This window comes from Actinobacillus porcitonsillarum (assembly GCF_003101015.1).
GTDB classification, from domain to species: Bacteria; Pseudomonadota; Gammaproteobacteria; order Enterobacterales; family Pasteurellaceae; genus Haemophilus_A; species Haemophilus_A porcitonsillarum.
Genome location: NZ_CP029206.1, coordinates 2156039 through 2263191 on the forward strand (window position 1 = coordinate 2156039; position 107153 = coordinate 2263191).

At 40.1% G+C, this 107153-nt stretch carries 92 protein-coding genes, 6 tRNA genes, 3 rRNA genes and 1 other RNA gene; 51 read left to right on the forward strand and 51 right to left on the reverse strand.

The genetic code is table 11. The features are described from left to right. Positions 1-52: 52 nt before the first annotated feature. Together DDU33_RS10335 and xthA are read left to right on the forward strand one after the other, a co-directional pair. Positions 53-1429 carry a Na+/H+ antiporter family protein gene (locus DDU33_RS10335; RefSeq protein WP_108925059.1) on the forward strand — a complete coding sequence of 459 codons (1377 nt, stop codon included), beginning with the start codon at positions 53-55 and terminating at the stop codon, positions 1427-1429. A gap of 235 nt (positions 1430-1664) precedes the next feature. Next, complete coding sequence (gene xthA / locus DDU33_RS10340; RefSeq protein WP_005821332.1) at positions 1665-2468, forward strand: exodeoxyribonuclease III; 804 nt, start codon at positions 1665-1667, stop codon at positions 2466-2468. Between the two features lie 58 nt (positions 2469-2526). Here the strand turns inward: xthA and DDU33_RS10345 are convergent, their stop codons facing one another. From DDU33_RS10345 to recD, 10 genes are all read right to left on the reverse strand, one after another. Next, positions 2527-3948 (reverse strand): SPFH domain-containing protein, encoded by a 1422-nt coding sequence (locus DDU33_RS10345; protein ID WP_108925061.1) that lies wholly within the window; start codon positions 3946-3948, stop codon positions 2527-2529. Between the two features lie 124 nt (positions 3949-4072). Continuing rightward, the gene (gene thiI, locus DDU33_RS10350; RefSeq protein ID WP_108925063.1) at positions 4073-5524 is read right to left on the reverse strand and encodes a tRNA uracil 4-sulfurtransferase ThiI; all 1452 of its coding nucleotides are present in this window, start codon (positions 5522-5524) and stop codon (positions 4073-4075) included. A 117-nt stretch (positions 5525-5641) separates the two neighbouring features. Then, a complete protein-coding gene (gene purA / locus DDU33_RS10355) occupies positions 5642-6940 on the reverse strand; it encodes an adenylosuccinate synthase (protein ID WP_108925066.1) in 1299 nt (432 codons plus the stop codon). A gap of 77 nt (positions 6941-7017) precedes the next feature. After that, the gene (gene hflC / locus DDU33_RS10360; RefSeq protein ID WP_005821343.1) at positions 7018-7905 is read right to left on the reverse strand and encodes a protease modulator HflC; all 888 of its coding nucleotides are present in this window, start codon (positions 7903-7905) and stop codon (positions 7018-7020) included. Beyond that, the gene (gene hflK, locus DDU33_RS10365; protein WP_108925068.1) at positions 7905-9083 is read right to left on the reverse strand and encodes an FtsH protease activity modulator HflK; all 1179 of its coding nucleotides are present in this window, start codon (positions 9081-9083) and stop codon (positions 7905-7907) included. The genes hflC and hflK overlap by 1 nt, the downstream gene beginning before the upstream one ends. A gap of 196 nt (positions 9084-9279) precedes the next feature. Then, positions 9280-9395, reverse strand: a 5S ribosomal RNA gene (gene rrf, locus DDU33_RS10370). A gap of 158 nt (positions 9396-9553) precedes the next feature. Beyond that, positions 9554-12445: ribosomal RNA gene (locus DDU33_RS10375) — 23S ribosomal RNA — on the reverse strand. A 239-nt stretch (positions 12446-12684) separates the two neighbouring features. Next, positions 12685-12760: transfer RNA gene (locus DDU33_RS10380), tRNA-Glu, on the reverse strand. Between the two features lie 122 nt (positions 12761-12882). After that, positions 12883-14422, reverse strand: a 16S ribosomal RNA gene (locus tag DDU33_RS10385). Together the 16S, 23S and 5S rRNA genes with 1 tRNA gene alongside form the textbook arrangement of a ribosomal RNA operon. Positions 14423-14753: 331 nt before the next feature. Beyond that, complete coding sequence (gene recD, locus DDU33_RS10390) at positions 14754-16727, reverse strand: exodeoxyribonuclease V subunit alpha (protein WP_108925070.1); 1974 nt, start codon at positions 16725-16727, stop codon at positions 14754-14756. A gap of 113 nt (positions 16728-16840) precedes the next feature. On the opposite strand from recD, the gene alr reads away from it, so the two are divergent. Next, positions 16841-17965, forward strand: coding sequence for an alanine racemase (gene alr, locus DDU33_RS10395; protein ID WP_108925072.1), 1125 nt, complete (start codon positions 16841-16843; stop codon positions 17963-17965). Positions 17966-18063: 98 nt separating this feature from the next. Here the strand turns inward: alr and sodA are convergent, their stop codons facing one another. Together sodA and DDU33_RS10405 are read right to left on the reverse strand one after the other, a co-directional pair. Beyond that, a complete protein-coding gene (gene sodA, locus DDU33_RS10400; protein WP_108925074.1) occupies positions 18064-18705 on the reverse strand; it encodes a superoxide dismutase [Mn] in 642 nt (213 codons plus the stop codon). Positions 18706-18834: 129 nt separating this feature from the next. Continuing rightward, complete coding sequence (locus DDU33_RS10405; RefSeq protein WP_108925076.1) at positions 18835-20235, reverse strand: surface lipoprotein assembly modifier; 1401 nt, start codon at positions 20233-20235, stop codon at positions 18835-18837. A 71-nt stretch (positions 20236-20306) separates the two neighbouring features. On the opposite strand from DDU33_RS10405, the gene DDU33_RS10410 reads away from it, so the two are divergent. Both DDU33_RS10410 and DDU33_RS10415 read left to right on the forward strand, forming a co-directional pair. Beyond that, positions 20307-20684 carry a type II toxin-antitoxin system RelE/ParE family toxin gene (locus DDU33_RS10410; RefSeq protein WP_108925079.1) on the forward strand — a complete coding sequence of 126 codons (378 nt, stop codon included), beginning with the start codon at positions 20307-20309 and terminating at the stop codon, positions 20682-20684. Continuing rightward, on the forward strand, positions 20671-20985 hold the full coding sequence (locus tag DDU33_RS10415; RefSeq protein ID WP_108925081.1) for a helix-turn-helix domain-containing protein: 315 nt from the start codon (positions 20671-20673) through the stop codon (positions 20983-20985). The genes DDU33_RS10410 and DDU33_RS10415 overlap by 14 nt, the downstream gene beginning before the upstream one ends. A gap of 34 nt (positions 20986-21019) precedes the next feature. Here the strand turns inward: DDU33_RS10415 and DDU33_RS10420 are convergent, their stop codons facing one another. Further along, positions 21020-23338 (reverse strand): HupA family protein, encoded by a 2319-nt coding sequence (locus tag DDU33_RS10420; RefSeq protein WP_108925083.1) that lies wholly within the window; start codon positions 23336-23338, stop codon positions 21020-21022. Between the two features lie 148 nt (positions 23339-23486). Here DDU33_RS10420 and DDU33_RS10425 point away from each other — a divergent pair, with 148 nt between their 5' ends. The 5 genes from DDU33_RS10425 to rho all read left to right on the forward strand — a co-directional run bounded on the left by DDU33_RS10425 (position 23487) and on the right by rho (position 30496). Beyond that, positions 23487-23873 carry a helix-turn-helix domain-containing protein gene (locus tag DDU33_RS10425; protein ID WP_108925085.1) on the forward strand — a complete coding sequence of 129 codons (387 nt, stop codon included), beginning with the start codon at positions 23487-23489 and terminating at the stop codon, positions 23871-23873. 255 nt (positions 23874-24128) lie between these two features. Then, positions 24129-26573, forward strand: a complete 2445-nt coding sequence (thrA, locus tag DDU33_RS10430) for a bifunctional aspartate kinase/homoserine dehydrogenase I (RefSeq protein ID WP_108925087.1) — start codon at positions 24129-24131, stop codon at positions 26571-26573. 133 nt (positions 26574-26706) lie between these two features. Then, positions 26707-27654 carry a homoserine kinase gene (gene thrB / locus DDU33_RS10435; protein ID WP_108925089.1) on the forward strand — a complete coding sequence of 316 codons (948 nt, stop codon included), beginning with the start codon at positions 26707-26709 and terminating at the stop codon, positions 27652-27654. 363 nt (positions 27655-28017) lie between these two features. After that, entirely contained in the window at positions 28018-28968 is a 951-nt protein-coding gene (cysK, locus tag DDU33_RS10440; protein WP_108925091.1) for a cysteine synthase A, read from the forward strand. A gap of 265 nt (positions 28969-29233) precedes the next feature. Further along, positions 29234-30496, forward strand: coding sequence for a transcription termination factor Rho (rho, locus tag DDU33_RS10445; RefSeq protein WP_005818247.1), 1263 nt, complete (start codon positions 29234-29236; stop codon positions 30494-30496). A gap of 119 nt (positions 30497-30615) precedes the next feature. Here the strand turns inward: rho and DDU33_RS10450 are convergent, their stop codons facing one another. The 8 genes from DDU33_RS10450 to DDU33_RS10480 form a co-directional block, all read right to left on the reverse strand. Beyond that, entirely contained in the window at positions 30616-31263 is a 648-nt protein-coding gene (locus DDU33_RS10450) for an IS256 family transposase, variant Zn-binding type (RefSeq protein WP_167390541.1), read from the reverse strand. Between the two features lie 15 nt (positions 31264-31278). Beyond that, complete coding sequence (locus DDU33_RS11055) at positions 31279-31506, reverse strand: transposase-like zinc-binding domain-containing protein (RefSeq protein WP_420807420.1); 228 nt, start codon at positions 31504-31506, stop codon at positions 31279-31281. A gap of 377 nt (positions 31507-31883) precedes the next feature. Beyond that, positions 31884-33275 (reverse strand): DASS family sodium-coupled anion symporter, encoded by a 1392-nt coding sequence (locus DDU33_RS10455; protein WP_005819514.1) that lies wholly within the window; start codon positions 33273-33275, stop codon positions 31884-31886. A 160-nt stretch (positions 33276-33435) separates the two neighbouring features. Further along, positions 33436-34668, reverse strand: a complete 1233-nt coding sequence (locus DDU33_RS10460) for a uracil-xanthine permease family protein (protein ID WP_005819513.1) — start codon at positions 34666-34668, stop codon at positions 33436-33438. Between the two features lie 143 nt (positions 34669-34811). Beyond that, positions 34812-36326 (reverse strand): sodium/proline symporter PutP, encoded by a 1515-nt coding sequence (putP, locus tag DDU33_RS10465; protein WP_005819512.1) that lies wholly within the window; start codon positions 36324-36326, stop codon positions 34812-34814. A gap of 96 nt (positions 36327-36422) precedes the next feature. Next, positions 36423-36992, reverse strand: coding sequence for a 5-formyltetrahydrofolate cyclo-ligase (locus DDU33_RS10470; protein WP_035293817.1), 570 nt, complete (start codon positions 36990-36992; stop codon positions 36423-36425). An 11-nt stretch (positions 36993-37003) separates the two neighbouring features. Further along, a non-coding RNA gene (ssrS, locus tag DDU33_RS10475) (6S RNA) lies at positions 37004-37185 on the reverse strand. A 75-nt stretch (positions 37186-37260) separates the two neighbouring features. After that, complete coding sequence (locus DDU33_RS10480) at positions 37261-37569, reverse strand: cell division protein ZapA (RefSeq protein WP_108925093.1); 309 nt, start codon at positions 37567-37569, stop codon at positions 37261-37263. Between the two features lie 220 nt (positions 37570-37789). On the opposite strand from DDU33_RS10480, the gene DDU33_RS10485 reads away from it, so the two are divergent. From DDU33_RS10485 to DDU33_RS10500, 4 genes are all read left to right on the forward strand, one after another. Beyond that, positions 37790-38338 (forward strand): UPF0149 family protein, encoded by a 549-nt coding sequence (locus DDU33_RS10485; RefSeq protein WP_005823035.1) that lies wholly within the window; start codon positions 37790-37792, stop codon positions 38336-38338. Positions 38339-38371: 33 nt separating this feature from the next. Then, positions 38372-39436, forward strand: coding sequence for a uroporphyrinogen decarboxylase (hemE, locus tag DDU33_RS10490; protein ID WP_108925095.1), 1065 nt, complete (start codon positions 38372-38374; stop codon positions 39434-39436). Positions 39437-39489: 53 nt separating this feature from the next. Beyond that, entirely contained in the window at positions 39490-40080 is a 591-nt protein-coding gene (locus tag DDU33_RS10495; RefSeq protein ID WP_108925097.1) for a YjaG family protein, read from the forward strand. Between the two features lie 138 nt (positions 40081-40218). Next, complete coding sequence (locus tag DDU33_RS10500; RefSeq protein WP_005819506.1) at positions 40219-40491, forward strand: HU family DNA-binding protein; 273 nt, start codon at positions 40219-40221, stop codon at positions 40489-40491. Positions 40492-40705: 214 nt separating this feature from the next. Here the strand turns inward: DDU33_RS10500 and cysZ are convergent, their stop codons facing one another. Then, on the reverse strand, positions 40706-41560 hold the full coding sequence (cysZ, locus tag DDU33_RS10505; protein WP_108925099.1) for a sulfate transporter CysZ: 855 nt from the start codon (positions 41558-41560) through the stop codon (positions 40706-40708). A gap of 111 nt (positions 41561-41671) precedes the next feature. On the opposite strand from cysZ, the gene zipA reads away from it, so the two are divergent. Both zipA and ligA read left to right on the forward strand, forming a co-directional pair. Next, entirely contained in the window at positions 41672-42538 is an 867-nt protein-coding gene (gene zipA, locus DDU33_RS10510; protein ID WP_108925101.1) for a cell division protein ZipA, read from the forward strand. Positions 42539-42815: 277 nt separating this feature from the next. Next, positions 42816-44855: an NAD-dependent DNA ligase LigA gene (gene ligA / locus DDU33_RS10515; protein WP_108925103.1), complete on the forward strand. Its 2040-nt coding sequence runs from the start codon at positions 42816-42818 to the stop codon at positions 44853-44855. A 161-nt stretch (positions 44856-45016) separates the two neighbouring features. On the opposite strand, the gene nrdD is transcribed toward ligA, so the two are convergent. Both nrdD and nrdG read right to left on the reverse strand, forming a co-directional pair. Continuing rightward, positions 45017-46798, reverse strand: coding sequence for an anaerobic ribonucleoside-triphosphate reductase (gene nrdD, locus DDU33_RS10520; RefSeq protein WP_108925105.1), 1782 nt, complete (start codon positions 46796-46798; stop codon positions 45017-45019). A 162-nt stretch (positions 46799-46960) separates the two neighbouring features. Beyond that, positions 46961-47431 (reverse strand): anaerobic ribonucleoside-triphosphate reductase activating protein, encoded by a 471-nt coding sequence (nrdG, locus tag DDU33_RS10525; RefSeq protein ID WP_108925322.1) that lies wholly within the window; start codon positions 47429-47431, stop codon positions 46961-46963. A gap of 392 nt (positions 47432-47823) precedes the next feature. Between nrdG and rsxA the strand changes: the two genes are divergently transcribed. From rsxA to DDU33_RS10615, 17 genes are all read left to right on the forward strand, one after another. Then, positions 47824-48405 (forward strand): electron transport complex subunit RsxA, encoded by a 582-nt coding sequence (rsxA, locus tag DDU33_RS10535; protein WP_005818215.1) that lies wholly within the window; start codon positions 47824-47826, stop codon positions 48403-48405. After that, the gene (gene rsxB, locus DDU33_RS10540; protein WP_108925109.1) at positions 48405-49016 is read left to right on the forward strand and encodes an electron transport complex subunit RsxB; all 612 of its coding nucleotides are present in this window, start codon (positions 48405-48407) and stop codon (positions 49014-49016) included. Before rsxA ends, rsxB begins: the two co-directional genes overlap by 1 nt. Beyond that, positions 49009-51276 carry an electron transport complex subunit RsxC gene (gene rsxC / locus DDU33_RS10545; RefSeq protein WP_108925111.1) on the forward strand — a complete coding sequence of 756 codons (2268 nt, stop codon included), beginning with the start codon at positions 49009-49011 and terminating at the stop codon, positions 51274-51276. The genes rsxB and rsxC overlap by 8 nt, the downstream gene beginning before the upstream one ends. A 75-nt stretch (positions 51277-51351) precedes the next feature. Continuing rightward, on the forward strand, positions 51352-52359 hold the full coding sequence (gene rsxD, locus DDU33_RS10550) for an electron transport complex subunit RsxD (protein ID WP_420807421.1): 1008 nt from the start codon (positions 51352-51354) through the stop codon (positions 52357-52359). Next, complete coding sequence (gene rsxG, locus DDU33_RS10555) at positions 52359-52991, forward strand: electron transport complex subunit RsxG (protein ID WP_108925115.1); 633 nt, start codon at positions 52359-52361, stop codon at positions 52989-52991. Before rsxD ends, rsxG begins: the two co-directional genes overlap by 1 nt. Beyond that, the gene (locus tag DDU33_RS10560) at positions 52991-53590 is read left to right on the forward strand and encodes a sugar O-acetyltransferase (protein WP_108925117.1); all 600 of its coding nucleotides are present in this window, start codon (positions 52991-52993) and stop codon (positions 53588-53590) included. Before rsxG ends, DDU33_RS10560 begins: the two co-directional genes overlap by 1 nt. Before the next feature lie 3 nt (positions 53591-53593). Beyond that, entirely contained in the window at positions 53594-54283 is a 690-nt protein-coding gene (locus DDU33_RS10565; protein WP_005818199.1) for an electron transport complex subunit E, read from the forward strand. Between the two features lie 14 nt (positions 54284-54297). After that, on the forward strand, positions 54298-55860 hold the full coding sequence (locus DDU33_RS10570; protein ID WP_108925119.1) for a TerC family protein: 1563 nt from the start codon (positions 54298-54300) through the stop codon (positions 55858-55860). A 1-nt stretch (position 55861) separates the two neighbouring features. Further along, the gene (gene lpxM / locus DDU33_RS10575) at positions 55862-56812 is read left to right on the forward strand and encodes a lauroyl-Kdo(2)-lipid IV(A) myristoyltransferase (protein WP_108925121.1); all 951 of its coding nucleotides are present in this window, start codon (positions 55862-55864) and stop codon (positions 56810-56812) included. A 4-nt stretch (positions 56813-56816) separates the two neighbouring features. Further along, the gene (locus DDU33_RS10580; RefSeq protein WP_108925123.1) at positions 56817-59477 is read left to right on the forward strand and encodes a PqiB family protein; all 2661 of its coding nucleotides are present in this window, start codon (positions 56817-56819) and stop codon (positions 59475-59477) included. 26 nt (positions 59478-59503) lie between these two features. Further along, the gene (gene luxS / locus DDU33_RS10585) at positions 59504-60013 is read left to right on the forward strand and encodes an S-ribosylhomocysteine lyase (RefSeq protein ID WP_108925125.1); all 510 of its coding nucleotides are present in this window, start codon (positions 59504-59506) and stop codon (positions 60011-60013) included. Between the two features lie 423 nt (positions 60014-60436). Continuing rightward, positions 60437-62281, forward strand: coding sequence for an ABC transporter ATP-binding protein (locus tag DDU33_RS10590; protein WP_108925127.1), 1845 nt, complete (start codon positions 60437-60439; stop codon positions 62279-62281). 82 nt (positions 62282-62363) lie between these two features. Then, positions 62364-63191, forward strand: coding sequence for a ZIP family metal transporter (locus DDU33_RS10595; protein WP_108925129.1), 828 nt, complete (start codon positions 62364-62366; stop codon positions 63189-63191). A 2-nt stretch (positions 63192-63193) separates the two neighbouring features. Then, positions 63194-63628 carry a DUF805 domain-containing protein gene (locus tag DDU33_RS10600; protein WP_108925131.1) on the forward strand — a complete coding sequence of 145 codons (435 nt, stop codon included), beginning with the start codon at positions 63194-63196 and terminating at the stop codon, positions 63626-63628. Beyond that, positions 63625-64251, forward strand: a complete 627-nt coding sequence (yihA, locus tag DDU33_RS10605; protein WP_005818190.1) for a ribosome biogenesis GTP-binding protein YihA/YsxC — start codon at positions 63625-63627, stop codon at positions 64249-64251. The genes DDU33_RS10600 and yihA overlap by 4 nt, the downstream gene beginning before the upstream one ends. 1 nt (position 64252) lies before the next feature. Beyond that, positions 64253-64696 carry a ribonuclease E inhibitor RraB gene (rraB, locus tag DDU33_RS10610; RefSeq protein ID WP_108925133.1) on the forward strand — a complete coding sequence of 148 codons (444 nt, stop codon included), beginning with the start codon at positions 64253-64255 and terminating at the stop codon, positions 64694-64696. A 16-nt stretch (positions 64697-64712) separates the two neighbouring features. Further along, positions 64713-65423 carry a glycosyltransferase family 25 protein gene (locus tag DDU33_RS10615; RefSeq protein ID WP_108925135.1) on the forward strand — a complete coding sequence of 237 codons (711 nt, stop codon included), beginning with the start codon at positions 64713-64715 and terminating at the stop codon, positions 65421-65423. Between the two features lie 39 nt (positions 65424-65462). On the opposite strand, the gene tusA is transcribed toward DDU33_RS10615, so the two are convergent. After that, positions 65463-65705 (reverse strand): sulfurtransferase TusA, encoded by a 243-nt coding sequence (tusA, locus tag DDU33_RS10620; RefSeq protein WP_108925138.1) that lies wholly within the window; start codon positions 65703-65705, stop codon positions 65463-65465. Between the two features lie 85 nt (positions 65706-65790). Here tusA and DDU33_RS10625 point away from each other — a divergent pair, with 85 nt between their 5' ends. From DDU33_RS10625 to fur, 7 genes are all read left to right on the forward strand, one after another. Continuing rightward, the gene (locus DDU33_RS10625) at positions 65791-66258 is read left to right on the forward strand and encodes an FxsA family protein (RefSeq protein WP_108925140.1); all 468 of its coding nucleotides are present in this window, start codon (positions 65791-65793) and stop codon (positions 66256-66258) included. After that, a complete protein-coding gene (locus DDU33_RS10630; protein WP_108925142.1) occupies positions 66258-67106 on the forward strand; it encodes a DMT family transporter in 849 nt (282 codons plus the stop codon). The genes DDU33_RS10625 and DDU33_RS10630 overlap by 1 nt, the downstream gene beginning before the upstream one ends. Next, positions 67103-67777, forward strand: coding sequence for a pseudouridine synthase (locus DDU33_RS10635; RefSeq protein WP_108925326.1), 675 nt, complete (start codon positions 67103-67105; stop codon positions 67775-67777). Before DDU33_RS10630 ends, DDU33_RS10635 begins: the two co-directional genes overlap by 4 nt. Further along, positions 67770-68531, forward strand: a complete 762-nt coding sequence (nudC, locus tag DDU33_RS10640) for an NAD(+) diphosphatase (RefSeq protein WP_108925144.1) — start codon at positions 67770-67772, stop codon at positions 68529-68531. Before DDU33_RS10635 ends, nudC begins: the two co-directional genes overlap by 8 nt. Before the next feature lie 127 nt (positions 68532-68658). Then, positions 68659-68952 (forward strand): LexA regulated protein, encoded by a 294-nt coding sequence (ybfE, locus tag DDU33_RS10645; RefSeq protein ID WP_005818180.1) that lies wholly within the window; start codon positions 68659-68661, stop codon positions 68950-68952. A gap of 10 nt (positions 68953-68962) precedes the next feature. Further along, positions 68963-69487, forward strand: a complete 525-nt coding sequence (fldA, locus tag DDU33_RS10650; protein ID WP_005818178.1) for a flavodoxin FldA — start codon at positions 68963-68965, stop codon at positions 69485-69487. A 27-nt stretch (positions 69488-69514) separates the two neighbouring features. After that, complete coding sequence (gene fur, locus DDU33_RS10655; protein ID WP_005818176.1) at positions 69515-69961, forward strand: ferric iron uptake transcriptional regulator; 447 nt, start codon at positions 69515-69517, stop codon at positions 69959-69961. 52 nt (positions 69962-70013) lie between these two features. Here fur and plsY read toward each other — a convergent pair whose 3' ends face one another. Then, positions 70014-70601: a glycerol-3-phosphate 1-O-acyltransferase PlsY gene (gene plsY, locus DDU33_RS10660; RefSeq protein ID WP_005818174.1), complete on the reverse strand. Its 588-nt coding sequence runs from the start codon at positions 70599-70601 to the stop codon at positions 70014-70016. Positions 70602-70681: 80 nt separating this feature from the next. On the opposite strand from plsY, the gene folB reads away from it, so the two are divergent. Together folB and DDU33_RS10670 are read left to right on the forward strand one after the other, a co-directional pair. Next, positions 70682-71035 (forward strand): dihydroneopterin aldolase, encoded by a 354-nt coding sequence (gene folB, locus DDU33_RS10665; protein WP_005818173.1) that lies wholly within the window; start codon positions 70682-70684, stop codon positions 71033-71035. After that, a complete protein-coding gene (locus DDU33_RS10670; RefSeq protein ID WP_108925146.1) occupies positions 71035-71937 on the forward strand; it encodes a DMT family transporter in 903 nt (300 codons plus the stop codon). Before folB ends, DDU33_RS10670 begins: the two co-directional genes overlap by 1 nt. A gap of 46 nt (positions 71938-71983) precedes the next feature. Here the strand turns inward: DDU33_RS10670 and ftsX are convergent, their stop codons facing one another. From ftsX to DDU33_RS10690, 4 genes are all read right to left on the reverse strand, one after another. Then, entirely contained in the window at positions 71984-72922 is a 939-nt protein-coding gene (gene ftsX, locus DDU33_RS10675) for a permease-like cell division protein FtsX (protein ID WP_108925148.1), read from the reverse strand. 18 nt (positions 72923-72940) lie between these two features. Continuing rightward, the gene (gene ftsE, locus DDU33_RS10680; RefSeq protein ID WP_005818166.1) at positions 72941-73594 is read right to left on the reverse strand and encodes a cell division ATP-binding protein FtsE; all 654 of its coding nucleotides are present in this window, start codon (positions 73592-73594) and stop codon (positions 72941-72943) included. A 90-nt stretch (positions 73595-73684) separates the two neighbouring features. Next, entirely contained in the window at positions 73685-75238 is a 1554-nt protein-coding gene (ftsY, locus tag DDU33_RS10685; RefSeq protein WP_108925150.1) for a signal recognition particle-docking protein FtsY, read from the reverse strand. A gap of 78 nt (positions 75239-75316) precedes the next feature. Next, the gene (locus tag DDU33_RS10690) at positions 75317-76168 is read right to left on the reverse strand and encodes a thymidylate synthase (RefSeq protein WP_108925152.1); all 852 of its coding nucleotides are present in this window, start codon (positions 76166-76168) and stop codon (positions 75317-75319) included. Between the two features lie 83 nt (positions 76169-76251). Here DDU33_RS10690 and DDU33_RS10695 point away from each other — a divergent pair, with 83 nt between their 5' ends. Then, positions 76252-76821, forward strand: coding sequence for a hypothetical protein (locus tag DDU33_RS10695; protein ID WP_005818161.1), 570 nt, complete (start codon positions 76252-76254; stop codon positions 76819-76821). Positions 76822-76938: 117 nt separating this feature from the next. Here the strand turns inward: DDU33_RS10695 and fabB are convergent, their stop codons facing one another. Beyond that, positions 76939-78156 carry a beta-ketoacyl-ACP synthase I gene (fabB, locus tag DDU33_RS10700; RefSeq protein ID WP_108925154.1) on the reverse strand — a complete coding sequence of 406 codons (1218 nt, stop codon included), beginning with the start codon at positions 78154-78156 and terminating at the stop codon, positions 76939-76941. Positions 78157-78475: 319 nt separating this feature from the next. On the opposite strand from fabB, the gene DDU33_RS10705 reads away from it, so the two are divergent. The 6 genes from DDU33_RS10705 (at position 78476) to DDU33_RS10730 (ending at position 86903) form a co-directional block, all read left to right on the forward strand. Further along, on the forward strand, positions 78476-80884 hold the full coding sequence (locus DDU33_RS10705; RefSeq protein WP_167390547.1) for a class I adenylate cyclase: 2409 nt from the start codon (positions 78476-78478) through the stop codon (positions 80882-80884). 163 nt (positions 80885-81047) lie between these two features. Continuing rightward, positions 81048-83159: a TonB-dependent receptor domain-containing protein gene (locus DDU33_RS10710; protein WP_108925158.1), complete on the forward strand. Its 2112-nt coding sequence runs from the start codon at positions 81048-81050 to the stop codon at positions 83157-83159. Between the two features lie 123 nt (positions 83160-83282). Next, the gene (gene nrfE / locus DDU33_RS10715) at positions 83283-85178 is read left to right on the forward strand and encodes a heme lyase NrfEFG subunit NrfE (RefSeq protein WP_108925160.1); all 1896 of its coding nucleotides are present in this window, start codon (positions 83283-83285) and stop codon (positions 85176-85178) included. 10 nt (positions 85179-85188) lie between these two features. Then, positions 85189-85722 carry a redoxin family protein gene (locus DDU33_RS10720; RefSeq protein WP_108925161.1) on the forward strand — a complete coding sequence of 178 codons (534 nt, stop codon included), beginning with the start codon at positions 85189-85191 and terminating at the stop codon, positions 85720-85722. A gap of 22 nt (positions 85723-85744) precedes the next feature. Continuing rightward, the gene (gene nrfF, locus DDU33_RS10725) at positions 85745-86170 is read left to right on the forward strand and encodes a heme lyase NrfEFG subunit NrfF (protein WP_108925163.1); all 426 of its coding nucleotides are present in this window, start codon (positions 85745-85747) and stop codon (positions 86168-86170) included. Beyond that, positions 86157-86903: a TPR domain-containing protein gene (locus DDU33_RS10730; protein WP_108925165.1), complete on the forward strand. Its 747-nt coding sequence runs from the start codon at positions 86157-86159 to the stop codon at positions 86901-86903. Before nrfF ends, DDU33_RS10730 begins: the two co-directional genes overlap by 14 nt. A 65-nt stretch (positions 86904-86968) precedes the next feature. Here DDU33_RS10730 and mutT read toward each other — a convergent pair whose 3' ends face one another. The 5 genes from mutT to cueR all read right to left on the reverse strand — a co-directional run bounded on the left by mutT (position 86969) and on the right by cueR (position 92412). Next, positions 86969-87391, reverse strand: coding sequence for an 8-oxo-dGTP diphosphatase MutT (gene mutT / locus DDU33_RS10735; RefSeq protein WP_005818148.1), 423 nt, complete (start codon positions 87389-87391; stop codon positions 86969-86971). Continuing rightward, positions 87384-88574 carry a glycosyltransferase family 9 protein gene (locus DDU33_RS10740; protein WP_108925167.1) on the reverse strand — a complete coding sequence of 397 codons (1191 nt, stop codon included), beginning with the start codon at positions 88572-88574 and terminating at the stop codon, positions 87384-87386. Before DDU33_RS10740 ends, mutT begins: the two co-directional genes overlap by 8 nt. Before the next feature lie 68 nt (positions 88575-88642). Continuing rightward, positions 88643-91351: a preprotein translocase subunit SecA gene (gene secA, locus DDU33_RS10745; RefSeq protein ID WP_108925169.1), complete on the reverse strand. Its 2709-nt coding sequence runs from the start codon at positions 91349-91351 to the stop codon at positions 88643-88645. A 259-nt stretch (positions 91352-91610) separates the two neighbouring features. Further along, positions 91611-91925, reverse strand: coding sequence for a secA translation cis-regulator SecM (gene secM, locus DDU33_RS10750; protein WP_108925171.1), 315 nt, complete (start codon positions 91923-91925; stop codon positions 91611-91613). Between the two features lie 100 nt (positions 91926-92025). Further along, positions 92026-92412: a Cu(I)-responsive transcriptional regulator gene (gene cueR, locus DDU33_RS10755; protein ID WP_108925173.1), complete on the reverse strand. Its 387-nt coding sequence runs from the start codon at positions 92410-92412 to the stop codon at positions 92026-92028. A gap of 84 nt (positions 92413-92496) precedes the next feature. On the opposite strand from cueR, the gene DDU33_RS10760 reads away from it, so the two are divergent. Together DDU33_RS10760 and DDU33_RS10765 are read left to right on the forward strand one after the other, a co-directional pair. Next, positions 92497-92694, forward strand: coding sequence for a heavy-metal-associated domain-containing protein (locus tag DDU33_RS10760; RefSeq protein WP_108925175.1), 198 nt, complete (start codon positions 92497-92499; stop codon positions 92692-92694). Between the two features lie 339 nt (positions 92695-93033). Continuing rightward, positions 93034-95196, forward strand: a complete 2163-nt coding sequence (locus DDU33_RS10765) for a heavy metal translocating P-type ATPase (protein ID WP_108925178.1) — start codon at positions 93034-93036, stop codon at positions 95194-95196. A 28-nt stretch (positions 95197-95224) separates the two neighbouring features. Here DDU33_RS10765 and DDU33_RS10770 read toward each other — a convergent pair whose 3' ends face one another. The 15 genes from DDU33_RS10770 to potA form a co-directional block, all read right to left on the reverse strand. Next, entirely contained in the window at positions 95225-96046 is an 822-nt protein-coding gene (locus DDU33_RS10770) for an SDR family NAD(P)-dependent oxidoreductase (RefSeq protein ID WP_108925180.1), read from the reverse strand. A 7-nt stretch (positions 96047-96053) separates the two neighbouring features. Continuing rightward, on the reverse strand, positions 96054-96617 hold the full coding sequence (locus tag DDU33_RS10775) for an NAD(P)H nitroreductase (RefSeq protein WP_108925182.1): 564 nt from the start codon (positions 96615-96617) through the stop codon (positions 96054-96056). Positions 96618-96690: 73 nt separating this feature from the next. Beyond that, positions 96691-98526, reverse strand: a complete 1836-nt coding sequence (gene ilvD, locus DDU33_RS10780) for a dihydroxy-acid dehydratase (RefSeq protein WP_108925184.1) — start codon at positions 98524-98526, stop codon at positions 96691-96693. A gap of 138 nt (positions 98527-98664) precedes the next feature. After that, positions 98665-100305: a glucose-6-phosphate isomerase gene (pgi, locus tag DDU33_RS10785; protein WP_108925186.1), complete on the reverse strand. Its 1641-nt coding sequence runs from the start codon at positions 100303-100305 to the stop codon at positions 98665-98667. A gap of 121 nt (positions 100306-100426) precedes the next feature. Then, positions 100427-100501 (reverse strand) — tRNA-Gln (locus tag DDU33_RS10790). A 48-nt stretch (positions 100502-100549) separates the two neighbouring features. Continuing rightward, positions 100550-100624, reverse strand: a tRNA-Gln gene (locus DDU33_RS10795). Between the two features lie 26 nt (positions 100625-100650). Continuing rightward, positions 100651-100735: transfer RNA gene (locus DDU33_RS10800), tRNA-Leu, on the reverse strand. A gap of 4 nt (positions 100736-100739) precedes the next feature. After that, positions 100740-100816 (reverse strand) — tRNA-Met (locus DDU33_RS10805). Positions 100817-100988: 172 nt separating this feature from the next. Further along, positions 100989-101813, reverse strand: coding sequence for a shikimate dehydrogenase (gene aroE, locus DDU33_RS10810; protein WP_108925188.1), 825 nt, complete (start codon positions 101811-101813; stop codon positions 100989-100991). 57 nt (positions 101814-101870) lie between these two features. Next, positions 101871-103541 (reverse strand): energy-dependent translational throttle protein EttA, encoded by a 1671-nt coding sequence (gene ettA / locus DDU33_RS10815; RefSeq protein ID WP_005818949.1) that lies wholly within the window; start codon positions 103539-103541, stop codon positions 101871-101873. A 210-nt stretch (positions 103542-103751) separates the two neighbouring features. Continuing rightward, positions 103752-103841: transfer RNA gene (locus DDU33_RS10820), tRNA-Ser, on the reverse strand. 90 nt (positions 103842-103931) lie between these two features. Then, positions 103932-104243 (reverse strand): BolA family protein, encoded by a 312-nt coding sequence (locus tag DDU33_RS10825; RefSeq protein ID WP_108925190.1) that lies wholly within the window; start codon positions 104241-104243, stop codon positions 103932-103934. A 48-nt stretch (positions 104244-104291) separates the two neighbouring features. Next, positions 104292-105059, reverse strand: a complete 768-nt coding sequence (gene potC, locus DDU33_RS10830) for a spermidine/putrescine ABC transporter permease PotC (protein ID WP_108925192.1) — start codon at positions 105057-105059, stop codon at positions 104292-104294. After that, positions 105059-105919, reverse strand: coding sequence for a spermidine/putrescine ABC transporter permease PotB (gene potB, locus DDU33_RS10835; protein WP_108925194.1), 861 nt, complete (start codon positions 105917-105919; stop codon positions 105059-105061). The genes potC and potB overlap by 1 nt, the downstream gene beginning before the upstream one ends. Continuing rightward, positions 105909-107021 carry a spermidine/putrescine ABC transporter ATP-binding protein PotA gene (gene potA, locus DDU33_RS10840; protein ID WP_108925197.1) on the reverse strand — a complete coding sequence of 371 codons (1113 nt, stop codon included), beginning with the start codon at positions 107019-107021 and terminating at the stop codon, positions 105909-105911. The genes potB and potA overlap by 11 nt, the downstream gene beginning before the upstream one ends. Between the last annotated feature and the right edge of the window lie 132 nt (positions 107022-107153).

A 107153-nucleotide genomic window follows, 5' to 3' on the forward strand; every position in this document is an offset into this window, starting at 1 on the left:
TATATTTTTTGCAATTCACAACAATTTATTTTTAACCATTAGGGGGTTCACAATGTTATTTAATGAGATTGTGATATCGATCATTGTTTTGCTCGTATTAAGTTTAATGCGTATTAACGTGGTTATATCACTCATTATCGCTGCCCTTGTATGCGGTGTAATCGGACACTACGGTGTTGATGGTGCAACCGCATTTCAGGCATTAGAAAAAACGATTAAAGCCTTTACCGGCGGTTTAGGAGGCGGTGCTGAAACTGCCATGAACTATGCGGTGCTTGGGGCTTTTGCGGTTGCTTTGTCAAAATCCGGTGTTACCGATTTATTGGCTTATAAAGTGATTTCACACTTTGGCAAACGTCCTTCTGATCGTTCGGTATTTTGGTTTAAATACATTATTTTATTTGTATTAACTGCTTTTGCGATCTCATCTCAAAACTTAATTCCAATTCATATTGCGTTTATCCCGATTGTTGTACCGCCATTATTAGGCGTAATGAACCAATTAAACATTGACCGCCGTGCCGTAGCTTGTGGTTTAACCTTCGGCTTAACTGCGACATATATGTTAATCCCGGCAGGTTTCGGGCAGATCTTTATTGAAAGTATTTTGGTCAAAAATATCAACAAAGCCGGCGAATCTTTTGGTTTAGTCGCAACAACAGCTGAAATGACAAAAGCGATGGCAATTCCGGTTATGGGGATGATTGTTGGCTTACTCTTTGCTTTCTTTGTGTCTTATCGCAAACCACGTACTTATGCCGTAGCAGCTAAAGAGCAATCTATTGACGATATCGCAGCCCGTGTTGCGAAAGTAAAACCATATCACGTTTGGTTAAGCACTATCGCCATTATTGCAACCTGTTCAGTGCAATTATCAACAAATTCAACCATTATGGGCGGACTTGTTGGTTTAATCATTTTTGCTTTAGGTGGTGTATTTAAACTTAAACAATCTAATGACGTTTTCCAAGACGGTTTACGTTTAATGGCAATGATCGGCTTTGTGATGATTGCAGCGTCAGGCTACGCTAATGTCGTAAACTCAACAGGTGGTGTTGCTGAATTAGTAGAAGGTTTACGTGGTTCTATTGATAGTAAAGGGATGGCAGCATTCCTTATGTTATTGGTTGGTTTATTAATTACCATGGGGATTGGTTCTTCTTTCTCTACCGTGCCAATTATTGCATCGATCTATGTACCACTTTGCCTTGCATTCGGTTTTTCACCGCTGGCAACCATGTCAATTGTGGGTGTCGCGGCGGCATTAGGTGATGCAGGTTCTCCGGCTTCAGACTCAACGTTAGGTCCAACATCAGGCTTGAATGCAGACGGAAAACACGATCACATTTGGGATTCTGTTGTACCAACTTTTATCCACTTTAACATTCCACTGCTTATTTTTGGTTGGATTGCAGCAATGACGCTGTAAATATTGCGGATTATGTAACGCTCATATAATTTTCGTAGGGGTGGAGTTTATCCCCACCCGCAAATAATCATTGATACTCGGGCGGGGATAAACCCCGCCCCTACAAGATAAATTGAATGTTTGAGCAACGACTATAATCTATATTTAATCATAATTAGTTTTACAAATCTCCTAAGCAATCGACAAGCGGTCATTTTTCTTAGGAGATTTGCTATTTTTATACAAAGGACACAGAATGAAATTTATCTCTTTTAATATCAACGGCTTAAGAGCAAGACCTCATCAGCTTGAAGCAATTATTGAAAAACATCAACCGGATGTTATCGGCTTGCAAGAAATCAAAGTGGCAGATGAAGATTTCCCTTATGACTTGGTTAATCACTTAGGCTATCACGTTTTTCATCACGGACAGAAAGGACATTATGGTGTTGCACTACTTACCAAAAAAGCACCGCTTGCAGTACGTAAAGGCTTTCCTACCGACGCTGAAGATGCTCAAAAACGGATGATCATGGCAGATATTGAAACCGAATTTGGAACGCTTACCGTTCTGAATGGCTATTTTCCACAAGGCGAAAATCGTAGCCACGAAACCAAATTCCCGGCAAAAGCAAAATTCTATGCCGATTTACAACATTATTTAGAAAATCAACTCAAGCCGGAAAATCCGATTATCATTATGGGCGATATGAACATTAGCCCAACGGATTTAGATATTGGCATTGGTGAAGCTAACCGCAAACGCTGGTTAAGAGATGGCAAATGCTCTTTTTTACCAGAGGAACGTGAATGGCTTGATCGCTTATATGGATATGGACTGGTTGATACCTTTAGAGCGATGAACCCTTTAGCCGCCGATAAATTTTCGTGGTTTGATTACCGCTCAAAAGGCTTTGATGATAACCGAGGCTTACGCATCGACTTAGTCTTAGCCTCTAAATCACTGGCTGAACGTTGTGTAGAAACGGGTATTGATCTTGAGATCCGTGCAATGGAAAAACCTTCGGATCATTCACCGGTTTGGGCTGTGTTTAAATAACTCTAAATAGAGATAACAAAATACCGAGCACTGCTCGGTATTTTTAGTTCGTTACACACTATTTATCTGATTTAGGCTTATTTTCCTCATGACCTAAAAGCTTGCCAATGAGTGCTTTTCCTAATTCAGATTGGTTTAACCCCTCTAATGTTGCTGCAATTTTAGTTCCACCTGCTGAGCTAAATAATTCCCCTACTCTCTGAATACCTTTATCGACTTTTTCATCATTAATGATAAATTTCATATCCGAATGAGACAATGCTTTAGCTTGTTCAATACCAATAGCTTGATTTGCTTCGATTTGACGGATACTGATTAAATAACTTTGATAACCTTCATTTCCACCGATTTCTTTCGCAAGTTCGATTTGACCTGAAACCAATGAAATCTCTAATTTTTGTTTTGCTTCAGCTTCCGCTGCACCTATTTTAGCAATACCTTGTGCTTCTTTATCTTTTGTTTCAAGCAAGGCTTCTGCCGCTAAAAATGCTTTTTGTTTTTCCCCTTCTGCCACTAGGATCTGATGTTGGCGTTCCGCTTCAGAATCAATAATCAGAGCATTTTTATTTGCTTCAGCTTTAATCTCTTGCGTACGTTTTTCCTGATCCGCTTTCACGATTTCAACATCTTTTGCAATTTCAGCTTGTTTGATCTCCGCAACTCGTTTTACTTCCATCTCACGTTCTTTCGTGATCTTTTCTTGCTCTTTAACCAGTTGTTGAGCCTGCTCGTTAGAAACCGCTACTTCACGTTGATTTTCAACCGTTTTCAAACCAACGGCTTTTTCCGCTTCTTGGCGTTTTACATCCGCTTCTTTCTTCGCTTCAATTTCTGCGATTTGCGCTTCTTTTTGGTTACGAGCGACTTCAATACGGCTCTCTTTTTCAATAAAGGACTTTTTAATTTCCATAATATTGAAAATGACTTTGGAATTACCACTGTCTCGAATATCCATTAACTCAATATTTTTAACCGGTTCAATCCCCCAATTTTTCAGTTGCTCTTTTACGGCGAGGGTGAAATCATCGCCCAATTCCGAACGCACTTGTAAAATGTCATTCAAATTACGACTAGAGAGAATTGAACGAACCGAACCCTGAATAATATCAACTAATTGAATATTCATATCATGGAAATCAGAAACCCGTTGTGCCGCCAAATTAGAATCCGCAACGCGGAAAAACGCCGTAATATCTACCACAAACGGTAAACGTTCTAAATCATATGCTTCATAATTATCAATTTTGATAGAGAAAACCGATACCGGTAAGACAATTGTGCTTACCCCAATAACCGGCAACCAAGAAGGGAAAGCATAGTAAACATTACCATTACCCGTATCTTTGCCATAAGAGGTTGTTTTTCCACCAGATTGCACAATATGCACCTCATTTGTTTTTACTACACGGCGAAATAACAATGCAATAACTAATGTGATGACCACCAATACTGCAAAAATAAGTCCCGAAAGAATGTACATCTCAAACCTCCATTGATAAATAAAAGACACTTTTTATATAATCATCAAGCGATCAAATTTCAAGCACTTTTTGCAAAATTCTTTGCATAAAAATAATGGCACGTAAAACACGTGCCATTATTACCTATTTCTCACGAAATACTTTCACATTACTAAAGCCATTCTCTTTTAAATAAAGAGCTTGTAGCTTACTCATCACTCCTCGTTGGCAGTAAAGTAAGTAGTTCTTTGATTGATCAAGCGAACCAAACTGGCTGGATAATTTATAGAACGGTAGCTCTTTGACTTCAACACCTTCAAGGCTGAACGGTTTTTCGTCCACTTCTTCAGGGCTACGAATATCCAAAATCACATCGTTTTCGCCTAATTCCGAAGTGGTTTCGACGGATACCACCTCTTTTTCCGTTTGTTGAGCAATTTCACGAATATCTAAATAATGGGCGTTTTGTACCGCTTGTTCGAGAATATCAAAGTTAAAGTTACCTTCTTCTTCGATAATTTTGCTTTCAATCGCTTTCACCGTTGGATTTTTTGAAATCACACCACAAAATTCCGGCATAGATTTGGCAATATCATCTGTGCCAATCTCTTTTGCCATTGCGATAATCTGCTCTTTATCGTGGGTAATCAGCGGGCGTAATACCAAGGTATCGGAAGCCTTGTCGATCAAGCGTAAATTGGTTAAGGTTTGGCTGGATACTTGCCCTAATGCTTCGCCTGTCACAATGGCTTGAATATCAAAACGTTCGGCAATTTTGCTAGCAGCACGCACCATCATTCGTTTTAGCACTACGCCCATCTGCCCGTTATCGACTTTTTCTAAAATCTCACCGACCACATTTTCAAAGTTGATCGCCACAAAACGGACTTTATGGGACGAGCTGTAACGGCTCCAAATGTGATACGCCATCTGTTTCACACCGATTTCGTGAGCCGCACCGCCAAGGTTAAAGAAGCAGTAATGCACACGAGAACCACGGCGAATCAGCATATAACTTGATACGCCAGAGTCAAAACCGCCCGAAATCAGCGATAGCACATCTTCCTGTGTACCAATCGGATAACCACCTAAACCTTCGTGGCGAGCTTTGATTAACAACATCTTATCGTGATCAATATCAATACGTACCGTTACATCAGGATTAGTCAATTTCACACTTGCCGACTCGATATGCTGATTTAAGCCACCACCCACATAACGTTCCACATCAAGCGATCGGAAATCGTGCTTACCTTTACGGCGAACACGCACGCAGAAGGTTTTACCCTCTAATTCCCCTTTTACTTTCGCAAGGGTATGCTCAAAAATGTCGTGCATTGTGGTAAACGGCATTTCTTCTACTTCAAGAATATGATGAATACCAGGCGTGCGTTTGAGTAAATCCAACACGAGCGGAGCTTCTTCAGCGACTTTTGCTCGCACTTCAATAAAATCCCAGTTGCGAATTACTGCCACATTTTCTGTTTCATGCAGTAACACATTACGGATATTGGACGTTAAAATTTTGATAAAGCGTTTACGCACGGAATCGCTTTTAATCATAATTTCAGGGAAAAGTTTGATAATAAATTTCATATTGTAATCAGTTATATTTGTATAAGCGGTTAAATTTGCCCGATATTTTACCAATTCTAAAAATAAAAATACACGGAGAAGCCCCCGTGTATTTCTTTAAATTAGCGTAATGCCTTATTATGCAGCAAACGGATCACGAAGAATCATCGTTTCAACACGATCAGGACCGGTAGAAAGAATATCCACAGGCACACCTAAAACTTCTTCAATACGTTTGATGTAGTTAATCGCATTTTGAGGTAAGTCTTCTAATTTCGTCACACGGAAAGTATTTTCTTTCCAGCCCGGTAAAGTTTCATAAATCGGCTCAACACCTTCCCAATCTGCTGCGGCAAGTGGCGAATATTCAACAATGTTACCGTTTGGTAATTTATAAGCGACACAAATTTTCAACTCATCAAAGCCATCTAAGACATCTAATTTGGTCATACAGAAGCCTGAAATTGAGTTAATTTGGATCGCACGACGCACAGCAACGGCATCAAACCAACCACAACGACGTGGGCGGCCGGTTACCGCACCAAATTCATTCCCCTTACGAGCAATTTCTGCCCCTACTTCATCAAATAATTCAGTCGTAAACGGACCTGAACCAACACGAGTACAGTAAGCTTTGATAATACCTAATACATAATCCAAATTACGAGGACCGTAACCCGAACCGGTTGCCACGCCACCTGCGGTCGTATTCGAACTGGTTACAAACGGATAAGTACCGTGGTCAATATCTAACATTGTACCTTGTGCGCCTTCGAAAAGAATGTTTGCCCCCTCTTTACGAGCATCGTGAAGCAGTGTTGTCACGTCAGCAACCATACCTTTAATCACATCGGCAATCGCAAAGACATCATCTAATGTTTTTTGATAATCAACCGGCTCTACTTTGTAATAATGTACTAGCTGGAAGTTATAGTAATCTAAAATGTTTTTTAATTTTTCAGCAAAGGCTTCTTTATTAAAGAGATCGCTTACACGTAAACCACGGCGAGCAACTTTATCTTCATATGCAGGGCCAATACCACGACCTGTTGTCCCAATTTTATTTTTGCCTAACGCAGCTTCACGAGCATGATCCATCGCGACGTGATAAGGTAAAATTAACGGACAAGCTTCTGAAATTTTTAAACGATCACGAACGTTAATACCACGTGCTTCTAATTCGCCCATCTCTTTCATTAAAGCATCGGGAGAAAGCACCACACCATTACCAATTAAGCAAGTCACATTATCACGTAAAATACCGCTTGGAATAAGGCGTAATACGGTTTTTTCACCATTAATAATCAATGTATGTCCGGCATTATGTCCACCTTGATAACGCACAACATATTTCACACGATCTGTTAATAGATCTACGATTTTACCTTTCCCTTCATCGCCCCATTGAGCGCCGAGAATAGCAACACTTTTACCCATAGGAATTGCCTCTTTTAGTTGGAGTTTAATTTAAAAACGTAAAAAAGACCCGAATAGATCGGGTCTTATAGATACAATTATTTTGTAGGAGCCTTCATAAAGCGTAGAAATTCGCTATCCGGTTTAACAATCATCATATTGTTTTGTCCTTCAGCAAAAGTTGCCTCATATGCTTTTAGGCTACGAATAAAGCGATAGAATTCAGGTTCTTGACCTAATGCTTGCGCATAGATCTTCGCTGCCATTGCATCACCTTCCCCTTGTAATTCATCTGCAGTTTTCCGTGCTGTCGCTTCAATTAAAATCACTTTCTTATCAACTTCAGCTTTAATGAATTCCGCTTTCTCTTCGCCTTGTGAACGGTGCTCACGAGCAACGGCATCACGCTCTGCTCGCATCCGTTGATAAATGGAAGATGATACTTCATTTGGGAGATTGATTTGCTTAACACGAACATCAACAACTTCGATCCCTAGTTTTTCTGCACCATCATCACCATCATTCAATGCTTTTTGTGCACCGGCCATTAACTCACCACGAGAACCGGAAACAATATCTTTGATCGTTCTTGAACCGATTTCTGAACGTAAGCGGTCATTAACCTTACGGCGAAGAAGATCTGACGCTTTTTGATAATCGCCACCGGTCGAAGTGTAAAATTGACCAAAATCACTGATTTTCCATTTTACATATGAATCAACCAATAAGTCTTTTTTCTCAACCGTAACAAAACGATCTTCTTTTCCATCTAAGGTTTGAATACGAGCGTCTAAAACTTTCAAACTATCCATAAAAGGTACTTTGAAATGAAGCCCCGGAGAATATACAACGACTTTTTGTTCCCCATCACGCTGAACTTTATTAAAGCGTAGCATAATTGCCCGAGTGCCTTCCGGTACAATGGTTACGGATTGAAAAAGTACAAATGCTAAAACAGCCAATACAGGTAAGAATAATTTACGCATTAGAATCTCCCTCTACGTGTCTCAATCACTTCAGGCTGAGTTTGAGTTTGCACTTGAGGTTGTACAATCGCAGGCTGAACCGCTTGAGGCACAATCTGAGTATCTCCCTCTTGTTTTTTAACAGCTTGAGTATTACCAAAGAATTTATCAATCGGAAGCACATTCAAATTATTTGTGTTACTTTCCATAATAATCTTAGGCGTGTTTTTCATTACCTTTTCCATTGTTTGAATATAAAGGCGTTCACGAGTAAGTTCCGGCGCTGCTTTATATTCCGGTAGCAATTTAACTAAACGCTCGACTTCCCCTTTTGCTTCTAACACTACTTTTTCTTTGTAAGCAGTTGCTTGCTCTACGATACGTTGTGCTTGACCTCGAGCAATCGGCTCTTTTCCTCTCGCATAGGCTTCTGCTTCACGAATTAAACGCTGTTCATCTTCTTGCGCTTTAATCGCATCGTCAAAAGCTGCTTTCACTTCTTCCGGAGGGCGAGCGTATTGGAAGTTTACGTCTGTAATCAATAACCCCATATCATAAGTTTTAATGATGTCACGTAGTGCATTCCAGGTTTTTTCACGTACCGTTGCACGTCCTGTCGTTAGGATCTCATCCATTTTCATATGACCGATCACATAACGTAAAGCACTATCTGTTGCTTGTTTTAAGCTATCTTTTGGGTTGTTTACATTAAAGAGATATTTTGCCGGATCTTCAACACGATATTGAACCGTCATTTCAACCTGAACCATATTTTCATCTTGAGTTAACATTGAGCCACTCGTGTTTAATTCAGATACACGTTCGATATTGACCGGAATAACCTCATCAATAAAGGTTGGTTTCCAATTTAAACCCGGCATAACAATATTATGCAATTTACCAAAACGTGTAATGACACCGCGTTCAGCTTCCTGTACTGTATAAAACCCTGAAGCCCCCCAAACTATAGCACCTAGCGCAATAATCGCAGGGAGGAATTTTCCAAATGAGGCAGGCTGAGAATTATTTGGATCTTTATTCCCCCCCATTTTCTTTAATAAACTACTAAACGCTTCTTCTAAATCAGGCGGTTGTTGCTCACTGTTTTTTGGTTCTTTTGTTTCTTGACCTTGCTGCTCAGGCTTATTTTGCCCAGGTTTCCCCCATGGGTCTTGATTACCTGATTCATTCCACGACATACGTTCTCCGTATTAACATTAGTTAATAAAATGTAACTTTGGGATTTTACCGATTTAAGTGTCATTTGGCTAGCCTATTTCCGGATAAATTTAATAAATTTCAATACGATTTTTGAAGATAAACAGCTGTCCCAAAGCAAAATATAAAAAAGCAAAAACCCCAAGCCTATCTCTAAGCTCAGGGTTCCTTAATTCAATCCGGCGATGCCCTACTCTCACATGGGGAAGCCCCACACTACCATCGGCGTTACGGCATTTTACTTCTGAGTTCGGAATGGATTCAGGTAGAACTACCGCACTATGGTCGCCAGAATATCCGGTCGATGATTGTTATCTCTTTTCTTTTGTTCTTTCTTTAATCTTAATTCGAAACAAGCTGTCTGAGTATCTTTATTCGTTTTTTGTTTAGTTCGTTTAAGCTTTTCGCTTATCAACTCTCTCACGTTCCTTCCAAAAACGCTTGAGGTTGTATAGTTAAGCCTCTCGGGCAATTAGTACACGTTAGCTCAATGTATCACTACACTTACACACCGTGCCTATCTACGTCGTAGTCTCCAACAACCCTTACAGTCTTATAGACTGGGAGAACTCATCTCAAGGCAAGTTTCGTGCTTAGATGCTTTCAGCACTTATCTCTTCCGCATGTAGCTACCCGGCAATGCGTCTGGCGACACAACCGGAACACCAGGGATGCGTCCACCGGTCCTCTCGTACTAGGAGCAGCCCCTTTCAATTCTCCAACGCCCACGGCAGATAGGGACCGAACTGTCTCACGACGTTCTAAACCCAGCTCGCGTACCACTTTAAATGGCGAACAGCCATACCCTTGGGACCTACTTCAGCCCCAGGATGTGATGAGCCGACATCGAGGTGCCAAACACCGCCGTCGATATGAACTCTTGGGCGGTATCAGCCTGTTATCCCCGGAGTACCTTTTATCCGTTGAGCGATGGCCCTTCCATTCAGAACCACCGGATCACTATGACCTGCTTTCGCACCTGCTCGACTTGTCTGTCTCGCAGTTAAGCTTGCTTCTACCATTGCACTAACCTCACGATGTCCGACCGTGATTAGCAAACCTTCGTGCTCCTCCGTTACTCTTTGGGAGGAGACCGCCCCAGTCAAACTACCCACCAGACACTGTCCGAACACCCGATTAGGGCGCCTCGTTAGAACATCAAACGTTAAAGGGTGGTATTTCAAGGACGCCTCCACAATCACTGGCGTGACTGCTTCTAAGGCTCCCACCTATCCTACACATCAAAATTCAATGTTCAGTGTCAAGCTATAGTAAAGGTTCACGGGGTCTTTCCGTCTAGCCGCGGGTACACCGCATCTTCACGGCGATTTCAATTTCACTGAGTCTCGGGTGGAGACAGCCTGGCCATCATTATGCCATTCGTGCAGGTCGGAACTTACCCGACAAGGAATTTCGCTACCTTAGGACCGTTATAGTTACGGCCGCCGTTTACTGGGGCTTCGATCAGGAGCTTCTCTTTCGATAACACCATCAATTAACCTTCCAGCACCGGGCAGGCATCACACCCTATACGTCCACTTTCGTGTTTGCAGAGTGCTGTGTTTTTAATAAACAGTTGCAGCCAGCTGGTATCTTCGACCGGTTCAACCTTCATCCGCGAGGGATTACAATCTACGCCGGCGCACCTTCTCCCGAAGTTACGGTGCTATTTTGCCTAGTTCCTTCACCCGAGTTCTCTCAAGCGCCTGAGTATTCTCTACCTGACCACCTGTGTCGGTTTTCAGTACGGTTTAGATAAACCTGAAGCTTAGTGGCTTTTCCTGGAAGCGTGGTATCAGTTACTTCATCTCCGTAGAGACTCGTCATCACTTCTCGGTGTTAAGGAAGTCCGGATTTGCCTAAACTTCCCACCTACCGGCTTAAACAGACATCCAACAGTCTGCTAACCTAACCTTCTCCGTCCCCACATCGCAGTTTATCCAAGTACGGGAATATTAACCCGTTTCCCATCGACTACGCTTTTCAGCCTCGCCTTAGGGGCCGACTCACCCTGCCCCGATTAACGTTGGACAGGAACCCTTGGTCTTCCGGCGAACGAGTTTTTCACTCGTTTTATCGTTACTTATGTCAGCATTCGCACTTCTGATACGTCCAGCAAACCTCTCGATTCACCTTCATCCGCTTACAGAACGCTCTACCCAACAGTCTTTCGACTGATGCCGCAGCTTCGGTGCTATATTTTAGCCCCGTTACATCTTCCGCGCAGGCCGACTCGACTAGTGAGCTATTACGCTTTCTTTAAATGGTGGCTGCTTCTAAGCCAACATCCTAGCTGTCTAAGCCTTCCCACTTCGTTTCCCACTTAATATAGACTTTGGGACCTTAGCTGGCGGTCTGGGTTGTTTCCCTCTCCACGATGGACGTTAGCACCCACCGTGTGTCTCCTGAGTATCACTCTTCGGTATTCGCAGTTTGCATCGGGTTGGTAATCCGGGATGGACCCCCTAGCCGAAACAGTGCTCTACCCCCGAAGGTGTCCGCTCAAGGCTCTACCTAAATAGATTTCGGGGAGAACCAGCTATCTCCCGGTTTGATTGGCCTTTCACCCCCAGCCACAAGTCATCCGCTAATTTTTCAACATTAGTCGGTTCGGTCCTCCAATTAGTGTTACCCAATCTTCAACCTGCCCATGGCTAGATCACCGGGTTTCGGGTCTATACCTTGCAACTCAACGCCCAGTTAAGACTCGGTTTCCCTTCGGCTCCCTTATTCAGTTAACCTCGCTACAAAATATAAGTCGCTGACCCATTATACAAAAGGTACGCAGTCACCCTTTCGGGCTCCCACTGCTTGTACGTACACGGTTTCAGGTTCTATTTCACTCCCCTCACTGGGGTTCTTTTCGCCTTTCCTTCACAGTACTGGTTCACTATCGGTCAATCAGGAGTATTTAGCCTTGGAGGATGGTCCCCCCATCTTCAAACAGGATTTCTCGTGTCCCGCCCTACTTGTCGTCAGCTTAGTACCACAATAATGTTTTCGAGTACGGGGCTATCACCCTTTATTGCTGAGCTTCCCAACTCATTCCTCTAACAAAACTGCTATTACTGACAGGCTCTTCCACTTTCGCTCGCCACTACTCACGGAATCTCGGTTGATTTCTTTTCCTCGGGGTACTTAGATGTTTCAGTTCTCCCCGGTTTGCCTCACTTGCCTATGTATTCAACAAGTGATAGTAGATTCTTCATCTACTGGGTTTCCCCATTCGGACATCTTGGATTAAACGCCTCTTATCGACTCATCCAAGCTTATCGCAGATTAGCACGTCCTTCATCGCCTCTGATTGCCAAGGCATCCACCGTGTACGCTTAGTCACTTAACCATACAACCTCAAACATTTTTACTTTCTTTATCTTAAAGAAAGATAAGACATTCGAGACTGATATTAACTACTAAACACTTAACTGCTTTTGTTCAGTTAAGATTTTTTACTACTCAGACTTTTCTTATTTATCAGCAGAATCATTTGCTTATTCATCGCTGACTTGAAAAATCTCTCAGTTTTTCAGCTTGTTTCCAATTTTTTAAAGAACAATTTAGACAACAAAAGTCATCTTTAAATGGCGTCCCCACGGGGATTCGAACCCCGGTTACCGCCGTGAAAGGGCGATGTCCTAGGCCTCTAGACGATGGGGACAACATTTAAAGATGCTCTCAACGACGTCCATTTATTTAGGAGCAATATTCTAATGAATACCACTCTTTTTGTCAATCTTTATCAAACAATCTGTGTGAACACTTGCAGTCGCTTCATTTTGGTAAGGAGGTGATCCAACCGCAGGTTCCCCTACGGTTACCTTGTTACGACTTCACCCCAGTCATGAATCATACCGTGGTAAACGCCCCGTTTCCGTTAAGCTATCTACTTCTGGTACAACCCACTCCCATGGTGTGACGGGCGGTGTGTACAAGGCCGGGAACGTATTCACCGCAACATTCTGATTTGCGATTACTAGCGATTCCGACTTCATGGAGTCGAGTTGCAGACTCCAATCCGGACTTAGACGTACTTTGTGAGATTTGCTCCATGTCGCCATATTGCTTCCCTCTGTATACGCCATTGTAGCACGTGTGTAGCCCTACTCGTAAGGGCCATGATGACTTGACGTCATCCCCACCTTCCTCCAGTTTATCACTGGCAGTCTCCTTTGAGTTCCCGACCGAATCGCTGGCAACAAAGGATAAGGGTTGCGCTCGTTGCGGGACTTAACCCAACATTTCACAACACGAGCTGACGACAGCCATGCAGCACCTGTCTCAAAGTTCCCGAAGGCACAAACTCATCTCTGAGTTCTTCTTTGGATGTCAAGAGTAGGTAAGGTTCTTCGCGTTGCATCGAATTAAACCACATGCTCCACCGCTTGTGCGGGCCCCCGTCAATTCATTTGAGTTTTAACCTTGCGGCCGTACTCCCCAGGCGGTCGATTTATCACGTTAGCTACGGGCACCAAGCTCAAAGCCCAATCCCCAAATCGACAGCGTTTACAGCGTGGACTACCAGGGTATCTAATCCTGTTTGCTCCCCACGCTTTCGCACATGAGCGTCAGTATATTCCCAAGGGGCTGCCTTCGCCTTCGGTATTCCTCCACATCTCTACGCATTTCACCGCTACACGTGGAATTCTACCCCTCCCTAAAATACTCTAGCGACCCAGTATGAAATGCAATTCCCAGGTTAAGCCCGGGGCTTTCACATCTCACTTAAGTCACCGCCTGCGTGCCCTTTACGCCCAGTCATTCCGATTAACGCTCGCACCCTCCGTATTACCGCGGCTGCTGGCACGGAGTTAGCCGGTGCTTCTTCTGTGACTAACGTCAATCAAGTAAGCTATTAACTTACCTGCCTTCCTCATCACCGAAAGAACTTTACAACCCGAAGGCCTTCTTCATTCACGCGGCATGGCTGCATCAGGGTTCCCCCCATTGTGCAATATTCCCCACTGCTGCCTCCCGTAGGAGTCTGGACCGTGTCTCAGTTCCAGTGTGGCTGGTCATCCTCTCAGACCAGCTAGAGATCGTCGGCTTGGTAGGCCTTTACCCCACCAACTACCTAATCCCACTTGGGCTCATCTTATGGCAGGTGGCCCGAAAGTCCCACCCTTTAATCCGAAGATATTACGCGGTATTAGCTACAGTTTCCCGTAGTTATCCCCCTCCATAAGCCAGATTCCCAAGCATTACTCACCCGTCCGCCACTCGTCAGCAAAGAAAGCAAGCTTTCTCCCTGTTACCGTTCGACTTGCATGTGTTAAGCCTGCCGCCAGCGTTCAATCTGAGCCATGATCAAACTCTTCAATTCAAAAAGTTTAATCGCTCAATAAACTGCTTAGCTAAAGTTTACATATTACTTTTAAGTAAAAATGAATTTCTAGTTTAAGCACCTATTAAGACTTCAAAATTAAATAATATTTTCAAATAAAGTCAATCAACAAGTGCCCACACAGATTGTCTGATAAGTTGTTAAAGAACAAAAAAGAACGACGCACTGCTAATCAATTTAACTTACTCACAACAGTGCGTCGTTGTGTGTGGTGCATTATAGGGATTTTCGAAACTTACGCAAGTCTTTTTTGTAAAAAATTTAAAAAAAATAATCGCTTGTTGAAAATAAGCTCAAAACGAATAATTTTCTAGCTTAATTTGATTTTTAATTGTTCTTGCAACCCACTTTCTCTTTGTATATTTGATTTTACACCTAGCTTCCAAACTTTTTCATGGCTAAATAATGTAAATTTTTCTTTTGCCCGAGTAATCGCCGTATAAATCAACTCCTTTGTTAAAACAGGCGAACCGACTAACGGCATAACCAAAAAAACATGCTCAAACTCAGAACCCTGTGATTTATGTACCGTCATCACATAAGCTGATTCATATTCGGGAACACGGCTTAATGATAAATTTAAATACTCCCCTTCAACAATCGTGTCAAAGTAAATCCGAAGCATTCCTTGCTCATCTGGTAAAACAATACCAATATCGCCACTATATACATGATTTTGCGGTGCATTCTCCGTAATTAAAATTGGCTTACCACAATAATTTTCCCGATGCTGATTAAACTTCACTAAATTCGCTTGTTTTAACGCTTCGGCAATGGTTTGATTTAAGCGTTCAACACCTAACTCGCCTACACGCAATGCAGATAAAAAGCGGACTTGCTGGAATGCTTCAAAAATCCCACCGACTGAAACTGATTTCGGATCTTTTTCACGCTGTTTAACTAATTCAAGATACTCTCTATAAGCATCTACTGCTCGGCGAACCACAAGCGCAACGCAATACTGTGTCCATTTTCTTTTTTCTGAAAAATCTGTTGCTGGTGGGTATAAAACACACTCTAATTCTTTATGCTCTGAACTTGAAGCAACTCGCCAAGATTGAGCAACTTTCTGTTGATTTACCTCTTTTGCCAATAAACCTATACCTAACTGATCATTAAAACGATAACTTTGAGACAAATAACATAATGAATCACAAATAGGTAACACATTTTTTTGCCCCGTGAGTTTATAGCCCGTTACTGCTTCTAAATAGTCACAATGGGTTTGGCTATAGTGGCTATGATCTGAAGCAATAAATTGCCCTAACTCATTCATAATCGATCCCACTTCAACGGAAGCTAATTGGTCTTTATCACCAAGCAATACCACACGAGCACTTGGCTTAACCGCATTCAATAATTTTTCCATTAAAGAAAGATCGATCATTGATGCCTCATCAATGACCAATAAATCCAAATGAAGAGGGTTTGTTTTATGATATTTAGGCTTATCGCTTTGAGGCTGCATCCCTAATAGTCGATGAATCGTAGAGGCTTGAGTGGGTAATGCCTCTTTTAATTTTTCGGGCATATCTATGCGCGCTAGACTCTGTATGATAGATTCTTTTAAACGGGCTGCGGCTTTTCCTGTTGGTGCAACAAGGGCTACTTTCAAAAAATCAGAACCTTGTTCAAGCTGTTTCCATTGCAACGCTGCTAATAAACGAGCCACGGTTCTTGTTTTCCCTGTACCCGGCCCACCGGAAATCACACAAAAACGTTTACGCAATGCCGTTGCTACCGCAATTTTTTGCCAATCTGTTTGTTCTGATACCTGACCAAAAAGGTGATCTAAAATTTTCTTATCTTGCTCGATATTTGCATTTTCTTCAGAAAATCCAACCGCTTGCTGCAAGTATTTGGCTACCTGATGTTCGGCTTGCCAATAACGATAAAAATAGAGCAATCCATATTGAAATAGCATTGGCGCAGATTTTTCCGGCGATACACTAAAAGCAATATGATTTTCAAGCAATGTTTGCCACTCAAGCGGTGAAATATCTTCAATTTTTTGCGAAATTTCATTGGCAAAATCCATTTGTAGCTCACGTTCTTTTTTTAAGGACAAGCCAAATGGATCTGATGCGAAATCTGAATCAAGACGAAGTGCGCTATGCCCTTTCATCGTATGAAATGAAAGTAAGGCTGCGACCAGTACAGCCAAATTTTGTTGTTGTGCCGTATAGCCAAAATCTTGCTGTTTACGATCAATCATTTTGGCAAATTGATAATTCAATTCAGAAATCACATTTTCAGATTTCAATTTTTCAAGCAGCTTTAACATAACACCGTCTCAAGAAGAAAAAACTCATGAAATTATCCGATTTTCATCTTCTCTTGTCCATTTTTTCGAATCGGGCGTATAATAAAAGCCTTTTTTAACCACCTAATAATTTTATGAAACCTGCAACAGCTACAATTAGCCAAGAGGCTCTCCGCCATAACATTCAACTGATAAAAACCTTTGCGCCGAAGCAAAAATTACTGGCGATGATTAAAGCCAATGCCTACGGACAAGGGCTACTACCTGCTGCCGGCACGCTTGCCGATCTCGTTGAAGGCTTTGGTGTTGCAAGGCTAAGAGAAGCCCTCGAAATCCAAGAAACCGGCTATACCGGTAAAATTGTATTAGTGGAAGGATTTTTCGACAGAGAAGAATTACTTAAAACCCTTTCTCGCCGTTTTGATACCGTTATTCACTGCTTAGAACAGCTAGAACTACTTGAACAAGTCGCTAAAGAGTGGGATGAAGAACAGCGTAAAGGTTTCTGGAAGCGTAAAGCAAAAATTTACTTCCCTGTGCATATTTGGTTAAAAATTGATACAGGTATGCACCGTTTAGGCGTACATCCTGAGCAAGTAGAAATGTTTTATCAACGTCTTAAAGCCTGTTCACTAGTAGCAAGTATCAGTTTTGTAAGCCACTTTAGCCGCGCCGATGAATTAGATTGCGGCTATACCGAAAAACAAATAGCTACTTTCGAAGCCGCAACGAAACCTTACCCGGAACACGAGCGTAGTATTTCTGCCTCAAGCGGTATTTTATACTGGCAACAAGCGCATTATGATTGGGTTCGCCCCGGTATCATTATGCACGGCATATCTCCTCATTATGACCCCATCACATCACTCGGATTTAAACCCGTGATGACGCTCTCCTCTTCGCTCATTGCAGTGCGAACACATAAAGCCGGCGAACCTGTTGGTTATGGAGGTGCTTGGGTAAGCCCTAAGGATACCAAATTAGGCGTGATTGCTATGGGATACGGCGATGGCTATCCTCGCAATGCACCGGAAGGAACACCTGTTTTAGTCAATGGGCGAAAAGTGCCTATTGTGGGACGCGTATCGATGGATATGCTCACCGTTGATTTAGGTGCCGATAGTCAAGATAAAGTTGGCGATGAAGTCGTTTTTTGGGGCAAAGATTTACTGATTGAAGAAGTAGCTAAGCACATTGGCGTGATTAGCTATGAACTGATTACAAAATTAACCCCTCGGGTTATTTTTGAATACAGGTAGTTTCCTAAACTGTTCCTAAACAAGCGGTCAAATTCCTGCAAACTTTTGCAGAAATTTGACCGCTAACATATTTATGTGCTTAATAAATTACACTCGAATTATTTTGCACAACCGCAAGTTTTTACTTTATCTTCAAAACGGCGAGCTGCTTCATCCCAGTTTACCACATTCCAGAACGCTTTAATGTAGTCTGGACGGCGGTTTTGGTAGTTTAAGTAGTAAGCGTGTTCCCACACATCTAAACCTAAAATCGGATAGCCTGAAACGCCTGCAACCTCTTTACCCATTAGTGGAGAATCTTGGTTAGCAGTTGAAACAACAGCTAATTTGCCATCTTCTAATACTAACCATGCCCAACCTGAACCGAAGCGAGTTGCTGCTGCTTGTTCAAATTGTGCTTGGAATGCTTCAACAGAGCCAAAATCACGAACGATAGCGTCTTTTAATGCGCCTTGTAACGTTGTGCCTGTTTTTAAACCTTTCCAGAATAACGTATGGTTTACGTGACCGCCCACATTGTTACGTACTGCAACACGTTTTTCTGCCGGAACTTGCTCAAGATTTGAAATTAATTTACCCGGGCATTGTTCAAGTAATTCAGGATATGCTTCTAATGCTGCATTTGCGTTATTGATGTACGCTTGGTGATGTTTAGAGTGATGAATTTCCATTGTTTTTGCATCGAAATGCGGCTCTAACGCATCATAAGCGTAGCCTAATTCAGGTAATGTATATGCCATTTTTCTGTTCCTCAAAAAAATAATAGGTAAGATTTGAGCTAAAACTCGCCATTATTTTATCAAAAAACATTAAGCGAATACATCATTTTTTGATCTAAAACAAATATTTATTAAATAGCCAAAATTTACTTAAAAGCTTTTTTCAAAACTCAAATAAACCCGATTTCGTTTATACGAATAAAGATCCGCTAAATTTGAATTCACACGCTGATATTGATAGCTGATTTTCGGCGTAATTCCCCAAAAATGCAGGTTACGATGCCAAAGCGTAACATTAAAACCTAACTCTCTATCTTGGCGAATTTGATTAAAAATGCGGTGAGCTTGGTCAAATTCACGTTTGCCATAACTGAGTTGAATACGGCTGGAGATGCCGCCCCACCACTCTTGCCCCCAACCGATTCGCCCTGTATAACGTTTGGAAGCCAAAGAACGTTCTAACGTCCGATCTCGCAACACATCTACACCGCTATAGAGATAACTTTTCGCATTAAAGGCATAAAGTAGCGTAGCGGAACCAAATAATGTCGTGCTATCTGCCAGCTGATTTTCGCCCCGATGTTTGAGCTTGCCCATCTCGCCTGCGGTAGAAAGTTGCCATTGAGAGGTAAGCCAATGTTCGGCTTCAACCCGAACCCCATAGCCGTGATTGTAGCGATGATTACCATACCAACGCATTTCGTAATAAGGCAAAAAGGCAAGACGACTTTGAGCATTTTGATATTGGTAGCCAAGGCTTGAACGGTTTTGCTGATCGTCAAATTGATGATTATCCCAATAGGATTTTCCACTAAATTGGTTCTCAAAATGTAGATAGTGCGAGCCACTGATATTCCAATTTTTAGCTAAATTGAGATGATAACTTAGCCCGTTTGCCGACTGCGGTAACGACTCTTCCGTTTTCTTAAATGGTACATTCCCCACTCGAACATAAGGCGAGCTTGAGGCATTATTGACATTGCTTTCGTGCAAATAATTAATGCCAAAATCGAAAGACCAGTCCGAACGTTTCTGAATAGCGGCAATATATTGTTCCACCCCATTTGCAATTTGTGGTGGCAATCCGTCCGCTTGTAGCTTACGAAATTGTGCAAGTGAGGCTTCATTTTGCCGATCTTCAAACAGCATTTGTGCCAAGCGAAAACGCACAGGCTGAAAATTAGGGTGCTTCGCAATAATGCCACGATAGAGATCAATTGCCGTTTTATAATCCCCCTTACTTGCCAAAATAATGCCGTTGGCATAATCGATCAGCACCAAATCGGGATTAGGTGTTTGTTGATAAATCCGCACCAGCTCAGGCAATAAATGAAATTGTCGGCTATCAATCGCCCGATTTAACATTTGACGAGTCAGTTCAGACTTACTGATCAGCTCTTTAGTTAAAGTGATTTCCTCGCTATTTGCGGATTTTTCTGAAAAAATAACCGCTTGTTTTGGTAATGTAGGCTCGGCGGATTTGATTTCCAATTCGGGGGCTGCGTTTACTGCTAAAGGAATAAAAAGGGTAAGGGGGAGATATTTTTTCATAAGATAGATTTATTGACTTTTTCTGTTCATTTTTTTACTATCACGCTAAAGATGATAGTGGTATAAATTTAATGCGAATTTTTAAATCTAAACATTTTGATAAATTTGCCCGTAAAGAACGTATTTCAGACGATACATTAAGAAATGCCATTAACGATATTGAAAATGGCTTGATTGATGCCGATTTAGGTTCAGGTGTTATCAAACAGCGTTTACCCAAACAAGGCAGAGGCAAATCTAAAGGTTATCGTTCTATCATTGTGTACAAATTTGCAGAATTTAGCCTATTTGTTTATGGATTTGATAAGAATGATCGGGCTAATATTACTGCTGATGAAGAAGAAAACTTTAAAGCAGCAGCCAAAACCATTTTGGCATTTAGCCCTGAACAAATTCAACAAGCCCTTGATGGCAAAGCATTTATAGAGGTATCCAATGAGCCAGTATAAGACTCAAGCAAATGCAGCGATCCACGAATTGATGAGTGATTTACACGACATTGGTTTGATTGATAAAACAACAATGCAGAGTTTTGACAAACGTTGTTTAACGCCAGTTAAAACGCTAGCACCCAATGAGATCCGAGAAATCCGAGAGAAAGAAAATTTTTCTCAAGCTGTCTTTGCTCACTACTTAAATGTAAGTAGCAATCTAGTTTCAGAATGGGAGCGAGGTGTCAAAAAACCAAGCGGCGCCGCACTGAAACTGCTTTCTTTAGTACAACATAAAGGCATTTCTGCAATAGCTTAGATTTTAGGCGGGGGATACCCGCCTTTACGATTGGTTATTGGCGTTTGCCTCCGAAGCTTACATTACTTCCTGCTGTGCCAACGACTTCTTCAGCATTTGGTCCAGCAAAAACACCTTTATAGTTTGTATTTGTTCCTCCATAAAGTTCGGTCATATCAACAATACCACTAAAAATTAAATTATTTTTAGGCGATACACTAATATTACCTTCATTAAAAACATAATCCCGTCCATCTAAATTAGTAATAGCTCCCGTTACTTTTTCTGTTTGGAAGTTCGCGGTTAAACTAAAATCACCTGTTGAAATAAGGTTATCATTCCAACTCCTCTTAATTGCCTTGCCGTTATATGTTGCTGTTGTGACACTTTTCAGGTAATCAGAATTTGTCGTTGTTGGTAATGCTATATAAGTTGCTGCACGATGAACATCATCGTTTGTCAATAAATCCGAATTGTAACTCCAATGAATATAAGTTGAGTATTGTTGATTAACAAAATGAGCATTAGCTACTTGTACCTCTTTATCACCAGAAAGTGTTTTACGGGTTGCATAAATAGGTAAAGTATTAACATTATCGGAAATACCACTCTCGTTAAAATTAACAGCTTTTTGTAAAGACCAATTTTCGGCTTGATTTTGAAGAGTAAGTTGTCCTACTTTATCTTCCCCAATATATACAATACTCTTATTGTCATATGAAAGTCTCTCTACATATCTCCAAGCATTTCCATCTTTCAGAAACTCCCATTTCTTTTCTTCTGCTTCTGCTTCTTGACGTTTTCTTTCCGCTTCTTCTCTTACTGGAGCTAATTCAGCTTCTAAAGCAGAGATTTGATTTTGAGCAGCAGCTAAATCTTGAGCTGCTTTTTCTGCAGCCTCTTGAGCTTTAGCTTGTTCCGCTGCCGTTGCTGCTTCCGCATTACGCACAGCTTCTTGAGCCGCAGCTAAATCCTGAGCTGCCTTATTGGCTGCGGCTTGAGCTTTGGCTTGCTCCGCTGCCGTTGCCGCTTCGGCATTACGTACCGCTTCTTGTGCTGCCGCTAAATCTTGTGCAGCTTTGTTTGCAGCAGCTTGAGCTTTGGCTTGTTCTGCAGCAGTTGCTGCTTCAGCATTTTTAACGGCTTGTTGTGCTGCGGCTAAATCTTTAGCGGCTTTATCTGCTACCGCTTGCGCTTTGGCTTGTTCTGCAGCGGTTGCTGTTTCGGCATCTTTAACTGCTTGCTGTGCTGCGGCTAAGTCTTTAGCGGCTTTATCCGCCGCAGCTTGGGCTTTGGCTTGCTCTGCTGCAGTAGCCGCTTTGGCACTTTTAATTGCTTGTTGTGCTGCGGCTAAATCTTTAGCGGCTTTTTCTGCTGCCGCTTGAGCTTTGGCTTGTTCCGCTGCTGTTGCTGCTTCGGCGTTACGTACCGCTTCTTGTGCTGCCGCTAAATCTTTAGCGGCTTTCTCTGCAGCTGCTTGAGCTTTCGCTTGTTCTGCAGCCGTTGCCGCTTCAGCATTTTTAACGGCTTGTTGTGCTACAGCTAAATCTTGTGCTGCTTTTTCCGCTGCCGCTTGCGCTTTGGCTTGTTCTGCAGCTGTCGCTGCTTCGGCATTTTTAACGGCTTGTTGTGCTGCGGCTAAATCTTTAGCGGCTTTATCCGCTGCCGCTTGGGCTTTGGCTTGCTCTGCAGCAGTTGCCGCTTCAGCATTTTTAACGGCTTGTTGTGCTACAGCTAAATCTTGTGCCGCTTTTTCTGCTGCCGCTTGCGCTTTGGCTTGTTCTGCAGCTGTTGCCGCTTCTGCATTACGCACAGCTTCTTGAGCTGCCGCTAAATCTTGAGCGGCTTTCTCTGCAGCCTTTTGCGCTTTGGCTTGTTCCGCTGCCGTTGCCGCTTCAGCATTTTTAACGGCTTGTTGTGCTGCGGCTAAATCTTGCGCCGCTTTTTCTGCTGCCGCTTGCGCTTTGGCTTGTTCTGCAGCAGTTGCATTTTCAGCATTCTTTAGCGCTTGTTGCGCAGCTGCAAGATCTTGTGCGGCTTTATCCGCTGCTGCTTGAGCTTTCGCTTTTTCTGCCGCAGTGGCATTTTCTGCATTTTTGACTGCTTGCTGTGCTTTTGCCAGTTCAGCTTCCGCTTTTGCTTTAGCTGTTTCACTCGCTTTTACTTTTTCAGACGCTTGGTTTGCATTATTTTGCGCAGATTTAACCGCTTGTTGCTCGGCTTCCACCTGTTTTTTTAAGGCTTCAATTTGCTTTGCTTGCTCTGGGTTATTAGCCGGTGCAGATGAGTCACCGCCACCACCGCCTGAGCTACAAGCTGTTACGCCTAATGAAACTAAAATCGCCATGGCTGTTGTTTTAACTGACAAACGCATAGAAAGTCCTTATTTTAATGTGTTATTTAAGTAAAATATGTGTAAAATACGAGCTATTTTAAAAGTAGGCTTAATCTTCCGCTAACAACAAATCGTGTGGCAAAGCTACTCAATTTGTGGGTGGACAAATCAAGAAAAGGGGCAATTTGTGAGTGTTAATGAAAAAATCCGTATGGTGCGAGAAATGAACCAATGGTCGCAAGAAGAGATGGCGGCAAAAATGAATATGTCCACCAACGGTTACGCTAAAATTGAACGTGGCGAAACAAAACTTAATTTACATAAACTCGAACAAATTGCTCATATTTTTAATATTGATGTGTTGGAACTAATGAATTGTGAGGGAAAAGGCGTTCTATTTTTAATGAATGAACACGCCAATAATACGAATTATTATGGAAATCCTGAAAATCTCACTGCCGAAATTGAAAAATTAAAACTGACAATCGCTCATAAAGATGAAATGCTTGCTCAGAAAAATGAGGAAATTGTCGCCTTGAAAGAGATTATTGCCTTGCTAAAAGAAAAAGCATAAATATTCGATAAAAACCATTTGACAAACCCGTCATTTTAGAGGATTCTCTTACACGTTTTTCACGCTTTATTTAGAGAGAAGCTATGAACCGTTTTACAATGACTACGATTACCATCATGACTATCATTATGTATCAACATAGTGCGGGTGTTCGTAGCTAAAAAACGGAAAAAATTGACCGAAACCCGCTTAAACAAGCGGGTTTTTTTGTAACAAAATTTGCAAACATTAAACAATTATCTTCAGGAGAAACCTATGCGAGTTCTAAAATTTGGAGGCACTTCTTTAGCCAATCCGGAACGCTTTTTACAAGCTGCCGACATCATCGAAAAGGCGCATTTAGCGGATCAAGCTGCCGGTGTACTGTCTGCACCCGCCAAAATCACGAATCATCTTGTCGCCATTGTCGATAAAGCCCAAGCCGGCGAATCTTACGAATCTCATCTCACCGAAGCCACCGATATTTTCAACAACATCATAAACGGACTATATGCCGTTAATAATAATTTCGACCGTGAAGGGTTAAGTAGCTTTATCAAAGCGGAGTTAGACGACATCTGCAACATTGCGGCTGAAGCCGCAAAAAATAAATTCTGCCCGGATAATATCGGCGCAACGGTTCACAGTCGTGGCGAAAAATTATCGATTGCGATGATGAAAGCGTGGTTTGAAGCAAAAGGTTATGAAGTTACTCGCATTGATCCTGTCGAAAAATTATTAGCTCACGGGAGCTATTTAGAATCTTCTGTAGATATTGCAGAATCAACTAAACGCATTGAATCCCTTTCAATTCCAAAGAAAAATGTGGTGTTAATGGCGGGCTTTACTGCAGGTAATGAGCAAGGCGAATTGGTATTACTTGGTCGCAACGGTTCAGACTATTCTGCAGCCTGTTTAGCCGCTTGCTTAAAAGCCGATGTGTGCGAAATTTGGACGGACGTGGACGGCGTTTATACTTGCGATCCGCGTTTAGTGCCAGATGCGATCTGCTTAGAGTCAATGAGCTATCAAGAAGCGATGGAGCTTTCTTACTTTGGGGCGAAAGTGATCCACCCTCGCACTATTGGTCCATTAGTGCCGTTAAACATTCCATGCTTAATTAAAAATACCCATAATCCGGAAGCCAAAGGCACGATCATTGATGGCAATGTGGTAAACGATAACTTAAAAGTGAAAGGGATCACGAACCTTGATAATGTAGCAATGTTCAACGTATCAGGCTCAGGTATGCAAGGTATGGTCGGTATGGCGGCTCGTGTGTTTACTGCGATGTCGCAAGCGGGTATTTCCGTGAACTTAATTACACAATCGTCTTCTGAATATAGTATTAGCTTCTGTGTGCCGGTCAAAGCGGTTGAAAAAGCACTGGCTGCGTTAAACAGCACTTTTGCCCAAGAACTCAAAGAAGGTTTATTAGATCCTGTGGAAGTGATTAAAGACCTTTCTATCGTATCTGTCGTTGGTGACGGTATGCGTACAGCGAAAGGGATTGCGGCTCGCTTCTTCTCTGCCCTTGCTCAAGCAAATATCAGCATTGTGGCGATTGCGCAAGGTTCATCAGAGCGTTCAATTTCTGCCGTAGTACCATTAAATAAAGCGATTGAAGCGGTTAAAGCAACCCATAAAGCGTTATTTAATAACAAAAAAGTGGTCGATGTCTTTTTAGTCGGTGTCGGTGGTGTGGGTGGCGAATTGATCGAACAGATCAAAACACAAAAGGAGTACCTTGCAAAGAAGGATATTGAGATCCGAGTTTGTGCATTAGCTAACTCGAACAAAATGTTACTCAATGAAAACGGTTTAAGCCTTGATAACTGGCGTGCGGATTTAGAATCGGCAACACAGCCGTCTGACTTTGATGTGTTGCTTTCGTTCATTAAATTACACCACGTGGTAAACCCTGTTTTTGTGGATTGTACAACGGCACAATCTGTGGCAAACCTTTATGCACGTGCATTAAAAGAAGGCTTCCACGTGATTACGCCAAACAAAAAGGCGAATACGTCAAGCTATGCTTATTATCAAGAAATGCGTGAAAATGCTCGCCAAAGCCAGCATAAATTCTTATACGAAACGAACGTAGGCGCAGGTTTGCCTGTGATTGAGAACTTACAAAACTTATTGGCTGCCGGCGATGAAGTAGAAAAATTTGAAGGGATTTTATCCGGTTCGCTCTCTTTCATTTTCGGTAAGTTAGAAGAAGGAGCTACGCTTTCCGAAGCAACGAATATTGCCAAAGAAAAAGGCTTTACTGAGCCAGATCCTCGTGATGATTTATCAGGGCAAGATGTCGCACGTAAATTGTTGATTTTAGCGCGTGAGTGTGGCTATCCGTTAGAGTTAGAAGATATTGAAGTGGAAGGCGTTTTACCAAAAGGTTTCTCAGAGGGTAAAACCGCAGCGGAATTTTTAGCGATGTTGCCAGAGCTTGATGCCGAATTTGCAAAACGTGTCGAAAAAGCGACCGCTTGTGGCAATGTGCTACGTTATGTGGGCTCCATTGAAAACGGTAAATGCCGTGTCGCAATCAAAGAAGTAAACGGCGATGATCCGCTTTATAAAGTCAAAAACGGTGAAAATGCCCTTGCGTTCTATACCCGTTATTACAGCCCAATTCCACTTTTATTACGTGGCTATGGTGCGGGTAATGATGTTACCGCAGCCGGTATTTTTGCGGATATTTTGCGTACATTAAAGTAAAAGATTATTAATACTTTTGTAGGGGCGGGCTTTATGCCCGCCCGTTAATGTGTAGATACGATTTTGGGTGGGGATAACCCCCACCCCTACGAAAATCTATGTATGTCTAATCCCATATAGAATAAGGAAAAAAATGACATTACGAATTTATGCCCCAGCTTCAAGTGCAAATTTAAGTGTAGGTTTTGACTCACTTGGCACAGCCATTTCGCCAATTGATGGGTCACTGCTTGGCGATGTAGTACAAATTGAAGATTGCGATCAACCATTTGAGTTGGAAAGTGTCGGCTATTTTGTGCGTAAATTGCCGAAAGAACCGCAAAAAAATATCGTTTATCAAGCTTATGTACTGTTTAGCGAACGTTTGAAATTGCGTGGTGGCGTGGTAAAAAATCTACGCCTGACCCTTGAGAAAAATATGCCGATTGGCTCAGGCTTAGGCTCAAGTGCTTGCTCAATTGTGGCGGCTCTCGTAGCTCTGAATAAATTCCATGATGAACCGTTCTCAAAAATGGAATTATTGGAAATGATGGGAGAATTGGAAGGCAGAATTTCAGGCTCAATCCATTACGATAACGTTGCACCATGTTATTTGGGCGGTTTGCAACTAATGACTCAATCGCTTGGAAATATCTGCCAGCCAATTCCATTTTTTGATGAGTGGTATTGGGTGTTAGCTTATCCGGGTATTGAAGTTTCAACCGCTGAAGCTCGAGCGATTTTACCGAAAAGCTATACTCGCCAAGATATGATTGCTCAAGCTCGCTATTTAGGCTCTTTCATTCACGCTTGCCATACTCGCCAAGATGTTTTAGCAGCGATTATGATGAAAGATCTGATTGCTGAGCCATATCGTGAATCATTACTGCCAAACTTCGCTGAAGTTCGCCAAGGTTGTAAAGATTTAGGCGCATTAGCGGTGGGTATTTCAGGTTCTGGCCCGACAATGTTTGCTATTGCACCGGATTTGGAACACGCACAAAAACTCGTTGCTTACCTTGAAAAAGATTATCTACAAAACAATGAAGGCTTTATTCATATTTGTAAGGTGGATAATCAAGGTGCAAGAGAATTGAAGTAATGCTTTAAGTGGCAGATTGCTGACAAATTTTATTCATTCGATGTTTATTGGGGCTAATGTAATTAGCCCCTTGTATTAGTGGCGTAGGGTGGACGTAAGTCCACGCTTAAAATAACGAGCTTAATGCGTGGACTTAGGTCTACCCTACAAAATTAACGGTTTGTGCAACTGCTACATACCCCCCTATTTTTCGCCCAAATGCCGATAAAATTTCGGGACGAAAGATATTTCGCCCTACCCTCGTTCTTATATTCCTTTCTGTTATATAAAATGATTTTTTGCCTCTAACACTCATAAAAAAAATGGCGTATGCTTAGCTCAACTTATTCATTCAAACCTCATTGAAAAACTAAGGAATTAGCTATGACTATTTATGCAGACAACTCATATACTATCGGTAATACCCCACTTGTTCGTTTAAAAAATTTCGGTAACAACGGTAATTTGGTTGTGAAAGTCGAATCTCGCAATCCAAGTTTTAGCGTAAAATGCCGTATCGGTGCGAATATGGTGTGGCAAGCAGAAAAAGACGGTATCTTAACCAAAGGGAAAGAGATCGTAGATGCGACCAGTGGTAATACAGGGATCGCGCTTGCTTATGTTGCTGCCGCACGAGGTTATAAAATTACCTTAACCATGCCGGAAACAATGAGTACAGAGCGTAAACGCTTATTACGTGGCTTAGGCGTTAATTTAGTGCTAACCGAAGGTGCTAAAGGTATGAAAGGTGCGATTGCTAAAGCAGAAGAAATTGTTGCAAGTGATCCGGATCGTTACGTTATCCTAAGACAGTTTGAAAACCCAGCAAACCCAGCAATTCACCAACAAACCACCGGTCCTGAAATTTGGGAAGCGACCGAAGGCAAAATTGATGTTATCGTTGCAGGTGTTGGTACCGGCGGTACTATTACCGGCGTTTCTCGCTATATCAAGCAAGACCAAGGCAAACAAATTCTTTCTGTTGCTGTTGAACCAAGTGAAAGCCCTGTGATTACGCAAACATTAAACGGCGAAGAAGTTAAACCGGGCCCACACAAAATTCAAGGTATCGGCGCAGGCTTTATCCCGAAAAATTTAGATTTAAGCCTGATTGACCGTGTTGAACAAGTTTCTAGTGAAGAAGCAATCGCAACTGCTCGCCGTGTGATGGCAGAAGAAGGGATTTTAGTCGGAATTTCTTCAGGTGCAGCAGTGGCAGCCGCCGACCGTTTAGCTAAACTACCTGAATTTGCTGATAAGCTAATTGTCGCTGTGCTACCTTCTGCTTCAGAGCGTTATTTAAGTACATTGTTATTTGAAGGCATTGATGTTTAATTTTGCCTATATTTTATGATGTTAAGTAGGGTGGGCATCCTTGCCCACCAATATCAAATTGACGAAATCAAGGAACCTCTTACAAAAATCAAAGGTCTGTATAAATACCATAAATACCGGTTATTTTTCAGAAAGAATTTGCAATTTTTTCAAATTTAGCGTATTCTTCCGCCATTCAATTTTATAGCGATTGCTATCCTCAGTAGTATCAGATTTCCAATCTTTATTATTTTTTATCAAACTTATCAAAATCAAATTATTTCCTATGCATCTTACTGAATTAAAAAATACGCCAGTGTCGGAACTTGTCCGTATCGGCGAAGAACAAATGGGGCTTGAAAATTTAGCTCGTTTACGTAAACAAGACATTGTTTTTGCTATTTTGAAACAACACGCAAAAAGTGGCGAAGATATTTTTGGACAAGGCGTGTTAGAAATCTTACCGGATGGGTTCGGTTTCCTTCGTTCTGCTGATAGTTCTTATCTTGCCGGTCCTGATGACATCTATGTTTCACCTAGCCAAATTCGCCGTTTCAACCTCCAAACAGGGGATAAAGTAGAAGGTAAAATCCGTCCACCAAAAGAAGGCGAACGTTATTTTGCGTTACTTAAAGTCGATTTAGTCAATGACGACAAACCTGAAGTTTCTCGTAGCAAAATTCTCTTTGAAAACTTAACTCCTCTTCATGCAAATTCTCGTTTACGTATGGAACGTGGCAATGGCTCTACTGAAGATTTAACCGCCCGTATCTTAGACTTAGCAGCGCCAATCGGTAAAGGGCAACGTGCGTTAATCGTAGCACCTCCAAAAGCAGGTAAAACGGTACTTCTACAAAATATTGCGCAAAGCATTACTCACAACCATCCAGAATGTGAATTGATTGTCCTTTTAATCGATGAGCGTCCTGAAGAGGTAACTGAAATGCAACGTACTGTACGTGGCGAAGTGATTGCTTCTACCTTTGATGAACCGGCGACTCGCCATGTTCAAGTGGCAGAAATGGTTATCGAAAAAGCCAAACGCTCTGTTGAACATAAGAAAGATGTCGTAATTCTATTAGACTCTATTACCCGTTTAGCTCGTGCTTACAATACGGTAACTCCGGTATCAGGCAAGATCCTTTCCGGTGGTGTGGATGCAAATGCTTTACATCGTCCTAAACGTTTCTTTGGTGCAGCTCGTAACGTGGAAGAAGGTGGTAGTTTAACCATTATTGCAACAGCATTGGTCGATACAGGTTCAAAAATGGACGAAGTAATTTTTGAAGAATTTAAAGGAACAGGTAACATGGAGTTACACCTTTCTCGTAAAATTGCTGAACGCCGTATTTTCCCTGCGATTGAATTTAACCGTTCCGGTACACGTAAAGATGACTTACTCATGACACCGGAAGAGCACCAAAAAACTTGGATGTTACGTAAAGTACTTAACCCAATGGGCGAAGTTGAAGCGATTGAATGGTTAATTGATAAACTGGGTGTCGCAAAAACGAACGAAGAATTCTTTGAGATTATGAAACGCTCATAAAGATATAAAAAGCACTCCTTGGAGTGCTTTTTTTGGCATAGTAGACAAATTTGTTGCTGATTCGTCAAAAACTATGCCAAGTGGACAAAATTGTTGCTAATGTTTATTTTTTCTAAATGTTAGCAACTCTTTTTATTTAAAAAATCTTGTATAAACAACATCTTACGCTTTTTCGTTAATCCATTGTGATTATTTAATTTTCGCTTAAGTTCACTAAATAACCCCTCTAAACGATTTGTCGTCTTTTCGATATTTAATTCAGAACATTTCTCATAGGTAAAAATAAAATCCATATAACGCTTTAAACTGGCATAAGCACTTCTTACATTCCGATGTTTATAAGGAAAATAGCCTTTTTCATTCGCTTTATCACTTCGTTCTTTTAAAAACGCTTGGTGTTTTATAAACCAAGAATGTAATCGTCGATAAAATTCATTTTTTGAGCTTTTTGTGAGTGTTTTTACAATTATTTTTAATTCTTTACCCGCTTGTGATTGATGTTTTTTTCTTAATTTTCGCATCACAATTGCCACCATATGAAATTGACACATTTGTACCGGCGTATTAAATAAATCTTTCATCAAACCACGTCTACCATCACAGGTAATCGATTGAATTATATGGCTTTTTTCTCTTAATCTGTTCAAGGCAAGTTTATAGTAAATATCTTTTTCGGTTCGCACAAAATAATGGGAAATCACATTATTTGAATTAGAATCCATTAGCACTAATACGCCAAAATAACGACCGAAGAATGTCGTATCCATAATGATGTTCAGGTATCAATTTGAAGGCGGTTTTAAAGGTGTTTTAGGGGCTTTATCAATATATCTTTGAATCGTTCTGACGGAACAATGATATTTAACGGCAAGTTGTTGATAGGTTTGTTTTCCGGATGTGTAATCAGTCCAAATTTTAATTGGATCTAATTTATTCTTGGAGGAAAAAGTTTTATGACATTTATGACAAAAATATCGTTGAATATTATTTGATGTACCATGTTTCTTTATTCTTGCACTTTGGCAAAATGGACAGTTTTTTGTTCATATTTCAAAAAGAGGGCTTAAAGCCTTGTACTATAAGGCTTTAAGCCACTTTTTAGCAACAAATTTGTCTATTACACACTTTTTTTAGGTGTAATGGACAAAATTGTCGGCTTTCTTATTAGCAGCACTTGCGCTATATTCCTAATTAAATAATCACTCCATATTTTTAGTAGCGCTAATTTCTTTTTGAAAATAAATATTTGTTTTTGAGCACTATTTCTAAAAGTGGTATTTTTTGAACTATAATTGGCTTACAGCCCGTAATATAAGGTTATAAGCCAATTTTTAACAAATATTTTTCGACTATACTTTTTACCTTACAAAAGGTATTTTAAATATAATTAAAACCAGAATACATATCCAACTGTACCAATCACTAAGACGCATACAATATTCAACCAGAAACCGGCTTTAACCATCTCGCTTTGTTTAATTGCTCCTGTACCAAAGACAATCGCATTTGGCGGCGTCGCAACAGGTAACATAAATGCACAAGATGCACCTAAACCGATGATTAGCGCTAAACCTAATGCATTCATATTGAGTGCTTGGGCAATTGAAATGAAAATCGGAACGAGTAATGCTGCACTTGCCGTATTTGAGGTAAATTCTGTTAAGAAAATAATAAAGGTTGCAACAATCAAGCCAATAATGTAGTAGTGTCCGCCTTCGATAATCGCGACTATGCCGTCAGCCATGATTTTACTTGCACCGGTTTGACCTAATACCGCACTTAATGTTAAACCACCACCAAATAGGAATAACACGCCCCATTCTGTACCATCTTGAATTTGTTGCCACGTTGTAATGCGTGTAATACACAATAATGCTGCAGCAAGAAGTGCTAAAATACTGTCAAAGCTACCGATGTTGCCTTTTAAACCTAAAGCACTAGAAATCAATGGGTTTAAATAAGAACTAAATACCCAACCTAATGCAACACAGATAAAAATCACTAACGTTAAAATACGATCACGATTTAACTCAAGTTTTTCAACAGATTGCTCAAAGGTAACATTAAATTTTGGTTTAAATACCACATATAAAATCCCAACCATCAACGGCATGAGCATAAACATGATCGGCAGACCATATTTCATCCAATCGGCAAAAGAAAGATGAAGCTGTGATGCCACAATCGCATTTGGTGGACTACCAACCAAAGTCCCCATTCCACCAATACTTGCACTATAAGCAATTCCTAATAGCACAAAAACATAAGTATTGTGGTTTTCTTGTCTGTCTAATTTACTCAAGATCCCCATTGCAAGCGGTAACATCATAGCCGTTGTTGCCGTATTACTCATCCACATGGATAATCCAGCCGTTGCCACAAAAAGGTAAATCACCGCAACAGATAATTTCCCTTTTGACATTGCCATGATTTTATTTGCAATCATGCGGTCTAATTGCTGTACATGTAATGCGGTTGCTAATGCAAATCCCCCAAAAAAGAGGAAGATAGTAGGATCCGCAAAAGCGACTAACGCCTCTTTTGATTTCACTAGACCTAGCCCTATCGCCAAAATTGGGATTAGGAGTGCAGTTACCGTAACATGTAATACCTCTGTTAGCCAAAGCACCGCAACAAATACTAAAAGAGCCAACCCTTTTGTGGCTTCAGGTGCAAACGGCAAGGTATTAAGCAAAATAAAAAACAATACAACATCGGCAATAAAAATAATCATATTGCGCAGATTAGTTTGTTTTACTGAATGAACACTTGTGCCCATAAATCCCCCACAACAATTTAGTCCATAAAATTAATTGCAATATACACAAAAATAGAAATAAAAACATAGGAATGTAACAAAACTGTGAATAAGATCACATTTTTATTACATAAAAAAGAAGCTAACCATCAGGTTAGCTTCGTTCATTTATTTTTGTAAATTAATCTTCTTTTTTAACCGCTTCTTTCGGTAAAACGAGATTCATAATAATTGCAGCGATGGCACATAGGCTAATCCCTTTTAAAGAGAATTCACCAACATTGATCAGCATACCGCCAATACCGAATGTCATCACCACAGAAACAATAACCAGATTACGGGCTTCACCCATATCGACTTTCGCTTTAATAAGCGTACTCATACCAACCGCTGCAATTGAGCCGAAAACTAACATCATAATACCGCCCATGACAACGCCAGGAATCGTTTGTAAGAAGGCCCCAACTTTGCCACAGAAAGAGATCGCTATCGCCCAACAAGCTGCCCATGTCATAATTTTCGGGTTGAAGTTTTTAGTCAGCATAACGGCACCTGTTACTTCCGCATAAGTTGTATTTGGTGGACCACCTAATAAAGAAGCGGCAGAGGTTGCTACCCCATCTCCGAGAAGCGTACGGTTCAATCCTGGTTTTTTCAAGAAATTTTGTCCTGTTACAGAACTAATTGCCATAACCCCACCAACATGCTCAACAGCCGGTGCAATTGCAATCGGGAGTAAATAAAGAATAGCGTCTAGACGGAACTCTGGTGTTGTAATTGTAGGTAAGCTGAACCAGGCTGCATTAGCAATTGGCGTAAAATCAACAATGCCAAGAAATATAGATAAAATATAGCCGACAACAATCCCAAACATAATTGGAACTAATTTCATCATGCCCTTAGCAAACACAGCAACAATCACGGTAGTAATTAATGTTACCATGGAAACGACCATTGCCATATCTTGTGAAATCGCACCATTACTGGTTTTTCCTAATGCCATATCGACTGCAACAGGTGCTAATCCTAATCCAATAATGATAATGACAGGCCCTACCACAACCGGTGGAAAAATTCTATCCATTATCTGAGCACCTTTCCATTTTACGAGTAAACTTAACGCAAAATAGACTAAACCGGTACAAGCTAAGCCGCCCATGGTTACTGCAATGCCCCACTCTTGAACACCGTATTGAATCGGTGCAATAAAAGCAAATGAAGAGGCTAAGAAAATAGGAACCTGACGTTGTGTACAAAGTTGAAATAATAAAGTACCAACCCCTGCGGTAAGAAGTGCCGTATTCGGGTCTAAACCAGTAATCAAAGGAACGAGAACAAGTGCGCCAAAGGCAACAAATAACATTTGTAAGCCTACAAACGCCTGTTTGGGAGTGCTAATTGTTTGATGAGTCATGTAGAAAATCTCAGTTGTGATCGTAAAAAAAGAATGGTTATCTTTCGACAACTGAAAGGCAATTATACGTGAATTCTCGCCATCTTTGAATGGAAAAATGAAAAATCCCTTTAACATTTTCAGCTAAAGGGATTGATAAGATCTTATTGTAATTCCGCTCGATAAGCTTTATCTGCTAATTCAAATGTTTCCATTACCGCTTGACTTGGCGAAGGTGTTACAAGGGAAATAACAACTATCGCAATCATCGCACTGATAAAGCCCGGAATCATGGAATACATTTCAGGAAGAGAAAGTGATAAAGTAATATCTTTCCAGAAATAAACAACCAGAGCCCCCACTAACATACCGGCAATCGCACCAAACCCATTCATTCTTTTCCAGAACAGCGATAAAAGAACAACCGGACCAAAAGCAGAACCAAAACCAGCCCATGCATCTTTTACCAGCCCGAAGACCTGGCTATTTGGATCTTGTGCAATATAAATTGCTAATGCCGCAACAGCGAGAACCATTAAGCGGCTCAACCATACCAACTCTTTATCGCTTGCTTGTGGACGAAGAATACCTTTGTAAAGGTCCTCCGTAATTGCACTGGAGCAAATGAGTAATTGTGCTGAAAGTGTACTCATTACAGCAGCAAGAATCGCTGAAAGTAACACCCCAGCAATCCATGGATTAAATAATAATTTTGCTAATTCAATAAAAATTTGTTCGTGATTTGCATTAACCACACTCGCTTGCTCTGGTCTAGCAAAGAAATAAGCCATACCAAAATAACCAATACCAATAGCACCGGCTAAACAAATAACCATCCAAGTCATACTGATACGACGAGCATTTTCTAATGATTTAACGCTTTCTGCTGCCATAAAACGTACAACGATATGAGGTTGTCCAAAATAGCCAAGCCCCCATGCAAGCAAGCTCAAAACACCGAGTACCGTTGTACCGGTAAAAATATCATTATAATTTTTATTCGCAAGTATTTCAGCTTGTGTAATTGCTTCTTGCATTGCTTCAAAACCACCGATATTGATTAAAACAAAAACGGGCGTCAGAATCAGTGCAAAAACCATCAAAGTTGCTTGAATAGTATCGGTCCAACTTACGGCAAGAAAGCCACCGATAAAGGTATAAAGAATCGTAGCAATTGCGCCATACCAAATCGCATTGGCATAAGGCACACCAAATAGATTTTCAAAAACACGAGCACCGGCTACCACACCAGAAGCACAATAAACGGCAAAGAATAATAAGAAAATGATAGCGGATAAAATCTTAATAATTCGTGTTTTATCGTTAAAGCGATTATGGAAATACTCCGGTAATGTTAAAGCATCACCGCAGTGTTCCGTATGCGAACGTAAACGCCCTGCAACCAATTTCCAGTTTAAATAAGCACCGATAGTTAAACCGATAGCCAACCAACCTTCAATTAATCCACCTGCATAAATGGCACCGGGTAATCCCATTAAAAGCCAACCGGACATATCCGATGCACCGGCAGATAGCGCCGTGACAAAACTTCCTAAACGACGGCCACCTAAAATGTAGTCAGAAAGGTTATTCGTTACCCGATAGGCAATAAAGCCGATTAAAATCATTCCCAGAATATATACGAGGAAGGTTACTATGGTTGGTTCTAAGCCAAACATTCTCAGTCCTTAACAAAATCAATAAAGTAAAGAAGATTACCTAATTTTTCCAAAATATCAATAAAAACACGTTTTTTATCTCAATTTTTTCTTATTTTAACCCAGAATAATATGATCTAAAGGGATATCCCATGCTTCTAAGGGCAGATTATCTACATATTGGCAACGATGAGCTAAACCAATACTTTTTGCTTTTTTCGCTTGAATCAAGGTGCGATCATAAAAACCACCTCCATAGCCCAATCTACCATTGTTTTTATCACAAGCTACTAAAGGCGTAAAAATAATATCTAATTCCGTGAGAGGAATAAGTTTTCTGACATCTAATTTAGGTTGCAACATACCAAATCGATGTGTTTGCATAACCGTATCTTCGTCATATTTAAAGAATAATAAATTGCCCCGAGTGAAAGGATGAATAACCGGTAAATAAATAGACTTTCCTAGGCTTTTCAGTTTTTCCATCAAGACAAGCGGTGAAATTTCATGATTAAATGGCAAATAAAACGCAAGATGTTCGGCTTGATAATGTTCAATCCATTGTAATGCGGGTTGTATAATATGTTGTGAAGCGTTTTCTTGTTGTTGCTCAGAAAGTTGAGAACGTATATCTAAGATCTGTTTACGAATTTGTTGGCGTAACGCCTGATTTGAAGTTGATAGCATAAGCATGATGAAAGGTGTCCGAAGTGCCGTCATCAATAATGGTCCTTGAACCTAACGGTTCAAGGGAGTCGAATGTATTTGCCTTTAGGCTTCTTACTCAAGGTAAGCCTGCTCACCGGCAACTGAATATCCAACTCAAAGTTTTAAATTATCGGCTCAGGGACGTAACTAACAACGCACACCCCAGACAAGTTAAATATAACGGAATTTTATGTTTTTTCCTAGCTTAAAACACAATAAATTTTGCGTTCGATCAGCTTTTATGCGACTACTCGACAGAAATTGTTCCGGTTGAAAGTAATTTAGTCAAAGAGCTATCTAATTGTTGAATACAATTTTCAAGCACCGCTTTATTATTTTCGTTTTTCTGTTTTTCGAGTTCTAATTCATAGTTAAGGTTTAGCGCAACAATGGCTAACACTTTTTCAAGTTGAATAATACCAGATTGATCTTTCAATACTGCTACTCGCTCTTCTAAACGTTGTGCCGAAGCAAGTAAATTTTCCTGTTGATCTGGCGGACAATGTAAACGCAAAATTTGTCCAAATATCTGTATCTCAATATTATTTGACGACATAGTCGAAAAATCCTTATTAACTTATAAATTTTTTAAGTATTATGCCATTTTTTAGCCTGATCACCAATAAAAATCCTCGAATGCACCACTAGTGCTAATGTTTTCTCTTAGCCTCTCCATCGTAATCACTTTAATTTAAGGATTTTTATCCCTAAGTTTAAGATTTTTTGTTATTATGCACCCACTTTTATTTGATGAAAAGAACATAAAATCGCTATTCATGAAGACGTTAAACGAGTTTAAACAATTAATTACAGAATTACAGATCGACCTTACTCCTGCAGAATTTCACGGCTTTTTAAGTGGGCTCATTGCAGGCGGAATCCAAGATGAATCATGGAAAACATTAACCTATCAATTTACCAATGATGGGCATGCATTTTCACAAACACCTTTACAAGCATTGGAAAAATTTTACCAAAATCTAACCGCTTGTTACGCTGAAGCCAATACCCAGTTTAATTTATGGCTTCCTGAAAACGAAAATGATGGTTTTGCTTTAGCAGATGCGATTGCAGAATGGACAAGCCAATTTATTTTAGGATTAGGATTAGCGCAACCCAAATTCAATGAAGAAACCGATGAGGTCGGAGAAGCGATTGATGATTTAGAAGAAATCTCAAAGCTAGGCTATCACGAAGATGATAAAAATGAAGAGCTTATTGAAGCGGGCGAAGAAGTTGTCGAATACCTAAGAGTATTAGCACTCTTTTTGCATAGCCACTTTTCGCTTTCCACACAAACAACAGAAAAAAATAATTTACACTAAATTTAGTCGATAAGATCGAGAAAGGAAAACTTCATGACTCAATTAAAAAATGATCGCTATTTAAGAGCATTATTACGTGAACCCGTTGATATGACCCCAGTTTGGATGATGCGACAAGCTGGTCGTTATCTACCCGAATATAAAGCAACCCGTGCCGAAGCAGGGGATTTTATGTCTTTATGCCGTAATGCTGACTTAGCCTGTGAAGTCACGCTACAACCTTTACGTCGCTATGATTTAGATGCAGCTATTCTCTTTTCTGATATTCTCACTATTCCAGATGCCATGGGATTAGGGCTAAGTTTTGGTGCTGGCGAAGGTCCTAAATTTGCACGTCCTATTGAAAATCTTACACAAGTGCAAAATCTACCCATTCCGGATCCTGAAGGCGAGTTGCAATACGTCATGAATGCCGTTCGGACAATCCGCCGAGAGCTGAAAGGCGAAGTACCACTAATTGGATTTTCTGGTAGCCCATGGACATTAGCAACTTATATGGTTGAAGGCGGTTCAAGCAAAGCCTTTACTAAAATTAAGAAAATGATGTATGCCGAACCACACATCTTACATGCTTTATTAGATAAATTGGCAGATAGCGTCATTTTATATCTAAACGCACAAATTAAAGCCGGTGCACAGGCAGTTATGATTTTCGATACTTGGGGCGGCGTATTAGCTCACCAAGATTACAAAACCTTCTCTCTACACTACATGCATAAAATTGTAGATGGCTTAATTCGTGAAAATGAAGGCAGAAAAGTCCCTGTCACTTTATTTACGAAAGGCGGTGGTTTATGGCTTGAAACGATTGCAGCAACAGGCTGTGATGCCGTAGGTCTAGACTGGACGGTTGATATTGCTGACGCTCGCCGCCGAGTAGGACATAAAGTTGCCCTTCAAGGAAATATGGATCCAAGCGTGCTTTATGCAAATGCAGACAGAATTGAACAAGAAGTTTCACACATTCTTGCCGGCTTCGGAAACGGTTCCGGACATGTATTTAACTTAGGTCACGGAATTCATCAAGATGTTCCGGTAGAAAGCCCAAAAATCTTTGTTGATGCTATCCATGAGCTTTCTAAAGCGTATCATAAATAAAAACAATGGCTTGTTATCCATAACAAGCCATATTCACTTAAAAAGGAGCTTATATGCGTAACCCTATCCATAAACGCATGGAACGTTTTGAACCTTGGCAACATTTAACTTTTATGGCTTGCCTTTGTGAAAGAATGTATCCAAATTATCAACTCTTTTGTCAAGTTACAGAACAAGATGAATTCGCCAAAACCTACCAAAATATATTAAATTTGGTTTGGGAACATTTAACCATCAAAGGGGCTAAAATTAATTTCGATAATCAGCTAGAGAAATTAGAAGCAATTATACCTGATGTCAATGACTATGAATTTTTTGGCGTACTTCCGGCTCAAGAGGCCTGTGAAGCGCTCTCTGAACTGTTACACAGTATTATTGCAGGCTCAACATTGGAACAAGCAATTCGTATCAGCCAAATATCACTTTCAACAGTTGCAAGCTATTTAGAACTTCAAGTTGAACATGAACTCAACGAACAAGAACTGAAAAATTCCACTGAAATTCAGGAAGAATTAGATATTCAATGGCAAATTTATCGATTACTCAATGAGTGTGAAGAACGTGATACACAGCTTATTCTTGATCTAAAAAATGAGATTAGAAGTACCGGCATTAGCAACATTGGTGTAAATTTTAATCAGTAAAGCAATTTTTTTGCATAAAAATAGCTTTTACCTCTTTGAGAAATACAAAGTTTGAATTAAGCTACACACCAGTTATTTCAACCATACTAACGCATGAAGCGTTATTATTTCAAAGACAAACCCTAGAGGATTTTAACTATGAATAAAAGTGAATTAATCGATGCTATCGCAGCAAAAGCAGAATTAAGCAAAAAAGATGCAAAAGCAGCTTTAGAAGCAACATTAGAAGCAGTATCTGAAAGCTTAAAAGCAGGCGATACCGTTCAATTAATCGGTTTTGGTACATTCAAAGTAAATGAGCGTGCTGCTCGTACTGGTCGTAACCCACGTACTGGTGAAGAAATCAAAATTGCAGCTGCAAAAATCCCAGCATTCGTTGCAGGTAAAGCATTAAAAGATTTAGTAAAATAATTCTTTTAGGTATGATAAAAAAAGGTCTAGCTTGCTAGACCTTTTTGCTATTTTATTTATGCTGCATTAGTTCAGTATAGTAGGGACACCACTCTAGCGTCCATAAATAATATCAATACAACAAGCCTAAAAAGGACGCCAGCGTGGCGTCCCCTACATTTTGCTACTGAGCCCCATTTTGGGCGTTATTAAATAATACTAAAAATGTGTTTTTCTATTTCTTTACCACATCTCCCGTGCGTGTTTCAGTACTTACCGATGTCCCTTTCGATTTTTTGAAGGTGTAATCCGCTTTACTAAATTCGCCATGCTGATTTTCTAAAAAGAAATCACGGTATTCATTGATCCACATAGCCGTTGCGCCGCACACTGCAACCGGCATCACTACCAAGTTTACAAAAGGTATCATGGTAAACAAGCTCACTAATGAACCAAAGGTGTAGTTCATCACTTTATTTTGCTCAAGCGCATTACGCATACGTTGAAAGCTAATTTTGTGGTTATCAAAAGGATAGTCGCAGTATTGGATTGCAATCATCCACGCACTGAAAATAAAAGCAATGACCGGCACAATGGTTTGCCCTAATACCGGAACAAATCCTAATAAGAAAATAGCAATAAGGCGAGGAACGCTATACATCATTTTTTGCCATTCTCGTTTCAACATTCTCGGAACGTCTTTTAGCATACCAGTGAATGAGGTATCGCCAAGTGGTTGATTGGTCAGTTGCAGTTCTACTTTTTCAGCTAATAATGCATTGAAAGGAGCGGCGACAAAGTTCGCTAATGTGGTAAAGGCAAAATAAAAGCCCACAAGCAGTAAAAGAAATATAAGAGGAACTAAAACAAAAGAGAGCCATTCCAACCAAGAGGGAAGAAGCATATCAAGCCAACCCGTGATATTGGCAAAAAATGCCCAAACTAACCCGATCATTAACACTGTGTTAATGATGATAGGAAAGATCACAAAGGGCATAAATTGACGTTGTAGTAATAAACGCCAGCCGTAAATAAAATAATGGAAGCCTAATCCCATTTGATTTTGGGGTTCTGAAAAGGTAGATGACATAAAGATCCTTAAACACTCAAAATTTCATAAGAAATATGGTAAGCTATACAAACCATTTTCGCAAATAGCGAACATTAAATTTTGTAGATAATTGTAAGCTAAGAGGACACCATGGAGCTTCATATTCTTTTTTTCATCCTAGCAGGATTGCTTATTGCCGTATTGGTCGGTTCGAGTATTTGGTCTCATCGCCGTGAAAAATCACGTATTTTCTCAAATACTTTTTCAACGCGTCCACCTTCAACGCCAATTCAATCGGCTGCTCAAACTGAAGTGCCTAAAACGCTTGATCCACAAAGTTATCACGATCAAAATTATGTTTCACAGCCTGATGTGGAAGTGAATACACCTGTTGAGATTCAACAAGATGTAGAAAGTTCATTGAATAATATTAAAATCAAACTCCCGGGCGAAGAAGCGGTGCAATTAGAGCCTCAGGTGTCGCCTTATCAAGCACAATCTTCTACACCAGTTTATAGTCAGCAAAGTGCACCGGCATTTGTTGAAGCAACACCACAGGCTGAACCAGTGGAAGTGAGAATGGAAGAGCCGGCTGCTCAACCAGCGGTAGAAACACCGCCAAATATGATGATGCTTTATGTTGTTGCTGCGGAAGGACAAGTGTTCTATGGCGACTATTTAGCGCAATGTTTGGAAGGTTTGGGTTTCCAATATGGCGAATATCAAATTTTCCACCGTCATCAACATATTGGTAATAACACAACGCCGGTTATTTTTAGCGTAGCAAATATGATGCAACCGGGCGTGTTCGATTTAGAAAAAATGGATCGTTTTTCGACTATCGGGTTAGTGATGTTTATGCATTTACCATCAGAAGGAAATGATGTTGCAAATCTGAAATTGATGTTGCAAAGTGCAGAACGTTTGGCACAATCTTTAGGTGGGTTTATGTTAAATGATCGCCGTGAAATTTTTGATGAAAATTCACGTTTAGAATATTTAAATCGCCTTCGTTAATTTGCAAAAAACAGACCAAAATTGACCGCTTGTAAGCGGTCTTTTTTATCGAGAATTTCGGTATTATGTCTCAGTTGCATAAAAAAGTATGTAGGGACGCCACGCTGGCGTCCGTTTCGGTATATATAACCGAAAAAAGCCGATTATTTACAATATTGTGATAATTTTACATACGCCGAATTGTTATGGACGCCAGCGTGGCGTCCCTACTCTTTTTTTCAAATAAAAGGTTTATGCATTTGTTACATAATCCCGCTTTTTTATCGAGAATTTTACTATGCCGCTATTTTCCCAAACTGATACAACAACGCCTCTTTCCGAGATTGAAACATTACGCAATAAACTTCGAGAATACGAATATCATTACCACGTGTTGGATAATCCGCTCGTGCCGGATGCGGAGTACGATCGCTTGATGAATGAGCTAAAAAATTTAGAATGGCAACACCCCGAGTTGATTACGCCGGACTCGCCTACGCAACGTGTTGGCGCAAAGCCGTTAGATGGTTTTAGCCAAGTAACCCACGAATTGCCTATGCTTTCGTTAGATAATGCCTTTTCAGATGAAGATCTTGATGGCTTTTTACGCCGAATGGAAAGCTATATTAGCGTTGCACCGAGTTCATTAGCCTTTTGTTGTGAGCCGAAACTAGACGGTTTAGCGGTCAGTATTTTATATGTAAATGGGGTTTTAACACAGGCGGCGACTCGCGGCGATGGCACAACGGGCGAAGATATTACCGCCAATATTCGCACCATTCGTAATATTCCGCTAAAACTAAAAACAGATAACCCACCGCTTCGTTTAGAGGTGCGTGGCGAAGTCTTTATGCCGCAAAAAGGCTTTGAAGCGTTAAACCAAAAAGCCTTAGAAAAAGGCGAGAAAACCTTTGCGAACCCTCGTAATGCGGCGGCTGGTTCACTACGCCAGTTAGATCCGAAAATTACGGCGCAACGTCCGTTGATGTTAAATGCGTATAGCATTGGTATTTATGATTCCGATGATGAATTGCCGAGTACCCATTTTGAACGCCTGCAATGGTTGAAATCGTTGGGGATTCCGGTAAACAATGAAATTCGCTTAGAGAAAGGGCGAGAAAATTTGTTGAAATTCTATGCGGATATTCAGACCAAACGTCCAACTTTAGGCTATGACATTGATGGCACGGTATTGAAAGTTAATGATATTGCGTTACAAGAACAGCTTGGCTTTATTTCTCGTTCTCCACGTTGGGCGATTGCTTACAAATTCCCGGCTCAAGAAGAGATGACTGTTTTAAATGATGTTGAATTCCAAGTGGGACGCACTGGAGCGATTACTCCCGTTGCCAAATTAGAGCCGGTATTTGTAGCAGGCGTTACGGTCAGTAATGCCACTTTGCATAATGGCGATGAAATTGAGCGTTTAGGCATTGCCATTGGCGATACCGTGATTATTCGCCGAGCTGGTGATGTGATTCCGCAAATTATTGGCATTGTGGCAGAACGCCGTCCGGAAAATGCCAAAAAAATCACTTTTCCGACCGCTTGTCCTATCTGTGGTTCAGCGGTAGTGCGAGTAGAAGGTGAAGCGGTCGCACGCTGTACCGGTGGCTTATTTTGTGAAGCACAACGTAAAGAAGCGTTGAAGCACTTTGTTTCCCGCAAGGCGATGGATATTGACGGCGTGGGCGAAAAACTGATTGAGCAATTGATGGAACGTGAATTAGTCCACACCCCTGCGGACCTATTTAAGCTTGACCAAGTAATCTTAATGCGTTTAGAGCGTATGGGAGAAAAATCGGCACAAAATGCATTAAACAGCATTGAAAAAGCGAAAAATACCACGCTTCCTCGTTTTTTATTTGCTCTCGGAATTCGTGATGTGGGGGAAGCAACCGCTTTAAACTTAGCAAACCATTTTGGTTCTTTAGATGCAATCCGTGCAGCAACTTTTGAACAGTTGCAAGAGGTTCAAGATGTGGGCGAAGTGGTCGCAAACCGTATTGTTCGTTTCTGGCAAGAACCGCACAATGTTGAGGTTGTAGAAGATCTCATACAACAAGGCGTTATTTGGCAGAACATTGAGCAAGTGGAGATCGCAGATAATCCATTAAAAGATAAAAATGTGGTTTTAACCGGCACATTAAGCGTGCTCACCCGAGATCAGGCAAAAGCACTATTGCAAGGGCTTGGTTGTAAGGTGTCCGGCTCGGTTTCAAGTAAAACAGATTATTTGATTGCCGGCGAAAAGGCTGGCTCAAAACTGGCTAAAGCGCAAGAACTTGGTGTGAAAGTGCTTTCCGAACAAGAGTTTTTAGCGATTGTTGGGCATTAGTGCTATTTTGTCTGTAAAAAAATAGTTTTCGTAGGGTGGACATAAGTCCACGCATAACGATCGTTATTTTTAACCGTGGACTTACGTCCACCCTACGTATATCTTTTAAAATTTCTCTTCTGTGTGAATGCTACATAAAGCCCAAAATATGCTTTAATGACCTAAGCCGCTTGGCGGTGGTAAAAGCGCAGATGATGTTCTTTTTGGCGTGCTGAGCTAAACGAAGAAACTCGTTTTAAATAACCAATGACGCGTGTACCATAATCTATGTCTTGCGAGCCACATTTAGCACAATGGCAAAGCGTGCGTTTATCAATATGATTACACTGATTACAGATGGTAATTTTGACGTTAATACAAAAATAGTTACAACCTGTTTTGGCCGCAATATCTAAAAGTGAGCGGTAGCCGCTTTGGCTTAAGGCTTCATCTAAATTAAGATGTAATGCTGAGCCACCATCTAGCCATTCAATGAGCGTTTTGCCGTGCAGTAGAAATTTATCTAGCGTATTTGTTTTCTCATCTTCAACCAAATAAAAATAAGAGTTGTAGCACTCTCTTGGGACGAAATAGCCATCTTCTTTATCCCATTTGGCGTTTTTTACCCCCAAATTTTCTGCCGGCACAAATTCGGTATTAAATTTGATGCCGTATTTTTTCGAGGCTTGCTGATTTAGTTCAAAAATCACTTTTAAACGGCTTTGGACAAAATCAATATAATCCGGATTATAACCAACCGTTAAACCTTGCGATTCGGCAGCTTCCGCCATGCCGTTAATGCCAATGGTTAAAAATTGTTTATCCAATGAAATAAAGCCCGCATCATAAACAGGCAACATACCGGCAGCGAGATACTCTTCCATCAATTTACGATAAGCATATTGATATTGATGAATTTTGCTTACTTCTGCGGCTAAATCACGTTTATCTTGCACCAAGCGGTTCATATTCAGGGTAATGACATTAATTGACCCCGTTGCGACACCGCCCGCCCCTAAAGAGTAAGAAAAGGTGTGATCGGAAATTTCGTTACGTAATCGGCAACAAGAAGCTAAAGAGTCCGGATTATCCGATTGATAAATGAAAAAAGCATTGCCTTGCGAAAGTTCTTCCGCCATTTGATCGGCAAATTCACTATCTTTACATTGCCCGTTTTCGGTCAGCATTGCGGCAGTAACCACCGGGAATGTGAGAATGGCTTTAGTGCGTTCTTGGTTAAACCATTTCATAAAAAAGCGTTGGAGCTTAGCGGTTGTTTCCCAATTTGGACGTTCAAAATCAGGGAACATAAAATTGCCAAACATCGCTTCAAAGTAGTGCTTATCATATACAGAGATATTCCAAAACACGCTTTGATAGCCTCGGGCGGCGGCCGGTTGGTTAATCGAATAAACCACCTGTTGTAGATGATTTTCGATTTCGAAGCGGTGCGTTTCTAAATAATTTTCGCCAAAATCTTTGCGGGCAAAGTAGTCAAAATAGGTTAAGAATTCAACGGTGGCAACTGCACCGGCAAATTGTGAACTAATCGCAAACACTAAATTCACAAAAGAGCCACAAAAAGAAGCGAGATGTTTCGGGGCTTTTGATTCGCCGCCAAGTTTTGTTAAACCATCACGTAAAAATGGGTAGAGCGTTACTGAAACACAATAAGGTTTAAGGCTGGTTTCATCGTGAACATAAATTTCATGCGCTTCAATTTGGCGGAGATACTCTGTTGCCAACTCATCGCCAAATAAATCTCGGATTTTTTGGCTGACTTTGGCACGGTTGATTTGCACAAAAAAGTCTTTCATCAACTCATTTTCCATAGTAGCAATGTTCTTTTGGGTAACATTGGCATTGGCGTCCATTTTTGAGCCGTCCGCCGCATTTTGGGCTTGAATATAATGCTCAATAAAGGCAAGTTTGTCCGCAACTTGTTGAGGTTGAAGTCTAATCATGTGTCAAGATCCTTTTATAAACGTATTATGTAGCATTTACACAAACATTTAATTTTTACGTAGGGGCGAGGTTTATCCTCGCCCGTAAAGAAGTTGTGATATTCGGGCGGGGATAAACCCCGCCCCTACACAAATTTCTTGAAATTAGGTTTTGTGTAACAGCTATATAATATCTTTGATAAACAAATGGTTAAGATTTTCGCCGGTGCGTAAATCAATAAAACGTTGGTTGGTCGTGAGGCTGTTTAATCCGCCTCTTTCTGCGATCCAGCGCCCTGTTTTGAGATAGGTCAATTCGCTCAATAAATCCGTTGGCACTTCGTCATACTCCAGCCCCGTATAAAGACAGGTATTTAGGCGTTCTGCTTTGGCACATTTAAGTAAAGCCAGTAATTGCTCAGCGTGCCATTCCCCTCCCATAAATAAGACACAGCTGATCAAACCTTGATATTGTTTGAGTTTATGAATGAGGTAATTTTCTGTCAAAATTTGACCGCTTGTGGCTTTCCAGCTTTCTGCACTATGGCAACCTTTACATTTTAACGGGCAGCCGCAGATGAGAAAGGCAAGCGATGTTTCGTTGGGAACCTCTTGCCAAACGACTTGTTCTGAAAAAAAGCGAATTTGATCCATATCAAAATTAAACACAATATGTTGTGTTTTTTTTATTTTTAAACACTAGATGTTGATATGTTACGTTTTTCTTTCCAAAAATAAAATAGAAAAAATGCATGAAAAAGGGTTGCAATTTTTTTAGATAAGGAAAATCAAGGCGATAGAGAATTGTAAATTTTTCGGTATGGTGTAACACTTGTACAAAATGTAACATCTCCCCTCCCTCAGCCTTCGGTGGCTCCCTCCGTAAACGGAGGGAGCGAAGGTTTCTGATTTATGAAACAGATCATAATGTTACAAAGGTAGCGGCTTTCATCATTAAATTTATTACGTTTTTTATTGTCCCATTAGCCAAAAAACGGGATAATACGCACTATTTTAGTTTAGTATTTTGAATTTCGGTGTGGGAAATGGTTGATTATATTCTGCTTATCATTAGCACAGCACTCATCAATAACTTCGTGCTTGTGAAGTTTTTAGGGCTTTGTCCATTTATGGGCGTGTCGAAAAAAGTCGAAACTGCGATTGGTATGGGAATGGCAACAACATTCGTTTTAACAGTCGCTTCTCTAGCGGCATATTTGGTTGAAACCTTTGTATTAGTGCCGCTAGAGGCGCAATTTCTCCGAACGTTGGTTTTTATTCTCGTGATTGCCGTTATCGTTCAATTAACCGAAATGATTATTCACAAAACCAGCCCAACACTATATCGTTTGCTCGGTATTTATTTGCCATTGATTACCACCAACTGCGCTGTATTGGGGGTTGCATTATTAAATGTAAACCTTGCTAATAATTTGATCGAATCGGTGTTATACGGTTTTGGGGCAGCGGCAGGCTTTTCCCTAGTGTTAGTGTTATTTGCTGCCTTACGTGAACGCTTGGCAGCGGCAGATGTGCCTCGTCCATTCCAAGGTGCTTCAATTGCCTTAATTACGGCTGGTTTAATGTCTCTTGCCTTTATGGGCTTCACAGGACTTGTAAAAATCTAATGTTAGACTTACCTATTATTGTTTATATTTTAATTGTTATTGCGCTTATCGCCTTAGTTTTTGGGGCGGTATTGGGCTATTCTTCGGTTAAATTAAAAGTCGAAGCTGATCCTATTGTCGATCAAATTGATGCGTTATTGCCTCAAAGTCAATGCGGACAATGTGGCTACCCTGGTTGTCGTCCTTATGCCGAAGCCATTGCAAATGGCGATCAAATCACGAAGTGTGTTCCCGGTGGGCAGCCGCTTGTGGTTAAAATTGCGGATTTAATGGGCGTTGATGTGCCGGCAATGGACGGGGAAGAAGCCCCTGAAGCCAAGGTTGCATTTATTCACGAGGATATGTGTATTGGCTGTACAAAATGTATTCAGGCTTGCCCTGTGGATGCCATTATTGGCACAAATAAGGCAATGCATACAGTTATTGCCGACCTTTGTACCGGCTGCGAGCTTTGCGTAGCACCTTGCCCAACGAATTGTATTGAAATGATTAAACCAAAAACATCAACACAAAATTGGAATTGGAAATTCGATCAAAACTTAGTTATTCCGATTGTCAATACTACAGAATTACAGAAAAAAATGATTGTTGGCGGAGGGAAAAGTGAGTAATCCAAACGAAGTATTGGAGCGGATCCGCCTAAATAAAGAAACGGGTAAATTGTGGAAATATCCCGGTGGTATTCATCCGGCAGAAAATAAAAAGCAATCCAACCAAAAGGCTATTCGCCAATTAAATTTACCTAAATTTTTCTATGTGCCGGTAGTCCAACATTCAGGTTGGGCTGGCGATCTCATTGTAAAAGTAGGCGATGAAGTCTTAAAAGGGCAAGCGCTAACTAAAGGCGAAAATTATCGTCAATTACCGGTTCACGCCCCAACATCGGGCAAAGTGGTAGCAATTGAACCACACGTTTCTTCACATCCGTCCGGTTTACCGGAAATGACCGTGATTATTGAAACGGACGGTAAAGATCAATGGGTTGAACGTCAACCGATTGAGGACTTTTTACAACTGACAAGCGGTGAAATTGTTGAAAAAGTTTACCGCTATGGTATTGCCGGCTTAGGTGGTGCAGTTTTCCCTACTGCTTCGAAATTACATTTTGCCGATAAACGCTGTAAAGTGTTGATTATCAATGGGGCTGAATGTGAGCCTTATATTACTTGTGACGACCGCTTAATGCAGGAATATGCCGATGAGCTTATTGAAGGTATCCGTATTTTACGTTACGTATTACGACCTGAAGAAGTGGTGATTGCCATTGAAGATAACAAACCGAAAGCGATACAAGCGGTCGAAAAAGCTTTAAAAGGTGCAAATGATATGTTTGTGCGAGCGATACCAACGCAATACCCATCGGGGGCAAGTGATCAGCTCGTTCAAATTTTAACAGGTTTAGAAATCCCATACGGTAAAAGAACTATCGAAATGGGCATTGTGATGCATAACGTTGGGACGGCATTAGCTGTGAAACGTGCGATTATTGACGATGAGCCTTTAATTGAGCGTATTGTAACTTTAACCGGCGATAAAATTCGGAATAAAGGTAATGTATGGGCAAGGCTCGGTACGCCGATTATTCATTTACTTGAGCAAGTGGATTATCAAGCCGATAAACGCTTCCCTGTTTTCTTAGGCGGACCAATGACCGGCTTTATTTTGCCGTCATTACAATCGCCGATAACGAAAACCGCCAACTGTATTATCGCCCCGGATCATTTTGAATATGCACCGCCCGAAGACGAACGGGCGTGTATCCGCTGTTCAAGCTGTTCAGATGCTTGTCCGGTAGGGTTGCTGCCACAACAGTTATATTGGTTTGCTCGTTCAGAAGATCACGAAAAATCAAAAGAATATCACTTAGATGCGTGTATTGAGTGCGGTGTTTGCGCTTATGTTTGCCCAAGCTATATTCCACTTATTCAATATTTCCGCCAAGAAAAAGCCAAAATAGCGGAAATTGATGAAAAAGCGAAAAAGGCTGAAGAGGCGAAACAGCGTTTTGAAGCCCGTGAAGCCCGTTTGAATAAGGAAAAAGAAGCAAGAACGGCTCGTATTAGTCAAGCAGCCGAGAAACGCCGTGAAGAAGTTGCAAACAGTAAGGGCGAAGATCCGGTTGCAGCAGCATTAGCTCGTTTAAAAGCGAAGAAAACGGAAAATGCCGAACAAACTACGGTTCACGCTAAAGTCAATGGCGAGCCGGATAATAGCGAGTTAATGGCGCAACGTCGGGCGAGACGATTAGCCAAACAAGCAGAAGAACAGCAACAAGCGGTTGTTTCTGAAGAACCGGTTGCAAAAACAGAAGCGGTTGAAGCTGATCCAAGAAAAGCCGCAGTCGCAGCAGCATTAGCAAGAGCGCAAGCGAAGAAAGCCGCCCAACAAGCGGTTGTTTCTGAAGAACCGGTTGCAAAAACAGAAGCGGTTGAAGCTGATCCAAGAAAAGCGGCGGTTGCTGCAGCATTAGCAAGAGCACAAGCGAAAAAAGCCGCCCAACAAGCGGTTGTTTCTGAAGAACCGATTGCAAAAACAGAAACAGTTGAAACGGATCCAAGAAAAGCGGCGGTTGCTGCAGCATTAGCAAGAGCAAAAGCGAAAAAAGCCGCGCAACAAGCGCTTGCTTCTGAAGAACCGATTGCAAAAACAGAAACAGTTGAAACGGATCCAAGAAAAGCGGCGGTTGCTGCGGCATTAGCAAGAGCGCAAGCGAAGAAAGCCGCACAACAAGCGGTTGTTTCTGAAGAGCTGGTTGCAAAAACAGAAGTCGTTGAAATGGATCCAAGAAAAGCGGCGGTTGCTGCAGCTATCGCTCGAGCAAAGGCAAAAAAAGAAGCAGCGAAAGCCCCAAACGAGAATTTAGCGAATTAGACGATAAAGGAACATTTGATGTTTAAAATGATCAGTTCTCCTCATACCCATTCCAATAACCTCACGGCAAATTTTATGCTATGGGTTATTGGTGCAATGTTGCCGGCACTCGTGGTGCAATGGTATTACTTCGGTTATGGGGTGTTAATTCAAGCCGGTATTGCAATAGGTTTAGCAGTTATCATTGAAATTGCGGTTGCAAAATTACGCCATAAATCGACCGCTTTTTATCTTGAAGATTTGTCGGGAATTTTAACCGCATTGATTTTAGCAATGGCAATTCCGCCTTATTCTCCTTATTGGGTGATTGTGATTGGCGTGATTGTGGCACTGTTGTTGGCAAAGCACGTTTATGGCGGTTTGGGGCAGAATTTATTTAACCCTGCGATGATCGGCTATGCGTTGCTGTTGGTTTCATTCCCAGTGCAGATGACCACGTGGTTGCCACCATTGGTACTGTTGAGTGAACCGCCAACGCTTGCAGACAGTTTTTCGCTGATTTTTGCCAATGTGACTACTGATGGTTTTAGCGTTCATCAGCTTATTCAAAGTGTCGATGGCGTATCGTCTGCCACGGTGTTAGACGGCTCAAAACAGGCTGTGAATACAATCAAAGATAATGTTATGTTGGGTATTCAGCTGGAAAAACTGTTTGCAAATGTACTGGTCGGCGGTTGGGGACAAGTGAATTTAGCCTTTTTACTCGGCGGTTTGTTATTGATTTATAAGCGCATTATTCATTGGCAAATTCCAGTGGCGATGTTGGGGACTTTTGCCTTATTGAGCTTTGCGACAGATTTAGTTTCAGACACGGCTCGTTGGACAGCTCAAGCCCAGCTCTTTAGTGGGGCGATGATGTTCGGTGCGTTTTTTATTGCGACCGATCCAGTCACCGCTTCAATCACGCCAAAAGGTAAACTGATTTTCGGGGCGTTGGTCGGCTTGTTGGTTTATTTAATTCGTTATTATGGCAACTACCCAGACGGCGTGGCGTTTGCGGTCTTGCTGGCAAACATCTGTGTGCCGTTAATCGACCACTATACTCAGCCTCGCTTATACGGTACAAAATTAGGACGAAAATAATGAAAACATCGGTAATTACAACTCGCTATGCCCTCATTTTAGGGATAATTGCATTACTCTGTACGGCAGTTTCAACCGGCGTTTATCTGCTGACTAAAAGTCGAATTGATGCAGTTACGGCAGAGCAGCAACGTCAATTATTGTTAGAAGTTGTGCCGCAAACGCATTTTGATAATGATTTATTAGCAAGCTGTAAAATGGTTAAAATCCCTGAAGCTCCGTTTTTAAATAAAATCTATATTGCAAAAAAAGGCTCAGATCTGACCGCTTACGCTATTCAAGCCACCGCTCCTGACGGTTATTCGGGTAATATTGTACTATTGATGGGAATTCAGCCCGATGGTACGGTATTAGGTGTACGAACTCTTGCTCATAAAGAAACCCCGGGGCTAGGCGATAAGATTGAAACGCGTATTAGCGATTGGATTTACAGCTTCACAAATCGCAAGTTTAGCCTAGAAAATGAAGACGAATGGCGAGTAAAAAAAGACGGTGGTCAGTTTGATCAATTTACCGGCGCGACCATTACGCCAAGAGCGGTGGTGAATAATGTGCGCCAAAGTGCAAAGTGGGTTTTAACGGAATTAGCCCAAAAACCGGAGATGGTTGAACAGTTTGAGGTTTGTCGATAATGCAAAGTGAATATCAAAAAATGATCAGTGGGCAGCTTTATGATTCAGCAGACCCGAAATTAAAGGAAGATCGAAGCATTGCACGAGATTTATGCTTTGAATTAGCGCAATTACGCCCTTCTAAAAAAGCGGAAAAACAAGATTTATTTCAACAACTCTTTCGTTGTGAACAAGCCGATTTTCATATTGAATTACCTTTTCGCTGTGATTATGGCTATAACATTTCGCTGGGTAAAAATTTCTATTCAAATTATAACTGTACGATGTTGGATTGCGCCAAGATTACCATAGGCGATAATGTGATGTTTGCGCCTAATGTCTCATTATTCACGGCTGCTCATCCAATTGATGCAGAAAAACGCAATAGCGGTATTGAATTTGCAATGCCGATTGCTATTGGAAATAATGTTTGGATTGGCGGTAATTCGGTCGTTATGCCAAATGTGACTATTGGGAATAATGTGGTAATTGGTGCTGGTAGTGTCGTGACGAAAGATATTCCGGATAACTGCATTGCAGTCGGAAATCCGTGCCGTGTATTACGTGAAATTACAGAGCAGGATAAAATTTTTTATTTTAAAGAAAAACGGTTTGAGTAAAAAATGACAACAGAAAATCAAATTCCCGTTGTACAAGTCGAAACAACAACGCCAGAGCCTCATATTTGGAAGTCGTTGCTGACAGATGGATTATGGAAAAATAATGGAACCTTAGTTCAATTATTAGGGTTATGCCCTCTTTTAGCGGTTTCGAATAGTGTAACAAATGCGCTGGGATTAGGCTTAGCGACCTTATTTGTGTTAATTTGTACAAATACGACAATTTCGCTATTTCGTAAAATCACGCCGCACGATATTCGTATCCCGATTTATGTGATGGTCATCGCAACGGTGGTTACTGCCGTGCAATTACTGATGAATGCGTTTGCTTATCCGGTTTATCAATCACTAGGGATCTTCATTCCGTTGATTGTGACTAACTGTATTGTGATTGGACGAGCGGAGGCTTTTGCTTCTAAAAACAGTATTGCCCATTCTGCTTTTGATGGCTTTGCTATGGGACTGGGTATGACATTTAGCCTTGTTTTACTTGGTGCAATTCGTGAAATTATCGGCAATGGCACGCTATTTGATGGTTTGGACTTATTATTGGGTAGTTGGGCAAAAGCCGTTAAAATAGATGTGCTACATTTAGATTCCGGTTTACTTCTAGCTATTTTACCGCCAGGAGCATTTATTGGTCTGGGGATTATCTTAGCAATAAAGAATTTACTGGATAATAAGAAAAAATAAACATTGAGGAATATATGTTAGAGCTTTTTAGTGATTCTTCCATTTGGCTTGGTTTAATCACTTTAATTATTCTTGAGATCATTTTAGGAATAGATAATTTAGTGTTTATTGCTATTTTAGCGAATAAACTCCCTCCATCACAACGTGCAAAAGCTCGTCGGGTCGGCTTAACCCTCGCACTTATTATGCGATTAGGGTTATTATCTGTGATGTCTTGGCTCGTGACTTTAACGACACCAGTGATTAGTAATACACTTTTTTCACTCTCAATTCGAGATATTATTTTAATTGTTGGGGGATTGTTTTTACTTTTTAAAGCGACTATTGAATTACATGAGCGTTTAGAAGGTAAATCTGAAACAACGGGAGAGAATATTGTTTATGCAAGTTTATATGCCGTTGTGGTACAAATTGTTGTATTAGATGCCGTGTTCTCTTTTGATGCTGTCATTACCGCTGTGGGGATGGTAAAACAGCTTGAAGTCATGATGATTGCGGTTGTGATTGCTATGGGGCTTATGCTTATTGCTTCAAAAGCGCTCACAGAATTTGTAGGCAAACATCCTACGGTCGTCATTTTATGCTTAAGTTTCTTGTTGATGATTGGCTTTAGCCTTATTGCAGAAGGCCTTGGATTACATATTCCAAAAGGCTACCTCTATGCGGCAATTGGCTTCTCAATTTTAATTGAGGGCTTTAACCAATTCGCTCATCGTAATCAAACTAAGTATGAAAACCAGCAGCCACTAAGAGATCGTACGGCTGAGGCGATTTTACGTTTAATGGGTGGCAAAACGGCAAAAGAAGTGAGCGATACCGCAACAACAGAAGAAAAATCGGAAGTCGAACAAGTTTTACCTTTTGCACAAGAAGAGCGTTATATGATCAGCGGTGTATTAGCGTTAGGCGAGCGTAATGTTCAAACGATTATGACACCAAGAAATGAAATTTCGTGGGTAGATATTGAAACAACAGAAGAAGAAATCAGACAGCAGCTTTTAGATACGCCACATAATTTATTCCCGGTTTGTCGTGGAAGCATTGATGAAATTTTAGGTGTGGTGAGAGCGAAGGATATTTTAGCAGTATTAGATAATCATCAAGATATCTTTATGGCGTTAAAACCGTTATTAGCTAAACAACAGCCTGTTATCGTACCTGATACCGTAGATAATTTAAAATTGTTGAATATGTTGAAAAATGCTAAAGGTAATTTAGCAATTGTTATTGATGAATATGGGCAAGTGGCAGGATTAGTTACACCATTAGACTTATTAGAAGCGATTGCCGGTGAATTCCCTGATGAAGATGAAACATTAGAAATTGTTGCACGAGAAGATTACTGGATTGTGCAAGGCACGGCAACGCTAGAACAGCTCAAATTAGAGTTAAATGAGCCTGATATGTTTGAAAATGCCGAACAATTTACATTAGGTGGTTTTTTACTCTCTCAATTTGATACGATCCCTAAAGTCAATGATCAAATTACACTTGACGGATATGTCTTTACGATATTAAAAGCACACTCTGCACGTATTTTGGTCATTCGAATTGAGAAGCTTAGTAACAAGGACTAATATGGAACGAGAGACATATCGAGTAGGTTATCAACATCAATTCCAAAAGGCCTTTTTACACCCTAAATACTGGGGAATTTGGCTGGGTATTTTCGTGCTTATGATTTTAGCTTATGTGCCGTTTAGAATCCGCGATAAGATAGCGGCTAAACTGGCTAAAATCGTTGTAAGAAAGCTGAAAGGGAAAAAGCAATATCATCGAGCAGAGACAAATTTACGTTACTGTTTTCCGGATTGGTCGGAAGAAAAACGTGCAGATGTTATTGAAAAAATGTTTATTACCGTTGCTCAAACGATGTTAGGGATTGGCGAAATCGCTTTACGTTCGGTAGATCATATCCAAAAACGTAGCGAATTTTCAGGGTTAGACATTGTACGAGAAGCGAGAGCATCAGGTAAAAATGTGATTTTACTTGTCCCTCACACTTGGTCGATTGATGCCTCTGGCATTATTATGCATACGTATGGTATGCCAATGGTTTCTATGTATAATCCTCATCATAATCCTCTTGTGGATTGGTTATGGAACCGTACACGGGAACGTTTCGGCGGTAAAATGCATACCCGTCAGAATGGTATTAAACCTTTTTTAAATGATGTGCGTAAAGGAAATCTTGGCTATTTTCTCCCTGATGAAGATTTTGGCGAAAAGGCAAGTGTTTATGTTCCCTTTTTTGCCACAGAAAAGGCAACATTACCGGGTTTGGCAAAAATGGCTCGAGTAGCTAATGCTGTCGTGATCCCGATGTTTCCGATTTATAATGCAGAAAAAGGCGTATATCAAATTGAGATCTTACCGCCTCTTGAATTTGCAGGCGATGAGTTACAATCCGCTCGCCAAATGAATGAAGTGATTGAATACTTCGTGCCTAAAAATCCTGAACAGTATGTTTGGATTTTACGTATCTTAAAAACACGCCGTGATGGGCAAGATATTTATCGAAAAGATTAAGAAAATGGAAGAACAAACTGTACAAGTTGCAAAAATTAGACCGCCTCGTAAAATTTCTCCGTTTTGGTTACTGCCGATAGTCGCATTTGCTATTGGCTGTTTACTTTTCTTTCAAATTTTAAAAGAACAAGGGGAAACAATCACTATCCGCTTTAATGAAGGGGATGGCATTACTGCGGGCAAAACGGCTATTCGCTATCAAGGTTTGCAAATTGGTTTAGTGAAAAAAGTCTATTTTGTGGATAACTTGAAAAAGGTTCAAGTAGAAGCAGAAATAAATCCTGAAGCTAAATCAGTACTGAAAGAAGGAACGATTTTCTGGGTGGTTAAGCCAACGGCTTCACTCGCAGGGGTTTCAGGGTTAGATACATTGGTTTCAGGCAATTATATTACCTTAAAACCAAGTACTGATCCTGAGGCAAAAAGTAAAGATGAATTTATTGCTGAAGATGAGGCACCTGTTGCCATTGCAACGGATGGTGCTTTATTAGTGCGTTTAATTTCTGATGATCTAGGTTCAATTACTGCAGGAGCTCAAATTTATTATCGTAAAGCGCCTGTTGGGCAAGTTGCCGATTATCGTTTTAGTGCCGACCATAAAAAAGTTGAAATTGATGTGCTGATTAACAAAAAATATGCTTCTTTAGTGAAAAAAGATAGCCGTTTTTGGAATATCAGTGGTATTGATGTAAAAGCTGGATTATCTGGCGTAGATATTTCTGTGGATAGTTTAGCCTCTGTGGTTGTAGGAGCAGTCTCTTTTGATTCTCCGGATAATTCTGAAGCGGCAGAACAAGGGCAAACATTTTCTTTATATAAGGATCTGAAATCTGCATTAAGAGGGGTAGAGGTAAAAGTTGCAGTCCCAATAGCGGATAATTTGAAGGTCAATGAAACCCCTGTTTTTTATAAAAATGTGCAAGTCGGCGTGCTGTCTAATTTAGAAATGCCTCGTGACGATGACAATGAATTTTTTAAAGGCATTGGTCGTAAAGGCATGTTAAAAGGGACGCTCTTGATTGATCCTAATCATAGTGACTTGCTGAAAAATGGCACGGCAATTTTATTGCGTGAGCCAAAATTTAGCTTAAATAAAGAGCAAATTAGTAAAATTGGTGAGTTATTTAGAGGAATTTATTTCGATATTTTAGCCGGAGAAGGAGAAGAAAAGTTAAGTTTTACCGTACAGAAAGAAGCGGATTACTTGCTTTCACTCCCAAATATTCTCGCTTTAACTCTAACGGCACCAGAATCTTATGGTGTTGAAGAAGGGCAAGGTATTTATTATAACGATATTCAAATTGGTGAAGTTTTAAAACGTCAGTTAAGCATTGATAATGTCTCTTTCAAGGCGATGATTTATCCACCTTATCGAGCATTAATTTCGGAAAATAGTAAATTCGTTGCCATTTCTAATTTAGATATTAGCGTGGGCTTGGATGGTGTTCGAGTAAAAGCCGGTTCGCCAAATGATTGGATTAAAGGTGGTGTACGTTTAATTGCTGATAAACAGCAAAATGGCAAGGCGAAAAGTAGCTACCCACTTTATAAAGATATGGATTCGGCACAAGCAGGGATAACTTCAAGTGAGAAAAAAGCGACAGTTATTTTATCTGCAAAAACATTAGAAGGGATTGATAAAGGGTCTGTTGTCCTTTATCGAGATTTTCAAGTTGGGGAAATTTTAAACGTTCACCCACAGAAAAATGGCTTTGATGTTGAGCTTTATATTGAGCCAGCTTATCGTCATTTAATGAGTGAAAAAAGCCGTTTCTGGATTGAACCGGCGATTGCCGCAGAGCTTTCTTTAAAAGGTTTAACGGTTCAATCTTCGCCTTTAATGAGAACGTTAAAAGGTGCGATCAGCTTCGATAACGAAGGAAAAGGAAGTAAAACGTTATATGCAAGTAAAGAACAAGCAACGGCTGGTTATACGTATATTACGCTTATTGCCAAAGATGCCTCAAAACTCTTTAAAGGCATGGATATTCGCTATATGGGCTTAACCGTTGGTAAAGTAGAAAAGCTTGAATTACAAAATGCAAAAAAACAGATAAAAGTAACCGCTTACCTTGATGGACAGTATTATTCATTACTTGCCAAAACCGGTAGTAAATTCAGTGCGATTTCTCCTGAAATTACAACAAGCGGGATAAAAAATATTGATGCAATGTTACAAACTTATATCAATGTTGAAGCAGGAAGCGGAAAAGCTCAAACGCTCTTTAATTTATCCGATACAGCAACGACTCAAACGACTTATGCCAATGGCTACCCTATTATTGTGGAAACCAGTGATGCACGAGGTATTGAGCTGGAAGCACCGGTTTTATATCGAGGAATGCAAGTTGGGATCGTGAAAAAACTGAATTTAAGTGAGTTAGGCGATCGAGTGTTGATCCATTTAAGTATAGAAAATAAATATCAGCATTTAGTGAGAAATAATACGGAATTTTGGGCGGCTTCAGGCTATACAATGGATGTGAGCTTGCAAGGGGTAAGTATGAATTCCGGCACAATGTCCCAATTACTGAAAGGCGGCATTGAATTTTCAACCCCTTCGGGACGAGTGGTTCAGCCTCAAGCAAAACCAAATCGTCATTTCTTATTACAACGTAAAATTCCGCAAGATGCTCCGGCTTGGGATCAAGGGATAGCGGAATAATTTAACAATTTTATGAGGAGAGCAAAATGCCTTTATTAGATAGTTTTAAAGTTGATCATACAAGAATGAATGCTCCGGCAGTACGTGTGGCAAAAACGATGACAACGCCAAAAGGAGATACCATTACCGTGTTTGATTTACGTTTTTGCCGCCCAAACATTGATATTTTACCTGTACGTGGTATTCATACAATGGAGCATTTATTTGCCGGTTTTATGCGTGATCACCTTAATAGTGAAACAGTTGAAATCATTGATATTTCGCCAATGGGCTGCCGTACTGGTTTTTATATGTCATTAATTGGCACACCTTCTGAACAAGAGGTGGTAAAAGCGTGGACAGCTTCAATGGAAGATGCTTTAAATAAAGTGCCGGATGTGTCAAAAATTCCGGAATTGAATGAATACCAATGCGGTTCGTATAAAGAACATTCTTTAGAAGAAGCACATCAAATTGCCCGTGATGTGCTTGCAAAAGGAATTGGTGTTAATCGTAACGAAGATTTAGCCTTAGACGAAAAATTATTAAATCCATAATTTACGGCTCAACAAGCGGTTAAATTTTTGATTTATTTTTCAAATGATGTAGTTGTTTTACACATTTTGTAGGGGAAATATAATTTTCCTCTACGATATTCCTAAAACGATACTCAAACTCTCTCCCCTTGTGGGAGAGAGACAGCCGAAGAGTGCGTTCAGCAATCTTTGGCAGAGAGAGGGGAAAAGCCAACGGCTTTCAAAATACGATTTCCCCCTCTCCCTGATTTTGCTTCTAAACGAAGCAAAATCTGTCCCTCTCCCACAAGGGGCGAGGGTTGTATATATCGACCGCCACGATGAGGTGATTGAACATAGTTGCTACACCCAACGGACACACGCAGTGTGTCCCTACAGCCTTTATAATTTAAACAATAATTGTAACGGACGCATGCCAGCGTCCTTATTTTTTAGGATAGAGAAATGTTTAATAAAATTTTTACTTGGTTTGAAAACCGAGTTGAAACATATCCGGAAGAAGCTCCCCAAACACCCAAATCCGGCATTATTCCTTTTATTTTTGAAGCAACAAAAGGAATGAGAGGTTACTTAACGATTTTAACCATTTTAGTTGCAGCCGTTGGGATTATTGAGGCGATCTTATTCCAATTTATGGGCGAATTAGTTGATTGGATCAATAAACTTAGTCCGGCTGCATTATGGCAAGAAAAAGGCAGTGCGATTATTGGTATGTTCTTTGTTGCAATGCTGGGCGTACTTTTTGTTTTCTTAGCCAGCAGCATTCGTTTCCAAAGTTTGCAAGGTGTTTTCCCAATGCGTTTACGTTGGAACTTCCACCGTTTAATGCTTGGGCAAAGTATGGGCTTTTACCAAGATGAATTTGCCGGCAGGGTTTCCGCTAAAGTGATGCAAACAGCATTAGCTGTGCGAGATGTCGTAATGACTTGTGCGGATATGCTTATTTATGTTGCCGTTTACTTAACAACATCAAGCGTCATTTTATTGCAATTTGATGGTTGGTTATTCTTACCTTTCATTCTATGGGTTATTTCACTGGCAATTACTATTCGAGTATTTGTGCCAAAATTAGCCGAAGCCGCTCAAGAGCAATCTGATGCACGTAGTTTGATGACCGGTCGCATTACCGATGCTTATTCTAATATCGCAACGGTTAAACTCTTTTCTCACGGTAATCGTGAGTCGGCTTATGCAAAAGAGTCGATGGAAGAATTTATGACAACGGTACATAAACAGATGCGACTCGTAACCATCATTGAAACCTTAACCAATTTTACCAGCATTGCTTTGATTGTTTCGACAGCAGGAATTGGTTTATGGCTTTGGTCGCAAGAAATCGTGAGTGCAGGCGCAATTGCTACTTCAACGGCACTGGCGTTACGTATCAAAGGCTTATCACAATGGATTATGTGGGAATTTGCCCGTCTATTTGAAAACTTAGGTACAGTTCAAGATGGCATGGCAACGCTTTCTAAACCGCATACCGTAGTAGATAAGGCAGATGCTAAGCCATTAACGGTAACGCAGGGCGAAATTAAATTTGAGCACGTTGATTTTGCTTATGATCCGAAAAAGCCATTATTGAAAGATTTTGATCTCACGATTAAAGCGGGAGAAAAAGTCGGATTAGTGGGTCGAAGTGGCGCAGGAAAATCGACCCTCACGAATTTATTGCTTCGTTTTTATGATATTCAAAACGGTACAATTACCATTGATGGGCAGAATGTACGTGATATTACCCAAGAAAGTTTACGCTCACAAATTGGCTTAGTTACCCAAGATACATCATTGCTACACCGTTCCGTCCGTGAAAATTTAATGTACGGCAGACCAAATGCGACAGAAGAAGAGATGCTACAAGCGATACAAAAAGCCGCAGCAAGCGAGTTTATCCCTAATTTACAAGATGCAAAAGGACGCACGGGGTTAGATGCACACGTAGGCGAACGAGGCGTTAAACTCTCCGGTGGGCAGCGCCAACGTATTGCGATTGCGCGTGTTATGTTAAAAGATGCTCCGATTTTGTTACTTGATGAAGCAACAAGTGCCTTAGACTCCGAAGTTGAAGTGGCAATTCAAGAGAACCTCACTGACTTAATGGAAGGCAAAACGGTTGTAGCGATTGCGCATCGTTTATCAACCATTATGGCAATGGATCGTTTAATCGTATTAGATAAAGGCGAAATCGTGGAACAAGGCACCCATGAAGAGCTGTTAGCACAAAATGGTGTTTATGCTAAATTATGGGCGCATCAAAGTGGTGGTTTTTTAGCAGACGATGACATTTAAATCGTTAAATAGGCGGTAAGATTTAGCGAAAAATTTGCAAAATTTTGCTAAAATCGAACCGCTTTATTTTTAAGGATTTACTATGTTTGATTATTTTTTATCACTACATCCCATTATGCAAGCCTTTATTGCCGGTTTGTTTACTTGGGGATGTACGATTTTTGGCTCTTCATTCGTTTACTTCTTTAAGACGGTAAACCGTAAATTATTAGACATGATGATGGGCTTTGCCGGAGGGGTAATGATTGCGGCCTCTTTTTGGTCGCTTTTAGCACCGGCACTGGAATATGCTGAAGCAGATTACGGCTCTTTAGCGTGGCTGCCTGCGGCGATAGGTTTTCTCCTTGGTGGATTTTTTATCCGTTTGATCGACTACGTTGTACCGCATTTACATTTAAGTAAGCCCATTGAGGAAGCGGAAGGTATGCAACCTAAAAAGGGCTTATCAAAAAGTATGTTGCTTTTTTTGGCGATTACCATTCACAACATTCCTGAAGGTTTAGCTATCGGGGTAACATTTGGGGCATTGGCAACGCAAGTACCCGGCGTGGATGCTTCTATTATGGGGGCGATTGGATTAGCGATTGGGATTGGTTTGCAAAATATTCCTGAAGGTTCATCACTTTCTCTTCCTATTCGAGGTGAAGGGCATTCTCGCTGGAAAGCCTTTTGGTATGGCTCAATGTCTGCAGTTGTTGAGCCGATTGCAGCTGTGATTGGTGCTGCATTTGTTTTATCCATGACAGCGATTTTACCTTACGCCTTGGCATTTGCGGCAGGGGCAATGATTTTCGTTGTTGTGGAAGAGTTAATTCCTGAATCACAAAGTAATGGGAACACCGATATTGCCACCTTAAGCCTGATGGTTGGCTTTGTGGTAATGATGGTTCTTGATGTTGCATTAGGATAGCTATGATTTGGTATAAAGGGCTTTTTAGTTTTCAGGGGCGGTTAAATCGGCAGGGATTTTGGACAGGGATTGCAATTAACTTTGCTTTTCTCTTTATTTTGGTAAATTTTTTGCCAAATCCGACCGCTTTTAACACCATAATGCTGTTACCTTTGGCAATAAGCCTATATAGTTGTTTGGCGATTATTGTAAAACGGCTACACGACAGAAATCGCTCGGGCAAAAACGCTTTTATTTTATGTGTCCCAATCGCTTGCTATTTGATGGCACAATCAACCACTGGCGATATTGCTTGGTTGCTTGGTTTACTGATGCCGATGTTGATTTGCACCATCGTTTTTTTAGAATGGGGCTTTTTTCGCAGTTATCCGCAAGCTAATCAATATGGAGAACAGGGCTTGCCTTTTATCTTTAAAGAGAAAATCAAAACGTTATGACAGAACAAATTAAACTGAATTACCATAAGACAAAATTTTTAACTTCTGCGCCTGATATTCGTCATTTGCCGGAAGATAGCGGTATTGAAATTGCGTTTGCAGGGCGTTCTAATGCAGGAAAATCCACTTCTCTGAATGCTTTAACCAACCAAAAGAACTTAGCTCGTACGTCCAAAACACCGGGGCGGACACAGTTGATTAACTTGTTTGAGGTAGAACCGCAATGTAAATTGGTGGATCTACCGGGCTATGGTTATGCTGCCGTACCGGAACAAATGAAATTACAATGGCAAAAAGCATTGGGCGAGTACTTACAAAAACGTGAATGTTTACGTGGTGTCGTCATTCTGATGGATATTCGCCATCCGTTAAAAGATTTAGACCAACAAATGATTGAATGGGCGGTTTCGGCAGAATTACCGGTACTACTACTTTTAACAAAAGCAGATAAATTGAGCCAATCAGCCCGTAGCAAAACGGTTAAAATGGTGAGAGAAGCCATTTTACCTTTCCAAGGCGATGTGCAAGTAGAAGCCTATTCCGCCTTAAATAAAATTGGAATTGATAAACTTTCAGCAAAATTAGATAGCTGGTTTGCTGAAGCCTTTGTAGCAGGAGAATAAGATGTACGATTTAGCTTTATTACGCCAAGAAACAGACGAGATCATTCAAAATTTATTAGATGATGGCTCTGATCCGGAAGCGCTTTATATTATTGAACACCACGTTGCTCACCACGATTTTGATAAATTAGAAAAACTTGTTGTCGATGCTTATAAACTAGGCTATGAAATCTCTGATGCAGAGGAGGTTGAAGAAGACGGTAAGGTGTTCTTTGTTTGTGATATTGTGAGTGAAATCAATCTCAATGCCGATTTAATTACAGCACAGCAAAAAGAGCTGCTTCCTTTAATTGAAAAAGCCGGTGCGGAATACGAAGGTTGGGGAACTTATTTCGAAGATCCAAATGGTGAAGAAGATGAATACGGCGATGATGGCGAATTTTTTGATGAACACGATGAAGATTTTGATTTCGATGAAGTAGAAATTACTCGTACTCGTCATTAAAACTTTGGAAAAATGTATGTTTATTGGTTATGTAATTAATTTAAATTCAAGAACAGATAGGCTACATAAATTTAATTTGCATCCTGATGCAAAGTATTTCGAAAGAGTCGCCGCTATTGATAAAGAAATCCTAAAGTTAGTTAGTGACGGTGAAAAAGATATATTTTTTGATAGCCAATATATTAGAGATGTATATCGTCGCGATGTAACTTTAGGAGAAATAGCCTGTACGCTTTCACACATAAAGTGTTGGAAGAAAATTGTGAATAATCCCTCTATTTCAGAAGATGACTTTGCAGTAATTGCGGAAGATGATGTTGTGCTATGTGAAGACTTTCTTGCAAATATTCAAAAGCTTCAAGAGAACTTAAAACAAGCATCTGGAATTAATATTGTGATTATGCAAATGCTTTTTTACGAAAATCTTCCTGCACTATCTTTGGCAAAAGGAGAGGTTGAACAATATAGTTTTTTATCCTCTAATGATAAAAATGCATTTATGAATTCCGGATCGGCTTTATATTTAATTAGAAAATGTTATGCAAGAGAAGTCCTACTTTATTTAGAAAAGAAAAAACCTAATTGGCTTGCTGATGAGTTTCGTCAGTTTTGTGAACCTCAGTCTATACGAATTGCGAGTCCTTTACTTGGCATGGTTAGTGGGGGAATTAATGCTGAGTCAGACTTGGAGCAAGAAAGGCAAAATGCAAGAAAAAGTGGAATCTAGAGTTAAGCAGTATGATTTTAAGTCATACTGCTTCTATCTTTACAATATCCCTTTTTGCACCCAATACTGATAAGGTTGGCTATCTGTTTCGCTTTTTAACAGACGGTGATCCATAAACTCACAAAAGCTCGGAATATCACGCGTTGTGGCAGGATCATCGGCAATAATATGTAAAATTTCGCCCGCTTGCATATTACGGATGGTTTTACGCACAAGCATTACCGGTTCGGGGCAACGTAGCCCAAGCGTATTTAATGTTTCATTAATGTTGAATTCTGTCATTTTATTCCCTATATCTATTACTCGATAGATGATCGTTACTGTTACGGTTATTTTAAAAGTTCAAATCAAAATAAGGAAGCCTATTATGCCACTCTTATTTATTCTGTTTGGGATTATTTTATATATTTATGGCGAATTATCTTTATTGGTCAGCGTTGGAAGTTATCTTGGCGTTTTCCCAACTATTTTATTGCTGATTGCGATTTCCGCATTAGGATTATGGTTTGTCAAACTTCGTGGTCTTTATACGATGTATTCTATTCGTCAAGAACTTAGCGAAGGAAAATTACCGGCAGAGTCGCTGATGAGTTCTGTGCTATTTGTTTTTGCCGGTATTTTACTGATTATCCCCGGTTTTTTAAGCGATATTTTGGCGATTTTATGTGTACTTCCTTTTACACGAAAAATGATGATGGCAATGCTTGGGCGTGTCTTTAAAAAGCGGGTCAGTTTTATGCAATTTGGAAGCTATCAAACCTCGCACGCAAAAGATGACACCATTATTGATGCAGTCTTCGAAAGACAACAAGATCAAGATAAATGGATTAAATAATGAATAAACACACTTTAGCGTTGCTAAAAGTTCATAGTACCGCCGTTCTTTTTGGGGCTTCTGGGATTTTTGGGGCTTTAATTCAAAGTAGTGCGGATACACTGGTATTAGGGCGAGTTTGGATCGCCTTTTTTATGATCTCTTTGTATTTTATTTGGAAAAAACAACCGCTTGTCTCGTTATCTAAAAAAGAAATTGGGCAACTTGCGCTTTCAGGTGCATTATTAGCTGCTCACTGGGTAACTTTTTTCGTTGCGGTAAAAGTCGGTGGTGTGGCTTTAGCCACTTTAGGTTTTGCCAGTTTCCCTGCCTTTGTTGCGCTATTTGAAGTGATCTTTTTTAAAGAAAAATTACATTTAAAAGAAATCATCTTATTAGTGGCAATTACTATCGGGCTAATTTTAGTTACGCCTGAATTTACGCTGGGAAGTGAAGGAACACAAGGCTTGCTTTGGGGCATTTTTTCTGCGCTGTCTTACGGTATTTTAGCGATTGTGAACCGTAAAAATATGAGTAAACTATCCGGCACACAAGCAAGCTGGTGGCAATATCTTTTTGCCGGATTGATTTTGTTGCCGTTTTCTGCGGAAAAATTATTGGTGGTTTCAGCGGTAGATTGGTTTTGGATCTTTTGTATCGGTTTTTTATGTACAACGGTGGCTTATACATTATTTGTTTCCAGCCTTGATACCATCAATGCGCGTACCGCTTCAATGATTATTTCATTGGAACCGGTTTACGCCATTGCTATTGCTTGGATCTGTTTTAACGAAGTACCAACGCTCACAATGTTTATAGGTGGGGCGATTATTCTTCTTTCTGTTGCTTGGGCAAATTTAAAAAAATGAGTATGTTTAAACGAACCAATCCGAGATGGCATAAGCAAAATAAACCACAAAAACGACCGCTTGCAACTCGATTAAACTTGGAAGAAACGATCATCGTCCTTTTCAATAAACCTTATGATGTCCTGACCCAATTTACCGATGAACAGGGGCGAAAGACCTTAAAAGATTTTATTGATATTCCGAAAATTTATCCCGTTGGGCGATTAGATCGAGATAGTGAAGGTTTATTACTGCTTACCAATAATGGCGAAATACAACACCGCTTAGCACACCCTAAATTTGAGAAAGAGAAAACCTACTGGGTTCAAGTGGAGGGCATTCCCTCACAAGCCGATTTAGCGAAATTAGAGAAAGGCGTTGAACTCAAAGATGGTTTAACGCAACCGGCAAAAGCAAAACAGATTGAAGCGCCTGATTTTGATTGGCAAACCGCACCTAAAATTCGAGAACGTAAAACCATACCCACAAGCTGGATTGAACTTAAAATTACCGAAGGGAAAAATCGTCAAGTCCGCAGAATGACAGCACACATCGGTTTTCCAACCTTAAGGCTTATTCGTGTCGGGCTTGGACATTATCAACTTGGGGAACTAGGGAGTGGCGAATATCGAATATTATCATTGTCGGAGAAAAGCCGGTTATTTAAACAACTAGGATTGAGAAATGAGTAAAGCATATTGGATTATCGTGAAAGAATTTGATGTCGCCTTAAAGGATAATCAACTTTTAATGGGAAGTGAGCAAGAGCTTGGTTTTATTGGGAGAAATAAAATTCAAATGGGCGAATATCAAGGTTTGCCGGTATATCTATTACAAGCCGAAGCGCAAGATAATCATCGTGAATTTACGTTTTTACGCAGCCAAATTGCCCGCCCTAAAACTGAAGCCAATTTATTACATCGCGCGGTTTCGTTAAATCATTTTTTACTTACACACCGATTTTGCGGAACATGTGGTCAAAAAACAGAGATAGCCTCCAATGAATTGGCGGTGCATTGCGAACATTGCGGACACCGCAGTTACCCCGTGATCAGCCCTTCTATTATTGTGGCGGTGCGCAAAGGTAAACAAATTTTATTGGCAAACCATTTACGCCACAAAGGGACGATTTATACCACTTTAGCTGGTTTTGTTGAAGCAGGCGAAGATGTTGAACAAACCATTGAAAGAGAAATTTTTGAAGAAACGGGGATCAAAGTCAAAAATGTACGCTACTTTGGTAGCCAGCCGTGGTCTTTTCCAAATTCATTGATGTTAGGCTTTTTAGCAGACTATGCAAGCGGTGATATTTCGTTGCAAGAAGACGAAATTGTAGATGCCCAATGGTTTGACTACGATAAGCCTTTACCCGAATTACCGCCACAAGGAACCATTGCATTAGCCTTAATTCAAAAAACGTTAGAATTATGTGCGAATGAGAATTGATGGACGTAATGACGTTCAAAACAGATAAAGAATATGGTATAGTAGGCATTTAATAAGTAGCTTATCATTCTCAATTAGCAAAAGTGATTGATATGATAGGTAGCAAAAGCCCATCAAATGGAACATTATGGCAAAACAAGACGCAGATTGTATAACCCTTGATTTGTTTGCAAGCGTGCCAAAAGTTGGGCGACCTCGAACAAATCCCCTTAGTCGAGAGCAACAAGTTCGTATTAACAAACGTAATCAACTTAGACGAGATCGTTCATTCGGTCTAAAACGTGTTGAATTAAAGTTACACACGGATTTGGTGCAATCACTTGAAGAGGAAGCCGCTCAACGTGGAATAACACGCGGACAACTCATTGAAAATATTTTAAATCGTTATTTCAGTGGAAACACTGAAGCAGAAGAAAAGTAGGTAATTTAATATGGCAGCAGTAGGCTTATTCTACGGTAGTGATACTGGTAATACAGAAAATATCTCAAAGATGATCCAAAAAGAACTTGGTGCAAACTTAGTTGATATTCGTGATATTGCCAAAAGTACAAAAGAAGATATTGAAGCATATGATTTCTTAATGTTTGGTATTCCAACGTGGTATTACGGCGAATCTCAAGCAGATTGGGACGATTTTATGCCAACCTTAAAAGAAATTGATTTTAACGGCAAAGTGGTGGCAATTTTTGGCTGTGGCGACCAAGAAGATTACGCAGAATACTTCTGTGATGCAATGGGAACCGTGCGTGATGTAGTAGAACCGAATGGCGGTGTGATTGTTGGACTTTGGCCGACCGATGGCTATACCTTTGAATCGTCTCAAGCGTTAGTTGATGAGAATACTTTTGTCGGACTTTGTATCGATGAAGATCGCCAGCCTGAATTAACGAATGAACGTGTAAAAGTGTGGTGTAAACAATTAACCGAAGAAATGTGTCTCGATCAATTGGCATAATTTAAAACAAGGACAAAGGTGGCAGTTATGTCTGAAGAAAATACCAAATTATTAAAAAGCGTAGGTTTAAAAGTAACTGAACCTCGTTTAACGATTCTTGCATTGATGCAAGAAACACGTGAGCAAATGCAACATTTCTCTGCGGAAGACATTTATAAGCTATTACTGGAACGTGAATCGGATATTGGCTTAGCAACCGTGTATCGTGTGCTTAACCAATTTGAAGAGGTGGGTATTCTTGTTAAACATAACTTTGATGCGAATAAAGCCGTCTTTGAGCTCAATGTCGAACAAGATCACGACCATATTATCTGTATTGATTGCGGTAAAGTCTTTGAATTTAAAGACCCGGATATTGAACGCCGCCAGCGAGAAATCAGTGAAAAACACGGGATCAAACTAGCAACACATAGCTTATATCTCTACGGCAACTGCCATGATATTAGTCATTGTGATGCAAAAGAGAAAAAATAAGTTAAAAGCCAAAGATAAATATCTTTGGCTTTGTTGTTTATCATTCTTCCTTTTAACGAAAAGAAAATTTATTTTCTTGCCCTCTCCACAAACGTTGTAAGTTATCGTGGTGTCGATAGATCAATAAACAACAAATTAGGGCAATAGGAAAAGTAAATTCAGGTTGAAAATACCAAACAAAAATCGGTAGAACTAAAGCGCTGATAACAGAGCTTAATGAGGAGTATCGAGAGATAAGGAAAACAGTAACCCAAGTTCCTACTGCGAGACCAAATATCTCAATACCAAAAGGAAGTAATGTTCCTAAAGCTGTCGCAACCCCTTTCCCTCCCTTAAATTTAAAAAATAAAGGGAATACATGTCCTAAACAAGCAGCAAGAGCGATAAAGCCAATTTCACTTGGTTGTAAGCCTAATTTGAATGCAATAGCGGTAGGGAGTAGCCCTTTTAACATATCAAATAATAGCACGCCTACCGCGGACAATTTTCCACCAATACGTAATACATTAGTTGCTCCAGGATTTTTAGACCCATATTCTCTAGGATCCGGTAATCCTGCCAATTTGCAGAAGATGATTGCACTTGATATAGAACCTAATAGATAGGCTATAACAAGGACAAGATAAGCGATTGGCGTCATTGTTTTTCCTTATTTCTCTTTATGGTATATTAATTACCTATTTTACCGAATAATTTGAAGAAAAAAATAAGGAAGATGACATGACAGATAAAGTTTTTATTCATGAACTCACGGCTTTTGCCTCTATTGGTGCTTATGACTGGGAACATACTATTAAGCAGAGGTTAGTTTTCGATATTGAAATGGCATGGGATTTCACTAAAGCAGTCCAGACTGATGACGTTCAGTATTGTTTAAATTATGCTGAAGTATCACAAAAAATTTTGGATTTTGTCGAAGGTAAACCATTCAAATTGGTAGAAACGGTAGCACATCAAGTTGCTGATTTATTACAAAATGAATATGGAATTCAATCGCTTAGAATTCAATTACATAAACCGAAAGCAGTTGCTCAAGCCTCTAGTGTGGGAGTTATTGTAGAGCGAGGCTACTAATGTCAAAAAATCCTAAGCTACATCTTGGTTATCTCAGCTTAGTTTGTGCCACAGCTTTTTGGGGTGGTAATTTTGTGTTAGGGAAATTATTAAGCAATGCTGTTCCACCGATTACTCTCACTTTTTTACGTTGGTTTCCTGCTTTGTTGATTCTTCTATTTTGTTTCTCTCGCCCGACAGTAAAAGCATGGCATTCATTGAAATCTTCACTAGGTATTATTTGGTTATTGGGAATACTAGGGGTAGTAATTTTTCCTGCCTCACTTTATCAAGGATTACAAAAAACAACGGCATTAAATGCTAGTCTTTATCTTGCTGTTGTACCCGTTTTAGTATTATTACTGAATTTGCTGATATTTCGTGAATCCATTAGACCTATTATTTTATTGGGGGCTATTTTAAGTTTAATTGGTGTAGTATGGCTACTAAGTCAAGGAGAATGGCAAAGATTACTGCATTTAGAATTAAACTATGGCGATTTATGGGCAATGGGCTCAGCGATGAGCTGGGCGGTTTACTGCTGTGTTATTCGGTTTAAACCACAGAATATCAGTAATACAGTATTTTTAACTATGCTGGTGGGATTAGCTGTGTTGAGTTTATTACCAGCCTTCATTTATGAATTGTGCCAAGAATCTGCAAAATTATTGCCTAATTTAACCGCTTCTCAATGGGGAGGTATTGCTTATTTAGTGATAGGGCCTTCGATTTTATCTTATGCCTTTTGGAATTATGGCATCGCTATTGTAGGTAACGCAAAAGGTGCTGTGATGACGAATTCTACACCTCTCTTTGCAGCCATATTTAGTATCTGTTTCTTAGATGAATCAATACAACCTTTTCATATTATCAGTGCAATACTGATTTGTTTAGGAGTATTGATATGTGGATATAAAAAATAGTGTGAAAAAGAAGGTGCATTTCATCATAAAATACACCTTCTTCTATTTAATATTTTGACCCAATTCGAATAATATGTTTGCTTGTTGCAATTTTTGCTGAAAGCCAGCCAATAAAAATACATGCAACGATAAGGAAGAGTACTTCGCTAAATCCTAAACCATGAAGTTCAAATTTTACGGTAAACATATCGGTCACATATTTTACAACACCAGTTAAATAGCTAATGACAACACTACTAAAGAGAATAGCAAGTAAGCTACCTAAAAAGCCATAAATTATACCCGTATAAAGAAATGGGCGAGCGATAAAATGATCGGTTGCGCCTAAAAGTTGTTGAACCTCAATAGATGAGCGACTGTTAGCGACATCCGTTCTCACTGCATTACCAATGACGAGGAAAACAGCAATAAGCATCAATAATGTACAAACGATTGCAATACGAGCAATGAGCCATGTTAAGGCGGTTAATTTCTCAAGCCAGCCATTGTCTAGACGAATTTCTTGCACACCTTTAATATTTTGCAAGCCATTACGAAACTCAAGCATTGTATCATTCGTGCTAAATTGTTTTTTAGGTTTTAAAATGACTACGGCAGGAAGAGGATTATCTTCAATAATATCTAATGCTTCGCCAAAACCAGACCATGAGCGAAATTCCTCAAGACTTTGCTGACGAGAAATAAAATTAAGTGATTCAATTTTATCTGTCTCAAATTGACGGATTTTTTCAACGACTAAATTCACTTCATTATCTGATAAGTTTTTATTCAGATAAACGGTTAATTCGGGTTCTGGATAAAATTCTGTTGCAGCTTGGTGCGTGTTTTTCCATAGCAGATATCCCACGGTAGGAATCGTTAGCGATGAAGCAATCACAAGAATGGTTAAAAATGTACCAAACTTACGTTTTAATAAATCTTGCCAAACAGATCTTAATATATAGCGTGTTTGTGCGCCAAAATGACTATTGAATGAACGAACCATAAATTATTCCTTGTTACTTTAATTTTTTAAATGTCCTTGCTCAAGTACCAAACAAGGTTTTGGTCGTTTGGCGATAATATTTGTATCGTGTGTTGCAACGATGACGGTTGTTCCTTGTTGATTAAACTCTTCAAAAAGGCGGAAGATTTCAAAAGAGAGTTTTTCATCAAGGTTACCCGTTGGCTCATCTGCCAGTAATACCGTTGGGCGATGGACTATCGCTCGAGCAATATCAACTCGCTGTTGTTCTCCACCTGATAGATGAAGCGGTAAGTAGTTTGCCTTATGCGCTAATCCTACTCTTTCCAAAGCCAGACGCGCTTCCCTTTCTACTATTTGCTGATTTAGCCCTTGAATAATTAAAGGTAAAGCGACATTGTCTAAAATCGTTCGGTCGGTCAGTAATCGATAATCTTGATGAACCATACCGATTTGGCGGCGTAAAAATGGAAGTTCATGAGAGGCTAAGCGTGTAATATCATGACCGTTAAAAACAATTTGCCCGCCATTTGCTCGTTCAATGCCCATAATCAGTTTTAAAAGCGTACTTTTGCCTGCACCAGAATGCCCAGTTAAATATGCCATTCCACCAGGCGGAAGATGAAAGCTAATTCCTTGTAAAGCAGGTTTGCCGCCTTTATATGCTTTGTTTACATTAGTAAATTTGATCATTGTGTTTGTCTTTTCTTAATTTTCCACCGCTAAGGGGAAGTTGATCAAATGGTATGAGAGAAAGGTTTGCCATTCTCTCATCCGTGAATATTAAGCATCTTTTTCGTCATGAATAAATAATGCTTCAATAAATTCTTCTGCGTTAAAAGGACGCAGGTCTTCAATTTTTTCACCCACCCCAATAAAACGGATTGGAATATTAAATTGATCAGCAATCGCAAAAATGACCCCACCTTTTGCCGTGCCGTCAAGTTTAGTTAAGGTAATACCTGTTAAACCCACGGCTTCATTAAAGAGTTTTGCTTGGCTAATCGCATTTTGCCCTGTTCCGGCGTCTAACGTGAGCATAATTTCATGTGGCGCGGTTTCATCGTATTTTTGCATAACACGTACAATTTTTTTCAGCTCATCCATCAGATTGTTTTTATTTTGTAAACGACCTGCTGTATCAGCAATTAACACATCAATGTTTTTTGCAGAAGCTGATTGCATGGCATCAAAAATGACGGAGGCTGAATCTGAACCACTTGTTTGTGCAATAACCGGAATGTTATTGCGCTCTCCCCAAACTTGGAGCTGTTCAACTGCCGCTGCACGGAAAGTGTCACCAGCGGCTAACATGACGGATTTTCCTTCATTTTGGAACTGGCGAGCGAGTTTACCAATAGTCGTTGTTTTACCTACACCATTCACGCCAACCATTAAAATCACATAAGGTTTTTTACTCGTATCAATTTCTAACGGACGAGCTACCGGTTTAAGAACATCGGCTAATTCTTCTTTAAGAAGCTGATAAAGCGCATCCGCATCTTTAAGTTGCTGCTTTGTCGCATGTTGAGAAAGGTTGTTAATAATTTTCGTGGTTGTCGGCATACCTAAGTCGGCAATTAACAGTTGCTCTTCAAGTTCCTCAAAGAGTTCATCATCAATTTTCTTACCACGGAAGAAATTGAAAAAGCCAGAACCAATACTTTGTTTGGTTTTAATGAGCCCTTGAATTAAACGGCTGAAAAAACCACCTTGACTTGGTTTTTCTTGATACTCATCTTGTGTTTTAGCTTCGGTTTCTTTTACTGCTTGTGTATCTGAAACCGTTTCATGCACTTCGCTTTCACCTTCAAATTCAATAAGCTCTTCAAGCTCTTCGAATTCTTCTTCAGCGGCAGATTTATGATGCTCTTCTGCATGTAATTCCGCTTCAACAATCTCTTCAATTTGTGCTTCAAACTGTTGATGATGGTTAATGGAAGCTGCTTCTTCTTGAGTATAAGCGGTCGTATTTTCACTATTTTTTGCAAAATCTTCGGCAAAATCAACCGCTTGCGCTTGAGGCTCTTCCTCTTTCTGAGAGGCTGCTGCGGTATCGATAAGCGTAACGCTTTGTGATTTTTCTTCTTCGAAACTTTGCTCAATTTTTTCTTCTAATGTTTCGAGCTTTTCTTCGATTTCCTCTTCTAACTTTTCCGCAAAGGTTTCAAGCTGTTGTGCTTTCTCTTTTAAATGCTCGACCGCTTCTTCAAGGACAGAGTTTTCTGTCATTGAAGAATCTTGCTGAGTTTCTTCTTGTTTAGGCGTATCTTGAGCTACTTCTTCTTTTTTTCCAAAGCCAAGCCACGACCAAAAGCCTTTTTTCTTTTCTGACATAATCAATTCTCAATGAGTATAAAATGTATCAAGTTTACCAAAAAAATAGTTTTATGAGTATGAAAAGATCAAGAGATCTTAGACCGAAAACGGATATTGAATACTTGGGTGATATTCATAGCCTTCCACACGGAAATCATCAAGCGTTACCCATGTTTCTAAATCTTCTAACGATTTAATTTCAGGATTAATGATAAGTTTTGGTGCAGATAAAGGTTCTCTTTTTAACTGAACATCTCGCATTAGCTCAAGTTGATCTTCATAAATATGTGCATTAACAATTTTATGAAACGCTTGGCCGGCTTCATGTCCTGTAATTTGTGCCATTAATGCTAAAAAGGTATAGCATTGAATCATATTCCAGTTTAAACCTAAAGGAACATCCGCTGAACGTTGAGTGCTGTTAAGGTAAAGTTTACCGTCTAATAGTGAAAAATGATGGCTGTGTAAACATGGTCTTAAGCAACCTAATTCAAAGGCGCCAGGGTGATAAAAGGTATAAATCTCGCCACGGTTATCAATACCACGACTTAAATCATCAACAATTTGACGAAGTAAATCCACACTTCCGCCATTCGGTTTAGGGAAATTTCGACCAATCGCACCATAAACAAGCCCCATATCATCTTCGCCTTTACGGTGTGGATTGGCTAACCAAGCGCTATTTTCGTTAGCATTGGCATCCCACGATTTTGTACCTAAAGCACGAAAATCTGCTGCGCTACTATAACCACGAATATAGCCTAATAATTCAGCAATGGCTGCTTTCCAAAAGCTACGGCGTGTTGTAACAAGGGGAAATTCGCCTTTTTCAACATCATAGGTTAAATCGGCATTAATGACGGTTAAACAACGCTTACCAGTGCGTTCATTGGCTACCCATTTTCCTTCATTTACGATACGATGGCATAAATCTAAATACTGTTTCATTGAATCCTCAAGCAATTTTCTTTTATTTCAGGTAGAATTGTAACAGTTTTAGGAATTCTCAAAAAGTGAATAAGGAGTATGATATGAAAACCTTAATGAAATTTCTGTTAATTTGTGGTGTAACTATTCTTTCTGCATGTTCAAGTAATAAAACTCCAACCCGTTTAAGTGAATCGGAACTTGATCATAAATCTTATGCAATCGCTTATAGCGTGACTGGGCAAACTTATAAAGATAGAGTAACGCCGACCTATGATATTAACGCTTTTACACAAGGTGTTGATGATTGGTACTACAATCGTATTTCTTTACCTATTGAGCAAATTCAAGCCATGACGTTAAATCGCTTAGTAGATCATAAAGAATATGCCTATTATAGTGGTGTGATGTTTGCAGATGCCTTTAAGCGAAATGTTGATTATTTAGATAAAAATTGTTGGGGCTTATTACATAAGCCTAGTATGGTTCAAGCTATGGACGATGCAATGCATGATTTACAAAAAGGCAAAGTAAGAGACGATCAATATATTCGTGAAGGTGCGGATAAAATCATTCAACTTTGTGTAAAAACCATTGTTTATGATGAAAAGACTGAAGTAAAAACAAAGAAAGCAACAAAAAAATCAGTAAAGAAAGCAAAAAATAGTAAGTAAATAACAAAGGTAAGGACAGAGTCTAATATAGCTTGGCTCTGTCTTTTTTTATTTTGAACGTAAAAAAATCAGCCAATATGTTTTAAGCATACTGGCTGATTGTTTAAATTTAAGGGATTAACCTTGATATTTTTGGAAAACTAAACAAGCGTTTGTGCCACCAAAGCCGAAGCTATTAGACATTACGGTTGTTAATGCTTTATCTTGACGTTCTGTCACGATATTTAAGCCTTTTGCTTGCTCGTCTAATTCTTCAATATTGATGCTTGGAGCGATGAAACCATTATCTAACATCAATAATGAGTAGATAGCTTCGTGAGCACCTGCTGCACCCAGTGAGTGACCTGTCATTGATTTGGTTGATGAAATCGCTGGCGCATTTTCACCGAATACATTTTTGATTGCACCTAATTCTTTCACATCACCTACCGGTGTTGATGTACCGTGTACGTTGATATATTCGATTTTACCTTTAACCGTTGCCATTGCTTGTTTCATACAGCGTTCAGCACCTTCACCGCTTGGTGCAACCATATCGTAACCGTCTGATGTTGCACCATAGCCTACGATTTCAGCATAAATTTTCGCACCACGAGCAAGAGCGTGTTCAAGTTCTTCAACCACAACAACTGCACCACCACCTGCGATAACAAAGCCGTCACGGTTTGCATCGTAAGCACGAGAAGCTTTAGTTGGGGTTTCATTATATTTAGTTGAAACAGCACCCATTGCGTCAAATTCGGTTGCACACTCCCAAGATAGCTCTTCTGCACCACCTGCAAAAACCACATCTTGTTTGCCTAATTGGATTAACTCCATTGCGTGACCGATACAGTGTGCAGAGGTTGCACAAGCAGAGCTGATAGAGTAGTTCACACCACGAATTTTATAAGGGGTTGCCAAGCAAGCAGATACACTTGAAGCCATTGTTTTAGTCACAGCATAAGGACCAACTGCTTTTACACCACGCGGGCTACGCACAGCATCACAAGCCACTAATTGGCTATGTGCAGAACCTGTACCTGCACCGATAACTAAACCTGTGCGGTCGTTAGACACCTGTTCTTCTGTTAAACCTGAATCTTCAATCGCTTCTTTCATTGAAAGGTAAGCATAAGCCGCAGCATCGCCCATAAAACGATACACTTTGCGATCAATTAATTCCGCTGGATTTAATTTAATTGTCCCTGCAACTTGGCTACGCATACCCACTTCAGCAAATTCAGGCACAAACTCAATCCCTGATTTTCCTTCTTTTAATGAAGCTAACACTTCTTCTTTGTTATTACCGATACTCGAAATAATGCCGATACCTGTGATGACAACTCTTTTCATATTTAATCCTTATGATTAGAAAAATTTAAACTTTTCAGCTCTCATTTATAGTGAGATAAGCTAGAAAACTTGCCTATTCTACACAATTTTACGTTTTGTCTGAACTACTTTTCATGATTCTATTGGTGTGATCCGAGCTGTTCTTGGTAAATATCAAACTTCTATTGGCTTTAGCTTTACTTTTATGGCTAAACTGATAGAGTGTACTTCAAATTTTTAAATGAAGGAATCTAGCGTGAAAAACTGGGTATCAATCAACCCTTGTCAAATTAAAAATCAGGCAGAAACAGCAGCTTTGGTTTTAGATTTGAATACCCAAATGGGCAAAGCAGTAGAGCGGATTGATACGCTAGAACAGTTAAGAATGCACCGAGCGTTAGCATCGGGTAGCCCTCATTTTAAGCATGTCTTTTTACTTCTACCATTACTGATTCATTACAATATTCCTGAATTTCCGGCGTATGTTGAGAATGCTCCCCAAGGAATTGCTCATTTTAATTTAAATGCCTATCAACAACGTTTTTTTGACACAATAAGTGATCATCATGAAGAGCTGTCTGAACAACCTATGTTTGATGGTTTATATTCAATGGGGAGTACAGGCTCTATTACGCAGACAACTTTATCGGATTTGGATTTATGGCTATGCTATTCAGATAGTATGAGTAATGCTCAGTATCAATTAATGGAAACAAAATTAGCCAAACTCAAACAATGGGCTAAGAATTTAGGTGTGGAAGTTAATTTTTACTTGATGAATCCTCTTCATTTTAAGACAAACCACCATAATAGCCATGTGACCGAAGAACATAGTGGCTCAGCACAACATTTTTTCTTATTAGATGAATTTTATCGTTCAGCTATTCGTTTGGCGGGAAAAAGACTGCTCTGGTTGCATTTACCTGATGAGCTTTATAAACAAGCGGTAAATCATCCCTCTCTTGATTTATCTCAATGGATCGATTTTGGTGACTTTTCTTCACTCTCTACCGCAGAGTTTTTTGGCGCGAGTTTGTGGCAACTTTATAAGGGGATTGAAAGCCCTTATAAATCGGCGATTAAAATTCTGTTACTAGAAAGTTATGCGCAAACTTATCCTGAAACATCCCTAATTTCTAAAATTTTTAAACAGAAATTACTCGCTAAAGAAAAAGAAGAATACCACTTTGATCCTTACTTAGCGATGTTGGAACAGGTAACTACCTACCTAGAAAGTCGTAATGAATACTCACGATTAGATCGCTTGCGTCAATGTTTTTATCTTAAAGCCAATGAAGGTAAAACCTTATATAACTGGCGTGAATCTTGGATTAAAGGATTGATAGAACAATGGCATTGGCAAAAAGAGGATGTTAAGATTTTAAATAATCGTTCCCATTGGAAAATGAAGCAAGCAATGGCTCAACACAAAATGCTTGTAGAACAGTTATTACAAAGCTATCGGAATCTAATTAATTTTGCTCGAAAATTCCATATTGATCCGACTATTATGACAGCGGATACGGATATTTTAATGCGTAAATTATATTCCGTGTTTGAGGCTTTACCTGGCAAAGTAACACTAATCAATCCCAATATAGCTCCGAATTTATCTGAAAAAGCAATTTCTTTCATTGAAGTGAATGAAGGTATTAATACGAAAGCCGGTTGGTATATTGTGAATCAAACCCCAACAAGTGGTTATGATTCTGAGAAACGCTTTGTTCAATATAATAAAAATTTAAATAAACTGGTAGCGTGGGCTTATTTCAATGGTGTTATTACGGCAGAAACGACATTACACATTGTAAGCAATCATGTAGATTTAGTGAAGCTTCGTCAATTTATTACGGATCTTAGACTCTTTTTTCCCATCGCAGCGCCTCAAATTTCTAATGAAGAGCTACTTCATCCGAATGAAATTCGTAGCCTGATTTTGGCCATTAACTTAACAAATGATCCAACGGAGCATGGTTCAAATAATCGCCGTAGCTTCCATCAAAGTGATCTGTTTAATTTAGGCATTTCAGAGCAAAATTTGGTGGGAAGTATTAGTATCATCTATCGAAATATGTGGAATGAAATTCGGACTCACCATTTTGAAGGCGAAAATGCGATTTTGAATGCGCTAAAGGTCATTTCCAATAAAATTTATCGGGATTCTGCACCACCTCAATCTGTAAATGTATTTTGTTATAGCCAATTATTCCGAAGTGAATTGCGAGAAATTATTGCAGATTTAGTCCATCGTAGTATTTCTGTTCAAACCGGAACGGTTTATACAAAAGTATTTAATACATTAAAAGTGGATGGTAAAACGTGGCAATTTGTTTTTAACGATCAGAATGTACAAATAAAGCCTATTCAAGAACAAGCGGTCGAAAATGATCAAAAAAATGCAAATGTTCAAGGGGGAGGCATATCTTCACATTATCCAAAAGAGATCAATGAATTTGCCAGTGAAGGCTTTTTACAGTTTTTCTTTGAAGACAGTGATAATAATTGCTTTAATGTTTATGTATTAGATGAAAGAAACAATATGGAAAGTTATTCAACTTGCCAGGGCACAAAGGACGAGAAAATAAAAGAAATTAATCGCTTTTATGCCGAAAACGCACTTATGAATTTAGATGAAGGTATATTTAACCATCCTCAGTTTTATCAACTACTTAAGTTTGATGATAGAGTCGAAATCGTGCCATATCAAAGTAAGCAACATCGTGATTTTATGTTAAATAATACAAAATAGAAGTGTTTTGTATCATCAGATAGACCTAATTCCCTTAGGTCTATTTTTTTATTTGCCAATCACGCAAATGATATTGACTTTTATTTGTGATTTACATATATTTACGGAACTTTCTCAAATGAGAGTAATTTGTATTAAAGTTTTATTGTAGGACCCTCTAATTATGCAATTTACAAAAACAAAACTTTCTTTAGCAATGCTTGTTGCATTAACGCCTTTGGCTTATGCCGAAAATAGTGTAAACCTTGGCTTAATTAATGTTGTCACAGAAAATAGTGGCGCAAAGGCTAAAACAAATGCGGTAACCTTAAAAGATCTCAATAAATCAGCATCCTCTGATTTACGTAGTTTACTCAAAGAAGAACCATCAATTAACTTTGGTGGTGGTAATGGCGGTACATCTCAATGGGTAACGATTCGTGGTATGGGGCAAGATCAAATTGATTTTAAAGTTGATAATACTTCAAGCGACACTCCTATTTTCCACCATCAAAGTAGATTCATGTTAGATCCGAGTTTAATTAAACGTATTGATGTGCGTAAAGGTGCAGGATCTGCAAGTGCAGGTATTGGGGCAACAAGTGGCTCAATTGAAGCAACAACAGTCGATGCAAAAGATTTATTAAAAGAAGGTCAGGAATTTGGCTTTAAACTTAATGCAGGAGTAAGCAGCAATGAAGGTCATTCTCAAGGCGCAACAGTATACGGAAAATCTGGTGCTTTTGATGCTGTTTTAAGTGGTAACTGGCAAACCCTTGAAAATTATAAAGGGGGAAAAGGTTATTTAAATAAAGAAAATTCAGATACTGTCAAAAATAGCGCATTAGCACAACGTGGTTTATTAGCCAAATTTGGTATTGATTTTACCGAAAATCAGCGCGTAGTATTAAGTCATCGCCAAGAACACTATCATGGTGAGCGTGCATTACGTGAGGAGTTTGACTTTTCTCAATCTTATAAAGCAGGAACAAAAAAAGATCTTAAAAATGGTCAAACATTGAGTAATGTTTTTGCTGGAAAATCTCGTGGCAATGACACTTACTATATTTTAGATGCGAATGGTGCCTTCATTCCTTATGATGAAAATAATTCACCTCGTTACCGTATTACCAGTCAAGATACAACAAATTTAGAATGGCAAGGTAAAAATATGGGGGTTGTTACAGAAGCAAAAGCTAATGCTTATCGTATCGAAACATCTCGTAAAGAACCTTCCGAAAACAGCAGAACACGAGTATTAACTCACGGTATCAATTTAGATTTAGATTCTGAAATAGGTCAAAATCATTGGCTCAAATATGGGATAAATTATCGCCATCAAGAAGCAAAACCAAATGCGATTGAAGCGATTGCTAGAAATCGAAATTCTGGAAAAATGGTTCCAACAGGTGTAAAACGTAACCAAGAAAAAGATGACTTAGGTTTTTATCTTGAAGGAATCTGGGGCATGGGACCTGTTACTCTCACAACGGGTGCTCGTTATGATTACTTTAAGTTTAAAGCCAATAGTGGTAAAGATGTTAGCCATGCAGATTTTAATCCAAGTGTTGGCTTAATCTGGCAAGCATTAGATAACTTAAGTTTCAATACAAACTTAAATTACGCAAGTCGTAGCCCTCGTCTGTTTGAGGCTATGCTGGCTGGTAATACTTTAAGAGATGTTGCAGATAATCTTCGTGCAGAAAAAGCTCGCAATACGGAAATTGGATTTAATTATGATTTAACAGAAAATATCTCCTTTAACGGAAGCTATTTCTGGCAAAAAGTAAAAGATGCACATGCAATTAAAGATAATATGATTGTTAATTCTGCGCTTTTACGTAACCAAGGCTATGAATTAAGTGGTGCTTATACATTAGGTGGCTTTAAATTCCGAGTCGGTGTTGCAGAAAGTAAACCTGAAACGTTTACTTTCAATGATGCTAGTTTAGATAATGCTGTTTTTGCAGTAGCGACAGGGCGTACATGGACAACATTAATTTCTTACAAATTTGAAGCGACAAGTTTAGAGATTGGTTGGAAAGGACGCTTTGTTGAAGGCGAAACGGGCTCTCCAAGTCGAGGTTCTAGTTCCAATAGTGCTTCAATTAAACAAGCTGGATATGGTGTAAATGATTTCTTTGCTAGCTGGGATGCAAGTAAAAACTTAAAGCTTAATTTTGAAGTAAACAACGCATTTAACAAAAATTATAAAAGTCATAGCCAACGAGCTGGAGGCAATAGTTTAGTTGGTGCTGGTCGTGATTTCCGTGTAAATGTGAATTACACCTTCTAACCTATTCACTTAAATCTTTCAACCTCATATACCTCTCTCGGAGTATATGAGGTTTTTTCGTTTCTTCATCTTTGGGATTTGTGGCATAATTTCACTAGTTTTATTTGCGTTATTGGATAATCAATGCTTCCCGAATTAGGTTATTTTGCACTTCTATTGGCGGCAATGACTGCAACAAGCCAAGTCCTTTTTTCACTATGGGGCGAGATCCGAAAATCTCCGTCTTTTTTAGCGTTAAATCCCTTTTTCACCTTACTTCAAGCGGTAGCTTGCGGGCTTTCTTTTGCTTGTTTAGCAAATGCTTTTCTGACGGATGATTTTTCTGTCATTTATGTTGCACAGCATTCCAATAGTCAATTACCTGATTTTTTCAAATTTGCAGCAAGCTGGGGTGGACACGAAGGTTCAATGCTCTTTTGGCTTACCGCTTTAACATTATGGTCTGGTGTTTTTTGCATTTTTTCACGAAAAATTGACCGCTTGTTTGCCAATCGAACATTAGCGATGTTAGCGTTGATCTCGCTTGGTTTTATGCTCTTTATCTTGTTGGTGTCTAACCCTTTTGAGCGCAGTTTCCCGCCGCCTCCGGAAGGAAGGGATCTCAATCCTATGTTGCAAGATGTGGGATTAATCTTCCACCCTCCGCTACTTTATTTAGGCTACGTTGGGTTTGCCGTCAGTTTTGCGATGGTAGTGGCAGGATTACTGTCCGGCATTTTTGATGCGGCAATCGCACGTTGGATTCGCCCTTGGGCAATGCTTTCGTGGGGCTTTTTAACTGCTGGTATCATTTTAGGTGCTTGGTGGGCATATTATGAACTCGGCTGGGGTGGTTGGTGGTTTTGGGATCCGGTTGAAAATGCCTCGCTTATGCCATGGCTTTTAGGTACTGCACTTATTCACTCGTTAATTGTGAGCGAACAGCGTGGTATTTTTAATTATTGGACGATTTTACTTGCCATTTTTGCGTTTGCATTAAGTTTGCTCGGTACTTTTATCGTCCGCTCCGGTGTTTTAACCTCCGTTCACGCTTTTGCCGTTGATCCTGATCGCGGTATGGCGTTATTAATTTTGTTTTTTAGCCTAAGTTTTATTGCCCTTGCACTTTTTGCATTAAAAACTAGGCTTTGGCAAGGGGAAGTTCGTTTCTTTTTGTGTTCAAAAGAAACGGCATTTTTACTGCTCAATGGTTTATTTTCGGTGGCAACTTGCGTTGTTTTATTAGGGACTTTTTATCCTATGATCTTTACCGCAATGCAATGGGGATCAATATCCGTAGGCGCACCTTATTTTAATACGCTGTTTATGCCACTTACATTGTTGTTGATGTGTGTGATGGGCATTGCTACGGTATTACGTTGGAAAAATGCTTCTAGTCGGGCTATTGTCAAAAAATTGTGGTTATTGCCTGTGGCAATGTTGTTGGCATTAGGATTGATTTATCATACCATTTCTCAACATCACGTATTTCAAGTTGAAGTTTTACCAGCCGTGTTTATCACGTTAGCGATTTGGTTGATTTTAACGCATATCCCTTATTCGCAAACAATGTGGAAAATAAAACCGCTTGCGATGCGCTTAGCACATATAGGCTTTGCTGTTTGTATTATCGGCGCTATGATGAACAGTTATTATGGTGATGAAATCGGCGTTCGTTTGAAACCTCAACAAACGGCAACGTTAGCCGGCTTTGAGTTTAAATACCAAGATTATCAAGATGTGATTGGCGACAATTACACTGCTGAACGTGCCATTTTTACCATTGCAAAAGATAATCGCACGCTTGCTGAAGTAAAACCGGAGCGCCGTTATTACGATATTCGCACAATGACAATGGCTGAAGTCGGTTTATATCATCAAGGGCTGAATGATATTTATATTGTCATGGGAGATAAGTTCGGTAATTTAGAATATGCCTTTCGCTTACATTATAAACCTTATGTGGGAGCATTATGGCTTGGTGGTGTGATGATGATTTTTGCTGCTTTATTGGCGCTTTTAGGCTATCGGAAACGTTAAAGGAAGAGTAATGAAAAAAGTATTATTGTTTATCCCTCTGTTTTTTTTGATCGGTATTGTTGCTTTTTTAACAGTACCTTTAATGAATAAAGATGCGCTATCTCCCACAGAAGATTGGCAAGATAAGCCTTTTCCGGAATTTGTCGGTAAAAATTTGCTCGATCCTAATGCTAGAATAACAAATTTGAGCTTGCCACAAGAGCCTTATATTTTGAATGTATGGGGAAGTTGGTGTACGTGGTGTATTAAAGAATTTCCAATTTTATTGAAATTAAAAGCCCAAGGTGTACCGATTGTCGGTTTAACTTATAGCGATCAACCAAATGATGCCCAAGAGGCTCTTAATCGTTGGGGAAACCCGTTTACGCTCGTGATTGATGATTACGAAAAAGGATTTTTAATTCAGACCTTAAAAGTGTCTTCAGCACCTTCCAGTTATTTGATTGACAGACACGGGATCGTTCGCTATCAGCAAAAAGGCTATAATCCTGATTTTGAAAAAGATTTTCTACCTCGGTTAGAAGCCTTACGTAAAGCACCTTAAAAGGGAATAAAAGGAATAATAGATGAAATTTTGGCAAAAAATACTCTTTTTTCTACCGCTTGTTTTTAATGTAGCGCAAGCCGAAATGGTAGATACTTTCCAATTTCATAATGAAGCCGATCGTATTCGTGCGGTGAATTTAGCCAAATCTTTACGTTGCCCACAATGCCAAAATCAAAACCTCGTGGAGTCTAATGCAACCACGGCTTATAAGCTACGTTTAGAAGTGTATGAAATGGTTAATCAAGGGAAATCAGACCAAGAAATCATTGATACAATGACACAGCGTTTTGGGCATTTTGTGAATTATCAACCGCCGTTTAATCCACAAACGTGGCTATTGTGGGGATTTCCGATAGGATTATTGGTGGTGCTTTTTTGGACGATTTTATGGCGAACCTATCATAAAAAACATGACCAACAGGCTGGGAAAAATGAAAACACGTGAACAATTAAATACAGAAACTTACCAACAAGCGGTTAAATTTGCACAATCTTTTGCCGAAGATCTTAAAACGGAATATCTGAATGAAGCAACAGCGCGTTATCAGTTTGAACAATCTTATAGCGAGCCTGTTTCGCAAAAAAAAGAGAAATTATCACCGCTTGTGATGTTATTGATGTTTGCTATGTTACTTGTGATGAGTGGCGCAATTTACTGGCAATCCGGACGTTATCAGATTGTGCAAAAAGGCGAACAGATGCACCAAGCCTTTCAAGTCCAATTCGATTTAGAACAAAAAGAGCAAAAAAATGAGCGCTACATTCTAAATTTGCAAGATCGTTTACGTCAAAACCCTAATGATGGTAACTTGTGGTATGAACTAGGGCAGGCTTATGCGCTAAATAACGATTTTACGTCAGCTTTAATTTGTTATGACAATGCGCAGAAGGTTTTAGGCGAAAAAGCTGCCATTTTAGGGGCAATGGCAACGGCAGATTACTATCAACATAAACAGACACTTACCGAGCAAGCCGAGCAGTGGATTGAAAAGGCATTAGCTTTAGATGCCAAAGAGGGTTCGAGTTTATTGCTGCTTGCCTCAAATGCTTTTCGCAACAAAGATTACACAAAGGCAATTGATTATTGGCGGAAAGTGCTAGATAGCGAAAATGAATCCATTGACCGCCGAGCGGTAATTCAAAGCATTCAAATGGCGCGTCAAATGCAGTATAACTAATGGAATAGTAGACAATATAATTTCTAATTTTTTGGAAAGCTATACTTGTATGCTATAAATAGCTACTAAAATTTTGGCTCTCTTTCGTTCGCCACTTCAGCTTTTAATTTACCAATAAGACGTTCATTTGCGGGTGGGAACTGCCCTTCATCCAATTCTGATTGTGCAATCCAAAAACCTTCTTGCCCTTCTCGTCCAAAAGGTTCGCCAACCCATTCTTCAATCAGATAAAAGAAAAATTCGATCACTTTTGTCGGATACTCAAAACTAAAATGTTCATAAGGGAAGGCGCTTAATACTTGAATGCCAATTTCTTCTTCTAATTCTCTTGCGACCGCTTCTTCTGGTGTCTCACCTGGATCGACCTTACCACCAGGGAATTCCAATGCTTGAGCAAAATCTTGCCCTTCTAAGCGTTGTGTGAGATAAATTTGCCCAAATTCATTGCGAATAATCCCTGCTGCAACTTGAACAATGGGTTTAGACATATTGTGCTTCCTGTATATATTGGTTAAGTTGTTGGTAAATCGTTGAGATAACATTATCCCAGGTTTGACTTTCATTTTGTCGAAAGAGTTTTACACTGTTATACCAAGGACTTTCGTTTCGATCAAGTAGCCAACGAAAATCAGGGTGGTAACTCAGCATAATCCACGTTGGTTTTCCCATTGCTGCGGCCAAATGCGCAACAGAGGTATCAACACTAATGACCAAATCCATTTGTGCAATTAACGCAGCAGTATCAGAAAAATCATGTAACTCGTTATGCCAAAAATAAAGGGAACCGTAACGCTGCGCTTGATTAAGATCTTGCTCAGTTACCACCTTTTGCAAACAATGAAACTCTGCCTCAAGTTGAAATAATTGGGCAAAACGTTCAAATGAAAGGCTACGAATATGATCGCGATCATGCTTTACTGAACCAGACCACACTACGCCAATTTTAGGGCGTTTACAAGCGGTTATTTTCCTCTGCCATTTTGCTAAATCATTAGGAAGAGCTTGTAAATAAGCCTCAGGAGACGGAATGTTTTCTAATGTTGTGCCAAAGTAATGCGGTAAGCTCATCATTGAAACATAATAGCTAAGATTACTAATGCTACTGCCATTTGCGGCACTTTCCACGCCATAACGGGCTAAATTAGCGTTTAGGAGTTCTTCCAATGGTTGATGATTAACCACAACCACATTCAAACCTCGTTTTTTTGCTTCAATAGCGTAACGAACAAATTGAATATTGTCGCCCAAACCTTGTTCTGCATAAATGAGTAAACGAGCTTGCCCTATCTCTTCCCCAGTCCAACGAGGAATCGGCCAACCTGGATCTTGGAAAGTAGCAACATCTGTTTTAAAGCGCCATTCATAGGCTGCCCACCCCTCTGGGTAGCGTCCTAATGCATTCAAAATAAATGCTTTATTACACCACCCCATTGCAAAATCAGGTACAAGCGCTAAGCAACGTTCTTCTTCCTTTAAAGCAAGCTCATATAATCCGAGATGTTTAAGTAAATCTGAACGATTATGTATTGCGGCAATATGTTCCGGATAATCAATCAAAAAGCGGTCAAATTGTTTGAGCAATGTCCACATTTTCGCAGGCGAATCTGCTTCATTTCGCCATTGCATAAGTTGCTGAAATCGTTGTTCTAATGTTTGTTCTGCTGTATTCATAAGATAAAACAACGGTTCGATTTCGCAAAAAAGAGAAAAATCGAACCGCTTATTCTGTTTACTGATTGTTACGCATATTTCGCTTTGCTGCCATGGCAGTGTTTATATTTCTTACCAGAACCACAAGGGCAAGGATCATTACGACCGATATTTAAATTTGCCAATTGCTCTTCTGTTAAGTTTTCTAACTGCTCTTCTTCAGCAGAAGTTTCATAGTGAGAAGCCTCTGCCTGTGCTGCTTCTGCTTGTTGACGCTGAGCTTCTTCCACTTCTTCCTGACTACGTACTTGGATACGACTTAAAACACTAATAACGTTCATTTTTAAGTGATCCAACATTTCAGTGAACATTGCGAAAGATTCTTTCTTATATTCATTTTTCGGATCTTTTTGACCATAACTGCGTAAATGAATCCCTTTACGTAAGTAATCCATCGCTGAAAGATGTTCTTTCCAAAGCTCATCAAGGGTTTGTAATACGATGCCTTTTTCAAAATTACGCATCACTTCTGTGCCAACAATCGCTTCTTTCGCTTGGTATTCTTCTTTCGCAAGATTAATAATACGTTCACGTAATGTTTCTTCGTGAAGATCATTTTCTTCTTCTAACCAATGTTTAACCGGTAATTTCATGCCAAATTGGCGTTCTAAGCGTTGCTCTAAACCTTCAATATCCCACATCTCTTCAATAGATTGCGGTGGAATATATTGGTCAATCACGCTGTTAAATACATCATCACGAATCGTGTTGATCATTGGCGAAACATCATCTGTTTCAAGTAAGTAGTTACGTTGCTCGTAAATAACTTTACGCTGTTCATTAGCCACATCATCGTATTGAAGAAGATGTTTACGACCATCAAAGTTGTGCGCTTCTACTTTCGCTTGTGCAGATGCAATCACTTTCGTTAATAATTTTGACTCCATCGCTTCGCCTTCTTCTGTAAAGGCTTTACGCATCATATTGAGCTTACCTTCGTTGAGGTAAATACGCATTAACGCATCATCAAGTGAGAGGTAGAAACGTGATGAACCTGGGTCGCCTTGACGGCCTGAACGACCACGTAACTGGTTGTCGATACGGCGAGATTCATGGCGTTCTGTACCGATAATATGTAAACCGCCGGCAGCCATTACGATATCGTAACGTTCTTTCCAAGCTGCTTTAATCGCTTCAATTTGCTCTTCAGTTGGGTTCTCAAGTTTCGCAATTTCGGCTTTCCAGTTACCACCTAAGACAATATCCGTACCACGACCAGCCATATTGGTGGCGATAGTTACCGCTCCCGGTAAGCCTGCATCGGCAACAATTTCAGCTTCTTGAGCGTGGAATTTCGCATTTAATACGTTATGAGCAATACCTGCTTTGGTTAATTCTTCAGAAAGTAGCTCTGATTTTTCCACCGATGCCGTACCCACGAGTACAGGCTGATTACGCTCAATACATTCGCGAATATCTTTAATGATAGCGGCAAATTTTTCCGGCTCGCTCTTAAACATTAAATCAGTATGATCTTTACGTAACACGGGTTTGTTCGTTGGAATAACCACCGTATTTAAACCATAAATTTGTTGGAATTCAAAGGCTTCCGTATCTGCTGTTCCCGTCATACCTGCTAATTTTTCATAAAGACGGAAATAGTTTTGGTAAGTGATTGAAGCCACTGTTTGGTTTTCGCCTTGAATGTTCACACCTTCTTTTGCTTCAATGGCTTGATGTAAACCATCAGACCAACGGCGCCCTGCCATGGTACGACCGGTATGTTCGTCAATAATTACGATTTCGCCATTTTGAATAATGTAATCAACATTTTTCTCAAATAATTTATGTGCACGAAGTGCTGCGTAAGTGTGGTGTAATAATGAAATACGTGCAGGTTGATATAAACTCTCCCCTTCCTGCATTAAACCCATTTGAGTTAAGATTTTTTCAACCTTAACCATACCACGCTCGGTTAAATGCGCTTGTTTGTTTTTAAGATCAAGGGTGTAGTCGCCTTCGCCAGTATATTCTTCACTGTCTTCTTTTTCTTGGAAAACTAAATGTGGAATAACCTGATCAATCGCTTGATAAATTTGTGTCGCATCTTCTGAAGGACCTGAAATAATCAACGGTGTACGGGCTTCGTCAATTAAGATAGAGTCCACTTCATCCACTAAGGCATAATGTAACTCACGTTGGAAGCGGTCATTTTTATCGTGTGCAAGGTTATCACGTAAATAATCGAAGCCTAATTCGCTGTTTGTTGAGTAGGTAATATCCGCACGGTATGCTACACGTTTCTCTTCAGGTGCCATACCCGGTACGTTTACGCCAACCGTTAAACCTAAAAACTCAAAGAGTGGACGGTTAGTTTCAGCATCACGGCGAGCAAGATAATCGTTTACAGTAACGACATGCACACCTTTACCCGTTAAAGCATTTAAATAGCACGGTAATGTTGCAGTTAAAGTTTTACCTTCCCCTGTACGCATTTCTGCGATGTTACGTTCTGTTAAAACCATACCACCAATTAACTGCACATCAAAATGGCGCATACCCATAACACGCTTACTTGCTTCACGAACGGTAGCAAATGCTTCCGGTAACATCGCCGCAAGCGTTTCGCCATTCGCTAAACGTTGTTTAAATTCAGCGGTTTTGCCTTGTAATTCTGTATCCGTTAATTTTTCAAATTCCGGTTCTAATTTATTGATTTTATTAACTGTTTTTCTTAAACGTTTTAATGTGCGATCATTACTTGAGCCGAAAATAGCGGTTAAAATTTTTGAAATCATTGAGTATCCTTTGTAAATCTTAATAAATTATTTTGTTGCAGGCAGAACATTCTAACGTCCTACCTTTAAGGTAAATCCAGTATGATGCATCGACTATTAAGAAGACAATGTAGGGATGCCACGCTGGCATCCAACCATTTTAGTATTATGGAAAGTTTATATTCACGGGCGCCAGCGTGGCGCCCCTACTGCACTCTTTACAATATGAAAAGAGATTAAATTCATACATTTGTTACATCATACTGGGTAAATAAGTCACTTAAGAAAACACCGGACCGGCACGAATAGGCTGATTAGGATTGCCGTCAAAATAATAAGATTTTGCAAAAAATTCTGTAAAAACAACCGCTTGTTGTACTAATACAGGAGATTCTTGCTTAAGTTCGGAAAGAAAAAAGATATGCTGTTCTTGCTCGCATTCTTTAACAGAATAAGCCACAAGAGATTGATTGATAACGGTTGGTTCACATTCCACCGTTTGCGCCTGAATTTCAGGTAACGCAAAAATCGCAAGTATTCCGAGGAAAAATTGCGATAAAAATGGTTTACGATGAAAGTGTTTAAATAAATACATGCTCAATATCGTTAAAAATCTCTGGCGCGATTATACGTGAAATTCACAATAATAGCCAAAATATTGCGGTCAAGTTATGTAAAATCAAGTGAAGATAGGCTTATTTTGTCAATCCCTTTAAGATAGAGCAATCTGGGCTATCATTGCCACAACAACTTTTACTCCAGCTTTTCAGCAAAGAAAGCATATTCTGCAAATCTTGAATTTTTTGTTCCAACTCCACAATATGCTGTTCAGTGATCTGTTTCACTTCACGACTTGTTCGGCTTGGATTATCATTTAAAGCTAATAAGACCATAATTTGTGCCAAAGAAAAGCCGACTTTACGTGCATTATAAATAAAGCGCAGCTGTGCTAAATCTCTCTCCGAATAAATACGATACCCTGCCTCTGAACGGTGTGCTTCAGGCAATAAACCTGCTTTTTCATAATCTCGAATTTGCTTGGCTGAAAGCCCTGTTTGTTTCGCAGCTTGACTAATATTCATTTTTTACTTGACCTTAACCTAGTGTTAAGGTTTAGCATACACAACAAATCTCAGTTTGTCATTTTTTATTATGAGGAGTTTACGATGGCAATTACATTAAAATTAGACAGTTTACATTGCGGCAACTGTGTTAAAAGCGTAGAAAAAGCGTTATCCGCTGTTGAAGGTGTGGAAAAAGTAAACGTAACGTTAGAACCACAACAAGCAATTATTGAAGGTAATGTTTCAGCACAAACCTTAATTGAAGCGGTTGAAGATATTGGGTTTGAGGCAAGTGTTTAAAGGGCGCGGTGTACCCATTACATCAATATTTTTTGTAGGGGCAAATTACATTTGCCCCGAAATATAATGCCTGCCCTCTCCCTCCGAAAATCCTTGACGGATTTTCTCCACCCTTTCCCGCAAGCGGGAGAGGGGAAGAATAGGTATCGTAGATAATTCAAAAAACTTAGCTTACAACGTACCGATAAAGGCATTTCAGCAAACGCTGAAAAAATTGGTTATTCAGAGCTTTACTCATCTTTCCCTCGCCCGCTTGCGGGAGAGGGTGGAGAAAAATGTGAAACATTTTTCGGAGGGAGAGGGAATTACGAAAAAATAAACTCACTCAACGGAGAAAATATGTCCCATTCTGAAACCCAACTTTTGATTGGCGGTATGCATTGTGCGGCTTGTGTTCGCCGGGTAGAAAAAGCATTACTGAAAGTCGAAGGTGTCAATTTTGCTTCCGTTAATCTTGCGGATCAAACCGCTTTTGTTGAGGGGAATGCGTTACCTCAAAATATGTTACAAGCGGTCGAAAAAATCGGATTTTCTGCAGAATTACTGGAGAGCGAGGAAGAACGCCGAATTAAACAACAAGCCCAAACACAAGCAACGATTTCCCATAAAAAACAGCAATTTATTTTTGCATTAGTGGGCGGTTTTTCCATTATGGCGATAGGTATGCTGATTGGTATGAATGTCAATGCCGATAATCACTTGTGGTGGTTCGTCATTGCTTTTCTCAGCCTTGCCATTATGTTTTTTAGCGGTAGAGATTTTTTCAAAGGCGCTTGGACAAGCCTGAAAAATCGTTCGGCAAATATGGATACCTTAGTTGCCTTAAGCACCGGTGTGGCGTGGCTTTACTCTTTCGGCTTGCTGATTTTCCCTCAACCTTCTGCGCACGTCTATTTTGAAGCAAGTGTAATGATCATTGGCTTTATCAATTTAGGTAAATATCTTGAACTAAAAGCCAAACAACGATCTTCACTCGCTTTAGAAAAATTGCTCGACTTAGCCCCAAAACAAGCGGTCATTTTTGAAGATAATGTTGCAAAAACTATTCCGGTAAAAGGCATTAAACCTCAAATGCGCATTCAAGCATTAGCAGGGGATCGCCTTGCCGTTGATGGTGTGCTGGAAAGCGGTAATCTTTGGGTTGATGAATCAATGCTCACGGGCGAAGCCTTGCCGATTGAGAAAAAAGTGGGCGATAAAGTTCGAGCCGGTACACTCATTCAAGATGGTGCAGGAATTTACATTGCCGAACAAGTTGGCTCTCAAACTGCATTAGCGCGGGTAATTAACGCTGTTCGCCACGCTCAAAGTAGTAAACCGCCATTGGCTCAGTTTGTCGATAAAATCGCCAGTGTTTTTGTACCTGTTGTGGCCAGTATTGCGCTACTCAGCAGCCTAATTTGGTTAGCATTAGGGCAAGATTTTGCCTTCGCACTTGCGATTTTTACAACGGTGCTGATCATTGCTTGCCCTTGTGCTCTCGGCTTAGCCATTCCACTTTCTACCATTGCCGGCGTGGCTCGTTCAGCTGAATTTGGTGTGCTTGTTCGAAATATCGAAGCGCTACAAGCAAGTAGTGAGATTGATACCCTTGTTTTTGATAAAACCGGCACGCTCACCACAGGAAAAATGCAAGTCACACAAATGCAAACCGTTGGAAATGTTCAAGCCGATGTTGTGCTCTCTTTAGCCAAAAGCTTAGAAAAACACGCATCCCACCCGATAGCCAAAGCGATTGTTAATTACGCTGAACAGGCGGCAGATCTTGATATTGAGCAAGTTCAAATTGTAAAAGGGCTAGGCATTAGCGGATATTTTGATGGTCATAAAGTTAAAATCGGTAATCTTAAATTTATGGAAAATGCTGCTTCTCAATTTGATGTTTCTCTAGAAGAACACGGCACCGTTGTTTACATCAGTATCAATGAACAGGCAACAGGTTATTTTGCAATTTCAGATCAACTACGAGAAGAGAGCAAAGCGATGATCCAGCAATTCCAAACCAATGGTTATCAATGCTGGATGCTTACCGGTGATCGCCAATCTACCGCAGAGTATTTTGCCCAACAATTAGGTTTAGATGGCGTAATTGCAGATGTGCTACCAGAGCAAAAAGCGGAGAAAATCCAAGCACTTCAAGCTGGAGGGAAAAAAGTAGCAATGGTAGGCGATGGTATCAATGATGCACCGGCACTTGCGCAAGCAAATGTGGGAGTGGTTATGCAAAATGGTTCTGAAATTGCAATCGAAACCGCAGATTTATCACTTATGCAGCAAGGACTAGCGCCTTTAGCCCAAATACTGCCATTCTCTAAACGTGTTTTGGCAAATATGAAGCAAAGTTTGCTGGGCGCATTTATGTACAATGTGATCGCAATCCCGATTGCAGCCGGCGTACTTTATCCTTTTACCGGCACACTGTTAAATCCAATGATTGCGGCAATTGCGATGACACTTTCGTCAATTACGGTCGTGTTAAATAGTCAAAGATTATTAAGATAGCTAAAAGCCCTCGTTAATGAGGGCTTATTTATCCACCAAATTTACGATTCATCGCATCAAACAATACTGTTGGCAAAATACGTCTTAGCCACCAAAATAATTTGGTCGGGAAAGTAACTTGATAACGTGCTTTTGGTTTTTCGGCATTAAGTGCCTGTAAGCAAGCCTCCGCACAAGCTGAAGCCGGCAAAGCAAAGGGGTTAGCATTACCCTTGGTGGTTAAGCGTTGATATTGCGATTGGTTCAAGTGTTTTAAGAAGGAATTTTCCACATCAATATACTTTTCCAACTTCTCAACAGAATTAGGGCGGAAGCGGCTTTGAATAGGACCCGGTTCAATCAGGCTAATATAAATGTTCGAGCCATATAGCTCACAACGTAAAGTATCCGCCATGCCTTCAAGGGCAAATTTTGTGGCATTGTAAGCGCCACGATAGTGCATTGCGGCAAATCCTAAAATACTGCTGGTAACTAAAATTCTGCCGTGATCTTGGCGGCGAAAGATTTTGAGTGCGTGGTTCATCACTTCCCAAACGCCAAAAACATTGGTCTCAAAAATCTCTCGTAATGCTTCTCTTGGAATATCTTCCACACAGCCCGGTTGCCCGTAGCCCGCATTGCAAAAAACCGCATCTAATTGACCGCTTGCATTGATATATTCAAACGCTGCTACAATTTGGCTTGAATTGGTAACATCAAGCTGAATACACTCAAAACCTTCTTGTTGTAATCTTTGAACATCTTCGGCTTTTCGGCAACTGGCAATAACTCGCCAGCCCTGTTGTTTTAGCAGCACCGCTGTCGCATAGCCAATACCGGAAGAACAGCCTGTAATTAAGATCGTTTTCATTTTTTATCTAACGAATAAAACTGACAAAACTTGTTGGGTCTTCAGCTTCTCGAGCCAAAGAAATACCATCATCTTCTTTTGGCGAACCGATAAGAAGTAACCCGATAATTTTATCGCCTTCAGTACAATCGAAAGCGTGGCGAATTGCCGTACCTTCAACCCATTTTTTACTGATCCAAACGGTTTCAAAACCTTGCGCATTAGCCGCTAATTGCATTGCATAGGTTGCACAACCGGCAGTAACAATTTGCTCCCAAGCGGGTACTTTTGGCGATTGATGATCAATTTTCGCTACAATACCAATAACCATTGGGGCTTGGCTAGAAAGCTTATCTGCTTTTGCCGCATTTTTTTCGTCCATTTCAAATTCAATAGCGGCGGCATTTAAATACTCACGTAATTTGCCCATACCACTTTTTTCAATCACAACGAAATGATAAGGCTTCATTTTTCCATGATCCGGCGCGCGTAAAGCCGCTTTTAGAATATGTTGTAGCTGCTCTTCATTTGGTGCAATATCGCCAAATTGTTTATTAGAACGGCGGCGTTGTAATAAATCTAAAATTTCCATTATTTCTCCGTTTCTTATAATAAGAATAGGCTGATTAAAGAAAGATCAATCAGCCTACTTTTACGATGACATCTTAAATTTTGGTTTTATCGCGAACCGCACCTTTATCCGCTGAAGTCGCAAAATGTCCGTACACTTTTAGTGCAAAAGAGACTTCACGCTGACGGTTTGCTGGTTTCCAGCCTTTCGCATCTTGTTCTGCACGGCGTTGAGCAAGCTCAGCTTCAGGCACAACCAGTTCGATTTTACGGTTTGGAATGTCAATTTCAATGGTATCGCCATCTTTAACGACACCAATCAAACCGCCTGCGGCTGCTTCCGGTGAACAGTGTCCGATAGACAAGCCTGATGTACCGCCGGAGAAACGCCCATCCGTTAATAACGCACAAGCCTTGCCTAAGCCCATGGATTTTAAATAGCTGGTCGGATAAAGCATCTCTTGCATACCCGGCCCGCCTTTTGGACCTTCGTAGCGGATAACGACCACGTGTCCTGCGCGCACTTTTCCGCCTAAAATCCCTGCAACCGCATCTTCTTGGCTTTCAAATACAATGGCTTCGCCTTTGAATTTTAAGATTGATTCGTCCACTCCTGCGGTTTTTACGATACAACCGTCTAAGGCAATATTGCCCGACAACATCGCTAAGCCTCCGTCTTGGCTGTACGCAAACTCTTTGCTACGAATACAACCGTTTTGGCGGTCATCATCAACGCTATCCCAACGGGTATCTTGTGAGAAGGCTTTAGTGGTGCGAATACCTGCTGGACCTGCACGGAAGAATTTATGTACCGCTTCATCTTTGGTCAGCATAATGTCGTACTTCGCAATTTGTTCCGCAAGGCTTAAGCCTAACACCGTGCGAGTTTGATTGTTCAATAACCCTGCACGATCTAGCTCGCCTAAAATTGCCATAATCCCACCTGCACGGTGTACATCTTCCATATGGTATTTCGCTGTATTTGGTGCAACTTTGCTTAAGCAAGGTACTTTACGAGAAAGGCGATCAATATCCGCCATCGTGAAATCCACTTCCGCTTCTTGTGCTGCGGCAAGTAAGTGTAAAACCGTATTAGTTGAACCGCCCATGGCAATATCTAGGCTCATTGCATTATCAAATGCCGCTTTGGTTGCAATAGAACGTGGCAATACAGACAAATCATCTTGCTCGTAATATTTTTTGCACAGCTCAACAATTTGCGTACCGGCATCTAAGAATAACTGTTTGCGGTCAGCGTGCGTTGCAAGGCAAGAGCCGTTGCCTGGTAAACTTAAACCGAGAGCTTCTGTTAAGCAGTTCATTGAGTTTGCGGTAAACATACCTGAACAAGAACCACAAGTTGGGCAAGCAGAGCGCTCAATCGCATCAACATCGGCATCAGACACATTTTTATCTGCACTCTGCACCATCGCATCGACTAAGTCTAATTTGATAATTTGGTCGGATAGCTTGGTTTTCCCTGCTTCCATCGGACCGCCGGACACAAAAATCGTCGGAATATTTAAACGCAATGCCGCCATTAACATTCCCGGGGTGATTTTGTCGCAGTTTGAAATACACACCATCGCATCGGCACAGTGCGCATTCACCATATACTCCACGCTGTCGGCAATTAAATCACGGCTTGGTAGAGAATAGAGCATACCGCCGTGTCCCATCGCAATACCGTCATCAACCGCAATGGTGTTGAACTCTTTTGCCACACCGCCTGCTTTCTCAATTTGCTCGGCGACAAGTTGCCCCATATCTTTTAAGTGCACGTGTCCCGGTACGAACTGGGTAAAGGAGTTCACCACCGCAATAATCGGTTTACCAAAGTCATTTTCTTTCATTCCCGTTGCACGCCATAATGCACGCGCACCTGCCATATTGCGACCTTGTGTGCTGGTCGCTGAACGTAATTTAGGCATATCTAATCACTCCAAGTATCTAATGTTGTGTGCTAAAAAATAAAGCTATTCTACTGTAAATTTAATTTAAGCGGTAAAATTTTGCGGATTTTTTGCAAAAAAGAAGGCTCTCAATGAGAGCCTTTTGAATAGATGAAATTAACGCCACGCTTTATATTGGTTGATTAAGCCATTCGTTGAACTATCGTGGCTTGCGATTTCTTCATTGCCTTGAAGTTCAGGTAAAATGCGGTTTGCTAACTGTTTACCTAATTCTACGCCCCATTGGTCGAAGCTGTAAATGTTGAAGATAACACCTTGTACAAAGATTTTATGTTCATACATTGCAATCAACGCCCCAAGCGTAAATGGTGTGATTTTTTGAACCAAAATTGAGTTAGTCGGTTTATTGCCGGTAAAGACTTTAAACGGTACGATTTCTGCAACATCTTCTAATTTTTTACCCGCTTGTAAGAACTCTTGTTCTACCACTTCTTTTGATTTACCGAACGCAAGTGCTTCTGTTTGAGCAAAGAAGTTTGAAAGCAGTTTAGCATGGTGGTCGCCAACCGGATTATGTGTTTGTGCCGGTGCGATAAAATCACAAGGGATCAATTTCGTACCTTGGTGAATTAACTGGTAGAAAGCGTGTTGTCCGTTTGTTCCCGGTTCACCCCAAACGATCGGACCGGTTTGATAGGTTACCGCTTTGCCATCACGACCAACAAATTTACCATTAGACTCCATATTCCCTTGTTGGAAATAAGCGGCAAAACGGTGTAAGTATTGATCGTAAGGTAATAGTGCTTCGGTTTCTGCACCTAAGAAATTACAGTTCCAAATGCCAATCAGTGCTAATGTTGCCGGAATATTTTGTTCAATTGGCGTGTTGCGGAAATGTTTATCCATTTCGTGCGCACCGTCTAATAACTGCTCAAAATTCTCAAAACCGATAGATAGCGCAATAGATAAACCGATTGCAGACCAAAGAGAATAGCGACCGCCAACCCAATCCCAGAATTCAAACATGTTGTTGGTATCAATACCAAATTTAGCCACTTCTGAAGCATTAGTTGAAAGTGCCGCAAAGTGTTTTGCAACCGCTGATTCATCTTTTGCGTGGCTTAATAACCATTCACGAGCGGTCAAAGCGTTTGTCATGGTTTCTTGAGTGGTAAAGGTTTTAGAAGCTACCAACACAAGCGTGGTTTCAGGATTTACTTTTTTCAACGTTTCCGCAATATGAGTACCATCTACGTTTGATACAAAGTGCATTGTGAGATGATTTTTATATGGACGTAACGCTTCTGTTACCATATAAGGACCTAAATCCGAACCACCGATCCCAATGTTAATCACATCAGTAATCGCTTTGCCGGTATAACCTTTCCATGCGCCTGAAATAATGCGTTGGCAGAAATCTTTCATTTTTGCTAAAACAGCATTAACTTCCGGCATCACATCTTTGCCATCAACATAAACCGGTGTATTCGAACGGTTACGTAATGCGGTATGCAATACAGCACGATTTTCAGTGCGGTTAATTTTTTGCCCGCTAAACATCGCTTCTATCGCTGATGTTAATTGGCATTCATCGGCTAATTGGCGTAATAAACCTAAGGTTTTATCATTAACCGCATTTTTAGAGTAATCGACCAGAATTTGATTTGCAAAATTTAAAGAGTATTGATTAAAGCGGGAAGCATTTTCGGCAAATAATTGAGGAATGGTTAAATTTTCAGCTTTATGTTGTTCAAGTGCTTGCCAAGCAGCCGTTTGAGTTGGATTAATTTTTTGCATGATAAATTTCCTTTAAAGTATAAAAATAAAATTGACATAATTTTAATGAATTTTAAAAGAAATCAAAAGCAATTTAGATATTTAATAGAAACGGATGATGAAAATAAAATCGGAAGAAGGATGGCTGGGGTACTAGGATTCGAACCTAGGGATGCCGAGATCAAAACCCGGTGCCTTACCGCTTGGCGATACCCCAAAAGAAAAAAACTAACAATTGTTAGTTTATAATGATGAGTAAATTAGATGGCTGGGGTACTAGGATTCGAACCTAGGGATGCCGAGATCAAAACCCGGTGCCTTACCGCTTGGCGATACCCCAACACTAATTTTTTGTAAACTGATAAATGGTGCGGGACGAGGGACTTGAACCCACACACCTCTCGGCGCCAGAACCTAAATCTGGTGCGTCTACCAATTTCGCCAGTCCCGCAATATGGTGGCTACAGCGAGATTCGAACTTGCGACCCCAACATTATGAGTGTTGTGCTCTAACCAGCTGAGCTATGTAGCCATATCATTTGCGTTTACCATATCGGTTTACGGGGTGCATTATGCTGATTTTCCCTCTACTCGTCAAATACTTTTTTCAATTTTTTAAATAAAATTGTTTTTTTGCTTATGAATTCAACGTTTTGATATAAAAACAGCACAAATTTGCTTATTTCCTAATAGCTTACAAAATGCTATTTTGCTTTTTTCATTTCCGTTTGTAGTTGTACTAATACCGGTTCTACCTCGGGTAGTACGCTTTCCCACAATTTAAAAGACTCCGCCGCCTGCCCTACCAGCATTCCTAAACCATCTTGGTACTTCTCAACGCCTTGAGAACGAGCATAATTCAAAAATGGCGTACTCATATCAACAGCATACTGCATATCATATACACTGCTACCCACTAAAACCGATTGCGGCAATTCAACATACTTACCCTGTAAGCCTAGTGACGTTGCATTGATAATTAGATCGAACTTAGATTGAATAATCTCTTCCCAGCAAGCGGCTTGAATTTGCCCAAACTTTGCAAATTTTTCAGCTAATTCGACCGCTTTTTCGTGAGTTCGATTATAAATGGTAATCTGCTGATTAGCTTTTAATAATGGAAATAGCACGCCTTTAGTCGCCCCGCCGGCACCTAAAATGAGTACTCGTTGTTTTTCAGCTAACCAGCCTAAACGTGCTAAATCTGAACATAAACCTGCACCATCTGTATTTTCAGCATATAAACGCCCGTCATCTAATTTTTTCAACGTATTGCAAGCCTCTGCTAATAAACAACCTTCACTATGTAGATCCGCAAGTTTGAATGCGCGCTCTTTAAAAGGTGCGGTAATATTTGCACCTTTAGCGCCTTGCTGGAAAAACATTTGAATTTGTTGCTCAAAAGCCTGTTCATCGCCAAGTTTTGCTTCATATGAAATATTTTTTTGCGTTAATTCGCCAAATAGTTGATGAATACGAGGCGATTTACTTTGTGCAATTGGGTTTCCCCATACGGCATATTGGTTCATGTTATTTCCTTTTGCTAAAAAAATGAGCTTTTCAAATGAAAAGCTCATTTAAACGTATTACTTCGCAATACGCTTATATTTAATGCGATGTGGTTGCGTTGCCGCTTCGCCTAAGGTTTTCTTTTTCCACTCTTCGTAGTCTGAGAAGTTACCTTCGTAGAAAGTGACTTTACCTTCATCACCGTAATCTAAAATGTGGGTGGCGATACGGTCTAAGAACCAACGGTCGTGCGAGATAACCATTGCACAGCCAGGAAATTCTAAGATCGCATTTTCTAACGCGCGCAAGGTTTCAACGTCAAGGTCGTTGGTTGGTTCGTCTAATAATAAGACGTTTCCGCCCGCTTGTAACAATTTCGCAAGGTGTAAACGACCACGCTCACCGCCCGACAATTCGCCAACACGTTTTTGTTGATCTACGCCTTTGAAGTTAAAGCGTCCAACATAGGCACGGCTTGGGATTTCAAAGTTACCGATAGTTAAAATATCTTGTCCGTTTGACACTTCTTCCCACACGGTTTTTTTGTCGTCCATGGCATCACGGAACTGATCCACAGAAGCAAGTACCACCGTTTCGCCCATTACGATTGAACCGCTATCCGGTTGTTCTTGACCTGAAAGCATACGGAATAAGGTTGATTTACCGGCACCGTTCGCCCCGATGATCCCAACAATCGCCCCTTTCGGAATAGTGAAAGATAAATCGTCAATTAACGTGCGGTCGCCGTAAGATTTAGTTAGGTTACTCACTTCAATCACTTTATCACCTAAGCGTGGACCAGGTGGAATAAAGAGTTCGTTAGTTTCGTTACGTTTTTGATATTCGCCTGAGTTAAGCTCTTCAAAGCGTGCCATACGCGCCTTACTTTTCGCCTGACGACCTTTCGGATTTTGGCGTACCCATTCCAACTCTTTGGCAATGGATTTTTGGCGAGCATTTTCCGCCGCTTGCTCTTGTTCTAAACGTTTCTCTTTTTGCTCTAACCAAGAAGAGTAGTTACCTTCCCAAGGAATACCTTCACCACGGTCAAGCTCTAAGATCCAACCTGCTACGTTATCTAAGAAGTAACGGTCGTGGGTAATTGCCACCACAGTACCTTCATAGTCGTGTAAGAAACGCTCTAACCACGCCACAGACTCGGCATCTAAGTGGTTGGTCGGTTCGTCTAATAACAACATATCCGGTTTTTCGAGTAACAGACGGCAAAGTGCCACACGGCGGCGTTCGCCCCCTGAAAGATGTTCGATTTTAGCGTCCCAATCCGGTAAACGTAACGCATCTGCCGCACGCTCTAATTGGTTATCCAAATTGTGACCATCGTGAGCTTGAATAATTGCTTCTAATTGTGCTTGTTCAGCTGCAAGTTTATCAAAATCCGCATTTTCATCAGCATAAGCCGCATACACTTCATCTAAACGAGTGAGTGCATTTTTCACTTCTGAAACCGCTTCTTCAATGGCCTCACGCACGGTTTGCTGTGGATCTAATTTCGGCTCTTGCGGAAGATAACCGATTTTAATCCCTGGTTGTGGACGAGCCTCCCCTTCAAACTCTTTATCAACACCAGCCATAATACGTAACAAGGTGGATTTACCCGCACCATTTAAGCCTAGCACCCCGATTTTTGCCCCAGGAAAGAAGCTTAAAGAAATATCTTTTAAAATATGACGTTTCGGCGGGACAACTTTGCCTACTCGGTGCATTGTATAAACAAATTGTGTGGACATTTTTAATTCCTCAATAAAAAATCTTATCTATTTTACTTGAAAAGCGAAGGAAAATACAGAAAGCAAGCGGTAGGATTTCTCGCATTTTTTACTAAAATTAAGGCAAAAAAAATCCCTAAGCAAAAGGGCTTAGGGATAAGTATTAAAATAAAGTATAACTACTTTAACTTAACCAAGGAAATATCTATGAAAACATGCCTTATTACTAAATGGCGGTGAGAGGGGGATTCGAACCCCCGATACAGTTTCCCATATACACGCTTTCCAGGCGTGCTCCTTCAACCACTCGGACATCTCACCGAATCAATAAAAAGACAGCCAAAATATACCTTTTTTTGGCTTATTAAGCAAGGATTTTCTTCACGTTATAAAATAAATTATTTGACAAACTTAAGCGCCTACTCCCAAGCAATTTGTTGATTTAGGAACAACACCTTTTGCCTCTAACCATTCTTGTGAAGTATAGGTGTGTAATGCAAGAGCATGAACACCTTGCGCTAGCTCATCAGCTAAACATTGGTAAATAGCCTGATGACGGGCAACTCTTCTTTTTCCTTCAAAAACAGGAGAAACTATCGTTACTTTAAAATGCGATTCTGCCCCTCTGCCGGAACTATGCATATGGCTTTCATTTTCAATCTGTAAAAAAGAAGGATTAAAGATTTCTTTCAGTTTTTGTTCAATCGTTTGTTGAATAATCATTATTTATTTCCTAAAGAAAACAGCCCACGCATTGTGGGCTATTTATATTTATGCTTTTTTGCGTAATGCAACTTGACTTAATACCACTAATGAAAGCGAGAAAATAATCATAATCGTTGCAAGCGCATTCACTTCAGGGGTTACACCTGTTTTAACAAGAGAGAAGATTTTAAGCGGTAAAACCTCATAACTCGGGCTAGTCACAAAAGATGAAACAACAACGTCATCTAATGAAATCGTAAAGCTTAATAACCAACCTGAAATAATCGAAGGTAACGCTAACGGTAAAATAATTTTACGTAAAATCGTAACTTCACTTGCACCTAAATCTTTTGCTGCTTCAAGCATTTTGCCGTCAAAATCGCTTAAACGAGCTGAAATCGTAATCACGACATAAGGCAAACAGAACGTAATATGCGCAATCAATAGCGAAATGAAGCCTAATTGGATACCTAAAATCATAAATAGCACAAGCATAGAAACTGCCATTACGATATCCGGCGACATCATGACGATAAAGAGCAATCCACCAACCATTTGCTTACCACGGAATTTATAACGATATAATGCAATAGAAGTTAATGCCCCTAAAATCGTTGAAAATGTTGCCGCAAAGAAAGCAATAGTAATTGAATTCATTGTTGCTTGTACCAGCGTATCGTTATTAAATAAACGCTCATACCAGTCCCAACTAAAGCCTTTCCAGTTTAAACCATAGCGATCTGCATTAAATGAATTCACAACTAAAATAATAATTGGAATATAAAGATACGCAAACACCACAAACATAAAAAGGTTTCTAAACATCTTTTTCATTATTCAAGCTCCACCTTTTTATTTAAAAGTTTATTTGCACGGTAGTAAACATAAAGCATTAATGCCATTAAGAAGGTTAAAGCAATACTTACTGCCGAACCTAATGCAAATTGGTTGGTATTCAAGAATAAGCTCTTAATAATATTCCCCACTAATGGCGTTTTACCACCACCTAATAAGTCTGCAACGTAGAACATCCCCATTGCCGGTAACAATACCAATAAACAGCCTGAAACAATGCCTGGCATGGTAAGTGGAATGGTTACACGAATAAAGCGTTGGAAAGCATTTGCCCCTAAATCTTTTGCAGCTTCCAATAAACGTCCATCAATTTTCTCAATAGATGAATAAAGTGGCAGGATCATAAAAGGTAGCAAAATGTAAACTAAACCAATAATAATCGCTAACTCTGAGTTTAATAAACGTAATGGCTCATTGATGATCCCTAACCACAGTAGAGCCTCATTTAATAATCCTTTCACACCTAAGAAAATCTTAATGCCGTAGATACGAATTAGAGAGTTAGTCCAAAATGGCAACACCACAAGGAAAAGCAAAATAGGACGTACTTTTACCGGCATTTTTGCAATAATAAATGCAAACGGATAGCCTATAATTAAACAGAAAAAGGTTGCAATCCCCGCCATATACAACGAGTTCCATAATACTGTTGCATAAGTATCATTAAATAATGCTTTATATGCCTCTAAGCTAAAAGCAAAATCAACAAAGTACTGACTTTGGCGGTTTTCTGTTAAGAAACTGATGAGCAACACTAATAAATTCGGGACTAAAACGAAAAGTAATAGCCAACCGAAAATCGTTGCAACCGTTCCTTTTTGGAATTTATTACTCGTCATCGCTTAAGACAACCTCCCAGCCCTCGTGCCACGTTAATGCCACTTTTTGACCGACAGAATGGTCGATATGCGGATCATCTTCATTGAAGAATTCGCTTACTAAAACATTCATTCCGTTGTGATCTAATTTCACGCTTGATTCTAGCGTCATACCTTTATAGTTACGATCTGTGATATGACCGATAATCGCTTTTGAGCTTTCATCTTCATCAAGTTCTTCAATCACAATATCTTCCGGACGTAATAATACTTTCAGTTTTTGATTTGGCTTAACATCCATCTCTTCCACTTTAATATTACAAATACGCCCTTCAACATTCGCTTTCACATTTGTTGCATCAACACGCTCAATCGCCGTTGCATCAAATACGTTGATTTCACCAATGAATCGAGCAACGAAAAGGTTTTTCGGCTCTTCATAAATTTCACGTGGTGATCCGTCTTGAGCAATTTTACCTGCATTCATCACAATAATACGATCCGACATGGTTAATGCTTCTTCTTGATCGTGGGTAACGAAAATAAAGGTAATACCTAATTGACGTTGTAATGCTTTTAACTCGTTCTGCATTTCTTTACGTAATTTATAATCTAATGCAGAAAGTGATTCGTCTAATAACAATACTTTCGGTTTGTTTACTACCGCACGAGCAATCGCAATACGTTGTTGCTGACCACCGGAAAGTTGTGCTGGTTTTTGTTCCGCTCGATCTTCAAGACGAACCATACGTAACGCTTCCATGACACGTGGCTTAATTTGCTCATTTGGTACTTTTTGCATACGTAAGCCAAATGCCACGTTTTCAAAAATGGTCATATGCGGGAAAAGCGCATAACTTTGGAAAACGGTATTAACGGGACGTTGTTCAGCAGGAACGTTAGATACATCTTGACCATCAAGAATAATCGACCCCTCTGTCAATTCCTCAAAACCTGCAATTAAACGTAATGCGGTTGTTTTACCACAACCCGAAGGCCCTAAAATTGTTAAAAATTCACCATCGTTAATGGTTAAATTCAAATCTTTAAGAATCGTTTTGCTACCATAGCTCTTAGTAACATTGCGAAGTTCGATGATCGGTTTTCTGTCTAACTTTTCCATCTACTGTCGTTTTCCCCTATCAAAATACGTTGAGAAAAATTCATTGCAAGCCAATTTGGCTTACAATACAAACATAATAAAAATCAATGAGCTATGATATAGCGAATGACTAGATATTGAAAGCAAAAAATG

Coding starts and splice junctions, on each gene's coding strand:
- cueR (WP_108925173.1), bottom strand. CDS start 92,412: ATGAATATTAGTCAAGCTGCGAAACAAACAGGGCTTTCAGCCAAGCAA.
- zipA (WP_108925101.1), top strand. CDS start 41,672: ATGGAGCTTCATATTCTTTTTTTCATCCTAGCAGGATTGCTTATTGCC.
- DDU33_RS10825 (WP_108925190.1), bottom strand. CDS start 104,243: ATGATTATTCAACAAACGATTGAACAAAAACTGAAAGAAATCTTTAAT.
- lpxM (WP_108925121.1), top strand. CDS start 55,862: ATGGAACGAGAGACATATCGAGTAGGTTATCAACATCAATTCCAAAAG.
- secA (WP_108925169.1), bottom strand. CDS start 91,351: ATGATTTCAAAAATTTTAACCGCTATTTTCGGCTCAAGTAATGATCGC.
- DDU33_RS10710 (WP_108925158.1), top strand. CDS start 81,048: ATGCAATTTACAAAAACAAAACTTTCTTTAGCAATGCTTGTTGCATTA.
- DDU33_RS10455 (WP_005819514.1), bottom strand. CDS start 33,275: ATGGGCACAAGTGTTCATTCAGTAAAACAAACTAATCTGCGCAATATG.
- DDU33_RS10590 (WP_108925127.1), top strand. CDS start 60,437: ATGTTTAATAAAATTTTTACTTGGTTTGAAAACCGAGTTGAAACATAT.
- ilvD (WP_108925184.1), bottom strand. CDS start 98,526: ATGCCTAAATTACGTTCAGCGACCAGCACACAAGGTCGCAATATGGCA.
- DDU33_RS10405 (WP_108925076.1), bottom strand. CDS start 20,235: ATGAAAAAATATCTCCCCCTTACCCTTTTTATTCCTTTAGCAGTAAAC.
- fldA (WP_005818178.1), top strand. CDS start 68,963: ATGGCAGCAGTAGGCTTATTCTACGGTAGTGATACTGGTAATACAGAA.
- DDU33_RS10615 (WP_108925135.1), top strand. CDS start 64,713: ATGTTTATTGGTTATGTAATTAATTTAAATTCAAGAACAGATAGGCTA.
- DDU33_RS10560 (WP_108925117.1), top strand. CDS start 52,991: ATGCAAAGTGAATATCAAAAAATGATCAGTGGGCAGCTTTATGATTCA.
- potA (WP_108925197.1), bottom strand. CDS start 107,021: ATGGAAAAGTTAGACAGAAAACCGATCATCGAACTTCGCAATGTTACT.
- DDU33_RS10740 (WP_108925167.1), bottom strand. CDS start 88,574: ATGAATACAGCAGAACAAACATTAGAACAACGATTTCAGCAACTTATG.
- DDU33_RS10775 (WP_108925182.1), bottom strand. CDS start 96,617: ATGGAAATTTTAGATTTATTACAACGCCGCCGTTCTAATAAACAATTT.
- nrfF (WP_108925163.1), top strand. CDS start 85,745: ATGAAATTTTGGCAAAAAATACTCTTTTTTCTACCGCTTGTTTTTAAT.
- ftsE (WP_005818166.1), bottom strand. CDS start 73,594: ATGATCAAATTTACTAATGTAAACAAAGCATATAAAGGCGGCAAACCT.
- rho (WP_005818247.1), top strand. CDS start 29,234: ATGCATCTTACTGAATTAAAAAATACGCCAGTGTCGGAACTTGTCCGT.
- DDU33_RS10450 (WP_167390541.1), bottom strand. CDS start 31,263: ATGGATACGACATTCTTCGGTCGTTATTTTGGCGTATTAGTGCTAATG.
- DDU33_RS10335 (WP_108925059.1), top strand. CDS start 53: ATGTTATTTAATGAGATTGTGATATCGATCATTGTTTTGCTCGTATTA.
- DDU33_RS10415 (WP_108925081.1), top strand. CDS start 20,671: ATGAGCCAGTATAAGACTCAAGCAAATGCAGCGATCCACGAATTGATG.
- ligA (WP_108925103.1), top strand. CDS start 42,816: ATGCCGCTATTTTCCCAAACTGATACAACAACGCCTCTTTCCGAGATT.
- DDU33_RS10580 (WP_108925123.1), top strand. CDS start 56,817: ATGGAAGAACAAACTGTACAAGTTGCAAAAATTAGACCGCCTCGTAAA.
- nudC (WP_108925144.1), top strand. CDS start 67,770: ATGAGTAAAGCATATTGGATTATCGTGAAAGAATTTGATGTCGCCTTA.
- thrA (WP_108925087.1), top strand. CDS start 24,129: ATGCGAGTTCTAAAATTTGGAGGCACTTCTTTAGCCAATCCGGAACGC.
- xthA (WP_005821332.1), top strand. CDS start 1,665: ATGAAATTTATCTCTTTTAATATCAACGGCTTAAGAGCAAGACCTCAT.
- DDU33_RS10760 (WP_108925175.1), top strand. CDS start 92,497: ATGGCAATTACATTAAAATTAGACAGTTTACATTGCGGCAACTGTGTT.
- rraB (WP_108925133.1), top strand. CDS start 64,253: ATGTACGATTTAGCTTTATTACGCCAAGAAACAGACGAGATCATTCAA.
- rsxD (WP_420807421.1), top strand. CDS start 51,352: ATGCTATGGGTTATTGGTGCAATGTTGCCGGCACTCGTGGTGCAATGG.
- cysK (WP_108925091.1), top strand. CDS start 28,018: ATGACTATTTATGCAGACAACTCATATACTATCGGTAATACCCCACTT.
- DDU33_RS10485 (WP_005823035.1), top strand. CDS start 37,790: ATGAAGACGTTAAACGAGTTTAAACAATTAATTACAGAATTACAGATC.
- pgi (WP_108925186.1), bottom strand. CDS start 100,305: ATGCAAAAAATTAATCCAACTCAAACGGCTGCTTGGCAAGCACTTGAA.
- rsxB (WP_108925109.1), top strand. CDS start 48,405: ATGTTAGACTTACCTATTATTGTTTATATTTTAATTGTTATTGCGCTT.
- DDU33_RS10480 (WP_108925093.1), bottom strand. CDS start 37,569: ATGTCGTCAAATAATATTGAGATACAGATATTTGGACAAATTTTGCGT.
- DDU33_RS10600 (WP_108925131.1), top strand. CDS start 63,194: ATGATTTGGTATAAAGGGCTTTTTAGTTTTCAGGGGCGGTTAAATCGG.
- mutT (WP_005818148.1), bottom strand. CDS start 87,391: ATGTCTAAACCCATTGTTCAAGTTGCAGCAGGGATTATTCGCAATGAA.
- tusA (WP_108925138.1), bottom strand. CDS start 65,705: ATGACAGAATTCAACATTAATGAAACATTAAATACGCTTGGGCTACGT.
- ettA (WP_005818949.1), bottom strand. CDS start 103,541: ATGTCCACACAATTTGTTTATACAATGCACCGAGTAGGCAAAGTTGTC.
- DDU33_RS10765 (WP_108925178.1), top strand. CDS start 93,034: ATGTCCCATTCTGAAACCCAACTTTTGATTGGCGGTATGCATTGTGCG.
- DDU33_RS10595 (WP_108925129.1), top strand. CDS start 62,364: ATGTTTGATTATTTTTTATCACTACATCCCATTATGCAAGCCTTTATT.
- cysZ (WP_108925099.1), bottom strand. CDS start 41,560: ATGTCATCTACCTTTTCAGAACCCCAAAATCAAATGGGATTAGGCTTC.
- yihA (WP_005818190.1), top strand. CDS start 63,625: ATGACAGAACAAATTAAACTGAATTACCATAAGACAAAATTTTTAACT.
- DDU33_RS10630 (WP_108925142.1), top strand. CDS start 66,258: ATGAATAAACACACTTTAGCGTTGCTAAAAGTTCATAGTACCGCCGTT.
- ftsY (WP_108925150.1), bottom strand. CDS start 75,238: ATGTCAGAAAAGAAAAAAGGCTTTTGGTCGTGGCTTGGCTTTGGAAAA.
- DDU33_RS10705 (WP_167390547.1), top strand. CDS start 78,476: ATGGGCAAAGCAGTAGAGCGGATTGATACGCTAGAACAGTTAAGAATG.
- DDU33_RS10670 (WP_108925146.1), top strand. CDS start 71,035: ATGTCAAAAAATCCTAAGCTACATCTTGGTTATCTCAGCTTAGTTTGT.
- purA (WP_108925066.1), bottom strand. CDS start 6,940: ATGGGTAAAAGTGTTGCTATTCTCGGCGCTCAATGGGGCGATGAAGGG.
- putP (WP_005819512.1), bottom strand. CDS start 36,326: ATGTTTGGCTTAGAACCAACCATAGTAACCTTCCTCGTATATATTCTG.
- alr (WP_108925072.1), top strand. CDS start 16,841: ATGAAACCTGCAACAGCTACAATTAGCCAAGAGGCTCTCCGCCATAAC.
- DDU33_RS10345 (WP_108925061.1), bottom strand. CDS start 3,948: ATGTACATTCTTTCGGGACTTATTTTTGCAGTATTGGTGGTCATCACA.
- plsY (WP_005818174.1), bottom strand. CDS start 70,601: ATGACGCCAATCGCTTATCTTGTCCTTGTTATAGCCTATCTATTAGGT.
- hflC (WP_005821343.1), bottom strand. CDS start 7,905: ATGCGTAAATTATTCTTACCTGTATTGGCTGTTTTAGCATTTGTACTT.
- folB (WP_005818173.1), top strand. CDS start 70,682: ATGACAGATAAAGTTTTTATTCATGAACTCACGGCTTTTGCCTCTATT.
- potB (WP_108925194.1), bottom strand. CDS start 105,919: ATGACGAGTAATAAATTCCAAAAAGGAACGGTTGCAACGATTTTCGGT.
- DDU33_RS10730 (WP_108925165.1), top strand. CDS start 86,157: ATGAAAACACGTGAACAATTAAATACAGAAACTTACCAACAAGCGGTT.
- potC (WP_108925192.1), bottom strand. CDS start 105,059: ATGAAAAAGATGTTTAGAAACCTTTTTATGTTTGTGGTGTTTGCGTAT.
- DDU33_RS10570 (WP_108925119.1), top strand. CDS start 54,298: ATGTTAGAGCTTTTTAGTGATTCTTCCATTTGGCTTGGTTTAATCACT.
- ftsX (WP_108925148.1), bottom strand. CDS start 72,922: ATGGTTCGTTCATTCAATAGTCATTTTGGCGCACAAACACGCTATATA.
- hflK (WP_108925068.1), bottom strand. CDS start 9,083: ATGTCGTGGAATGAATCAGGTAATCAAGACCCATGGGGGAAACCTGGG.
- DDU33_RS10460 (WP_005819513.1), bottom strand. CDS start 34,668: ATGACTCATCAAACAATTAGCACTCCCAAACAGGCGTTTGTAGGCTTA.
- luxS (WP_108925125.1), top strand. CDS start 59,504: ATGCCTTTATTAGATAGTTTTAAAGTTGATCATACAAGAATGAATGCT.
- ybfE (WP_005818180.1), top strand. CDS start 68,659: ATGGCAAAACAAGACGCAGATTGTATAACCCTTGATTTGTTTGCAAGC.
- DDU33_RS10690 (WP_108925152.1), bottom strand. CDS start 76,168: ATGAAACAGTATTTAGATTTATGCCATCGTATCGTAAATGAAGGAAAA.
- DDU33_RS10420 (WP_108925083.1), bottom strand. CDS start 23,338: ATGCGTTTGTCAGTTAAAACAACAGCCATGGCGATTTTAGTTTCATTA.
- recD (WP_108925070.1), bottom strand. CDS start 16,727: ATGTTAAAGCTGCTTGAAAAATTGAAATCTGAAAATGTGATTTCTGAA.
- fur (WP_005818176.1), top strand. CDS start 69,515: ATGTCTGAAGAAAATACCAAATTATTAAAAAGCGTAGGTTTAAAAGTA.
- DDU33_RS10635 (WP_108925326.1), top strand. CDS start 67,103: ATGAGTATGTTTAAACGAACCAATCCGAGATGGCATAAGCAAAATAAA.
- DDU33_RS10720 (WP_108925161.1), top strand. CDS start 85,189: ATGAAAAAAGTATTATTGTTTATCCCTCTGTTTTTTTTGATCGGTATT.
- nrdD (WP_108925105.1), bottom strand. CDS start 46,798: ATGATTAGACTTCAACCTCAACAAGTTGCGGACAAACTTGCCTTTATT.
- fabB (WP_108925154.1), bottom strand. CDS start 78,156: ATGAAAAGAGTTGTCATCACAGGTATCGGCATTATTTCGAGTATCGGT.
- thrB (WP_108925089.1), top strand. CDS start 26,707: ATGACATTACGAATTTATGCCCCAGCTTCAAGTGCAAATTTAAGTGTA.
- nrdG (WP_108925322.1), bottom strand. CDS start 47,431: ATGGATCAAATTCGCTTTTTTTCAGAACAAGTCGTTTGGCAAGAGGTT.
- aroE (WP_108925188.1), bottom strand. CDS start 101,813: ATGAACCAATATGCCGTATGGGGAAACCCAATTGCACAAAGTAAATCG.
- DDU33_RS10625 (WP_108925140.1), top strand. CDS start 65,791: ATGCCACTCTTATTTATTCTGTTTGGGATTATTTTATATATTTATGGC.
- DDU33_RS10500 (WP_005819506.1), top strand. CDS start 40,219: ATGAATAAAAGTGAATTAATCGATGCTATCGCAGCAAAAGCAGAATTA.
- rsxG (WP_108925115.1), top strand. CDS start 52,359: ATGAAAACATCGGTAATTACAACTCGCTATGCCCTCATTTTAGGGATA.
- secM (WP_108925171.1), bottom strand. CDS start 91,925: ATGTATTTATTTAAACACTTTCATCGTAAACCATTTTTATCGCAATTT.
- DDU33_RS10410 (WP_108925079.1), top strand. CDS start 20,307: ATGCGAATTTTTAAATCTAAACATTTTGATAAATTTGCCCGTAAAGAA.
- DDU33_RS10470 (WP_035293817.1), bottom strand. CDS start 36,992: ATGCTATCAACTTCAAATCAGGCGTTACGCCAACAAATTCGTAAACAG.
- rsxA (WP_005818215.1), top strand. CDS start 47,824: ATGGTTGATTATATTCTGCTTATCATTAGCACAGCACTCATCAATAAC.
- nrfE (WP_108925160.1), top strand. CDS start 83,283: ATGCTTCCCGAATTAGGTTATTTTGCACTTCTATTGGCGGCAATGACT.
- thiI (WP_108925063.1), bottom strand. CDS start 5,524: ATGAAATTTATTATCAAACTTTTCCCTGAAATTATGATTAAAAGCGAT.
- DDU33_RS10565 (WP_005818199.1), top strand. CDS start 53,594: ATGACAACAGAAAATCAAATTCCCGTTGTACAAGTCGAAACAACAACG.
- hemE (WP_108925095.1), top strand. CDS start 38,372: ATGACTCAATTAAAAAATGATCGCTATTTAAGAGCATTATTACGTGAA.
- sodA (WP_108925074.1), bottom strand. CDS start 18,705: ATGGCATATACATTACCTGAATTAGGCTACGCTTATGATGCGTTAGAG.
- DDU33_RS10770 (WP_108925180.1), bottom strand. CDS start 96,046: ATGAAAACGATCTTAATTACAGGCTGTTCTTCCGGTATTGGCTATGCG.
- DDU33_RS10495 (WP_108925097.1), top strand. CDS start 39,490: ATGCGTAACCCTATCCATAAACGCATGGAACGTTTTGAACCTTGGCAA.
- DDU33_RS10695 (WP_005818161.1), top strand. CDS start 76,252: ATGAAAACCTTAATGAAATTTCTGTTAATTTGTGGTGTAACTATTCTT.